Here is a 108,084-nt window from a genome sequence, read left to right as displayed (position 1 = left end):
CGCCACCAGATACGAGAAGACCGCGGTCTCCTACGAAGCAGCGGTCACCCTCGCGTCATTTCTCCTCTGGGCAAGATCCGTTTGAAGACGGACCCCAGTGCCGCCAGGCAGCCTTCGTCCCGGCGGGGAGCGGGTGTTGATCTCTGTGATACGTTCGGCGCCGCCGTGCACAACTGCGAGTTCAAGGAGGTGAGACCGATCGACGCTGTGACAGGTCGGGGCTCCCTCCTTCGCATGGCCTAGGGAGCGCCCGCGCAAGGCATCCCGAAAGGCTTGAAACGCTGATGCGCTTCACCTCCCAGACGTCTTCGGATGGCGTCACCGAACAGTTCTTCACCCTCGACGAGATCCCCGGCGTGCTGTGGACGCCGGAAGACGCCTCTGGCACGCGTCCCCTGATTCTGCTGGGCCACGGCGGCAGGCAGCACAAGATGGCCCCCAGCACCGTTTCCCGCGCCCGCTGCTACGCCGCCGAGGGCTTCGCGGTCGTCGCGATCGACGCGCCCAACCACGGCGACCGGCCCCAGGACGAGGAGTTCGGCCGGATCGTGGCCGACATGCGGGCCGGCATGGCCGCCGGTGAGAACCCGGGCGCGCTGGTCGCCGACATGCACAGTTATCTGGCCGGTCAGGCCGTCGCGGATTGGCAGGCGGTCCTGACCGCAGTCCAGAGCCTCGACCAGGTCGGCGTCGGACCGGTGGGCTACTGCGGTATGTCGATGGGCTGCGGGCTCGGCATTCCGCTCATCGCCGCAGAACCCCGGATCCGAGCCGCAGTGCTGGGCCTGCTCGGCGTGCACGGGCTGGCCGAGGACGCCGCGCGGATCACTGCACCGGTGCAGTTCCTGGTCCAGTGGGACGACCAGATGGTTCCGCGGGACCAGAGCCTGGCGTTGTTCGACGCGCTGGCCTCATCTGAGAAGACGCTGCACGCCAACACCGGCAAGCACGGGGACGTGCCGTCGTTCGAAGTGGACAGCTCACTGCAGTTCTTCACCCGGCATCTGAGCTGACACACGTCACTGTGCTCGACGTGCCGGCCGGAACGCCGTTCCCGGCCAGCGTGTTCGGTCCAGACTGTCCGGCACGGCCGAGCGGGTGCAGGTGCGGGAGATCGATGACGACGAGGGGCAGCGCCTGCTGCGGATCATCCGCAGGGGCGCAGGGTCGGTGGTGACCTGGCGGCGGGCCCAGATGGTGCTGCTGTCCGCTCAGGGCATGCCCGTGGTGAAGATTGCCGAGGTGACGTTCACCAGCAAGGACCGGGTCCGAGACGTGATCCACAACTTCCACACCGATGGCTTCGACTCGCTCTACCCGAAGGACAAGGGCGGCCGGCCGAAGACCTGCACCCTGCCCGAACGCCGGGAGATCAAGAAGATCGCACTCCCCCCGCGGACCGACGGTCACCGTGGGCAATATCGCGCTCTCCTTCCACCGTGCCGCCGCCGCGGTCACCCGTCGTGTACCGCTTATGCCCGGTGGGCTCGCCGATCGCGGTGTGCCGCCGGGTGCCCGGAGCGGGCCGTCCCCGGCGGAGGCCGCGCTTCCGGCGTGCGTTCGTCATGTCCCCGGGCGCCACCCATAAGCCCAGGAAGTGTCTTACATCGTTTCTATATGCTCAGCGCATGGCAACGCTGCGTCAGCTCGAATACCTGGTGGCCATCGTCGACGAGGGCTCCTTCACCCGTGCCGCCGAAAGTCTGAACGTCACCCAGCCCGGACTCTCCCACCAGTTCCAGGCGCTGGAACGCGAGGTCGGCGGACCGCTGTTGGAGCGGTTGCCACGCGGCGTGCGGCTCACCCCGGCCGGCCGGTCGATGCTCCCGCACGCCCGGGCCGCTCTCGCCGAGGCCGGCCGGGCCACCGTCTCCGCGCGCCGGGCCGCAGGCGTCTCCACGGGGGAGTTGCACCTGGCGGCGCTCTACTCGGTCAGTTCCGGCGTGCTGCCCACGGTCCTCGGGCAATGGCGCCGACGGCATCCAGGCGTCCGGATCAGACTGTTCGAGCACCGCCGGGGCGATGAGATGGCGCAGGCCATGGCGGCCGGCCAGGCCGACGTCGCGGTGGGTCCCCTGCCGGACGACTGGGAGGGCACTGCCCGGCACATCGGAACCGAGGAGTTCCTGGTCGTCACGCACGTCGACGATCCCGTGGCATCCGCGGACCGCGCGCCGGACGTCCGGCTCGCCGATCTCGCCGAGCGGGAGTGGGTGCACTTCACGCCCGACAGCGGTCTCTCCGACATCCTCGACCGGGCGTGTGCCACGGCCGGGTTCCGGCCCCGCATCGCGGTGCGCACCGAGCAGGCCGCCTCCGCCATCGAGTACGCCGCGGCCGGGCTCGGACCCACGCTCGTGCCCGCCAACACCATCCCGCCGCACTTCGGCGGCGCCTTCCTGCGGCCCGACCCGCCCCTGCTCCGGCAACTGACCGGGTACACCCGTACCAGCCCCGACCCGGTCACCTCGTCCTTCCTGGAGGCCCTCGGCGACCATGCCCCGCTCATGCCCGCCCACGTCGCCAGACGCCTGCGCGGCACCGGCCGCCGCGCCCGACGCCCGCCCCGAAGCGCCGAGTGAGCGACCTGCCCCATGAGTGGATCGGGCGAGCGATGGTTCCGGCCGGCGACGAACCGACCCCGGTCCAGATCGCCGCGCACATCGAGACGGCCATCGGGCGCCCGCTTCCGTACGCCCAGATCCCGATGGAAACGATCCGCGCGGTCAACGAGCAGTTCGCGTTCGCCCACGAGTGGCTCGACGAACGCGGCTACCGCGCCGACATCGCCGCGCCACACGGCAGATCCACCCCGCTGCGACGGACTTCCGCACCTGGCTGCAGCGAACCGGTGCAGCCCAGATCACGGCGTTCCTGGACGACCAGGAGGCAGCCAGCCGGCACCGGTGAGCGGCCGGCGACCCTGACTCGGGCGCATCGGAATCTGGGCAGGCGGACTCGACAACTGCCTGTCGCGCGCGGACGGTGCCCGACGGATCCGCGGGGAGCGAGCCGTCGGGCGGAGCGTGCTCAGAAGCCGGTCATCGTGATCTTGCCGATGGCCTTGCCCGACTCCAGGACGCGGTGCGCCTCGCGCAGGTGCTCCGCGTTGATCGTGCCGAGGTCGGTGGTGGCGGTGGTGGTGAGGATCCCGGCGTCCACCAGGCGGGCGATCTGGTTCAGGATGTGCCGCTGCACCGCCTGGTCGGGCGTCTGGTGCAGTGAGCGGGTGAACATGAACTCCCAGTGGAAGGAGATGCTCTTGGACTTCAGCAGGCCGATCTCGAGAGGGCCGAAGTCGTCGATGGCGACGAGGCGTCCGAGCGGCTTGAGGATGTCCGCGTAGGCGGCCAGGTTCCGGTCCGTGCCGGCGGTGCTGAAGACGAAGTCCACTCCGCCCGGTGCCGCCTCGGCCACCTGCGGGGCGAGGGGCTCGCGGTGGTCGACGACATGGGACACCCCCATGCGGCGGGCGAACTCGGTGGTCTCCGGGCGCGAGGCGGTACCGATCACCGTCAGGCTGGTCAGCGCGCGCGTCAGCTGGGCCACCATCGCACCTACGCCGCCCGCGGCCGCGGTGACCAGCAGGGTGCCGGTCTTCTCGAGAGCGCCGTCGCGCAGGCCGAGGTGTTCGAAGAGGCCCTCCCACGCGGTCAGCGAGGTCAGTGGCAGGGCTGCCGCCTCGGCGAAGGAGAGGGTGGCGGGTTTGTGACCGACGATGCGCTCGTCCACGGTGTGGAAGAGGGCGTTGGTGCCGGGCCGGTCGATGGCTCCCGCGTAGAAGACCTCGTCGCCGACCTCGAACGCCTCCACCTCGTCGCCGACGGCGACGACCGTGCCCGCGGCGTCCCACCCGAGGACCTTCGGCTCGCCGCCCGGATCGTTGCTCTGCCGCACCTTGTAGTCCACCGGGTTGACCGCGATGGCCTCGACGCGTACCAGAAGGTCCCGGGGGCCGGGCTGCGGCACCGGCAGCGTGACGTCGACGAGGCTCTCAGGGTCGTCCACGGGCAGGCTCTTGCGGTAGGCGACGGCGGGCATGGTGGCCGGGATCTCACTCATCTCTTGCTCCTTGTGGTGCCGCGGTGTCGGTGCGTCGGTAACGTAACTCTGGGGAGGTAGTAACTTGCAACGGCGCCTACTTCCCGAAGGGAAGTAAGCTGGTGGGCGTAGTTTCCATGAGGGAGGGCACGACCATTGGTGACGATATGCGCATCCGAACGGCACGATCACCACGACGTCTACGCGGCCCAGTGCCCCTGTCGTGAGGTGCTGGATCTGCTGGCCAACAAGTGGTCGGCGCTCGCGATCGGGGCGATGGAGGAGGGACCTCAGCGCTTCGGGGCGCTGCAGCGGCGCCTGGAGGGCGTCAGCCCCAAGGTGCTCACCTCCACGCTTCGCCGCCTGGAGGAGAAGGGTTTCGTGGACCGGACCATCTACCCCGCGGTGCCGCTGCACGTGGAGTACGCGCTCACCGACCTGGGCCGCAGTGTGGCCCGACCGCTGGCGCAGCTGCGGATGTGGGTGGAGGACCACATCGACGAGATCCCGTAGGTCCCGCCCATGAGCCGGGCCGGGGCTCCGGCCGACGCCGCTCAGCCCGTGGCCAGGCGCCACCGCTGACGAACGGTCAGATCGCAGTCGCGGCCGCGGCCGGCCCGCCGTCCGATGGCACCACGCGGTTCCGTCCCACGCCCGGCCCCGCCGCCCCCAGGACGGTATCCAGGGGCGGATGACGCAGGAGGCGGCGGTGGTCAGATGCGCAGGGCCGGGGTCAGATGTCCAAGGGCCTGAGCCGTTCGATCCGGATGCCCCCGTCCGTCAGTTCCCCGGCGAGCGCGGCGAACGCGCGCAGGTGCTCGCTCTGCGAGTGCGACCGCAGGTGCTCCTCGCTCTGCCACACCTCGTGCATCACCAGCAGACCGGGATCGTCCAGGCCTTGGTGCGGCGCGTAGGTCAGGCAGCCCTCCTCTCGCCGGGTGGCCGCCACCAGCGGCGGCAGGGCGTCGCGCAGCTCCTTCTCCTTGCCGGGGCGCGCCTGCATGCGGGCGACGAGGACGATGGGCGTGCCGGTTTCCCCGGTGCTGGTCATGGCGTTTCTCCTGGGGGTGCGGTCGTGCGGTCGTCGTCCGGTTCCCCGTCCCGGCCTAGGCCAGACGGGCGCCGCCGTCGACGTGCAGGACGGTGCCGGTGACGTACGGGTTGTCGATGGCGAAGAGGACAGCCTTGACGATGTCGTCGGGGGTTCCGACGCGCCGCGCCGGGTTGCTGTCGGCGACCTTCCGGAGGAATGCCGGCTTGGCGTCGCCGAGCTTGTCCCAGGCGCCGCTGTCGACGATGCCGGGGGAGACGGCGTTGACGCGCAGCGGGGCGATCTCCACGGCGAGAGCCTGTACGAGGAAGGCCAGTGCCCCGTTCGTGGTCGCCATCACGGTGCGCTCGGGCGCCGGACGCCAGGCGGCCACGCCGGAGAAGAAGGTGAACGAACCGCCCTCGCGCGCCTGGCCGGACAGGTGCTTGGCGAGGAACAGCGGCCCGATCACCTTGGCCTCGAACGCGCGTCGGACGTCCGCCGGCTCGAGATCGGTGAGGGGGCCGTTGGCCGGAACCGCCGCCGTGGACACCAGGTGGTCGAAGGTGCCGACCTCCTGCGCCAGCCGCGCGACGGAGGCGTCATCGGTGATGTCGAACGGGACGATCCGCGACTCGCCCGGCAGTTCACCGGCCGTCTCCTTCAGCCTGCCGGCATCGGGACCGGCGAGGACCAGCTCGGCCCCCGCCGCCGAGGCGGTCGCAGCGAGCCGGCGGCCGATCGCGGACCCGGCGCCGATGACGACGAGTCGCTGTCCGGAACGCTCCTGGGCGATGCTCACGGGAAACTCCTTGGGTTGGGGGCCGTCGCTCGGCCCGCGTCGCAACTGCGTTCACTCTCCGGCCCAGCCGCCGATGAGGCCAATGAATGTTTTTGTCGCCGCCCATAAGTGACGCGCATGGCCGCCGCCCGCCGGACAGACGACGGTCATCGTGTCGAGGAGCTCCCACTTGCTCGCGTACCGGCGCAACTGCCGTATCAGGAAAGTTGTCGAGTCCGCCGTGAAGGCGTGTGGGACGGCGGCATGAGGAGTGATCAGCACCTCCGGGTGCCGCCACAGCGGGTGCCCACCGGGCAGGGGCTCGGGGGCGACCACGTCGAGGGAGGCGGGCGAAGCACGAGGGCGCGCTGCCCGCGCTTCCAGGCGGGCGTGGTCCGCGTCCCGCACATGGACGGTGGCCGGACGGCGCCCCGCCGACGCACCGTCCCGCGAACGGGCGTGGTGCAGAGCAGGCCCGAGTCCGACGCACCGTCCCGCGAACGCGCGTGGTGCAGAGCAGGCCCGAGTCCGACGCGCCGTCTCAGGAAGGGGAGTGGTGCAGAGCAGGGCCCGTACTGTCCCGGACCACGAGGGTGGTCGCCAGTTCGACCCGGCGGCTCTCCAACTCTTCGCCATTGATGAGTCTGAGCAGGGTGCGCAGGGCGCTGCCGCCCATCTCCTTGAGTGGCTGGCGCACGGTCGTCAGGGCGGGAGAGACCCAGCGGGCTTCGGGCAGGTCGTCGAAGCCGATCACGCTGATGTCGTCGGGCACCCGCAGACCGGCCCCGGCCAGTGCCTCGTACCCGCCGATGGCCATGTGGTCGGAGCAGATGAAGAGAGCGGTCGGGGGTTCACGCAGCGCGATCAGCGCCCGGACCTGCTCGGCGCCGCTGGCCCGTTCGTAGGTGCCGTGCCGCAACAGCTCCGGCGACACCTCGATGCCTGCGGCGGCCATGGCCGAGCGGTAACCGGCGATGCGGGCCCGGGCGTAGAGGTGGTCGGGCGGGCCGGTCACCAGTCCGATGCGGCGGTGGCCTCGCTCCAGGAGGTGCGCAGTCGCCTCGTACGCACCGGCCCAGTTCGTCGTGCCCACGGACATCACGTCGGGGGATGGGTCGCTGAGCGGGTCGATGACGACGCAGGGCACTTGCGCCCGCCGCAGCCGCGCCACCTGGTTCGCTGTCGGCTCGATCAGGCCCAGTACCACGCCGGCGCTGCCGCGTTCCAGGATGCGGTCCACCCAGTCCGGGCCCGGCTGCCTGCCGACCGGAGGGGAGGTGCGCGCCACGGAGATCACCACGTGCACGCCGGCCTCGTACGCCGCCGCCTCCATGCCGCTGGCGACGCTGGCGGGCCACGAGCCGTCGAGCCCGCTCATCACCAGATCGACGGTCCGTACGGTCGGCCCCGTGGCGGGGATACCGCGACGCACGTACCGGTGCTCGCGCAGTGCCGAGTCCACCTTGGCGCGGGTGTCCTGCGAGACGTCCGTCCGGTCGTTCAGGACCTTGGAGACGGTGGAGACCGACACGCCTGCCGTCTCGGCGATCTGGGCGAGGGTGGGGCGCGGCAGCCGGCTCGCTGCCTCGGGCCCTTTGCCCGCCGACCTGACGTCATCCAGCACGGTGCAGTCCTCTCGGTGTGACGGCCAGCGCCTCGCCCACCGACGGCCAGGCACGCAGGCGTGCCGCTTCCGGCCCGGTGGCGGCCGTGAGCGCCTCGGTCAGGGCCTTCTCGAGCAGCGGCCCGATGTGCACGCGGCGGTCGGTCCGCGCGGAGGCCACGGCGGCCGTCACCATGGCGAGGCTGAGCACGTTGGCGTGCACTTCGCCGGTGGGCGTGACACCGGTGCGCAGGGCGTGGACGAACTCCGCGAGCGCGCCCGCCACTCCCTCCGGACCGCAGGCCGCCTGCCCGGCCTCGCCGTCCGCGAGCGGTACGCCGTCGGCGTCATGGAGCTCGGCCTCGGGCGGGTGCTCGCCGTCCCAGGCGGCCGACCCCAGCTCGCCGCTGAGCCGCCAGGCCCCGTTCCACGAGGTCTCCAGGCCCATGCTGCACCAACTGCCGTTGTAGACGTAGCGGATGCCGCCGGTCATCTCGAAGACGGCCGTGGCAGCGGCGTCGCCCGCGTACCAGCTCCACGACGGGTTGTACGCCTCGCACCGGACCGACACCGGTTCCGCGTCCAGGAGCCAGCGGGCGGTGTCGAAGGGGTGGATCGCCATGTCGAGGAGGAGCGGATGGGCCATGGTCTCCCGGAACCCGCCGAAACGCGGAGCCCGGAAGAAGTCGGTGGTGAGGATGCCCGGCCGGCCGAGCAGGCGCGCGCGGTCCCGGAAGGCGGCCAAGTGGCGGTCGTAGCGGCGCGACTGACTGACCATGAACAATTCACCGGCTGCCTCGGACGCTGCGACCAGTCGCAGCGCCTCGGGCACGGTGGCGGCCACGGGCTTCTCCCCGAGGACCGGCAGCCCGAGGGCGAGTGCCTGAAGGGTCACGGGCAGGTGAGCCTCGGGAACGGTCACGTCCACGACGGCGTCGGGCCGGGTGGCCGCCGCCAACGCGGCCACGTCACGGCCGGTGGGCGTCGCCGGCACGCCCGCCCGGCACACGAGCGCCTCGGCCGCGGCGGGGACGAGGTCGACGACGCCCGCGAGTTCCGTGTCCGGCGAGGCCAGGATCGCCCGGAGCCAGACACGGGCCATGCCGCCGGCCCCCACGACCAGGACACGCAGAGGACCGCCGTCCGGCGGCAGCGTCCTGAAGGACTGGGGTGTCACGCCTGTCCGCCCCCGGGTTCGAACCAGCCGGGTTCGCTGTGGATCAGCCGGGGGACCGACCGGTCCGCCTCGGGAGCCGCCCAGCGCACGGCGTTGGCGATGACGCGGCGGACGTGCGGATGGTGATAGACGGGATAGTCCTGGTCTCCGGGGCTGAAGAAGAAGATCTTTCCGTGGCCGCGCCGGAAGGCGCAGCCGCTGCGGAACACCTCGCCACCGCTGAAGGAGCTGACGAAGACCAGTTCGTCGGGAACGGGAATGTCGAAGTACTCCCCGTACATCTCCTGCTCGTCGATGACGAACGGGTGGGGCACGCCGGCCGCCACGGGATGCGCGGGGGCCACCGTCCAGACCACTTCGCGGTCGCGTGCGCTGCGCCAGCGCAGCGTGCAGCTCGTGCCCATGAGCCGGGTGAAGATCTTCGACCAGTGCCCGGAGTGCAGCACGATCAAGCCCATCCCGGCCAGCACCCGGCGGTGCACCCGGGCCACCACCTCGTCCGACACCTCCCGGTGCGCCAGATGCCCCCACCAGGTGAGCACGTCCGTCGCGGCCAGCACGTCCTCGGTCAGTCCGTGCTCCGGCTCGTCCAGCGTCGCGGTCCGCACCCTGACTCCCTCACCCAGGTGCTCGGTGACGGCCCCCGCCACCGCGCCGTGCATGCCCTCCGGATATCGCGCGGCGACCTCGGGGTCCTGCCGCTCGTGCCGCCCCTCGCTCCAGACGGTGACCTGCAAGGGGCCCGGTGTGGCTGATGACGACATGGCTTCTCTTCCCGGTGCGATGCGGACGGCGAGGCACCAGGGCGCTCCGTGCGGAGCACGCCGTCGCCGACAGGATGCGTTGTAGAACTACCGGCACGCGACTGCGAAATGTGCGAAACAACCGGTAGTGAAGCTAGGAGATCGCAGTGGACGCCGTCAAGGCACCGGGGAGCCGCGCAGAAGGCCCGGCCGGTGCCGCCGGGAAGGACCGGAGGCATGCGGTCGCCGGTCGGCGGCGCTGATCGTGGCGCCGCGGACGCGCCGGTGCGTCACCGGCTGGCCCAGAGCATCCCGCGCTCGGTCAGCGCGCGCACCTGGGGAGTGTCGAAGTCGTCAGGGCGGCAGCCGAGGGTGGAGGCGAAAACCCGGCCGCGCCCCCACGTCCTGGTCCACACCGCCGGTACGGTCGACGCCCCCGGCCGGCTCTCATCGCCGTCGAAGGTGATGGTCGCCAGGACATCGATCAGGGGATCGTTGAGCGCCCAGTACCGTTCGGTGCGGGTGTCGAAGTCGCGCAGGCCGGTGATCACCGGGTGGTCAGCGCGCTCCGCGGCCAGTCGTACCCGGCGACGGCCGGTCTCCGACGGGTCGAGCTGGAACCTCCCCCCGACGAGCAGTTGGTAGTCGAGGTCCTCGGAGAAGGTGTCCACGAGACCGGCGTGCCAGCCGGCGAGTCCCGTACCGCCCTGCACGGCTGCCCGCAGTCCGGCGCTCTCCTTGGGCGTGATGTCGCCCCCGGGCCAGCACTGCACCACCAGGTCGGTCTCTGCCAGCAACTTCTTGTCCTCGTAGACCTCCAAGCAGTCCTCCACGAGGACATCGAATCCGTGTCGGGCGAGGAAGGGAAGGAAGAGGTTCGTGGTCTGGACGGGGCTGTCGCCCTCCCGGCCGTCGCGCACGATCAACGCCTGTCGTCTGGCATAGCTCATGGTGCTCGCTCGGTCCTCTCCGTAGGAGCCGGAAAAGCGGACTGCACAGTGCTCCGAAACATTGCGCAAAAACGAGTAACGCCTGACGGTTGGGACTGTAGGAATCGGCCCGGTCGGCGTCAAGAGATCTCACACCGCGGCATCGGACGGGACAACGTCTCGAACGCTCACGGGGTCAACGCCCCACCACGCAGCCACAGGCGCACGCCGATCCCGGTCACTGGCGGCCTGCACGGTCGCACGGGTATGCGCCAGGTCATGTCTGCCTTCCCGTCTCCGGCCGTGCTGACCTGGGCGACCTCGTCGAGACGCGCTCCGGCCGGTACGGCGAGCCGTCCGCCGGTGCCGACCGACTGCAAGGCGCTCGTCGAGACCTTCGGCGACGGCACGTCCGTCGGTTTCCACGGCGCGTTCATGCCCGATGACCTCGCCAAGAGCACCGAGTTGGCGGCGAGCCTGTGCCAGGCGCCTGGGAGCCGCATCCGCCGTTCCCGGCCTCGGGCGGGCTGGTGCCTTGGATGGGCGACGCACACGAGCAGTCGTGCCACTGGATCACCGAGGGCCGGCCCCCGGCCCGACCGGTGTGCCCGTCCACGTCAACGGAGCCGAGCCGGAGGCAGGGGAGCGGTTCGACTGCGTACGGCCACGGAGTACCTGTTCCGTCACCTCACTGCCGATTCGGTCGGCAGCACGCTTTGGGGCGCGGCCCGGTGCCATGTCCTGTGACTGCAGGGCGTGTTGGAGACGGGCCGAGAACTGTGAGGGACAACGAGAGAGCGCGGAAGCCCGCACACGAGCCCTTTCCGTCCTCAGCACTGGCGAGGCAGGCTGAGGACGGCCGGTCGAGGCTCGTGATGCGGGCGGTCGAGCAGCGGAGCCGGGGGCTCACGGCCCTGGCCGGGTCCTTGCGCATGGCCGAGCCGTCGTCGCATTCCGATGAGCGTCGCGCGGGAAGAGGTGTTCAGCGCCGCAGCCGGCGCACCCAGTCTTCGGGCACTCGGCCCGCCGGACCCGGGACCGGCTGTTCCTCGGGGTGGCTGCCAGGCGGTGCGAGTTCCAGTTCGACGTCCAGAACGTCCTTGTGGGCGAAGTCCCAGAACCAGTCCTCGCCCGGCTCGAAGCTCTGCACTACGGGGTGTCCGGTTGCGTGGTAGTGGGCGGTCGCATGCTGGGACGGTGAGCTGTCGCAACAGCCGATGTGACCACAACTGGTGCAGCGCCTGAGGTGGAACCACCAGCCGTTCGTGGCCTCGCATTCCACGCAGCCGGTGCCGCTTGGCGGGACGGTGGGATCGATACCGGCGTCGCGGGTCATCGGGGCTCCTTGCGGTTGGGGTCGAGGGTCGTGAGGGGGAGCAGTACCTGGAAGCGGGTGTCGCCGGGTACGGATTCGACCTGCAGGGCGCCGTGGTGTTTGTCGACCACGATCCGCCAGGAGATGTCGAGACCGAGTCGGGTGCCCTCGCCTACAGGCTTGGTGGTGAAGAAGGGGTCGAAGATCCGTTCCCGGATCCCGGAGTCGATGCCGGTGCCGGTGCCGGTGCCGGTGCCGGTGTCGCGAGGTGCGAGATGCGTGCGGTGGAATCCGCTGTCTCGTTCGTCAGCAGTTCGGTATCGACTGTCTGGCCGAGCCAATCGGTTGCCGTCGGCAGGGTGGCGTGGCCGACCGACGCTGCGATGCGGTCCAGCCATGCGGTGTCCAGGCCGGCTTGGACGAAGGCTGGTGCTGTCTGCAGACCCTGCTCGATGCCATGGTCCTCCAGCCGGTCGGTGATGATGTCCTCTTGGCCGGCGGCCTCCAGCGGGCTGAGGTGTGGCGCCTTGGCTACTCGGTGGGCCGTCTGCTGCTGGATCTCGATCAGCGCAGCGAGTACGACCCTGGCGAACGGACCCTCGGTGATGACGGCGAGGGTGTGTCGCATGGCGGCCACCCGCTCGCGCAGCGTGGCGACCGCGTCGGGCCGATCAATCCCGCTGCCCGCAGGGCCCGGAATGGTCACAGAAGGGCTGGTTCGCGGATCTGCCGCAGCCGCACAGCATGGCCCGCGTTTCGCGACGAATACCTCCAGCTGTTTCTATGTGCAAGTCGCCGCGCATATGCAGTGTTCCATCCGGATGCCGCTGTAGGTGAGTGGGCCGCTGTGGTTCTTCGTTGCGCTCTGCGCGCATGTGGTACTGCAGGGCGCCACTCGGGCAGCGCCTTACCACTTCGGCTACCACAGCCGCGGGCTCGGCGTCGACGACGATCCACGGCCTGCGATCGGCATCGAAGACCGACGGCAGCCCGCGCAGGCACTCCGCCTGGTGGAGGCAGATCCGGGATTCGTAGCTGACAGCGATCTCAGCGGCCTCATAGCGCTTGGCGCCGGGCCGCCTCGTGCGATCCTCGCCGCCAGGAGACGGTGTGGCCATCAGTCGCTGACCTTGCTCTTGCCCGAGTAGACCAGCGCCTTGTACTCAGGATGCCGGGCGATCCAGCCCGCGTAGAACGGGCAGACGGGCAGAACGGCGAGACCGGCAGCGCGAGCCTCGTCCAGTGACGAGCGGACGAGCGCCGCGCCGATGCCCTGCCCCTCGTAGCCGGTGTGCACCTCGGTGTGCACGAAGGCGATGAGGCGCTGTGTGCGGATGTACTCGGCGAAGCCCGCGAGTTCGCCGTCGATGAGAGCCTCGTATCGGTTCGCTTCCGCATTGTCGACGATCTGCGCGGCCGGCGTCTGTGAGTCGCTCATGCTGGTCCTCTCCGGTGGGATGTGTTGCTGGCCGTCCGAGTGTGCCATGGGGTCACGGCCTCCGCGGCGGCCGCCCGTGAGTGCGGGCAGCCGCCGGCGACGGGGGTCACACCGTGGTGCCCAGTGCTTCCTTGAGGGAGGCCACGGCCAGCAGGACGGCGTGCTTGGCCGCCTCGGTGTCGTGCAGGCCGTTGACCATGACGAAGTCGTGGACGATTCCGCCGAACCGGGCGTTCGTCGCCGGCACACCTGCCTGGCGCAGCCGGGCGGCGAAGGCCTCGCCCTCGTCACGCAGGACATCCGCCTCGGCCGTGATGATGAGGGCCGGCGGAAGGCCGGCCAGCTCCTCCAGACTGGCTCGCAGCGGCGACGCGGTGATCGCGGAACGCTCCTGCTCGCTGAGGGTGTACTGGTCCCAGAACCACTTCATCCCCTCGCGGGAGAGGAAGTAGCCCTCGGCGAACTCCTCGTAGGAGGCCGTGTCGAAGGCCGCGTTGGTCACGGGGTAGAACTCGACCTGCTTCACGAACCGCACGTCGCCGCGCTCCTTCGCCAGCAGGGTCAGGGCGATGGCCATGTTGCCGCCCACCGAGTCCCCGGAGACGGCCATCCGCGTGCCGTCCAGGTTCTTGTCCGCGCCGTTGCTGACCACCCACTGCGCCACCGCGTAGCTCTGCTCGAGCGCGACGGGGTAGCCCACCTCGGGGGAGCGGTCGTACTCGGGGAAGACCACCGCGGCGTTGACGCCGACCGCCAGGTCACGCACGAGCCGGTCGTGGGTGTGCGCGTCGCCGAAGACCCAACCCGCGCCGTGCACGTACAGGATGACCGGCAGTGTGCTGTCTGCCGAACCCACAGGACGCACGATACGGACCTTCACACTGCCCGTCGGGCCGCCCAGCACCTCCACCCACTCTTCGTCGATCTCCGGCTTGAAGATCGGCGCGTCCTGGACCTGGTCGACCGTCTTGCGTCCCTCCTCGGGCGTCATCTGGTACAGGAAGGGCGGCTTCGAGGTCGCATCCACGAAGGCTTGTGCAGCGGGCTCCAGAGCAACGTTGCGAGGATTGCCGGCCATGATGTACTCCCTACTCAACGGGGCTGTGAACACACACCAGCTTGGTCTGCCGCCTCGGCGGAAGCACCTCGGATCAAGGCGGAAACACCTCAGATCCAGACCAGATCCCCGGCGGCCGGGCAGAGAGGAGCTTCGCGCGGGACACGGGCACCCGTGGCAGCGGACGTGGCCGTCGTCTCCCCCTCCCGGCGCGAGGAGCCGGTCGCGGCTTCGAGATCTGCGCGAGACGTGGCGCATGCGCGGCCTGGAAGCCGCCGCTCTCCAAGGGAGCCGGCCCGTCGAAGTCATCGATCTCATCGGTCACATGGTCGCGCCCGCAGGGTTGTTGTCGATGGGCAGGCAGTGGCGGTGACACTCCGGGTTGGTGCCATGGAGTGGCCGCCTGCCGGAGCGGGCGCTTCCCCCTGCGCGCCGTCTGGCAGTTCGGGCCGCCCACACTGCGCCGAGAAGGCTTCCGGCTCAGTGGTTGTCAGGCGCCCACGCGGCCGCATCGGCGACGGCAGCCGTCGCCCACGCGGCCGCATCGGCGACGGCAGCCGTCACCTGTGCGGCGGCGCGGGCCGCATGGCCGCCCACCTTTCCGGGCGACCATGTGTCTCCTTGTGACGTCGCCTCACCAAGCGCCCCGAAGCGCCGGAGCCGCATCTTCGTGGTCCACCCGCCCCGGGAGCGCCCGGGCCCGTGACCGGCGGCTCGGCCCTTGGCGGCTCCTTCTGCCCGGCGCTGTCCCGTCGGGTGCCAGCGGCCTGCTGGTGCGCCCGCGTGATCCGGAGTCGACCGAGGCTTCCCAGCAGATCTGCCCGCCCCCGTCCGGCCAGAGTCCGCAGCGCGTCCAAGACCTGGTTCCAGACGCCCTCGCGCTGGTAACGGCGGAACACCCGCTACAGGCTCGACCACGGCCCATACCGTTCGGGCAGGTGTCGCCACGGACACCCCGCCCGGACCCGGTTCCGGACCCCTTCGACCCGCAGGCGCAGGTTCCGCGCCGGACGACCGCTCCCCGCGACCGGCGGCAACGCCTCGACCACCGCCCACGCCTCGTCCGTCAGATCAGGCCGCCCAACCGCGTCGCCCACAGGCCCGCGACAGCCGAACCCGCAGGTCACATGCCACTTCCGACCAGGCTCCAGCCGCGACGGGTCGTCTTCGATCAGACGGCTGGGTCGGGCATGATCTCCCGGACCTCTTGCGCACAACGGCATGCGGCAGCGATTTTGGCAGCCCACTCCAGCGCGTCCTCACGTGAGGGCACATCGATGATCGAGAACCCGCCGAGGACCGCCTTGGTCTCCGGGTACGGGCCGTCGGTGACGGTCCCGTCGGGGGCCACGACGCTCGCCTGCTGCCTCTCCAGTCCACCGCCGAAGACCCACACACCGGCGTCCTGAGCCTCCCGCACCACCTTGTGCGAGGCCTCGGCCACCTCGGGCAACTCCTCCTCGGGGAAGGTCATCGCGCCGTCGTCGAACGAGATCAGGTACCGCGTCATAGATGGCTCCCTTGGCCGTCGGCCTCCTTCGGCCGCATCTCACCATACGACGAACACCTCCCTCCGGGACCGACACACCCGCCCCGTGCCTGGGTCGTTGTCGGCGGCGTGGGGCGGGGCGATCTGACAGATGCCGAGCGCTCGGAACATGAACCCTCGGACAGGGTTCACACTGTGCCGCCGCCCTTCCGGTTACCCCCACCAAGCTGACCCACCAACATGACGATGAGGCCGGCAAGGAGAATCGCGGCGCCGATCAGCGTTCCCGACGGCCGAGCACCGGAATCGCTGATCATCAACCCGAAGACCAGCTGCCAGCACAACGCGAAGGCCACCACCAGCTGACCCCAGCCGTAGATCCGCGGGGCGCGAACATGGCGGCGATGCATGGGAAGCACCCAGCCGCTGCTAACCGCCGCAACGCCGGAAGCGGCGATGAGCAGCACCAACAGGACAAGAGGCACGGCGAGATACAGCTTCACGGTTTCTCCCCTGCGTACCGGGCTCATGCCCGACGACAGCGTGATCATGACATCGGCTGCGTCGCACGTCCAGCAAGTTGGGCGCTGTCTGCGATAGGGGCTGCCCGGGGTGCGAGTCCTGGGACCGCTTTCCTTTCCGTCGCAGGCACACTCATCACATCGGACGCTCGCGTATAACCGCTGGACGATCAGCGATAGTACGTCCAGCAGTACGTCAGTACCTTCAGGTGCGTAAGCACACCCAGCGCTCCCTGAGGATCCTCACATGAACGCAGCACCTCGGATGACGACTCCCTTCGCTCCCAGCGCGACCGCTCTCGAGGTCCTTGACGGCGTCGACCTCACAGGGCACCGCGCTGTGGTCACCGGTGGCACCTCCGGCATCGGCGCGGAGACCGTCAGAGCCCTCGCCCTGGCCGGTGCGGAGGTCACCGTGGCCACCCGCCGCCCCGAGACCGCAGGACCACTTACCCGCGAATTGTCTGGTATTCCTGGGGCAGGGCCAGTGCGCGCGCAGGCACTCGAATTGGCGGACCTCACTTCCGTACATGATTTCGCCCGGGAGTGGCAGGGCCCCTTGGACATCCTTGTGGCGAATGCCGGAATCATGGCGCTACCCACGCGGGTGACGACTCCTGAAGGGTGGGAAATGCAGCTGGCCACGAACTACCTGGGGCACTTCGCGCTGGCCGGTGCACTTCTGCCATCGATGCAGGCGTCCGGCTCGGCACGCATAGTGATCGTGAGTTCGGGAGCCCACCGCGGTTCTCCGTTCGACTTCGAAGACCCGCAGTTCGACCGGCGTCCTTATGACCCTTGGGTGGCATACGGACAGTCCAAGACGGCCGACGTCCTCTTCGCCGTGGGTGCCCGCCGCTGGTCGACCGAGGGCATCACCGCCAATGCGGTCAACCCCGGCTACGTACTGACCAACCTGCAGCGGCATCTCGATGACGACACGATGCGTTCGTTCGGGGTGATGGACGACGAGGGAAACGTGAAGCCCCTGCCGTACTACAAGACTCCGTCCCAAGGGGCCGCGACGTCCGTACTGCTGGCCGCGTCTCCCTTGCTGGCAGGCGTGACCGGCCGCTACTTCGAGAACAACCAGGAAGCCGTGGTCGTGTCGGGGGACCAGGGCGAGTCCAGTGGTGTTGCCGCACACGCCGTCGATGCGGCGGCAGCGGACCGCCTGTGGAACTACGCCACTGGCGTGCTGTCCCGCTGAGGCGCGCGAACCCGGGCTGCAGCACCTGGATCGTGCCCGCACCTGACGCGATGCCTGTTGGATATCCTGGGAAAACAGGGCGCAGCGGCTTTCTGCTGTGCACAACGAATCGAACCTGGACTGGCGTGGATGGATATCTCGTTCGGTGGCTCCGCCGGAAACGCGGCTCACGAGTACGTACGCACGCTACTACATCCTGCGATACTCAATCACAGCATTCGAGTCTGGCTCATCGCCGATAGTGCAGCCGGCCGCATGCCCCTTTCACCGGTAGAGCGAGAAGCGCTGGCCGTCGCATGCCTGTTTCACGACGCTGGCACCTCGCCTGCATATGACGGGCCACAGCGATTCGAGGTGGAGGGCGCCGACGCGGCCGTAGAATTCCTTTCCGGCAATGACTGGGATCCTTCGTTGAAGAAGCAGGTATGGGAGGCCATCGCCCTGCACACCTCCCCGGGCATCGCGGAACGGATGGGACCCCTGACCCGCCTCGTCCGCCTGGGAGTGGTCACGGATTTCGGCAGCGCGGACACAGTTGAGGTCGACGCAGACGTGCACTCGAGGTTGCAGCAGTTTCCGCGCGCTGACATCGAGGTGGTGCTCGGCGATTCCGTCGTGGCGCAGGCCGTCAGGCGCCCCGGCAAGGCACCAGCGTCGACTTGGCCGGGCTGCCTGCTCGCCGCACACCTTGCCAATCCCGAGAACACAGGCATCAACGACGCTTTCTGACGACCCGGCAGGCGCCGACGGCAGCCGACCACAGCCGACGCGCCGGGCGCCAACCCTACGCATCGTCCACCTGGGCTGCCGACAGTCCCCTCGGGTGGGCTATGCCCGCCGGCATGGGCGGCGGGCGTTACTTCTCGTCCGGGTCGGGTTCCCCGCTGATGGATTCCTGGTAGACGTCCGCGTAGGTGGGGGAGTCCTTGACCAGGTCGTCGCAGAACGCGGCGACGTCGGTGCCGATGAGTTCCAAGACTCCCTTGCCCGCGGCGACGCCCTCCTCGAAGAAGTCGACGATCCCAGGGAGCAGGGGCCCGTCGGGCAGGTTGATCGGTCCGACCTTGAACAGGTACCTCTGCATCTCCTTGTAGACGATCTGGTAGTCCGGCGGGAGTGCCTTGACCCGAGCCACGTGCGCCCGCCACTGTTTCTTGCCCTCGATGATGTCGTGGATGCTCACGTCAGCCTCCCAGCCGGCTCAATTTCCTTGCGACGTTCCTGTTCAACTGCTCGCGCCACCGGTCGCGATAGGTTCGAGCCCCTTCTCCACCGACCAACGCCGTGCAAAAGCCCCGGATGTCGTCGCCGAGCACCTCGTGGACGCTCTGTCCGTCCGCCGCTGCTTCTTCGAGCAGCCCCAGGGCGGCGTCGAGGATCGGCGTCAGGTTGCGGCCGGTGAAGTCTGCATGGGGGAAGAGGTGGCCCTTGATCTGTCCCCACGCCGCCCGGTAGTCGTCCGGCAGGGACTCGGCCCGGGCTTCGAAGGCCTTCCAATCCCTGCTGAGATCGCTGCCTGTGACGGTCTCCCAGAAGTTCATCTCCCGCCCTCCTTGAGCCTGTCGATGCGTGATGAGACGTACTGCCATTTCGCCCAGAACTTCGCGAGTTCTTCGCGTCCGGCGTCGTTGAGCGCGTAGAACTTGCGCGGCGGACCGACCCCGGATGGTCGTTTGGTCACCTGGACGAGTCCGTTCCTCTCCAGCCGCAGCAAGATCGTGTACACCGTCCCCTCGATGACGTCGGTGAAGCCGAGCGCGTTCAGCTGACGGGTGATGGCGTACCCGTAGGTTTCCTCGCTGCCGATGATTTCGAGCACGCACCCTTCGAGCGTGCCCTTCAACATCTCCGTCAGGTCGTCCATCGCGGGTGCTCCTCAGCCCTGGTCGGTACTGCGTGATACCAAGTACCGCTATACGGTACCACTGAGTAGTGGAGGGTGGCAGTGTCGATCGAGGACCGGGGCGTTGAGGGGATGACCTACGAGCCCCCACTGACTGCGAAGCCCGGCTGTGCGCCTGGCGTGCATGGCCGCCGCATTACCGGAGTCGAAAATTTGACTGTACTGTAAAGTAAAGAATTGAGCGCGATGGATCCAGTGGGGCCGCCGACCGGGACGACATCGGCACCGACGCCCCCGGCCGGCCTGGGGACCGGCAGGGCGAGCGAGGAGCGGAACGGCATGAGGGAACAGCTGAGCGCGGACCGACTCGTGGCGAGGCGGACGGAGCCCGGACGCCGCAGGTCGGCCTCCGACGAGAAGATCCTCACTGCGGCGAAGGAGCTTTTCCTGGCCGACCACTACGACGGCGTCACTCTGGAGAGGGTCGCCGAGCGCGCCGGTGTCTCCCGGCAGACCGTCTACAACCGCTTCGGTTCGAAGGAGACGGTCTTCCGGGAGATGGTCCGCCACCACTGGTCGGCCTTCGCCGGCCCGGACCGGCGGCTCGCCGAGCGCGACGTCGGCGCAAGTGCCGAGGAGGTGCTGCGCGGATTCGCCCTGGCGCTGCAACGCTTCGCCACCGAGACGGACCAGATCCGGTTCGCGCGGCTCGTGGTGACGGAATCAGGGCGTCTGCCGTGGATCGCGGACGAGTTCTACCGGCTGGGGAAGGGCCCGGTCGTGGCGGCGTTCGTCGACTGCCTCGACGACCTGGTCCGCCGCAGCCTCCTGCACTGCCCGGACACCTACCTGGCGGCCCGCCAGTTCATGGGCCTCGTCCAGGAGTTCCTCGTCTGGCCGAGAGTCATGGGGTTCGAGGAGGAGACCGCAGTCCAGCCCGCTCACGACGTGGTGATCGAGGAGGCCGTACGCAGCTTCATGGCCCGGTACGCACCCGCGCCGGACGGTCCGGCGCGGCCCGCCTGACCCACCGACCGTATCTGTCTGCGATCCCTGCCGCACTCTACGGAGGTCCCATCGTGCCCGCGCACAGCATGTCGCTCGGCGACGTCGAGATCACGCGCGTCGTCGAGTGGTCCGGCCCGATCCGTACCACCCGCTTCATCATCCCGGACAGCGACGAGGAGACCTGGCGGCGCAACCAGGCGTGGCTGGCGTCGGACTTCTGGACCCCCGCGGATGACGCCTATCGCTGCCACATCCAGACCTGGGTCCTGCGCAGCGAGGGCAGGACCATCCTGGTGGACACCGGGGTCGGCAACGATCGGGAGCGCCCGCAGGTCCCGCAGTTCGCCGGACTGCAGACCGACTTCCTGGCCCGCCTGCGTGCGGCCGGCGTCGAACCCGAGGACGTCGACGTCGTCGTCAACACGCACATCCATTACGACCACGTCGGCTGGAACACCGAGTGGCGTGATGGGCAATGGGTTCCCACCTTCCCCAACGCCACGTACCTGATCCCCCGCGCCGACCACCTGTACTTCGACCCGGAGAACCCCCGTCGCAGCCGGGCGCCTCGCGACGAGCACGAACGCGTGCGCTGGGAAGGCAGCACAATCGTGTTCAACGACAGCATCGCCCCCATCCACCGCGCCGGACAGGCTGTGCTGTGGGAGAACGCCCACCGCATCGACGGCAACCTGCTGCTGGAGGCCGCACCGGGCCACACCCCCGGTTCGTCCGTCCTCACCTTGCGTTCGGGCACCGAGCGCGCCGTGTTCGTCGGGGACATGCTGCACAGCCCCGTCCAAGTCCTTGAACCCGGCTGGAACAGCTGCTTCTGCGACGACCTCCAGCTCGCTGCCAGGACGCGCCGTGCCTATCTCTCCCGCGCTGCCGAGCTGCGCGAGCTCGTCATCCCGGCCCACTGGCCGGGGCACGGGGCCGCCGAGGTCCGACGAGACGGCGACGGCTTCGCCATCACCGCGTGGGCCGCCTTTCCGCGCGGCTGATCCGGACCAGCAGTCGCTGAGTCGGCCACCGGCCTTCGACCGCGCGACCTGCAAGATCCCTTGTCCGCCCGCTGATCCGAACGAAAGTCCCTAGTCGGCGCGACCGGTGATGGCCACCGCTGCGCCGAGTCCGATCATGGCCAGTCCACCGGTGCCACCGATCAGTGCCGTCCGCCGGGGGGAACGGCCCAGCCAATCACGCGCGGTGGAGGCGGTCAGCCCCCAGATTCCGTCGGAGAGCAACTGCAACAGGGCGCCGGCCAGACCGAGGAGAAGCATCTGGGCGCCGACGTGACCGGCCTCGCGGTCGACGAACTGCGGCAGCACCGCGGTGAGAAAGACCACGCTCTTCGGGTTCGTCACCCCGACCACGAACCCCGCCCGTACAGAACCTCCGGCGCTGCCGCCGGGCGACTCCGCGGTGACGCTCGTCGTCACCGCCCGGCTCCTCCAGCTCGCCCGCAACGCCTTCGCACCGAGAAGGACCAGGTAGGCGGCGCCGACCAGCTTGATCGCGCTGAAGAGCAGGACCGACCGCTCGACCACGCTCCCGACCCCCAGAGCCACGGCCACGACCAGGACGTAGCCGCCGAGCGCGTTGCCCAGTACGGAAGCCAGTGCTGTGCCACGTCCGTGGGCCAGGGCACGTCCGACGACGAACAGCACGCTCGGTCCAGGGATGGCGGACAGCTAACGACATGGTGCAGAAGGCGATCAGCTGGTGGATGTCGACCATGAGCCGATCGTCTCCGGCGAAGGCGAGACTCACCAGACCGACTTTCGACCTAGGCCCTGTCGTCAATCTCCCGTCTGCCGCGCGACGCCATGCGCGCACTCTCGCCGCACCGGGCCCCGGTCCACGTACACCCAGTACGAGGGCCAGGGCCCGGCACTCCCCCGGCCGGATCCTGCTGGGCCGGCCTCCCGTGGGGGACGTCCCGATCCGTGGGGTTCCTGCCCATTACTGAGGGGCATCGAGCGGATCAGCGATGCAGGCTGGTCAATGTCAGGCGCTGGTATCCGCGTTCGAAGACCGGAAGGCCCGGCAGCACCGGGAGTACCACCGGAGCACAGCGCTATCCATTACATGCTGCAGGAGTCCGCTATGGGTGTTCGGGTTGCCGTGATCTACTACAGCGCCACAGGCAATGTGCATCAACTGGCCCAAGCAGTGGCAGAGGGGGCAGCGAGTCGCAACGCGGACGTCCGACTGCGTCGCGTACCAGAGCTGGCGCCCGACAGCGCGATAGACGCCAACCCTGCCTGGCGCGCCCACACGGACGCCACCAAGCACGAGGTGCCTGAGGCGACGTTGGAGGACCTCGAGTGGGCGACGGCGTACGCCGTGGGAACGCCCACCCGCTTCGGGAACGTCGCCTCGCAGCTGAAGCAGTTCATCGACTCGACCGGCGGCCTGTGGCAGGCCGGCGTGTTCCACAACAAACCGGCGACCAGCTTCACCTCGGCCATGAACCGCCACGGGGGCCAGGAGTCCACGCTCCTGGCCCTGAACAACCTCTTCTACCACTGGGGTTGCATTCTCGTACCGCCGGGCTACACCGATCCGCTCCTGTTCGCCTCGGGAGGCAACCCCTACGGCACCAGCTGGCCCAGCGGTGGCGGTGAGGGCCCCGACCAGGCGACCCTCGAAGCGGCCCGCTACCAGGGCCGCCACCTTGCCGACATCGCCGATCGCCTCCGCGGCTGAGTACACCATCGCAGGACGGCAAGTCACCGGTCGAAGCGTTGGAGGATGCGCGGCCGGCAGCACCACCCACTCCTGGGGACGCCGTCCTCCCTTGCAGTGCAGCACGTGTAAGCATCGCTCAGCGGTCGGCTCTGCGGCCGACCGCTCCAGCCCAGGGAGAGTGTCAACCGTGGCGCAGGTCATTCGTATCCACGAACACGGCGGCCCGGCGGTACTGCGGATCGAGACCGCCGACGTCGGGGAGCCCGGGCGCGGGGAGGTGAAGCTCAGGCAGGAGGTTCTCGGCGTCAACTTCTTCGACACCATGCTGCGGGACGGCAGCGCGGACAGCCCACTGCCGCTGATCTTGGGCTCTGAAGCTTCGGGGGTGGTGGCGGCCGTCGGTCCCGAGACGCCGGGGTTCGCCGTAGGCGACCGGGTCGGGTACTTCGCTTCCGCCGGTGCCTACGCGACCGCGCGACTGATCGACGCAGCGTCCCTCATCCGTCTGCCGGAGGACATCAGCACGGAGCAGGCCTCGGCGTTCCTGGCCAAGGGCCTTACGGCATGGATGGGCCTGCGTGCCCTGCACACCGTCACCTCTGGCGAAGTGCTGCTCGTGCAGGGAGCATCGGGCAATGTCGGCTCCATCCTGTCGCGCTGGGCGAAGGCGCTGGGAGCGACGGTCATCGGCGTAGCCGGGTCGAAGGACAAGCTCGACAAGGTGCGGGCCGGCGCCGATCACGCCATCTACGCCCAGGACCCGGAAGCCCTCGACAAGATCCGGACAGTGGCCCCGGAGGGGGTCGATGTGGTGTTCGACTTCGTGGGACGCGCAACAGCAGAGATTTCTGCGGCGGCCGTCCGCTCTGGCGGGAAGATCGTCGCGATCGGTGCCGCTTCCGGCCAGTCGCCATCAGACACGGCAGAGCTCACCCGACGGGGTGTCAAAGTGGTGAGCGGCGGCGTGCCCCAGTACGTGAACTCATCCACGGTCGGTAAGGCCTCGGGGCAGTTGTTCCAGGCGATCAGGGACGGGATCTTCCGCGACCTCCAGATGTCCCGGTACGCATTCACCGACGCGGCACGGGCCCACGAGGACATCGCGGCCCGGAAGCTCGCCGGTCCGGCCGTGCTCATCGTCTGATGCCGCGCCCGTCGCTGCCTGAAGGGCGGGCAGAGGACCGCAGCGAGCTGAGCGGTACCCGCCCGGCAGGCGATGGCACGGCCGGACAAGCGACCCCGGAGGGCACGTCTGCGCACCTCGTGATCCCCGCACCCCGTGATCCCGCAGGTCGCCTGTGTGCGAGTGGCTCGAGGCTGCGGTGCGGGTGACCGCCCGTACCAGCTCGCGGACGTCATGTACCCGCACGCACAAGAACTCACCGACGAGGACCACGGGCCCGACTGCCCTGAAACGAAGGAGTTCCGTTGATCGACGAAGGCATGGGAGACGACGTCTACCAACCGGACGGATCGGAGGTCCAGGACGACATCGGCCTCCTGGACGCCTTGGACACCCTCGACTACAGAGGCGGTGACGAGGCTCTCGACGAGGGGTATTCACCGCCGGAGAGGCCGTGGGGCGCTGAGCACAGCGGCGTCACGGCGTCGGAGCAGCGGCACGGGGAGAGTCTGGACGAGCGCCTCGCGGAAGAAGTGCCTGATGTCGCGGTGCCGCGAGGTGACGGCATCGGAGATGCCTGGGACACCGACGGCGAGCCCCTTGACCTGGAAGTGGGTTACGAACGAGCAGGACGCCTCGTCGCACCCGACGAAGGGGCGCATGAGGTCACGGAGTCCGATCTGCTGGCCTTCGACCAGGGACTCGACGGTGCCGGTGCCTCCGCGGAAGAGGCTGCCGTGCACGTCATTTCGGAATCCGACTACTGACCTGGGGCTGCGCGGGCCGCTTGGTACCGGCGCCCTGGTGGCCGGCGTGCACCGCCTGCGACCCGCCCGCTGCACCGAGCTGCGTCTGATGCAGGGCACTGCAGCACGGAGGTTGGAGAGTCAGGGCGACGGAGGAATGTGCCGTGCGCCGGCCCGACCCCTCACCTCGCCGACGGCCGGGTGCTGGCGGAGTGGGCCACGCACGCCTCGTAAGGCGTCGAACCGCCCGGTGCGGCTCAGTCGTCGGTGTCGATCTTCTCGATGATCAAGTCGCTGATCTCTGCGAGCAGAGTGATCTGCCCGGGTGTGAGGTGGTCCAGGAACAGTTCCCGGACATCGTCGACGTGGCGAGGGGCAGCGGCCGTAATCGCCTCCCTGCCTTCCCAGGTCACCGCCACGTAGGCACCGCGCCTGTCGTCGGCGCACTCCGTACGCTCGACCAGACCCCGTTTCGCCATGCGCGCCAGGTGGTGCGAGAGCCGGCTCTTCTCCCATCCCAGGGTCCGCGCGAGTTCGATCATCCGCAGCTGACCCTCGGGAACGCGTGTGAGTTCGGCCAGAACGGTGTAGTCAGCGCCGGACAGGCCGAACTCCTTCTGCAGGGACCGACCTGTCCGATGGACGAGGACGTCGTGCATCCGCAGCAGACCTCGCCATGCCCGTTCCTCGGTCGTCGTCAGCCAACGCGGAGAGTTGCTCATACAACCACTGTACAAGTGGTTGACATCTCATACGTCGGTGCCCTTCGAGGAAATCCACTCCAGCGCTAGCGACCGCCTGTCGACGCTATCACTCGGCGGGAAACGGACCCTTGGGGCCGACCTGAGAGTGAGTCTGACGCTGAGTAAGAGTGCGCCGCAGTCAACAACCTCACGTTCATACCTCCCGAGGCGCACCGTGCCATGTACACGTGAAAGTTAGCTCTAAACAATTGACACATCCACTAGCCGATTTCTACGATCGGCCCATGAACGGATCAAAACCGGACACGGCTGTGACTCGGAGAGTCGCTCTGCTCGTGGTCGACGGGGTGTCCATGCTCGATGTCGCTGCGCCTTCGGAGGTCTTCGCCGAGTCCCGCCACTCCAGCGGCACCTACGATCTCGTCGTTTGCTCACCTGATGGCAAGAACGTGACCACCGGCAGCGGCCTTTCCCTGCAAGCCGACTGCGACGCCCACGACGAAGGGCCCATCGACACCGCGATCATCGCCGGCGGCTGCGGCCTGCCCAACCGCACTCTCAGTCCCGAATACATATCTGCGGCTCGCCACCTCGCCGGCCGCGCCAGGCGGGTGGCCAGCGTCTGCACCGGTGCGTTCGTCCTGGGTGCCGCGGGTCTCCTCGACGGCCGCAAGGCGACAACGCACTGGCACCACACCCAACGGTTGCAGGAGCTCTATCCGCAAGCCGAGATCATTCATGACAGCGAACTCGTATCGGACGGCAACCTCATCACCTCGGCCGGAGAAGGCGCCGGCATCGCGCTGACCCTGCACCTCCTCAAAGAGGACCAGGGCGAGAAGGTGCGCAGCGTGGTTGCCCGGGATCTGGTGGTCTACCAACCGCCCCCCGCCGACCCCGCAGGCCAGGTGACGTCCGCACCCCGCAATCCGCTGGTGCGCAAGCTGACGGAGGAGATCGTCGCGGATCCCTCGGCGCAGTACACGCTGACCGACCTCGCCAGCCGCGCCGCTGTCAGTCCGCGCCACCTCTCACGACTCTTCCAGGAAGAACTGCGGACGACGCCCGCCAAGTTCGTGGAGCAAGTACGGTTCGACACGGCCCGCTCCCTCCTCGACAGCGGGGAGTCCGTCACCAACACCGCCTTCATGTCGGGCTTCGGCAGCATGGAAACCCTGCGGCGCGCCTTCATCACCCGCCTGGGAGTGTCACCGCGCGCCTACCAGCATCGATTCAAGACCGTCTAGCGCCTACGCGGCATCGCCGGCGACGAGCGCGGCCGGCATCCCACTGGTGCCTACGGTCCTACCTTCGCGGTCGCGTCACCCCTTCCCCGCCGCTTCCGAACTCGGCCGCTGCTACCCGCTTCCCCGACCGACGCATGGGCCGGGCCGGCACGCACCGCTCGAGCGGATGGGAGTACTGCTTCCTACCCGCGTACGTCGCGGGCACCGACGCTCGGACCGGGACCAAAGCTCTGCCCAAGACCACGCTCGGGCCGGGACCGACGCTCGGGACACGCCCAGAACGCGAACCGTTCCGCATGCGATTGCCGCAGGTCCACCCTGCCTGCCGTGGTGCATCAACCCACAAGCATGCTTTCGCGCCGCACCAGCCCCGCACGACCTCTCGTGGTCGCCAGGCCGGCCGCACGCCTGCTCGTTGGGCGGCGCCCGCCCTGCACGCTCGCTCGATGGGACATTGCGGCGCACAGGACAGGCAGAAGTCCAGGGGCTGGCGCATTCCGACTGCCGCCTTCACTACTGCTGAGGAGACTGAATGCTGGAGATCGCCGGAGATCTGGCTCGGTGGATCGACGAGGAACGCGACTTCGCCGTCGCCACGGTCACGGCGGTCGACGGAAGCGCACCGCGGCCAGTAGGAGCCGCCCTTGCCGTCGCTTCGGACGGAACCGTCGTCGGATCGGTCTCCGGCGGATGTGTGGAAGGCGCCGTCTACGACCTGTGCCGGCAAGCCCTCCAGGACGGCCAGGTCAGCGGCGAAAGCTTCGGCTACAGTGACGACGATGCCTTCGCCGTGGGTCTGACATGCGGTGGCAGCATCGATGTTCTGGTCACCCCGGTGCGAAAGGCGGATGCCGCCCGGGCGGTTGTCGCTTCCGCTGTGGCGGTAGCCGCACGAGGCGTGGCGACAGCGGTGGTGCGGGTGGCACGAGGTCCAGCCGACCTCTTGGGGCACGCACTGCTGGTCAGGCCCGACGGCTCACACGAGGGTGGCTTCCATGGCCGTCCCGGACTGACCCCGGCCGCCGTGGCCGCCGCCCGTGCTGCTCTCGCAGCGGGCCGTACCGGCACCGTGGTTGTCGGGGAAGACGGCTCGTACTGCGGAGTTCCTATCACGTTGCTGGTAGAGACGAGTGTCCCCGCACCTCGTATGATCGTTTTCGGTGCTACGGACTTTGCCTCAGCGCTCGTCCCAGCAGGGAAACTTCTCGGCTACCACGTGACGGTGTGCGACGCCCGTCCTGTTTTCGCCACCCCCGCGCGGTTCCCCGCGGCCGACGAGGTGGTCGCGGCGTGGCCGGATCGGTATCTGGCGTCCACGCGCACGGACGACCGTACGGCGCTCTGCGTGCTCACCCATGACGCGAAATTCGACATTCCCTTGCTACAGCTGGCCCTGCGGCTTCCGGTCGCCTACGTCGGGGCCATGGGTTCGCGGCGCACACACGCGGACCGACATCGCAGGTTGCTCGCGGCAGGGCTCAGCGAGCTCGAGCTGGCTCGGCTCCGCTCACCGATAGGTCTTGATCTCGGGGCGCGTACCCCCGAAGAGACAGCCGTGTCCATCGTCGCGGAGATCATCGCCCTCCGCCACGGCGGCAGTGGAACACCCCTGCAGCTGTCGAGCGGCCCCATTCACCAGGAACCGGCGACGCTCCCGCCACAACCCGTCTCGAGTTGAGGCCACACACCCATGCCGTGGCGCACCCCGGCCGGGCCGGCTGGCTGCCGGAGGCGCACCGCCGCGCACCGAAGGGTCTTCGAGGACGCCTGACCACTGTGCCCAGCCGGCCACCGTCCCGCGCTACCCACCCGTCCTGAAAGAATGTGATGACGATCATGAACGAGTCCGACGTCGCGCGAGCAGAGGCCTTCAAGGTGCTCTGCGACCGTTGGGAGAACGCCTGGAACGATCTGGACGGCGACGCCGTCGCGGAGTTGTGCGCGGAGGATCTCCTCTACGACGAACCCGCACTGGGTGACACCCGGCGCGGCCGGGAGGCTGTTCGCCGTCACGTGAGGGACATGGCGCGCACCTTCCCCGACGGCTCGTCCTCGTTCACGCGCATCGGGCTGTACCTCGAGGTGGAGCGGTCGGCGATGATCGTCGCGTGGCAGTTCAGAGGCACCCCTGTCGGTGCGGATCGGCTCGTGGAGTTCCACGGTGACGACCGTCTGGAGGTGGGCGAGGACGGCCTCATCCGCGCCTATCGAGGTCTGTACGACAATCGCCTTGTGCGCAAGCTGTTCCGCGAGGCGTACGACGGCTGAGCGCGGCTCGCGCGAGGTGCGCGAGTCACCGCTCCGCCTTTGGTCGGCACTGGCCGGCCGGACGTCTTGTGGCGTCGGATACACGGCGCACGCCGGCCGGAGATCGTGAGGGGACAGCCCGCGACAGGAGGATGGACACCGTGACCATCGAGCACCGGCAAGAGGTGAGGGTGTGAACGAGACGAAGGCACTGGTGACCGGCGGCAGCGGGTTCGTCGGGAGCCACCTGGTCCGGCGACTGCTGGAGCGGGGCTACCAGGTGCACGCCACGGTGCGGAGCACCACGCACTCGGCCAAGGTCAGGCCCCTGCACAGGCTTCAGCAGGAGTTCCCCAGCCGGCTGTGCCTGTTCGAGGCGGACCTCCTCCGACCGGGCTCCTTCGACGAGGCGATGAACGGCTGCCGTGCGGTCTTCCACGTCGCGTCGCCGTTTCGCATGCCGGAGAAGATCAAGGACGGCCACAAGGACATGGTCGAACCGGCCCTGAACGGAACACGCAACGTGCTGGCGAGCGTGGAACGGACACCCACCGTCGACAAGCTGGTCCTCACCTCGACCGTCGGCGCGATCTTCGGCGACTACATAGACGTACTGGGCATGGCCGAGCAGACGTTGTCGGAGAAGTACGTCAACACCACCAGCACGGTGGACAACAACCCCTACCACTACGCGAAGACCCTCGCCGAGCAAGAGGCGTGGGCAGCGGAGGCGGCCCAGAGCCGCTGGCGCATGGTGTCCGTCAACCCCGGACTGATCCTCGGCCCGTCCCTGACCCCCGCATCCGAATCCGGCAGTCTGTTCCTGCTGGACGAGCTGTTCAAGGGCTACTTCTTCTACGGCGCCCCCGACTTCAGCTTCACCACGGCCGACGTCCGGGACGTGGCCGACGCGCACATCGCCGCCGCGGAGAATCCCGACGCCGAGGGCCGGTACATCGTCGCCGCCGAAACGATGACGTCCTTCTACGAGATGGCTCGCATCATCCGGACCCGGCACCCTCGTGACCTGCGCCTGCCCCGCACAGCGCTTCCGCACTGGCCGGTGCGCGTTCTGGGCCCCGCATTCGGACTGACGCAGGACTACATCCGCAAGCACCTCGGCATCCGCTTCCGGGTGGACAACAGCCGGAGCGTGCATGAACTCGGCATCACCTACCGCTCGATCGAGGAGACTGTGCTGGACCACTACGAAACCTGGCTCCAGCAGCGGCGAGGGCATCAGGTTCCGTCGCCCCATGGCACGCCCACATCAGGAGTGATGCGAGGGTGACGGCTGCCTCGTGGGACTCGGCGGTCTTGTCGTACCGGGTGGCGATGGGTGCAGTCGCGTGAGCCCGTCGGCGTGTGCCCTGTGTTGTGTGCGGCTCGTCCGGCTGGGAGCAGGGCGGTGGTCCACGGGCGGGGGGGGGGGGGGGGGGGGGGGGGGGGGGGGGGGGGGGGGCCGGCGGCGGGGGGGGGGGGGGGTGGGGGGTGGGGGTGCGGGGGGGTGCGCCGGGGGGGGTGGGCGGTGTGTGGTGGGGGGCCGGGCGGGGGGGGGGGGGGGGGGGCGCCCCGGGGGGGGGGGGGGGGCCCGGCCTCGCCCCCCCCCCCCCCGAGGCCGTGGACGGGTGTCAGCTGTTGTTCGTGCCCGAGGGCTGAGCGAAGTCCGCAGCGTGGTCACGGGCGAAGTCGCTGATGGTGCGGGGCGCGGTGCCGGTCGTCTTCTCCACGGTGTCGGTGATGGTGGCGCCGTAGCCTGGGCGCAGAATGCCGTCGTAGAGGGTGGCGATGTCTTCCGCGTAGTCAGGCGCGTTGCCGAGGGCGACGTAACGGCGCAGGAAGTCCTCTCGGGTGGCGTCGATGTGGCTCAGGGACCGGCCGACGACGTCACCCACGCGGGCCAGGGCCTGGTCGATGGTGAGCGCCTCGGGGCCGGTCAGGACCAGGTCGCGGTTGTCCGTGGAGCCAGAGGTGAGTTCGACGGCCGCGACGTCAGCGATGTCGCGGGAGTGAATCATGGCCATGGCGCCGTCACCCGTCGGCAGAGCGAGCCGCCCGGAGGCGTCGATCCAGGGGATGAATTGCAGCAGGTTGTCCATGAAGAACGCAGGCCGCAGCACCGTGTACGCAACGCCACTGGCGGCGAGCTCTTGCTCGGCAGCGTGATGGACGCGAGCGAAGGCGATCGGTGCTTCAGGCGAGGCGCCGCCGACGCTGAGCTTGACCAGGCGCTGCACTCCTGCTGCGGCCGCGGCCCGGATGACGTTCCGCTCCTGGGCGAGTTGGTCGGACGTGTTCGCCGTCACCAGGAACACCGCGTCGACGCCGGCCGGCAATGCGGGTACGGCGTCGGCGTTCGCGAGGTCGGTGACCACCACTTCGACGCCCGGCAGGTCCTGGTCGCGCAGCGCGGCGGCGCTTTCCTGACGGCGCACGACGCCCCTGACGGGCACCTTCCGCTCGGCCAGCGTGCGAACCACCAGGCCGCCTACGGTGCCCGATGCGCCGGTGACGAGTACCTTCATCTTGTTGCTCCTCATGAGTGCTGTAGCCCAAGCGAAGCATGGCTGGGCATGCCTCGCATCCGCCCTCCTGTCGGCGAGGGCAGGGGCGCGCCATCGTTGATCTTCTGTCGTCCGTGGCCCCCCGTGCGGGGCGGCGACTGCGCATGCGCACTGCGCGCAGGCTCGCCCTTACCGGGGGCCGGGCGCCGTGAGGGCCGCTCTCACGTCCTCCAGGTGCAGCGGCAGGTCACGGAAGCGCTTGCCCGTTGCGTGATGTACGGCGTTGGCGATGGCGGCCGCCGCACCGACGATGCCGATTTCGCCGATCCCCTTACCTCCGACCGGACTGAGTTCCTTGTCGGCTTCGGGCAGCATCACGACGTCGATGTCATGAACGTCGGCGTGGGCCGGGAAGTGATATCCGGCCAGGTCGGACTGGACGAAGTCGCCGTAGGCCTGGTCGATCTCGGCGGCTTCCATCAGGGCCCCGCCGATCCCCATGATCATCCCGCCGATGAGTTGAGATCGGGCGGTGCGGGGGTTGATGATCCGGCCGGCTGCGAACACGCCGAGCATCCGCCGCACGCGTATCTGGCCCGTGATGGTGTTGACCTGTACCTCGGCGAATTGCGCGCCGTAGGCGTTGCGGCTGACGTCGTGCATGGCGCTCACCTCCTCGGTCGTGTCGACGTCCACCGTGACGCCCAGCTGTGCGCCGGTGCGGAGTCTCTCCTTCAACGTCCGCCCGGCCTTGTCGACCGCCCAGCCCCAGGAGGCGGTGCCGAGAGAGGCTCCGGCGAACGCGGCCGCGCTGTAGGAGGCACGGCCCAGATCGAGACGTACCTTCTCGACCGGGACTTCCAGTGCGTCCGCGGCGATCTGGGTGAGCACCGTCCGGGATCCGGTGCCGATGTCGACCGCACCGATCGCGACGCTGTAGGTTCCGTCGAGCTCTGCGGTGGCGGACGCGCGGCTGGGCACCGTGAAGACGGGATAGCGGGAAGCGGCCACGCCGGTGCCCACGAGCCACCGGCCGTCATGACGGACGCCCGGGCGCATGTCGCGTTCCGGCCAGCCGAATCGCTGCGCGCCTGTGGTGAGACAGGCTACGAGACTGCGGCTGCTGAAGGGCTTGCCGTCCGACGGATCCACCGTGGGCTCGTTGCGTATGCGCAGCTCGATCGGGTCCAGGTTCAGACGGTAGGCGAGTTCGTCCATGGCGCATTCGAGAGCGAACATGCCTGGTGTCTCTCCGGGCCCGCGCATCCAGCCCGGAGAAGGAACGTCGAGGCGCACTGCGGTGGCTGTGGTCCGCGCATGGTCAGCCGCGTACATCATCCGGGCGGAGCTGGCGGTCTGGTCGACGTAGTCGGACAGCGCCGAGGCCATGTGCTGGGCTTCGTGCACGATGGCGCGTAGCTTTCCGTCGCTGTCGGCGCCGAGCCGGACGCGCTGGATCGTCGGTGATCGATAGGTCGCGTGCGCGCTCATCAGCGGCCGGTTCCACGCGACCTTCACCGGCCGGTCGACCAGCTTCGCAGCGAGCGCCGCCAGCACGGCGGGCGGACGCGGTGAGGCCTTGGCGCCGAATCCGCCGCCGACGTAGTCGCAGATCACCTCGACGTCGTCGGCCTCCATGCCGAAGAGTGCCGCGAAGGCCTGGCCGGTGTTCGAGGGACCCTGCTCGGAGCTGTAGAGGGTCAGCCGCCCGTTGTTCCACGTGGCGATGGTCGCGTGCGGCTCCATCGGATGGGGATGCTGTGCGGGCGTGGTGTAGGCGACGTCGAGGACGACCTCGGCTGTCTTCAGGGCCCTGTCCGCGTCTCCCCGGACGACGTTGCCGGGACCTAGGTCACCGACCATGCCCGGCACGTAGGCCCGGGGGTCGCGCGGGCGGAATGCCACGTCGTGCGGGTGTTCCTCATAGCGGAGGTCAAGGCTCTCCGCGCCTTCCCGGGCAGCCTCCAACGAGGTCGCGATGACCGCGGCGACGATCTGTCCCCGGTATGCGATCTTGTCCGACTGCAGGACGTACAGTTCAGGCACTGCCGCTTGCTGAACGGGGCCGAGATCGATCGGGCTCTTGAGCCGGGCGGCGTTGCCTGCGTGCAGGACTGCCACGACTCCGGGAACGCTCGTCGCGCAGCGCGTGTCGAGATCGGCGATGCGGCCCTTGACGACGGTCGAGATGACCGGCCACGCGTACAGGACGCCGTCTACGGAATGCTCGTAGGCGTAAGTGGCTGCCCCCATGACTTTTGCTCGCGCGTCCTGGCGTTCGAGCGGTGTCCCTACCGAGGTCATCGTGTCACCTTCCGGTCCTCCGCGGTGCGGACGAGGTCTGTGAGCAGCGCGGCCGTCACCTCACGGACGAGGTCCACCTTGAACGCGTTCTGAGGCAGCGGGGTGGCGTGACGCAGCTCGGCGCGCAATGCCCGCTCGAGCAATTGCCGGGACGGCTTGTGGTGGCGCAGCTCGGCCTCGGCGATGGAGGCACGCCACGGACGCGGCGCTACGCCGCCCCAGGCGATGCGCGCCTGCTCGATCCGTCCGTCGTCGTCCAGCACGACTGCTGCGCCGACGCTGACCACGGCGAAGGCGTACGACCACCGGTCCCGTACCTTGTGGTAACGCGTTACCGCGCCCGCGGGGAGGGCGGGAAGCGATATCTCGGTGATGAGTTCGCCGTGCTCCACGACGGTGTCCCGGTCGGGCGTGTTGCCTGGGGGGACGTAGAAGTCCTGCAGGGCCACAGCGCGTTCGGTGGTGGCGTTGCGCAGGTGCACAGTCGCGTCGAGGACGGACAGGGCGACGGCCATGTCGGAGGGCTGAGTCGCGATGCAGGATGACGAGACGCCGAGGATGCCCAGGTCGCGGTGGGCCCCGGTGCCGGCCGGACAGCCCGAACCGGGTGCCCGCTTGTTGCATGGCTTGCTGACGTCCTGGAAGTAGGCACAGCGGGTCTTCTGGAGCAGGTTTCCCGCCATCGTGGCGCTGTTGCGTAGTTGCCCGGACGCGCCGGCGAGGATGCTCTCGGAGAGCACGGGGAAGTTTCTGCGGATGAGGGGATCACCGGCGACGACCGCATTGGTCGCGGTGGCACCGATGACGGCTCCACCGTCCGCGTGGTGCGTCAGGTGATTCAGCGGCAGGTGAGAGATGTCCACCAGGACCCGCGGTCGGCGAACCCCGAGCTTCATCAGGTCGACCAGGTTGGTGCCCCCGGCGAGGTACAGCGTTTCGGGGTCGGCGCTGACCGCGGCGACGGCGTCGTCGACGCTCGCGGCACGGTGGTAGGCGAAAGTCCTCATCGGGTGCTCCCCGCTGCCGCGACCTGGGAGATGGCGGCGATGATGCCGTGGTGGGCGCCGCATCGACACAGGTTGCCGCTCATGCGTTCGCGGATTTCGTCGGGGGTGAGCGCGGAGGCCGACTCCACACCTGCCGTCACGTCGGCGGTGGCGTGGCTCGGCCAGCCGGCGTCGGCTTCGGCGAGTGCCCCGAGTGCGGAGCAGATCTGTCCCGGGGTGCAGTAGCCGCACTGCATCGCGTCATTGGCGACGAACGCCTCTTGCAGCGGGTGCAGATCGTCACCTTCCGTGAGATCGGCGACCCCCTCGATGGTGGTGATGGTCGCGCCCGAGGCGGACACCGCCAGTTTGAGGCAGCTGTTGATGCGCTGCCCGTTCAGCAGCACCGTGCACGCACCGCACTGTCCGTGGTCACACCCCTTCTTCGTGCCGGTGAGCCCTAGATGCTCGCGCAGCAGATCGAGCAGGGTGACGCGATGGTCGACCACCACCGTCTTCTTGGTGCCGTTGATGATCAGGGTGACTTCGCTCTGGTTGGCTGTGCTCACTTGACTCTCATTCTCTTCCGGGTTCCGCTGCTGCTGGGTGCGCGTCCGTGCTCGGTTCCGGCGGTGTCTCCTGGAGCAGACTGCGCAGCCGCGTCGCGGTGATGAGGACGGCCATGACCGCTGGTACGGCGAAGAGGCTGTAGTCGGCGGGCAGGCCGAAGCCGTCGACGACCAGGCCTCCGACGAAGGACCCCGTAGCCAGTGACAGCTGGCTGGCGGTCACGAACAGCGCCAAGCCGCCCTCGGCTGTCGTCCCGCGCATCATGTAGGTCTGCAACGAGATGGGGATGGCTCCGTAAGCGATCCCCCACAGGCACAGCGCGACGATCGCCGCGGGCTGGGAGTGCCACTGCCCGAGGACGAGCACCGATGCGGTGAGCACGGCCGCCGCTGTGCCCAAGGTGGCGGGGATACTGCGGTCCAGAGTCGCGCCGGCCGTGAAGTTGCCGACGAATCCGGCGACGCCGTAGAGCAGGAGGAGGGCACCGACTGCCGAGGCGGAGAAGTGCGCTTGATCTGTCAGGAACGACGAGACGAAGGTGTACGCCCCGAAGTGTGCGAAGAACAGCAGCGCGGACAGGAGCAGGCCCACTCGGACGCGGGGGCGGTGCAGGAGCCCGAAGACATCCCCGGCGTGCAGCGCGCGTACTGCGGGCATCTTGGGAAGGGTGCGCAGTTGGACCAGTAGGACCGCGACGCTCAAGGCGCTCGCTGTCGCCATGGCGGATCGCCACCCCCACCACTGGGCCATGAGGTTGCCGAGGGGGAGGCTTACCACCGTGCCGGCGGAGATGCCGGCCATCACCAGGGAGGTGGCCCGAGTGACTTGCGCCGGTGGCACGAGTCGGGGGCCCACTCCCACTCCCATGGTCCAGAAGGCGCCGATGGCGGCGCCCAGCAGCAGTCGCGCCGCTGTCAGGGTGGCGAAGTCGGGGGCGACGGCAGCGAGGGCATCCGACACCGCGACGACGCCTGTCAGTCCCCACAGCACGACACGCCGGTCGAGCTGTCCGAAGGCCAGGGTGAGCACTGGTGCGGCGACGGCCGCGAGGAGACCGGGCAGGACGACGGTCAGGCCCGCTCGTCCGGCGGAGACGTCGAACTGCTCTGTGACGTCCGGCAGAACGGCGATCATGACGAACTGTGAGAGGACGAGTGCGAAGGACGCGGCGGCCACCGCGCCGACGGCGATCCAGCCTCCTCGTCCGTGCTCGGCCGGCGTGGGCTGCTGCCCGGCATGCGGTGAGCCATGACAGGCCGGCAGAGTGCTTCTGGCGTGCTTCATGCCCACCGCTCGCGCATCCCCCTCGACCGGGACGACACGCGGCTGTGGCTGTTTGTGCTGGGACACCGATGAGCCTCTCCATCAACCGGGTGCGCCGAAGACGGCTGTCGCAGCGGACATCGGCAGCTACGCGGGGCGGGCTGCCGCGTCCGGCACCGGGACTTCCTCCGGCGCGCCTCCTGAAACTAACCGCGCCCACTGAATCGCCTCTGAATCACCAATGACTCCAAGCTGGTGAGGTCCGGCCGGCCTCGGGCGGCAAGGGTGGGGTGGCAGCGGCAGTCCGCTGTGCGGGAACGTCGACGCACGCAATACGTTTCTGACGTTGCCTGGTCGTCACGCCGACGAGTGTGTACGTGGAGCTGCGGGACCCCATACGTAGCGGCCGTCCACTGTCGTCGCACGGCTGCGCACCCCAAGCCGCAGGTGCGTCCGTGGCGCCGGGTGTGCACCGGCGACCGTGTTCTGGTGGACAGGTCAACTAATAGGTTACTCTTCCGGGGTCCGCCCGTCGTCTGCGCCCGCGTTCCAGGAGGAGGATGGAAGCCCATGGCTGAGCTGGTCGACCGTGGCCGTTTGCGGTTCGCCGTGTTCGGACCGCTGAGGGCCTGGCGGGACGCCTCCGAGCTGGACCTGGGCCCCAGGCAGCAGCGCCTGGCCCTGACTCTTCTGCTCCTGCGGACCGGTGCTCTGGTCGAGGTCGGCGAGCTGAAGCAGGTCATCTGGGACCATAAGCCTCCGCCGACCGCCGACAACATGGTCCACCGCTACATGGGGTCACTGCGGCGGCTGCTGGAACCGGGTCTGACGGCTCGGGCGAACGGGCGGTTCCTGGCACGGGAGACAGGTGGGTACCGCCTCGCACTCGACGGCACCGCCGAACTCGACCTGCTGGTCTTCCGTGCCCGCATCAAGACGGCCCGGCAGCTCGCGGAGGCCGACAGGAACAGCGAGGCACTCAATCTGTACTTGGCCGGCCTCTCCCTGTGGCAGGGGCGGTGCGCCGCCGGTATGGGAGCCGCTGCCGAGGATCATCCGGTGTTCGTCGCGATCGACCGGGAGTGCGTCGAGGCCACGCGGGAGGCCGCGCGAGTCGCCCTGCGCTGTGGCCGCGGCGCACAACTGCTGCCCATGCTCAGAGAGGCGGCACTGCGCCATCCCCTGGACGAGGCTCTGCAGGCCGAACTGCTGCTCGCCCTGACCGCCGATGGCAAGCAAGCCGAGTCCATCAGGCTCTTCGGCGAGGTCCGCAGGCGGTTGGCCGAGGATCTGGGTGTGGATCCGGGCCCCGAACTGCGTGCCGCGTACGAATCGATTCTCCTGCAGGACGGCGTCGCGATGGCGCCCAGTGCTTCCCAGGTCAGGGTCCCGCCGGCTCAACTCCCGTCCGACCTGCGTTTCTTCACGGGACGTGGCCGCGTGCTGCGCGAGGCTGTGAGCCTGATCCGAAGTGAGCAACCCGCACTGCCGATCGTCGCGTTCGACGGAATGCCCGGGGTGGGAAAATCCACCCTCGCCGTGCATCTGGCCCATCAGGTGGTCGGTGACTTTCCCGACGGGCAGCTGTATGCGGATCTACACGGATTCGACGAACGGGGTTGCGGGGCCGAGCCCGCAGAGGTCTTGGAGGGCTTCTTGGGCGCGCTCGGTGTGAGTCCGGGCGCGATCCCTCCCTCCCTCGATGCGCGAGCCACTCTGTTTCGCAGCATCGTCGCCGGCCGGCGCATTCTGCTCCTGCTCGACAACGCCCGTGACGCCGAGCAGGTGCGTCCTCTGCTGCCCGGCACCGCAGGAAACGCGGTCGTGGTGACCAGCAGACGGCGGCTGACAGGACTGGCCGCGACACACGGGGCCCATCTCGCGCGCCTGGACGTCCCGCCCATGGAGGACGCTCGCACGGCTTTCATGAAGCGCGTCGGCCGTCAGCGGGCGTCCGCCGAGCCTGCGGCGCTCGACGAGATCATCGAGTACTGCGGACGGCTGCCGGCGGCGCTGGCGGTCGTCGCCGCCCGGGCGGCTGCCCACGTCGGCCGGCCCCTGCCGGGTGCCCACGTCGGCCAGCCCCTGTCGGATCTGGCGGCGGAGCTGCGCGGGACCCGCAGACTCGATGCGATGGGGGACACCCACCTTGATCGCGACGTCCGCTCGGTCTTCTCCTGGTCCTACCGGCACCTCAGTGAGGAGGCGGCCCGCGCGTTCCGGCTCCTGCCGCTGCATCCGGGTCCCTCGATCACGATCGACGCGGCGGCCAGCCTCGTCGGAGTGCCGCTGTCGGCGGCCCGCTCGCACCTGACGGAACTGGCGCAGACAGGACTGGTCGACTGGGATCTCCTCACGGGTTACCGGCTGCATGACCTGACCCGTGCGTATGCGCTCGAACTGAGTGCTGACCACGAGTCCAGCGTCGATCAGGACACAGCACGCCAGCGGCTTCTGCAGCACTACCTCCACACCGCCCACGGCGCGGTACGGCTTCTGCGTCCGTGCTACGAGCCGTTCCCCGCACCGCAGCCGATGGCCGGCGTGACACCTCAGCGGCTGCCCGACGAGACGGCCGTCCTGCTGTGGTCGGCGCACGAGCGTCACGCCCTGCGTGCCGCTGTCTCAGACGCCGCCGAGCGCGGAGAGTCAACTACGGCCTGGCAGCTCGCCCTGCTGATGAAGGATCTCTTCCTGCGACAGGGCTGGGGGCGGGAGGCCGCCAGCCTGTTCGACACCGTCCTGGATTCGGCGCGACGAGCCGGAGACGTCATCGGGATGGCGCAGAGCCACCGCGGCCTGGGTTTCCTGTGTCATCTGCTCGGCGACGAGAAGACAGCAGCGCAGCATCTCCGACTCGCTGTCGAAGTGCTCGCCCCGTACGGAGAATCCCAAGGGTGCAGTCTGGCGACCTTGAGCCGGGGATACATCGCCTGTCTCGAGGGTGATCATGACGGTGCGCTGAAGGCTCTCTGCGAGGCCCTGGCCTCGTTCCGGGCAGTCGGAGAACGGCCGTTGGAGGCCATCGCCCTCGCATCGATCGCCGAGGTCCGGCTCGCCGTGGGCGGTCAGCCAGGCCGCACGGCACGGGACGTCCAGCGCGCCGGTTGACAACCACGGCACACGCCCGAGATACGCATGAAGCTGAAATGCGATTTTGGATAGTGATGCATCTATCGATTAGAGTGTCAACTATGAACCCCGGTACTGAGGTCGTCGCTGTCACCGAGACGCGTCTGACCCACGAACTGCACCGCCGTGCCACCACTCTGCTGTCAGAGGCTGCGCTGCGCACGTCGGTGCCCCTCGAAGCCCTCGCGGAACTGCGCGGCTACCTGGTGAAGAACCTGCACCATCACCACGAGACCGAGGACAACCAGCTCTGGCCGCTGATCGTGGACGTATCACCGGAGGCGGCCGCGAAACTGGCTCCGCTCAGCGCGGAGCACGACCGGCTGGACGCGGCACTTGACGCGCTGGAGGCCGCACCGATCACCAGCGATGCGGACCGGGAGAACCTCCACCAGGCGGCCGAGGCGGTACGCGTTCTCGTCCACCGCCACCTCGAGCACGAGGAACCCATCCTGTTCCCGGCGCTCGCCCAGCACCTGTCGCCGGAAGACTGGACGGCCTTCTCCCAGCAGGTCATCGCCACCTCGCCCACCGAAGCGGCACACCTGACGGTCGGGTTCTTCGACGAGGTCGGAAAGCCCGAAGAGGTCGCACTCATCCTGTCGGGACTTCCGGAGCCGGCCCAGCAGTTCGTGCCCGTCATGCGGGAACAGGCCCGGGCGGCTCTCGCCGTGCTGTCCGGCACGGCGGGGAGCTGACCACGATGAGACTCGGCCTCGCGGTGCCGTTCGTCGATCACGGAAAGCTGCTGTCATGGGCGCAGCGCGCGGACGAGGGCCCGTACCACCGGCTCGGGCTGCCGGACCGGATCGTCTACGACAATCCTGAGACGATGATGATGCTCGCTGCCATGACGGCAGTGACCACGCGTATCCGCCTGCAGTCGGAGATCTTGCTGGCGCCGTTGCGTGAGCCTGTTGTGCTGGCCAAGCAGTGCGCGACACTTGACCGTCTGTCCGATGGACGTTTCACCCTGGGACTCGGAGTCGGCGCCCGCCCGGACGACTTCCACGCCGTGGGAGCCGACTTCTCCCGACGCGGCCGACGCCTCGATGAACAACTCGCGGTGATGCGCCGCGTCTGGTCCGGTGAACCTCTCTCCGAGGACGTCGGTCCGGTGGGTCCGAACCCGCTGACGGCGCGTGGACCGGAGTTGCTCTTCGGCGCCTTCGCGCCGAAGGCACTCGCACGAGTGGCCCGCTGGGGCGACGGGTTTCTGTGCGCCTCGCTGCCTGACCAGGCCGGTGAGATGTTGCGGCTCGTCAGTCAGCAGTGGCGGGAGGCGGAGCGGAGCGGTCAGCCTCTGCTGATCGGGCAGATCAATGTCGCGCTGGGTCCGGACTCCACCGTGCAGGAGGCGCGAACGAACATGCTGCGCTATTACGGATTCGCGCCGGAGTTCGCCGAACTGAGCGCCAAGGAGATGATCACCACCGAGGCCGGTATCCGGAAGGCGATCGACGCGTACCGCGATCTCGGGGCGCACGAGGTGATCCTCGGATGCTGGTCCGACGACATCGGGCAGATCGACCGCCTCGCTGCACTCGCTGACTGAGAACTGCCGCGACGTCAGGGGGCTGTGAGCAGAGCGTGCCTCGCAGCCCCCGCCAGCCACTCCTCGGCATCGCCGAAGTTCCAATGCCGGTGCCCCACCAGACTGAACCAGGCGTCCTGACCCAGGTAGAACCAGAGCACGTCCACCGCTTTGTTCACGTCGATACCGGGAAGCAAGGCATCGAGCTCCTGCAGACGTTCGGCAACGGCCCTCAACGCCTCCACATACTGCGCATTGCCGGCCGCGAGTACCGCGGCGGCAGACGGCTCGGCATGACACTGGGGCACCAGCGCCACCAGCATCCGCCAGTGGCTCTCGTGTGCCTGACGAGTGCCGCGCGCAGTGGCGTTGACGACCTCACGAGGATCATCAACCTCGAAGATCCGGCGCATGGTGCGCTCGACGTTGGGGTCTTCGATCGCGGGAGTCAGCAGATCTTTGAGGATGTCCGCCTTGCCGCCGGTGCTGGCGTAGACGGTCTGCACCGCAACCTGCGCTGCCGAGGCGATTCGCGCGACCGTCACGGACGAGTAACCCTCGGTGATGAACAGTTCTTCCGCGGCTGCCAGGATCGCCGCTCGTGTCTCGGCTGCCCCTTGCGTGCGGCGAGGCGAACGATAACTCCTGGTGGCCACCTTCACCTCACTCGCCTACCGGACGTCGCTCAAGGGCGTACCTTACCGGTTCCGCACTGATCGCCCATCACCGATCGATGTCCGCTGTCACGGGTACCCACCTCGCGCATGCAGGGCTGCTCCAGGTGACAGCCGTGATGGCGGTGCGCCGCACGTAGGCCGCCGACGTGTTGAGCGGCGTGGCGGATCTGCCTCGACTCGAAACGACATGTGCCGCAGGGGACCACACATATGTCGGGTCGGCCAAGAGCCCGGCGGCCGCAACGTGACCTCGCCGCGCTCAGGACTCTGAGTAGCATGCCCAGCGTATCCACACGCAAGGGAGTGCACGCTCATGGCCGCCAAACCCCGCCCCGTCACGCTCAGGTCGCGCTACGCGGAACAGGCCGTAGCGGATCTGGAGGAAAACCGGCGCCGGCAAGCAGAGCTCTTGAGCCATCTGGAGGTGCTACGGCAGGAGGAGACACTTCTGCTGGACATCATCGACCTCGCCGGGAAACCCCCCACCAGACAAGGGTCGGGGCCGGCGCCGGCCCGGTACGAAGCAACGGGAGACGTCTCGGAACCTGGCGGCCCCACATCGCATGAACCTTCACCCCGCGCGTCGGCCGCCACCGACCCGGCGCCCCACGCCGGCACAGGCGGCAAGAGCAGTGGTCGACAACCCCTGCTCAGAGATCTACTCCTGGATCTCCTTCGCGCCCATCGAGAGCCACGCCCGGCGAAGGAAGTCTGGCGGGACTGCCTGCGGAAACATCCAGATCGCTCTCCCAGTAACCAGGTCGTGCGTAACACGCTGGAAGGACTGGTCGCCGAGGGTCGTGTCGAGCGACACAAGCAGGGTCACGCGGTCACGTACGCGATCGTCGAGTCGACGCGCGGAGAATAATGAGGCGGCCAACCGGGCCCCACACAGCAGACGCACACCTGACGGACGTCACGTGCCCCTGCCCGTAGTAGGCCACGGCAGGTGCGATTGCGGAGGTCCAGCCGCTCGACGACCCAGGGCGCGGTTGCGTCTCCAACGCACACAGCCCGGCGGGCCTGATGGGGCCCCTGTTCGTTCAGCTCCGGCCGACGCGGGCGGCCTGGGGTCTTCGGCTGTCCGCGGGTGCAGGACGGGGCCCTGGCCGCTGACAGCGGGTGCCCGCGAGGCCAACGTACGTGCCAGGCCCGCCCGTCACACCCAAGTGCGTCGACCACCATGGCCGCAGAGACCCGGAGGCGCGCGCGATTCCCTGCCCTCACAAGGTAGGAGCCCTGGACTAGACTCACAAAGATAATGAGTCTGGCAGAAACTATAGACCGTCCAATGCTGATGGACCCTCTTGAAGACGTCCTCGCTCTCGTCGAGGTCCGCGCGGAGCGGGCGTCGACGCTGACCGGACGCGGGGACTGGGCCTTGCGTTTCCCAGCTCCCGCGGGTGCGAAGTTCAACTCCGTCCTCGTCGGCTCCTGCATGCTCGACACACCCGGGCTGGACCACCCGCTGACGCTACGCGCAGGCGACTCCTTCCTCCTCACCCGACCGCAGGAGTTCGTCCTCGCTACCTCGCCACAGAGCAGCGTGCAGCCGGCCTCCCCCCTCTTCCGTGTGACAGGCGGAGCAAGCGCTGAGGTCGGATCCATCGACCAGCCGGTGACCGCACGCCTGGTCGGCGGGAGCTTCACCTTCGGCCGGCGCGCCCGCGAGCTCCTGCTCGACGCACTTCCCCCAGTGATCCATCTCCCTGCCCACGCAGAGGGCGCGGCCATGCTCCCTCACCTCCTGAGCAGGATCGACCAGGAGGCCCGTACGGGCGGCCTCGGCGCGAACGTGATCACCGAGCACCTCGCCGTGGTGTTGCTCATCGATGTCGTCCGCCACCACCTCACCCATCACCCGGACCAGACCGGCTGGTTGCACGGCCTCAGCGACCCGGTGGTCTCCGCGGCCCTCCGAGCCATGCATGCCGACCCCGCCCGACGCTGGACGGTCAGGCTGCTCGCGGACATCGCACACGTCTCCCGCTCGACACTCGCCGCACGCTTCAAAACCGCCGTCGGCCAAGGACCTCTCGAGTACCTCACTCGGTGGCGCCTCGAACTGGGGGCACACCGGCTCACCGCAACCGACCAGACGATCGCCACCATCGCCGGTGCCGTGGGTTACGGCTCCGAGGCGGCCTTCGCGCTCGCCTTCAAACGCGAACTCGGCACTCCGCCGGGCAGCTACCGCAGGGAGTCCCGCAAACAGGACGCGGCGCGAGCGGCTTCTCCTCCGGCGGGAGGCTAGGTGAGGGGGCGCGGGGAGAGGTCACGCGACGGCTCCCCCACCCCGCCACGCCTGGCGACAAGGAACCAATGTCGCGGGATGGCACAGCCAGGGAGGCGCCCGCCGGCCAGCCGCGCACCGGTCGACGGAATCCGTCGGCCGCCCCGGCGTCACGCGCGCACCGCCGCGCCCCGTCATGCCCGCGCCGCCGGCCGCCGAGCCGGCCCGGGTGGCGGAGACGTACACCGCGTGCGCGTGCGAGGGTGGCACGGGTGGCCCCGACGACGCCGGGCACTGTGCATTCTGTCGCTGCCGCGTGCCCTGGTACCCGGACGGCTACAGAGCCGAGGCCGGACCACGGCCGGTCTGCTGGGGCCGCTGGACCACCCGCCCGTCTGCCGATGAGCGGGCGTTGCGGGGCTGCCCGGAGCCGGTGCGGACGTGATCCGTGCGGTGGCGTCGATGTCCGCGCCGGTCGGCCGCACACCGCTGCCCACCAAGTGGAGCGAGTGAGCATCGATCACACCGGAAACCTGCTCACTCGCTCCATCCACCGTGCCTGCATCCGGCACCCATGCCTACCACCACACGTGACCGGGCTCGGTACGTGCGGTCGGGGCGGCCTCTCGTCAATGGGCCCGAGGCCTACTCGGCATCGCTGGTCGTGGCCTCGGATCCGGTCGGTTCCGTAGACCTCGTGCCGGTGCTCCCGCCCTTCTTGCCCGTCTCGATGGGGGTGTGGCGCCGCCGTTGCAGCTCATCGCGTTCGACGTCCGGGATCGTCATCGACTCGGCAAGCACGGCGGCGAGCGCGTCCACTTGAGTGCGGTCGATGTCAGCGTGGAAGAGCCACCGGATGTTCTCGTCGCGCGTGATGAGGTCGATCGCCAAACGCGCGGTTCGGTCCTGTGCGGTCGCTGCTCGGACGTATCGCACTCGGTCGATCGGGATGCCTTGCCGGATCTCGCCTTGCTCAAGGAATGCGTTCGCCTTGGCCGTGATGATGCGGCGGTCCGTGACGGCGACCAGTGTCTTTGCCGCGGCCCTGTCCTTGTCCCTCGCTGCGGCCAACTTCTCCTTCGCTCCGCCGAGGATCGCAGAAATCGGACCGAGGGCATCGAGCTGGTCGGGGAAGCCGAGGACACGTACGGTCTCACCGTCCTCGAGGAACCATCGCAGGATGCGAAGGTACGGCTCGAGATCCAGCGATGTCGGCGCGCAGACGACCTCCGGAGCCTCGAGCGGAGGGGCCGGCGGATGGAGAACATCGGCAAGCGGCTCGAGCGCCTCCAGAAGACGGGCGGAGGTCTCGCGGGCTGCCTTCGAATCCCTCCGCTTCCCCGTCAGTGACTGTGACAGCGTGTCGCGTCCGGGGAGCTCGGCGACGATGCGTAGCTCCCGCGTCAGCGCGTCGACGAGGCTCGTCGTCTCGGCGAGAGCGGAATCGAGCTCCGTGCGAGTGTCGCGCGCGATGACGTCGACGAGCCGTGCCTCGTCAGCGTCTTCGCGTCCAGCGGCTCTCGCCTTCCCGGCGCGGAGCGCCTGATACCCGGTCCATGCCTTGACGGAGGACAGGAGGGCGTTGGCGTCGAAGAGGATCGCCTCGGCGTTCGCCTGGAGATACTCACGGCGCTGACGTGTGTCGGGCCGATCGATCTGGCCGACGTGGCCGCGGACGTTCCGTCGGTACAGGTCGAGCTGCTTACGCAGTGCCGCTTCACTACCCGCGACGCTGTCCCACAAGGAGGTTGGCACCGATCCGACCTGTCGCGCCTGGTCGACTGCGCGATCGACGGTGGCGACGAGCCCCGTCAGTTCGGCCCACTGCTCGTTGCGGATGCTGGTGAGTACCTGGCTCGTCAGCGCGACGTTCGTCCTGACAAGGCCCGTGACCTCACTCAGCTGCATCTGAAGGGCGACCATGGCCAGCGCCGGCCCGACCGAGGCCGAGGTCCGCGCCTTGTTCACCGCGGTCAGGGGGATGAGGCGGGCCTGACCGACGATCTTGCCGTTGGCGAACACTGCCCCGAGGTTCGCGCCGTCCTTGACGGCGAGCGTTCCGCCGGCGTTCAGCAGGGCCCGTGTCGCGTCGCTGATTTTGTAGAGCCCCTGCACACCGGCGAATGCGTTCCCGAGGTTGCCGGCCACGGTCGCCGTACTTCCGATCGAGGCCAGGACTGCGGTGATCTGCCGACGGTCGGCGGCCGGCACGATCCCGAAGTCGATCAGATCGGACTTGAGTTCCGCCGGGACGTCACCGAAGACGAAAGCAACCCCTGGGAGCACCTCCGCCAGGACCGTCGACGCCGTCGCCGAGTCGATGTCCGGGTCGGGTATCGGATCGTCCGCAACAGGTGAGTCGGCGGTACTGATCTGGCGGTTCTCCTCAGGCTCGGCGATCTCCATCGAGTCCGAAGGGTCCTGCATCCGATCTCCTCCCCGCGAGGGCGCGCAACGGCCAGACGTCGTCGGCGTTTCACTGCCGAAGTCTACGGCTCGACGCCCTGCGGTTCGGTGACAACCCACGTTCCGTTCCGTCGCTTCGCGAACGTCAGGAGTCACCCGCGCCACGACGGGCGTTCGATGCCGGCAAGCTCCAGTGACCACGCCGGCGGCCGTGCCGCGTTCCGCGCGGATGCCGAGCCTTGTCATTCCGCGGGGCGTGGGCCGGTCGGCCGACGTGTGCGGTTAGGGGACCGTGGCCGGGCTCGTCGAGGGGGCGCCGTGGCTGCTCACGTGTGTGTCCCGTCCTTCTGCCGTCCGGATCGGAGGTGAACTGGTAGGACGGCAACTGCTGGAACAGGCCGGGCCGTTCGGCGAGCTGCTGGTAGGTGCCCTCCTGCACGATCCGGCCTTCGTCGAGGACCACGATCCGGTCGGTGACGGCGACGTTGGTGATGCGGTGGGTAACGGGTCCGCCGGGGTCAGATCGTGACAGACGTTCTCTTGCAGGGTGTCGGTCGCCCCGGGTGGGCTCTGACGGGACGGAGGGACACTCGAACGCGTGACGTCGCTCCTTCGTGGTCTTGCCTCCAGCCGTCATCAGCGCTCGGCTGGGGCGGCACCGGGTGGGAGATGCCGACCTTCAGGCGGGGGATCGGATCAGCGCGCGTGCTCCAGGGCCTCGTTCCAGGCATCGATCTGGGGCGGGTCGAAGAGCGGCGTCTCGGGACCATCGAGGTACGAGAACAGGGCGTCATCCGAGGGAGCCCGGCTCATACCGCGCGCTCGCCGCGTGGCTGTGAAAATCGCTGTCCGATTGTGGAACGAGGTGATAGAGAGTCCATGTGACGACGACCCTCGAGTTCCCCGTTCTCCTGCGACTGATCGACGAACGGTCGACCGCCTTCCGCACTGCGATCGCCTTCGCGCCCGGCCTCGACGTGCAGGTGCCGACCTGCCCGGAGTGGACGCTGTTCGATCTGGCGCAGCACATCGGCGAGGGGCGCCGCGCCTGGGCCGCCACCGTCGCCGCGGGGCCTGCCGCTCCGGCCAAGTCCGAAGCGGAGGGCGCCCCCGCTGCGCCTCGGGAGCGCGAGGCCCTGCCGGCCTGGTTGGCGGAGTCCACGGAGCAACTGCTGGACGCACTGCGGGAGGCCGGCCCGGATCGCGGTTGCTGGACATGGTGGGGTGCGTCCCAGTCGCCGCAGACCTGTGGCGCCGTCGCCCGGCACCAGCTCCAGCAGATCGCGGTGCACACCTACGACGCCCAGGTCACTGTGGGTGCCCCGGAGCCGCTGCCGGATGAGGTGGCGCTCGACGGCATCGAGGAGTTCCTGTCCACCTGCGTCGCAACGACGAGTGCCTGGCCGCACAAGCCCACCGCCTTCGACTTCCACGCCACCCAGGGCCACTCCTGGCGCCTCACGGTCGACGGCGACGGCGCACGATCCACCCGTATCCCCGCGCCGCGCACGACGCGCGTCACCGCTGCCGACGAGGGCCCGGACACGGCCGGCGTCTCCGTCCGCGGCACGGCCAGTGAGCTGGTCCTCTACTTGTACGACCGCATCCCGGCGGACTCCCTGCAGATCGACGGAGACGCAGGTCTGTTCGATTTGCTTCGCGCGTGGGAGCCGGAGGAGTAGGACGTACGATGCGCCCCCTCCTCCGCCCCGAGGGCATGCCTCCGACCAACGGCTGCAGCCCTGGGCGGTAGCTCGGGGCCGCGATCGACCGGTGAGGGGCCGATATGCTCCCCGCTGTCAGCGCCTCGCTCAGTGGAGATCACCGCGGACATGGGTGGCTTGTGCGAGCCGGCTCGCATAACCGGGCCTGAGCGGTTCCTTTGTTCCTGGGTGTGTCACCGCCGGGCGAATCCAGCGGTGACGCACCGCTGTTCATGACCTTCTCAGTACGGTGCCATCACCAGATCGCCGATGACCCGCAGCCCGACCTGGGCCGCCAGCCACGGTGCGCGTTCGGCCTCGGTCTGCTTGACGTGGACGAAAACCGTGTGATCGGTCGCGGGCTCCTCCAGGTCGAGGTCGCGGGTTTGCACTGCCCGGCAGGTGAAGTACCTGCACCTGCCGGGTACCGCCATCGAGGAGGGCCGGGACCTGTCCTCGATGACGGCATCCTGGCCGGCACCGCCTACCGTCTGCCGCCCGCCGGACGGCCCGGCCTCACTTCAGGTGCCGGTCCAAGAACCGGCACCCGTCCTCCAGTTCGAACCACGGGGTGCCGATGTGCCCTCCCGGATTGGCGTGCAGCGTCTTCTCCTTGCTGCCGAAGGCGTCGAACAGGTCCAGGGCCCGTTGCCGGGGGTTCCCTTCGTCGTCCCACTGCAGCAGGAACAGCAGCGGAATGGTGACCTGCCGGGCTTCCTCGCGCTGGGCACGGGGCACGTACCCCCCGGCGAAGAAGCCTGCGGCCGCGATGCGCGGCTCAACCACCGCCAGCCGAATGCCGAGGGCGGTCCACCCCCCGGAGTATCCGACCGGGCCGCCGATCTCGGGCAGTTCAAGGAGGGCGTCCAGAGTGGTCTGCCATTCCGGGACCGCGTTCTCCACCAGCGGGCCGATGAAGGACTCCAAGATCTCGTCGACCGGCTCGCCGGCCTGCATCGCCCGCCGGAGGTCGGCACGGGCCTGCTCGTCGGCGGCGGAACGGGGACGGTCACCGCACCCGGCGGCGTCGATGGTGGCCACCGCGTAGCCGCGCGCCGCGGTGTACCGGGCCCGGGCCACCAGCCGGGGATCCGCCTTGGGCAGGCCGTTGTTGTGGGCCATCAGGACCAGCGGGGTCGGCGCGGATCCGGGCGTCCACAGGGTGCCGGGGATCTCGCCGAGGATGAATTCGCGCTCGAGGACGCCGTCGTCGAGGTGCTGTTCTGAAGTGAATTGCATGGTCGAGCCTTTCGGGAGTGCTCAGAGACGGCGCTCCCGGACGACCTATCGCCCGACCGTGACCCCGGAGGGGAGCACCCATGTCGATACTGTGTTCACGGGTACCACCTCCTCGTTCTTTCGCACGGCCTCCAGGAGGCTAGCAGTGGCCGCAGTGGTTCGCCAACGCGTTTTTGCGCAGGCTCCGCGGCCGGACTCGATCCCGCGGACTGCTGTGATCCGCTCTTCCCGGAACGGTTCAACGAGAGCGGCGACCACTGCGGCCGGTGCCTTGGCACACGAAGCCAGCGGTTCTACGCCAGATGTTCGGCCGAGCCGGTTCCAGCGTGCTACGCAAGCGCGTATTGCTGGCCACCTGATGAACCACCGGCTCTCGGTGATAGGACTTCCCTCTACAGAAAGATGATGAGAAGGCGACAGCCGGTCCAGTTGGGCCTGGACGCTCTGATGGCCGGCATCGAGGCTCCCTCGCTTCCCCTGCTGGCCGGCCTCGCGCGTGGTGAGTATCCGCAGGCCCGCGAGCTGTTCGACCTTGTGCTGGAGGAGTCGGGTCTGCTGCCGCTGACCTCAGAAGATCTTGCCAAGGCGCGATGGACCGCGGCCCAGTGGTGGGCCGGCCAGATCGTGGCGTGCCAACTCGATCCCGTGCACGGAGCGAAGCTGATCCATGAGGAAGCTGCAGCCGAACTCGACTACCCCGACGCGCTGCAACCCATCGTTGATCTGGCGAGAGCGCTCGACCTGCCGAAGGATCAACCTCCGGACCAGCAGCACATTCGCGACCGGGTTACCTCCGCGGCGCGAGACTTTCTCGCCACAGAAGCCCACCAGAACCACAGCCTTTGAGCTACGTCGCGTCGACGAGTTCTGACGTCGTCGTCCGGCCGAGGTCTCGGCGGATCGTCACGAATTCGAAGGCACCAGCTGATACAGCCGAGTCGTGTCGGCGGCTCGCAACAGGGCTGCCACAAGGCTCCAAGATTGCTTGACCTTGCCCCAGAGGGAGGGACAACAGTGTCTTCATAGATCACACGAGCGGGCGGTGTGCGCTCGCCGGCCGGCAGGACGAAGAGGGGGAGTTCGAGTGACGGCGACCTGCGTCATTCTCGATATCGGTGGCGTGCTGGAGATCACGCCGGAAACGGGGTGGGTGCAGCGGTGGGAAGAGCGGCTGGCGCTGCCGCTGGGCACTGTGCATGAGCGGATGCGCGACGTGTGGCACGCCGGGAGCGTCGGCCACATCAGCGAACACGACGTGCACTGGGAGGTAGCAGCCCGCTTGGGGCTCGACGCGCCCCGGGTGGAAGCCTTCATGGCGGATCTTTGGGCGGAATATCTGGGAACGCCCAACGAGGAACTCATCGCTTATGTGCGAGGGCTGCGAGGAAGCTGCAGGCTGGGCATCCTGAGCAACAGCTTCGTCGGTGCCCGCGAGCGAGAGACCGCGCTGTACCACTTCGACGAACTGGTCGAGCAGATCGTGTACTCACACGAGATCGGCATCGAGAAGCCGGACCCACGTGCCTTCGAGGCCGCATGCGCCGGCCTGGAGGTGCGGCCGCAGAGCTGTCTCTTCATCGACGATTTCGCAGTGAACGTCGAGGCTGCACAGGCGGTGGGTATGCAGGCGCATCTGTTCGAGGACAACGCCCGGACGATCAGGCGCATCGCAGCTCATCTGGACGCTGGTCTCCGAGTTGAAGGGCGTGTCCCCCGGTGACCACACACGGACACCAAAAGATTGACCCCGCCCCCGCGATAGTCCGTTCTCATGCGTCGCGAGGCGAGGTGGGCAGACGCTCCGTATCGCCGCCAAAGGGCAGGAACACGGCTCGGGTGGCGAGGAGCCACTCGCCGTCGACCTTCTGAAACGTGTCCTCGTAGTGACCGACGTTGGCAGGGAGCCGCGGCGGAAGCATCCCGTCAACGTAACCGTCGACACGGTAGGTCACCAGGTATGAGGTCGCGGTCACCCTCGGTACGACGGCCCCCCGTGAGCCCACTCCCAGACCCCGTTGGCGGTGAACAGATCGGCTACCGAACCGGGGTCTCCGTGATCGAGACGGCGGCAGGCGAGCCCACCAGTACGAGAGCCTGCACGGCGACGCAGGGGAGCGGGAGGTGGAGCGGTGCGGGGTTGGAAGGGATGTCAGTGGTGGCGGGCAGACTGTGGGACATGGCTTCGGTAACAACAGAGCATTACGCCTGGATACGTTCCTCCCCGGTGTTCCGGAGTGCGATCAGCGGCGGATACGGCCTGACACTCGTACAGGGCGTGTCCCCCGGCGGCGTACTGCGTGCGATGGGGGCGGAACCGCAGGGCACCTGCACGGGAGTGGACGCGCTGATCGAGCGGCATGCGGACCTGCGCGGCGCCACGGACTACTGGCCGAACCGAGAGCGGATCGTGCGAGCGGCGATCCGGTTGGCCGACGAGGACGGCCTGGAAGCGGTGTCGCTTCGCAAGGTCGCCGCCGCGCTGGGCGTCGGGCCGATGCGGCTGTACGGCTACATCGCCGGCAAGGAGGAGCTGCTCGACCTGATGGTCGACGCGGTCCACGCCGAGATCCGGCCGGTCGGAGACGGCTGGCGGGAGGTGCTTCGGTCTCTTGCCGAAACCACCCGGCAGGCCGCCCACGAGCACGAGTGGCTCGCCGATCTGCTCGGTGGGCGACCGCAGCTCGGGCCGCACGCGCTGGCCAGGGGAGAGGCCGTGGTGGCCGCGCTGGACGGCGTCGACGTGGACGCCATCATGCCGGTGGTCACCGCGGTCGACGCGTACGTGATCGGCGCGGTGCGTCGGGAGATCGCCGAGCGGCGTGCCGAGCGGGCCACCGGGATGGACGAGAGGCGGTGGCAGGCCTCCCTCGGGCCCTATCTGGAGCGGACCTTCGCCACCGGCCGATTCCCCGCGCTGGCGACGGTGGTGCGCGACGCCGCCCACCTGGACGCCGACCACACCTTCCGGATCGGCCTCGACTTCCTGCTCGACGGCATCGAAGCCGGCATCTCAAGGTGACGAGCGGCCGAAGGACCGGACCCGTGCCACCGAAGCCCCACGCGACCCGTCTCATCGGATCGTGCCGGGCTGAGGCCACTGACCTGCGGGGTGGCAGGTTGAGTCGCGCCTCACAGAGGGCGGGACAAGGCGCCCCCGGAAGGGCTGCGGCCGGCGTCGAGTAGGCAGGTTCTGACCGGGCTCAGCCGCAGTCGAGGAATTCGTTCGCCGCCCGAGGTGATCGCTTCTAGCCTGCGTCCTGTGATGACGGCTGAAGACGTGTTGTCTGTCCTGGCTCTGCTGCGACGGGCGGAGGTAGATGTCTGGATCGGTGGAGGATGGGGGATAGACGCTCTGATCGGCGAACAGACCCGAGACCACCGTGACTTGGACCTGATGCATCGGCAGGACCAGGAAGCCGCTGTGGTGGCGGCTCTCGCTGAGGCGGGCTTCGTGGAGAGCCTGAGCTGGAGGCCCATCCGTTTTGTCGTCACGGCTCCGGACGGCCGGGAGATCGACCTTCATCCCCTCGTCTTCGGAGACGACGGCTCGGCGGTGCAGGCGTCACCCGAACCGGAGCGTCCGTTCATCTATCCCTCCTCATGCTTCGTGACAGGCACTGTCAAGGGGACGACCGTCCCGTGTTTGTCCGCCGAGCAACAGGTGTACTTCCATCAGGGATATGAGCCCACGGAGCGCGATCGGCACGACATGGCTCAACTCCGCCGGGTCTTCGGGATCGCCACCCACTTCTGAGGACCAAGCCCAAGCCGCCGCGCCGCTGCCCGTCGCCCTTCGGCGAGAGCTGACGTGGCAACTGCATCCGGCCGGCCCCGATCATCCCTGGCGCGCGCGGCGCTTCAGTTCCGGATGGGGCACACGTGGCGAGCTGGAGCACCACCCGGCACGGCCCGATCCGGTGGTGGAGTTCCTAGCCCACACAGACGGGGCAGGCGTTCCGCAGCCCGTGGTGATCACCACGGCCGAGTACGGCAAGGCCTCCGTGGTCGGGACCGGTGCCGGGTGTGCGTACGACCGGTGTCACCATCGCCGACGAGATCGGCGGCGAGGAGCGCTTCGATCCGGCAGTGCTCGCCAGGCCTGTCTCGACCTGCACCACCAGCCCGAGAGCGAGTGGCAGCACGAACTGCTGCGCGACTGAACCTTCCACGGGCCCGCACTGAAAGGTTCCACGCCGACGGAGTGGAGCCCCTCGGTGCGCTGTCCGCGATGACCGCTCAGAGCTGGGTACCTGTCTCCTCGGCCAGCGTCTGCAGAAGGCGGTCCTGGAACGCCTCGTCGTGGACGGCGCGGTGCGGTTCCTGCCGCCGGCGGTGGTACCAGTACCCGCCCGAGGTCAGGGCCTCGGAGTCGTCACTCGTCGCGAGCCACTCCTGCGTGCGATGGCCGAGTTCCAGATCGTCCGGTGCGCCCGGCCCACCCATCTTCGTCGGCACCCAGCCGGGATCCACGGCATTGCTCAGGACGCCGGGACGCAGGCGGGCCACTGCGGCTGCGAGGGCCGTGACGAACAGCTTGCTGTCGGCGTACGAGCCCGCACGCTCACCCCGCCAGTCGACCCCGGTCAGCGAGGGACGCCCGCTGAAGTGCGAGCCGCTGCTGAGGTACACCAGCCGGCGTGGCCCGCGCAGCAGGGCCGTGAGCAGGTACGGGGCGATGATGTTGACCGGCATGACAGGACGCCCGCTCCACACTCCGGCGTTGTGGATGACGGCATCCAGCGGCTCGGCGTCGTTGAGCTCGGCGGCGATACGCCGTACGGCGTCACGGTCGGTGAAGTCGCCGACCACGATGCCCGCCCCGCGGTCGACCAACGCGTCGAGACCCGCTGCACGCTCCTGGTTCCGGGCGTGCACGACCACGTCATGCCCCTCGGCCAACAGGGAATCCGCCGCGGCACGTCCCAGACCGTCCGCCGAACCGGTCACCAGGACCCGGCTCACGAACGCACCATCCTGCACATGACTGCTCCTCGCATAGCAGTGTTCCTTCCCTTCATTGTCGCCCGCCGGGGCCCGGTCAGGCTTCGTGGAGCCCGTCGTCCCGGCGGGCTCAACTCGCCCGGCGGCACGTCCTACCGGGGCCGGCCTGGGACGCCACCGCGCCGAACGAGCCGGTCCCCAGCACGTCGGAGGCCGAAAGGAGGCTGTAGATCAGGTCGTCGGAGGGCGTGCCCGGGGTGGCGACCAAAGCGCCGTCGGCGAGCGGAACGCGCATGTACCCCGCCCGTGGCGTTCCACGGGCGCGCCCTGCACCACTCACACTGGCGGCTCGTGCCTGGTGAGCCCGACAGTGGTGTCCGGGGGGAGGGGGATCGGCTCGGTGCCGAGGTTGGTGATCACCCCGATGGGGCCGTTGCTGACGTGCAGGACGTGGTCGGGGGAGGGCGTCCAGCGGAAGTCTCCCGCTCCGAGCCGGTAGTGGCGGTGCAGGGTCAGCAGGCGCCGGTAGAGGCGCAGCGTCGAGCCGGAGCGGTCGAGCTGCGCGGATGCCGCGTAGGTGCCGTCCGGCGTTCGCGAAGGCCTGCCGGGCCCGGGCCGGCGGGCGGCCGCCCGGTGGTGAACGGAAGCAAACTGACCGGGGCAACCGGCAGAGCGCCGACGTGCCGGTGACGCGCGCCGAGGGTGTGCAGCCGGCCCGGCGGACGCCGGCAAGCCGCCCGCCGGGGCGGTTCAGCCCGTGCTGCTCTCCCGCACGATCAGCCGGTGCTCCACGATGTGGTCCACGCCGTGCTCAGCGGTCGGCCGGTCTATCCGGTCGACCAGCAGGGTCACCGCGGTGGTGGCGATGGCCGACTTGTCCGGGGCGATCGTGGTGAGGCTGGGGACGCTGAAGCGGCCTGCCTCGATGTCGTCGAAGCCGACCACGTCGATGTCCTGCGGGGCCCTCAGCCTGGCCTCGTGCAGGGCGCGCAGGGCCCCCAGGGCCAGGTGGTCGTTGAGGCACAGCAGCGCGTCCGGACGCAGGTCCCGCTCCAGCACCGCCGCGACGGCTCTGGCTCCGTCGAGCCAGTGGAAAGCGTCGACCGGCACGACCAGTTCGGCCTCGAAGGGGACGCCCGCCGAACGCAGGGCCGCCCGGTAGCCCTGCGTGCGCAGCCGGTCGGTTCCCTGCGGTCCCGAGACGGCGCCGCCGATGACCGCGATGCGCCGTCGCCCGCGCGCCAGCAGGTGCTCGGTCGCCTCCCGAGCGGCGGCGACGTTGTCGATGCCCACGTGGTCGGCGGTTCCGGCCGCGCTGCGCTCGCCCAGCAGCACGACGGGCAACCGCGTGTCCCGAGTGGCGAGATCGCGTGGCAGCAGGGACAGCGGGCTGAGGATGACCCCGTCGGTGAACTGCGCGTCGAATCCGTGCAGAGCGGCTCGTTCTCGCTCCCGCACGCCACCGGTCTGGTGGATGAGCACCGTCAGGCCGCGCTGGTCGGCAGCCGCCATCACGTGCTTGGCCAGCTCGGAGAAGTAGGCCACGTCCAGTTCCGGCACCGCGAGCGTGATCATCCCGGTGCGGCCGCGGCGCAGCTGGCGGCCGGCGATGTTGACGCGGTAACCGAGCGCCTCGATGGCCTCGCGTACGGTCGCTCTGGTCTTCTCCGAGACGTGTTCGTAGTCGTTGATCACGTTGGAGACCGTTTTCGGGGAGACGCCCGCGTACTCGGCGACGTCCTTGATCCTGGGTCTGGCGGCCACGTTCGTCTTCCTTCCGACCGGCGCGATCTTATCGACTGTCACGAAACGGTTTCGAGCCACCCTCTCCTCGACCGACGTATTTACATCGATGTAATCGGCGTGATGCCATAGGCCGCGCACGACCCGACCAGGCAACACGAGGAGCACCATGGCCCTCCCGCACCCGCCCGACCTGCCGCGCCCCGAATACCCGAGGCCGCAGTTCGTCCGCGACGCGTGGCTCAATCTCAACGGCCCGTGGCAGTTCGAGATCGACCGCTCCGACACCGGACTGGAGCGCGGGCTGCAGCAGCGCGAGCTGACGGACACGATCACCGTCCCGTTCTGCCCCGAGTCCACTCTGTCGGGGATCGGCGAGACGGACTTCCTCGAGGCGGTGTGGTACCGGCGCACCGTGACCGTGCCCGCCGAGTGGACCGGTTGCCGTGTGCTGCTGCACTTCGGCGCCGTCGACCACGACACCACGGTCTGGGCGAACGGCATCGAGGTGGCCCGGCACCGCGGGGGTTTCACCCCGTTCACCGCGGACCTCGACGGCATCGCCGAGCCCGGCGCCGAGGTGACGCTCGTGGTCCGCGCCCGCGACAGCCGGCACGGTGTGCAGGCCCGTGGCAAGCAGTCCACCTGGTACGCCAACTCGCACTGCCACTACACCCGCACCACCGGCATCTGGCAGACCGTCTGGATGGAGCCGGTGCCCCGGTCGATCGCCCTGAAGCGTCCCCGGATCACCCCCGATCTGTCGTCGAACAGCTTCTTCCTCGAGCTGCCGCTGACCGCCAACCTGCCCGGCCACCGGGTGCGTGCGGTGCTCAGCGACGCGCTCGGGGACGTGGTGGCGGCACAGGCGCGCGCCGACCTGGACCTGTGCCCGCGCCTCGCGCTCACCGTGCCGGAGGACCGGGTACGGCTCTGGGCGCCGGGCGACCCGCACCTGTACGGGCTGCGGCTGGAGGTGCTGGACGCCGACGGCGTGGTCGTCGACTCGGCGACCTCCTACGCCGGCCTGCGCTCGGTGTCCCTGCACGGCAGGCGGCTGCTGCTCAACGGCGAACCCGTCTTCCAGCGCCTGGTGCTGGACCAGGGCTACTACCCCGACGGGCTGATGACCGCGCCGAGCGACGAGGCGCTGGTGAAGGACATCGAGCTGGGCATGGCCGCCGGATTCAACGGCGCCCGGCTGCACCAGAAGGTGTTCGAGGAGCGCTACCTCTACCACGCCGACCGGCTCGGTTACCTGGTGTGGGGCGAGTTCGGCGACTGGGGCTGCGAGACGGGCGTGCGCGACGACAACCAGCGCCCCGACGCCTCGTACGTGACCCAGTGGCTCGAAGCCCTGGAGCGCGACCACTCGCACCCCTCGATCATCGGCTGGTGCCCGCTCAACGAGACCTACCAGCCCCTGCACGACCGCATCACCCGGCTCGACGACGTCACCCGGGCCATGTTCCTGGCAACCAAGCAGGCCGACCCCACCCGGCCCGTGATCGACGCCTCCGGCTACGCCCACCGCGTCCCGGAGACCGACGTCTACGACTCCCACTGCTACGAACAGGACCCGGCCGCCTTCGCCCGGACCATGTCCGGCCTGGCCGAGGACAAGCCGTTCGTCAACACCGGCCCCGACGCGCGGCCCTGGTCGGTGCCGTACCGGGGACAGCCCTACTTCTGCAGCGAGTTCGGCGGGATCTGGTGGGACCCGGAGGCGGTGCAGGCGTCCGGCAGCGCGGTGGCGACGTCCTGGGGCTACGGCGAACGGCCCAGGACCGAGGAGGAGTTCCTCGAACGCTTCACGGGGCTGACCGGCGTGCTGCTCGACGACCCGGACATGTTCGGGTACTGCTACACGCAGCTCACCGACGTGTTCCAGGAGCAGAACGGCCTCTACCGCTTCGACCGCTCCGTCAAGCTCGACATCGAGCGGATCCGCCGGGCGCAGTCCCGCCCGGCGGCCTATGAACGCGACTGAGCCGGCGGTCGGGCGCCACCGCGGCGGCCGACGCCTTCCGATGGCGGTTACAACGATGTAAAAGTGGGTGGCCCGGGTGAGCCGGGCGGTGAGCTGTTCCTCCGGCTCACCCGGGCCGCCCGGTCAGGGAAGGAACGACATGACCGACAGGCCGGAACCAGCGGGAGGGCGGGGGCCGACCCGGCGCCGGGTCCTTACGGCCGCGCTCGCCTCGGGGACGGTGCTCCTCGGCGGGGGAGCACTCAGCGGCTGCGGATCCGCACAGGCCGCGAACGCCTCGACGGTGCGGCTGTGGGACCTGTTCAGCGGGGCCGACGGCGGACTGCTCAACGACATGGTCAAGGCCGCGCGGCCCGACATGCCGGGGACACGTGTCGAGCGCACGGTCCTGGAATGGGGCACGCCGTACTACACCAAGCTCGCCATGGCCTCGGCCGGCGGGCGGGGCCCCGACGTGGCCATCGCCCACATGTCCCGGCTCGCCGGCTACGCGCCCACCGGCCTCCTCGACCCCTGGGACCTGGATCTCCTGGCCGAGTACGGCATCACCAGGAGCGCCTTCACCGACGCCGTCTGGGAACGGACCCAGTTCCAGGGCCGGACCTACGCCGTCCCGTTGGACACCCACCCCTTCATCGTCTTCTACCACCCCGAACCGGCCGCCAAGGCGGGACTGCTCAAGAGCGACGGCAGCCTGGACGCCGCGGCGTTCTCCTCCCCGGACGCGTTCCTCAAGGCCGGCCGGGAACTGGCCAAGGCGTCCGGCGAGCAAGGCATCGCCTTCGGATACGTCACCGACACCGCGCAGGGCTGGCGGCTGTTCTACGGCCTGTACCGGCAGACCGGCGGCCGCTTCGACCTGCCGCAGGGCGGGCCCGCCGAGGTGGACTTGGACCGTATGGCCGAGGTCATCGCGTTCATGGCGAAGATCGTCGATGGCCGGGTCAACCCCAAGCGGCTCGACTACAGCGCCGCCATCGCCTCCTTCGCCAACCGGCAGACGGCGATGATCCTCTCGGGCGAGTGGGAACTGGGCACCTTCCGCACCGCCGATCCCAAGGTGGGAGCGGCTCCTTTCCCGACCGTGTTCGGCACCCCGGCCGTCTACGCCGACTCGCACTCCTTCGTCCTGCCGCGCCACCCCGACCCGGACCCCGAGCGGCGCCGCCGCACCCACCGCGCCGTGGCCGCCCTGCTCAAGGCCGGCCAGATCTGGGCCACCGCCGGGCACATCCCCGCCTACGGCCCCGTCACCCGTACCGAGGCCTACGCCAAGCTCCAGCCGCAGTCGCACTACGCGCAGGCGCAGCAGCACGTCGTCCTGGACCCGTCGGTGTGGTTCGCCGGAGCGGGCTCGGACTTCCAGAACTCCATGTCCCAGGTCCTGCAGCAGGCCCTCCTCGACGGTCTCTCCCCCGACCGCGCGGCGCGCGCGATGGTGCGGCGCCTGAACACCTTCCTTTCCCAGCCCAGCCCGGCCTGACCCGGCCGCGATCCATCGCGCAGGAGGAACGACGATGTCCTCTCCCCACGCCTCGCCCCGCTCCGGGGCCCCGTCGGTGCGCCGACTGGTCCCCCCGGGTCTGCTCTTCGCACTCCCCTTCCTCGCCCTGTTCGCCCTCTTCATGGTCTGGCCACTGGCCCAGGGCCTGTGGATGAGCCTGACCGACACCTCCCTGTCGGCCCACGCCCCGGACTTCATCGGCGTGGACAACTTCACCGAGGCCTTCAAGGACGCCGAGATGTGGCGCGCCCTGGGGCACACCGTGTGGTTCACCGTCATCTCGACGGTGCCACTGGTCGCCGTCGCACTCGGCATGGCCCTGCTCGTACACACCGGACTGCCCGGCCAGTGGGTGTGGCGCCTGGCCTTCTTCGCGCCCTACCTGCTGCCCGTCGGCGTCGTGAGCCTGCTGTGGATCTGGCTCTACCAGCCGGACCTCGGACTGCTCAACCACCTGCTCGACCTGGTGGGCGTCGGGCCGGTCAACTGGCTCAGCGACGAGTCGGTGACGATGTGGGCGATCGCCCTGACCACGCTGTGGTGGACGGTCGGCTTCAACTTCCTGCTCTACCTGGCGGCCCTGCAGGCCATACCGGACCACCTGTACGAGGCCGCGGCCATCGACGGAGCCGGGGCCTGGCGCCGACTGTGGTCGATCACCCTGCCGCAGCTCAGCCGGATCACCATGGTCGTCACCGTGCTGCAGATCCTGGCCTCCCTGAAGGTCTTCGACCAGGTGTACCTGCTCACCAAGGGCGGCCCCAACGGCTCCACCCGCCCGATCGTCGAGTACGTCTACGACGTGGGCTTCACCGGCTACCGGCTCGGCTACGCCTCCGCGATCAGCTACATCTTCTTCGCCCTCGTCCTGCTCGCCTCCGCGGCCCAGTACGCCGCCCTCCGCCGCCGGGAGAAGTGACATGACGTCCACCGACCTGCCCGTCCGCACCCCATCGGCCTCGCGTCTTCCACGGGCCGCCCGGCCGGCGGCGTCCCGGCAGCCCCGCCTGCGCGGCAACCACCTCGTCCTCGGCGACAGCCGCGCGGCCCGCGTGCTCGCCCTCGCCGTGCTCGCCGTCCTGGGCCTCATCTGGCTGCTGCCGATGCTGTGGGCCGTGCTGACCGCCTTCAAGTCCGAGCAGGACGCGAGCGATTCCCAGCACTGGGTGTGGCCGCGCCACGGCCTGACGCTCAGGGGCTTCAGCACCGTGTGGGAGCGCGGCGACCTGCCGCTGTGGATGCTCAACAGCTTCCTGATCGCCGCGGCGGTCACCGTGGTCACCGTGCTGGTCTCGGCCATGGCCGGCTACGCCTTCTCCCGCACCCTCTTCGCCGGCCGGCGCGTCCTGTTCGCGCTGACGGTGGCCGCCGTACTCGTACCGCCGCAGATCCTCATCGTGCCGTGGTTCCGGCAGATGCTGACGCTGCACCTGGTCGACACCTACGCGGCGGTGATCCTGCCGCAGACCGTCGCCCCGGTGATGGTCTTCATCCTGAAGAAGCACTTCGACTCACTGCCGCGCGAGCTGGAGGAGGCGGCGCGGATCGACGGCGCGGGACACTGGCGCATCTTCTGGTCGGTGCTCCTGCCGCTGTCGCGGCCGATGCTGGCCGCCGTCGCGATCTTCGTGTTCATCGGCGCCTGGAACAACTTCCTGTGGCCGTTCGTGTCGACCTCGGACCCGGCGCTGATGACCCTGCCCGTCGGCATCACCTCGGTGAAGGACGCCTACGGCATCCAGTACGCGCAGACCATGGCGTCCGCCGTACTGGCCGCGCTTCCCCTGGTGGTGGTGTTCCTGTTCTTCCAGCGCCAGATCGTCAAGTCCGTCGCCACCACCGGCCTCGGCGGCCAGTGAGGCCCGGGCGACGGGGCGCCCCCACCGGACGCCCCGCGCCGCCGATCCGCCTCGCCGAGGTGTCGGGGACGTTCCAGCGGTCGGCGTGCTGGACTGGTTCGGGACGGCCCCGGCATGCGAGCCGCCGGGGCCGGGCCGTTTCGCACCGTATCCACGGCCGTGTCCCGCCCGGCCTCGTCGAGGAGTACGCCGCGACGACCGGCGCTCAGCAGTAGCCGACCTTCTTGTAGCCCACCCAGAACTCGCCGTTCCCGTTCAGGCTCGCGTCCGTGCCGAGGTGAGCGCCGGTGTGCGCGCCCATGATCCTGCCGATGTTCCCCTGGGACGTGCTGTTGATGTCGATGTACGGCGCGCCGACGTGGCGCATGACGAAGACGGCCGAGGCGTCGCCCGGGGCACGGGTGCCGCTCGCATAGCAGGCGGACTGGTCCTTGCGGCGCAGGACGAGATCGCCGTTGTCCTGCATCGTCAGGGTGTAACCGCTGTTGCAGAGGGCCTGGTTGACGCCCAGGGTGCCTGAGAAGGCAGTACCGACACACGTGACCGCGGCCGCGGCCGGCTGTGCCGCCGCGGTCCCGCTCAACCCGCTCACGGTCACGGCTCCCGCCGCCAGCGCGACGGCCAACGCCCGCTTCGTGCCCACCATTGATTCCCTCCTACGACCGACGGAAGCACCGGGGACGCCGCTGCTGTGCTCGTCCCCGGCTGCTTGATCACCAAGACGCTAATGGCGGCCAGGTGAGGAGACGCCCGGAAGGACCGGACGTCACTCGCCCGGACCAACCGGCCGCGGCGCAGGGCGCGGGTGAGGGGTCGGATGACCGCAGGGCGGTTGCTTCCGGTCTCGGAGGGCAAGAAGGGCTCGGTGAACACCCGACGTGAACACCCGACAAAGGCGGTGCGGAAAATGTCGGGTGATCGGGACCGGTGCCACCGCACGATGAGGGCATGGATGACACGACCTTGGTATCCCGCTTCCTCCGCGACGGCTTCGTGAAGCTGGAGGGTGCCGTGGCACCGCGCGTGGCCGCGGACTGCGCGCGGCTGCTGTGGCGGGAGACGGGCTGCGACCCGGACGATCCAGCGACGTGGACCCAGCCCGTGCACTGGGTGGCCGGCATGGCGCAGGGGCCGTTCGCCGCCGCACCCAATTCCCCGTCCCTGCATCGCGCGTACGACCTGCTCGTCGGCACGGGACGCTGGGAGCCGCGCTACTCGCTGGGCACGTTCCCGCTGCGCTTCCCGCACGAGCAGGAGCCGGACGACGCGGGCTGGCACATCGAGGGGAGCTATCTGCCGGAAGGCGAGAGCTGGTACTTCACGAATGTGCGTTCCCGGGGTCGGGCGCTGCTCATGCTGTTCCTGTTCAGCGAGGTCGGTGAGGAGGACGCCCCGACCCGGATCCGGGTCGGCTCACACCTCGACGTGCCGAAGGTGCTGGAGAAGTACGGGGAGGACGGGGCGAGCGGGCTGGCCCTCGCGCCCGACGTGGTGGCGGCGTCCGACCACCGGCCACTCGCCCTCGCCACCGGGTCCCCGGGCGATGTCTTCCTGTGCCATCCGTTCCTGGTGCACGCGGCGCAACCGCACCATGGGGTGCGGCCGCGCTTCATGGCCCAGCCGCCGCTGATGCCGGCCGCGCCGTACGAACTGGAGCGGGCCGACGGCGCGTACTCGCCCGTGGAGATCGCGATCCGTCGGGGCCTGGGCCGGGAGACCCCCGGTCCGGACGGGGACGGCACCGACTGCGGCGTCGGGTAGACGTGCTTGCTCCGTTCCTGGGACTGGGCGGAGGACCAGTGCCCCGGCAGCAGGCACGTCCGGCAGCGCCGCGTCAGCCGTTGCCGACCATCGGGCGAGTGCTGTCTGCCGCACCGGCTCCCCGGCTGTCAACGGCCGAAAGCAAGGAGCGCCATCATTGTCGGGTTCGCCGTGGTGGGCGCTGTCTGGCGCGGTGGTCGTCAAGAGGAACAGGAGACCGGGCGTGCTGGAGCGGCTGAATCAGGCGATGGAGCACATCGAGCGCCATCTCGACCAGACCGTCGAGGTGGAGGAACTGGCACGCATCGCGGCGACCTCGGAGTATCACCTGCGCCGGATGTTCTCCGCGCTCGCGGGCATGCCGTTGTCGGAGTACATCCGGCGCCGTCGGCTCACCCTCGCGGGCGCCGACGTACTCGCGGGGCGTGAGACGCTGCTGGAGATCGCGGTGCGCTATGGCTACAGCTCCGGCGAGGCGTTCGCGCGGGCGTTCCGTGCCATGCACGGCATCGGGCCGGGCGAGGCCCGGCGTACCGGCGCCGCGCTCAACTCACAGTCCCGGATGGCCTTCCGCCTCACCGTCGAAGGCAGGAGCAGTATGCGTTACCGCGTTGTGGACAAGGCGGGCTTCACCGTCGTAGGGCTCAAGACCCGGATACCGCTGGTGCATACGGGCCCGAACCAGGCGATCATGGACTTCGTCCGCGGGATCGACCCGGAGACCCTGCAGCGCCTGGGGAAGCTGTCGGACCAGGAGCCGCACGGCATCGTCGCGGTCTGCGACGACCTGGACCCCAGCCGCGCCGAGGGCACCGAACTCGACTACTACCACGGCGTGATCACCTCCGGGGCCGCTTGGGAGGGCATGACCACTTTGGCCGTTCCGGCCGGCACCTGGGCGGTCTTCACCACCTCCGGGCCGGCGCCGCAGGCCATCCAGGAGCTGTGGCGGGACGTGTTCACCGAGTGGTTCCCGTCGAACCCGTACCGCACCCGCACCGGCCCTGAGATCCTGCGCACCCGTCTGTCGCCGGAGCAGACCGAGGCCGACGCCGAACTGTGGCTTCCGGTGGAGCCCGAGCACGGCTGAACCAAGCGGCAAGCCCCCGGGGCGGGCCTGTCGTGCGCAGTGCCCCGGACCACAGTGGATGGAACGGCAGCGGCAGCATGTGACTTCTCAGGACCTGCGCGACATCTCGGGGTGGGCCGGTCAGGACAGGTGCGGCACGCAGCCGAACCAGTTCACCGCGTGGTCGTCCTTGGTGTAGCCCATGCACCTCAACGTCTTGTCGTGCAGGGTGCTGGTTCCGTCGATCTGCTCGTCCAGGTAGTCCGTCCTGTGGCGCGGTTGGACGAGGGTGTCGATGTCGATGACGTACCAGCGGTGTCTTTGGTCCGGGATGTCGCAGCCGTGGGCGGTGACGTTGCGGCTGGGCCCTTCGCTCCATATCGGGCGTTCGGCGCGGTCGCAGTGGGCCCTCTCCGATGCGGTGGCGATGCCCGCGCCGGTGCCGAGCAGGGCCGTGGCGCCCATGGCCACCGCCGCGGCGGCGCCGAGCAGGCGCTGCGGGGTGCGGTTCATCAAGTGGTTCTCCCTCGGCGGTTGCAATGACGGACGGTGGACAACTCGTCCACCTTGGTGTGATCGTCACATCGGTTCTGCCGTCCGTCCTGCCGGCCGGTGGATCAGTCCCACGTCCCGGTGACGACCGTGGTGCCAATGCAGCAGCGGGCGTGACGCAGGTCACTTCGCGGCGCGTCGCATCTCCGGCTCCCCCTCCGTCGATGAGCCTCTGCCAGGAGTCTCCGGTGATCCGTCGGTGGCGGCCGGTGCTCTGCCGGCCTTGGTCGGCAGGACCTCGGCGTGGGTGGTGCAGCTGCCGCGGTCGGCGTCGATCCCGCTGCCGACGGACTGCCCACGTCTGTCCGAGTGAGAGCAGGTATCTGCCGTCGCTGCCCGGATCGGCTACAGTCTGCTCACTTCAACGCACGGGGTATGGGGGGAAGTAGTGCCAGTCGGCATATGTTCGGTTTGCCAGCTGCAGCTGCCTGTGGGCAAAGGATGCATCGTCTCCCACAAGGTAGGAGGGCAGACCTGCCCGGGATCCGGCCGGCCGGCTGCGGGACTGCGCTCTCCCGAGAACGACGCCGGAGCCACCGGCGGCGACAAGAAGACGATCCGGCGTCCGCCGGTGGATGCCTGGGTGGAGACGATTCAGCTCTTGCTCATGCTCCTGGGCGTGGTCGCGTTCCTCGTCGTGCTCATCGGGTTGTTCTTTTCCGAGATCGTCCCGCTGATCGCACTGGCTGTTGTCGTTGTTGCGGGAATCGCCGTATGGATACTCAACGCCACCCCGGCGGGCCGGCGCAACAGCGCCCGGGACGAGGCTGAAGCGGCCCGACAGGCCAGAATCCGCGAGAGGGAAGCCGTACGCGCCGAGCAGGAGCGGCAGGATGCTCTTGCACGTGAGGCGGCCGAAGCAGCCCAGACCCTGCGGCGCGCGGTACGTCAGCTTCTTGAGGGTCTGCCGGAGCGCGGAGCGCCGCAGGAGGAGGCGATCGCGTACTGCCTGTCGAGCACCAGCGCGGCACGCAACCCACGCGTCCAGGCCGAGGCGGAGCGGCTCGCGCGACGGCATGTCGCCGTCGACGAGCGCATCCTGTGCGTCGCCCTGTCGGAGACCGGCGGGTCCGCGAAGCGTCCGGCACTGTTGATCCTCACCGACCGCGCAGCGGCGGTGTCGGACAAGGGCACGTCCTACCGATACGACCCCGATCCCGATGATGTGACCGAAGGCTGGGGACTCCAGGTCGGGGACTTGCTCTTCTCCTTCGTCGCCAACCCCCGACTGTGGATCGCTCTCGCGGCCCGAGAGGAGGCCGCGGCCCTCCCCGCACCAGCCGCACCCCCGGTGGGCCGACCCGAGCCACGGCTGATCCGCACCGCGCGGGAAGCCGAGCTCATCGCCGTCGACTGGATGCGTTACCTGGGCTTCACCGATGCGGTGGCCACGCCCGTCGGCGCCGACGAGGGAATCGACGTCATCTCCGAGCGGGGCCTGGCCCAGGTGAAGATGGAGGGCAGCCCCACCACCCGCCCGACGGTCCAGCAACTCCATGGCGTCGCCACCGCCAAGGAGAAGGAGGCCTTGTTCTTCTCACTGGCCGGCTACACCCCGCCGGCCGCTGCGTGGGCCTCGCAGCACGGTATCGCCCTCTTCCAGTACGACCGCCAGGGGACGCCCCAAGCCGTCAACACGCCTGCACTGCGGCTGCTGGAGACAGCCGACGCACGGGCGTCCCAGCCGGCCGAGGGCGATCACGGCAGCGACGCGTAGGGCGGGCACCCAACCCTCACCATCCGCTGTGCCAACGGGAAGCAGTCACCGGCCTTGTTCGTGACCTTCCATCAAGCCGGTTCACCGGACGCGCGAAACGAACGACGGCCAGGCTCACCGCATACCGTGCACAAGACGTCGGGCCGGAACCCGCCCGTTTCGCCGACACCCCGTCCCCGCTGCCGAAGGTGACGAGGAGATGGGCCAACTCGCGCTGTCCTGCGCGGGGTTGGAAGGTGTCTGTACAGGAAAATACGAACCGTACAGTCAACTACGTAAAATATTCAAGTACTTTACACGCCTCCTTGAGAGGTGGTCGGATTCGATCGATCGCCGACCCTGGAGGGCATGTGCGCGTCCCTTTTATCCGAATATGCACGGCGTCGGTGGCTTCGCTTCTTGTTGCCGCCCTGGTCGTTCCGACAGCAGCCCACGGCGCCGAGTCGCTGCCGCCTCCCCCCATCTCCCCGGCCGGACACAGCGGTTCCCCGAGCGCGCCGCTCACGGTGACGTTGATCACCGGCGACAAGGTGTCGGTGACGCGAGGGCCGGAACGCGCCGTGTCGGTGGAGGCCGTCGAGCGTCCGCCGGGAGCCGACGGATCGGTACGTGTCGCCGTGGAGGACGGTGACACCTATGTGTATCCGGACGAGGCCATGGCCTACATCGCGACCGGCCGGCTCGACAAACAGCTCTTCAACGTCACACAACTGGTGGCCCAGGGCTACGACGACGCGCACACCAGCGTCCTCCCCCTGATCATGACCCGTTCGCCGGGCACGTCCGCCGCCAAGGCCGGTGCCTCCCGGAGCACTGCGCCGGCGGACACCGAGCTGCCGGGTGCGAGGACCACACGGCACCTTCCGTCCATCGGGGCGCAGGCCGTGCATACCAAGCGCTCGAAGGCCGCCGCCTTCTGGTCGGCTCTCACCGGCAGCGCAGACCAGGACGCCTCGCGGTCGACGGCGCGGGCCGGCGGCGCCCCGGACGCCGCCGCACCGTCGTTCGCCGCCGGCGTCGGCAAGGTGTGGCTCGACGGCAAGGCGCGGGCGGCCCTGGCCGACACGACGGCGCAGATCGGCGCTCCCGAGGCATGGGCCGCGGGAGGCACCGGCGCGGGCGTGCGCGTCGCCGTGCTGGACTCCGGGGTCGACACCACCCATCCCGACCTCGCCCCACGCATCGTGGGGTCCCGGAGTTTCATCGCGGACGAAGACGTCATCGACCGGGCCGGCCACGGCACGCACACCGCCTCCACCGTCGCCGGGACCGGCGCCGCTTCCGGCGGAAAGGAGCGCGGAGTCGCTCCCGGTGCCGATCTGCTGGTGGGCAAGGTTCTGGACAACTCCGGATCCGGTCCGATGTCGGGGATCATCGCGGGCATGGAGTGGGCGGCACGGACCGAGCACGCCAAGGTGATCAACATGAGCCTGGGCACGCCGGTGTGGCACACCCAGGACGATCCCCTGAGCCAGGCGCTCAACCGGCTGAGCGCCGAAACGGGCGCCCTCTTCGTCGTCGCCGCGGGCAACACCGGGAACAGCCCCTACAGCGTGAGCGCGCCGGGAACCGCGGACGCCGCCCTCACCGTCGGCGCCGTGGACACCTCCGACCACCTCGCCTACTTCTCCAGCACCGGGCCGCGCATGAACGACGACGCCCTCAAGCCCGACATGACCGCGCCCGGCGTGGACGTGCTGGCCGCACGCTCGCAGTACTCGCAAGGCGGAGAAGGCTACTACCTTTCGGAAAGCGGCACTTCCATGGCGGCTCCACACGTCGCCGGGGCAGCCGTCCTGCTGGCCCAGAAGCATCCGCAGTGGACCGGTCAGGAAATCAAGGACGCTCTGATGAGCACCAGCGTGCTGACCCCCGCCTACAGTCCCTACCAGGCAGGCGCCGGACGCTTGGACGTCGCCGCCGCCTACCTCCGGGACCAGGTCATCGCGAGCGGATCGGTGGACGCCGGACTCGTTCCCTGGTCGGCGGACGGGAAGCGCGAGCCGGTCAAGCGGCGGATCACCTACCGCAACACCACCGACCTCCCCATCACGCTGCGGCTTTCGGCCGACCGCGGCACCTCGCCCGCCGGAGTGTTCACCCTGGCCGTCTCCCAGGTCACGGTACCGGCGCGCGGCACCTCCACGGTCGGCATCGTCGCGGACCCGACGGGGCTGGCGCCGGGCCAGTACGCCGCCCAGGTCACCGCGCGTTCCGCGACCGGTGCCGTCCACACGGCCGTGGGACTCTCCGTCGAGTCCGAGAAGTACGACCTGACGATCCATCTGAAGGACCGGTCCGGCAAGCCCGTCAGCAATGACGTCGAGATCACCGACGCGGACGGCAGGACCACCGACATGTGGGTGCCGGACGGGACGCTCACCAGCCGCTTGGCCCCCGGCTCGTACACGATCGTCTCCACACTGGATGTGGAAGGCCGCCACGGACCCCACTCCCTCGGATACGCGGTACTGACCGCCCCCGAACTCGACCTGACGGGCGACCGGGACGTCGTACTCGATGCCTCGCGCATACGCCAGGTCAAGGTGGCCACGCCCAAGCCCACGTCCGTCACCACCAGCAGGATCGACCTCTTCCGCTCCTTCACCTCGAGTGAGCCGACGCCCAACGACGGGCAGGCCCTGCACGAGATCCTCATGCCCTCGCCCGCCTACGACAGCCTGTGGGCCCTCCCCACCAAGGGCACGGTGAAGAAGGGCAGTTTCGTCTTCACCACCCGGTTCCGGGCCAAGCAGACTCCCCTGAAGATCACCTACCGCGGGCGCAGCCTCGACGACACCTTGCTGGTGCAGCCGGGAAGCCACCAGTTCCCGGACGGCACCACGCACGTCGACGCCGTCTTCGCCGGAACCGGCACGCCCGCCGAGTACACCGGCCTGGCCGCCCGCGGCAAGGCCGTGGTCGTCCGCGGCAGCGCAGAGGTGGCCCCCACGGACCAGGCAGCCGCGGCGCGCACCGCGGGTGCGGCGATGCTCCTGGTGGTCAACGACGGCGACGGCCGCGGGATCGACTGGTACGGCGAGCCGGACGGCAGGACGGCCGGGCAGATCCCCGTCACCTCGCTCACCAAGGATGAGGGCGAAGACCTGATCAAGAGGATCGAGGACTCGGGAAAGAGCCGGGTGAAGCTGGCGGTCGAGGCGCACCCCTCACCGGAGTACCTGTACGACCTGGCCGACTACCACCGGGGCGGGGTGCCGGACGACCCTTCCGCGGCTACGGATCCCGGCAGTCTCGCGCGCATCGAGAACGACTTCGCTCCGCCCGCCGGCAAGCAGGTCACCGAAAGCCGGGAGGACAGTCCGCCCTACGAATACTGGCCGGCGGCCTACCCCTACGCCGGGTTCGGGATGACGCGCGTGCCTCCCTTCCCGCGCGAGCCGGTCGCCCCGGGACACCGCACCGACTGGGTGTCCGCCGGACACGGCGCCAAGTGGCAGCAGTACGCGGTCGTCGACGGCTGGTCGACCTTCACCGACGTGGTCGGCTACCGGCCGGGCAGCGTGCAGAACGAACGCTGGTTCGGTCCCGTCACACGGCCGCGCATGGTCAGCTTCGAGGTCCCGCACCGGGTCGGGAACGCCCTGGGCGGCATGCTCGCGGGCTTCGGAGACGGAGGATCCGCCCACAGCGGTGACACGAACCTGATGTCGCGGAGCTTCCAGCTCTACCAGGGAGACGAACTGCTGCTGCGCAACGGGGCACGGCCGGATTTCGGAGTGGGTGATCTGGCACCGCAGAAACTCCCGTACCGGCTCGTCGCCGACACACGAGCCAACACCGACCTCCTGCCCTACTCCACCACCACGCACACCGAGTGGACCTTCCTCTCCGGCAACGCGGACGATCAGATCATCCCGCTGGTCCAGCTCGACTACGGAACGGACGTGGACCTCGCGGGGCGGGCCAAGCGCACGTCGGTGTTCTCCGTCACGCCCGTCGTCGTCGGCAGCGACGCCGCCCAGGACGCGGTCTCCTCGGTCACACTCGAAGTCTCCTACGACGACGGGGCGTCCTGGCGGCGGCAGGACCTGAAGCGGAACAAGGACGCCTGGCAGACGCTGCTGCATGCCCCGTCCCGGGCCGGCTACGTGTCCTTCCGCGTCACCGCGAAGCAGCGCAACGGCGGAGGCATCACCCAGACCATCACCCGGGCCTTCGGCCTGCGATGACCTTCGCCGGGGGGGGGGGGGGGGGGGGCGGGGGGGGGGGGGGGGGGGGGGGGGGCGGCCCCCCGCCCCGGGGGCCCGCGGCCGGGCGGGGGGGGGGGGGGGGCGCGGGCGCGCCCGGCGCCCCCCGCCCCCCCCCCCCCCCCCCCCCCCCCCCCCCCCCCCCCCCCCCCCCCCCCCCCCCCCCCCCCGCCCGCTGCCTACCGTGCGGACGGAGCGTTGCGATCGGTCCCGCAGCGGCCTGTCCGCCCGCACCCACGGCCTGCACGGGATCCTGGACAACGAGGTCCTCGCCCGCCACCGCGACATCACCGCGGCGACCGACCCGGCCACCGCCGGGTCCACGGGACGGACGCTCCAGCAAGCGCGTGCCGATGACATCCAGTGCGCGGCGGAGCGGCCGCCCGGTCCGCGTGAGGAACCTGCGGACGGATCCGGGAACCGAGCGGGGCGGTGGACGAGCCGGGCCCGTGGGGGAGCTGTGCCCGGTGACGCCCGCCGGTACACGACCGGCCAGGCGATCCTCCAGGTCATCGCCTGGACCGTGCGGAAGCGACGGCTACCGGCCGCGGCCGTTCCGCAGAGCCGACCTACCTCATCGCGGCGTCGCTGCGTGAGGAGTTGACGGCAGCACGATTCCGCGGCCCTGATCCGCTCCCGACCTCGTAGTTCACAGAAGGCGCCTTCCACCTCGACTCCGCCTGGCACCACGGCTGGGAGGATCGCAGGACGGCTCTGCCCCTCGTTCGGCCGAACAGCGTGCGTGGTACCTGGCTCGTTGGGCGGGTGTGGAGCACGAGCGGAGGACCCCGGACCACGGCGGCCGGGCAGCGTGGTTGGTCGGCCGGCCGGATGGGGCGGAGCACTTGCGTCGTGCCCTGAGGAACCACGTCGAGGCCGTCCTGGCCGGACGCCTGGGGATGATGCCCAAGCCGTCGGCCTCGGCCGACCCGGCGGTGACAGAGGAGAGGAGACCAGGCGGTGCGACGGCCGGTGCCGGCTCGTAAGCTGCGGTCATGACCGAGATGCAGACTCCGACGCCCTGCGACGCCTTCGAGCTGCTGCTGGCCGGTAACCAGCGCTTCGTCGCGGGTGCCCCCGAACACCCGAACCAGGACGCCACCCGCCGCGCCGAGACCGTACCGGGCCAGCAGCCCTTCGCCGTGCTGTTCGGGTGCTCCGACTCCCGGCTGGCCGCCGAGATCATCTTCGACCGCGGCCTGGGGGACCTGTTCGTGGTGCGGACCGCCGGCCACGTCATGGGGCCGGAAGTGCTGGGCAGCATCGAGTACGGCGTGGACGTGCTGGGCTGCCCCCTGGTCGTGGTGCTCGGTCACGACTCGTGCGGCGCGGTCGGCGCAGCGTGCGCCGCGTTGGAGAACGGCATGACACCGGCTGGATACATCCGGGACGTCGTCGAACGGGTGACCCCCAGCGTGCTGGCGGCACGGGCCGCCGGACAGGTCGAGCCCGAGGAGATCCTCGCCGAGCACGTACGGCACACCGTCGACCTGCTGCTGGACCGCTCCCGGGTCCTCGCCGAAAAGGTCGCCGCCGGGCAGGCCGCCGTGGTGGGCCTGTGCTACCGCCTGGCCGACGGCAGCGCACAGCTCGTCGCCTCCCGCGGGCTCGACGCGGCAGTCCCCGTCGCATCCTGACCGCTCCCGGCCGTGGCGGCTCAGCGTGGTGTGCCACGGTCGGAGAAAGCGACGGCGGGGCGCCTGACGGAGGTTCCGGCGGTCGAGGCCGCCTCCCTCGCCGCGGGACGCCCTCGCGGTTGACGGCGGCGTGTCCTGCCTGTCGTGGTGACGTCGCAGGAGGCGACACGGCGCTCGCGTGCAGCGGCCCTGATCGTCACCGGTGCCGTGTCAGGGGTGGCGAGAAGACGAAAGCCGCTGGTTCGAGGCAAAGATGATCTACAACGTGACCCGCCATCGCGTCACGGGTGCGAATCGACGTCACCCCTGGGCAGAATGCACAGGTGCAGTCACTGCCGATTCCCTGCCCCGCTCACCTCATCCCGTACGCCACCGGGACCAACGCCTTCCACGACGCCTACCGCAACGCCATGGCGCACAACGCTGTATTCGTCGCCATCGAATCCGAAGGCCAGCGGTGGACCGTCAAGGCGGACACCCTCACCGCCGGCTCCGGCCACACGGTCGCCGATGCCGTCAACGATGCCATCCGGGCCGCGATCACCCGCCTGGTCCACAACCGCGAGGCCGATTTCGGTGCGCACACGGGACCGGTCTACTTCATGATGCACGGCCTGCGGAACGAGGAACGAGCCCGCGAACTCGCCGCCGCACTCCACGCTGCCCTCTACGGAGACCTGGAACCCCTGGCCCGCGCCGTCCCTCCCGGACCCTGACACCCACGCGAGTACCCAGGCCGCCCACATCTCCTGCATCGTGCGGCCTTACGCAGCCGCGGTCGGGAAACCGCTTCGCGAAGGCACGGCGTCGGTGATGGTCACGTGGTGGGCCGGGGCCCCGCGGCGCGGCGAAGCCGGTTGGCGATGGCCAGTCCCAGCCCCTCCTCCACCGGCAACGACGCGATGATGAGGTCGCACCCCTGCTGGTCCAGCTCGCGCAGGAACCCGTACAGCCCGCGCGCGTAGGCGGCCATCGAACCGGGGACCGTCACCACGGCGTGCGCCTTCACCGCAGCATCGGCGGAGGAAGCAGGCAGAAAGACGCCCACCTGGTGCCCCAGCTCCTGCGCCAGCTCCGCTTCGGCGACGACCTTCTCCGGCTCGACGAGGACGACCCGCGCGCGCGGTGCGTAGTGGGACGGATGCTGACCGGGCACCCGAATGCGGCTGGTGGCGGGGACCGCAAGCGGGCACCCCAGCACCGCTTCGAGGTCTTCGCGCGTCACCCCGCCGGGCCGCAGGACACTCGGGATCTCGCCCGTGACGTCGACGATGGTCGACTCGACACCGACCTCGCAGGAGCCGCCGTCCAGTACGAAGTCGACGGCATCACCCAGCTCGGCACGGACATGGTCCGCCGTGGTCGGGCTGACCGAGCCGAAGCGGTTGGCGGACGGGGCCGTGACACCGCCGCCGAAGGCTGACAGCAGCGCGAGGGCGACGGGATGGTCGGGCACGCGCACGGCCACCGTCTCCAACCCCCCCGTCGCTTCCAGGGGCACCCGGCGACCGCGCCGCAGGACCAGCGTGAGCGGTCCCGGCCAGAAGCGTTCGGCCAGCAGGCGCGCCGTCGCGGGCACGTCCTGGACCCAGGTGTCCAGGTGATCCGCGCCGCCGATGTGGACGATCAGCGGGTGGGTGGGCGGTCGTCCCTTGACCTGGAAGATGCGCGCCACGGCGGCAGGGTCTTCGGCGTTGGCTCCCAGACCGTAGACGGTCTCGGTCGGGAGGGCCACCAGGCCGCCGGCGCGCAGCACCTCGGCCGCCTTCTCGATGTCACTGGTTCTTGCCATCACTCTCGCAATCCTCCCACGTTCCGCCCTCCTGCTTTCCGGGCTCTCGCGTCGCCGCACGAAGACGAGACCACCGCTGTCGGCACCTCGTGAGAGAGTCCGGCAAGGACGTGATCGAAAACAACTTGCCAGGGAACCCGACCGACGTCGAACAGCACGTGCGGGCGGAAGCTGGCGGTGGCTACCAGGCGGCACGGCATGCCAACCGTTCGACTACGGCTTCGATGTCCTGTTGCCCTGCCCCGTCGACCCGGCGTGCACCGGCAGGCCTCGTACGTCGGCACGTCGGTCCTCCATGGGCGGGACCGAGGCCTCCGCTCCGATCGACGGCGTCGCCGCCGAGTTCAACCGGGCGCAGCGCCGTCCCCGGCCGCGTACACGGGGGTTCGGGCGCGCAGTCGCTGCATGAGGGCCTCGCCGAGCGCTGCGTCCACCGGGCCCGTGTGGTCCATGCCCAGTTGCGCCGCGAGGTCGGTGAGGTGGAGGCGGGTGGCTGCCTCCACGAGTTGGGCGTAGATGTCGATCGCGCTGCGCACCCGGAACTTGGCGGTGAGAAGGAGCGCGGCGGAGACGGGGGTGGCGGGCCACCACCACACCGTGAGCGGCGCGTAGAGCAGGGACCAACCGGCCAGCGTGGTGGCGCGGGTGAGGGCCTGCTCTGCTGCGGTGATCTCGGCGCGGGTGGTGTCGGGAAGGACGAGCCAGAGATGCGGCCACACCGCCGGCAGGTCGAGGTGGTGGTCGCGTTCCAGACGCAGTGAGACGGAGTGGATCCGGTCACCGCTCCAGGTGGGCCGGTCCGGTGTCTCCGTGGCGATGCGCCGCAACGCCTGGTACGCGACCTGGCGTGCGGCGGGGTCGGCCCGGCGGCCGTCGCGGGCCAGCGTGCGGGCGTCGGCGTCCAGTTGCCGCCGGTAGCGACGGTGCGCGGTGTCCCATCCGGCCCGCCGGGCGGTGACCCGGGCCTGGGCCCACCGTCGTAGTGGACGCGGCCAGGTCCGCCAGCCGGCGGCGAGTGCGGCGTGCCGGATCAGCGTGCCGAGGCCCTGAGCGGCCAGCCCCGCCGCCCCCGATGCGGCGAGGAACGCCAGGAGGAGGACGACCTGCCCGCCGATGGAGTTCACTGCGGGGGCCTCGGCCCAGAAGGTGATCTGCTTCGTGAGGCGGTGGACGTCCAGGGCGCCGGCCTGGCCGAGGATACGCGCAGCGGTGGCGGTCACCAGGAACAACGCTCCGGGCAGCACGAGCAGGGTCAGCCAACGCTCGGCGAATTTCTGCCCCAAGGCGTTGAGGAACCCGCCCACGGCTACAGACGCTCTCTGCGCAACCGCTGCCCGCTGATCCGGCAGCGCGGCACCTCCGGGGAGTCGGGCCACGCGTGCCGGGAGCACTGACGGGTCGGGCAGAGCAGCACGTCCTCGTCGGGGGTACCAAGATCAGAACCCACAAGGTTCAGACCACGGGCTCGGCCGAGGACACCTGCGGCGTCGCCGGCGACCAGCAGCGCCTCGTGGAGTTCGGCGAGGGGCGCGGTGGGGGCGTCTCCGGCCGCCAGAGCCGCGAGCACCTGCTCCAGTGGAGCTGTGCCTTGTGGGCTGTGATCCCTCAACGTTGCGCGGATGGTCTCGAGTTGCTCGCACACGTAAGCGACGTCCTCGTGCCACCCGGCGTTCCACCCGCCGTCGTGCTGGTCAAGCACTCCGTACCCCCGTTGCAGCGGCGAACTCTGGACGCGCTCATCCGATCGACCAGGTGAAGGCCTGGTGCCTCACTCGGGTCGTCCTGATACCGCTATGCTCTCCAATCTTGCCCTTTCCCGGCAACTGTCCTTCATGCTGGAGTAGTTGACTGCATGCGGTGGCGGGAGGGGCGTCAGTGGGGCAGCGTGAAGAACTTCTGGCAGTCGTACGGGACCGGGTGGAACGTGCGGCCTCAGGTCATCGCGACGCAGTCCTGGAAGCCTCCGCGCGTGCCGACGCACACCGGCTCATGCGGCACGTCGCCGGGCCTGCGATCGACGTAGAGGCAGCACACGCACTGGGCTGGTTCCACCATTGGCGTGCCCAGAGCCTTCCCTCGGCAGTAGCCGGACAGGATCAGCGTGCCGCGACGGAGTTCTTCGCGCAGTGCTTCATCGCGGGAAAAGACGAAGACCTGCCGTCCGAGCTCCTCACCACGCTGGCCGAGTATGCCCTTCCCACCGCGACCGACTTGTCCCGGCGAGCAACGACTGCCTCCATGTCCCTGGAGCTTCTGACATTCTCCGTGGCGCTGTGGCGACGCGTCACACGCAACATCCCAAGGAGCCACCCGGACCACATCACATGCCAGTCCAATCTCGCCGTACTGCTACGCAGACGGTTCGAGCGTTCCGGAGACGCGCGTGACCTGGACGGCGCCACGCGGGCCGCCCGCACCGCCGTCCAAGCCGCACCCGATGGCCACCCCGTCCGCGTCCTATGCCTGAAGATTCTGAGTAACGTCCTGAAGACCCGATGGGCTCATGCAGAGCATGCAGCGGACCTCGACGAGCTTGTGGAGGTCGCGCGTGCCGGTACGCAGGGCACGCACCTCGGCGATCCCGACCATGCCGAGTGGCAGTACATGCTCGGCGACATCCTGCGGGTCCGGTTCCTGCGCACCAAGGAGCCCGCGGACATCGACGAGGCGATCGAAGCGGGGCGCACAGCCGTGCGGGCAACGCCTGAAAGCGACCCACTTCATGTCTCCCGCCTCACCAGAGTCGCCCTCGCGTTGAACGAGCGGTACGCGTCCGCGGGGAACCCCGCAGACGCGGACGAGGCACTCGAAGCGAGGCGAGCAGCGGTGCGTGCCGCGCCCCAGGGGCACCCGGAGCGCGCCGACGCTCTGCTCGCGCTGGGCCAGGACCTGCTGCGCCGGCTCGAGCACGATGGCGGGCGGGGGAGTACGGACGAGGCCGTCGAGGTGACCCGCGCCGCCGTCCGTGCCACGTCGCGCGAGCACCCGGACGCGTTGTTCGCTCTCGCTCTCTCGCTGAGGACGAGGTTCCTGCACGACGGGAGTCTCGTGGACTTGGACGAGGCCGTCGAGGTCGCCCGCGCCGCAGTGGCAGCTACACCCACTGACTACCAGGAGTACGCGAACCACCTCTCCGGCCTCTGCGCCTGTCTGGGCGAACGGTACGGGCGGACGGGCAGGCTGTCGGATCTGGACGAGTCCGTGGAGATCGCCAGGGCCGCTGTCCGCGCGACGTCCGCCGGCCACCCCGACCACGTCAACTGCCTGCACAACCTCGGCCGCATTCTGATCGACCGTTTCGATCGGACGGGCGAGTTGGAAGACGCCGACGAGGCGGTGGAAATGGCACAGGCCGCCACGCACGCCGCCGACCATCGGCACCCGGACTACGCCAAGTACCTCAACACCCTCGCCAACTGCCTGATGGCGCGGTTCGACCGCACGCGGGAGTTCCTGGACCTGGACCAAGCGGTGTGGCTCTACCGCAATCTAGCCCAGGGGACCCGGCGCGACGACCCCATGCACGCGGGCTACCAAAGCCGACTCGGCGTCTCGCTACGCGAGTTGTTCGAGTACAACGGAGAGGCCAGGCATCTGGACGAGGCGGTGGCAGCGGGCCGTGTGTCTGTCGTGGCCGGCCGGCAGGACGGCCTCCACCGGGCAGCGATCCTGTCGAACTTCGCTGCCTCCCTCCGCGAGCGCTACATCCTCGAAGGGGAGGCAGCGGACATAGACGAGGCCGTGGAGGCAGGTCGGGAGTCGGTCCGCAGCACACCCGAGGACCATCCGGTGCGGGCAGGTCTCCTGTCGAATCTCGGTCTGTCACTGCGCCTGCGCTTCGGCCACTCGGCAGATGTGGCGGACCTCGACGAAGCGGTCGAGTCAGGGCGCGCGGCGGTCCGTGCCGTGCCGGAGAACACTCCGGCCAGGAGCTCCTACCTGTCGAATCTCGCGCGCACGCTGGAAGAACGCTTCAGGGAGACCGGACAGCCGGCCGACGGCGCGGAGTCCCTGGCCCTGTCCGAACGCGTGGCCGAAGACGAGACGGCACCGCCGTGGATGCGCATCGTCGAGGCACGCGGGGCAGCACGCAAGATCGCCGCCTCGGATCCGGCCCGGGCAGCGGGCCTGCTGTACCGGGCGGTGCTCATGCTGCCGGAGGTGGTGCCGCCGCGGATGACCCGCGACGACCAGCAGCGCGCGCTCTACCACAGAGCCTTCGGCCTCGCCGACGAGGCGGCGGCCCTCGCGCTGGCCGACCCCTCCGGCACAGCGCAATCGCGCGCGGCCCGGGCGCTGCGCCTGATCGAGGCCGGCCGCGCGGTGATGATGTCCCAAGCGCTGGGTATCCGCACCGACCTGAGCGAACTCCACGACCGCCAGCCTGAACTGGCCCGGCGGCTGATTGCCGTCCGCGAGCTGCTGGACCGGGACCCGGCCACGCCGGACTCCCCGCTCGACGCGGTCCAGGCGACCCGGCTCGGCCGGGACCGCCAGGCGCTCGCCACCGAACTCGGCGCGCTGCTGGAGCGCATCCGCGCCTGCGAGGGGTTCGCCGACTTCGGCCTTCCGCCGACACTGGATGATCTGCTGGCCGATGCCCGGCACGGCCCCGTCGTGACGTTCGTCGTGAGCCGGTACCGCAGCGACGCACTTCTGCTCACCGGCGGCGGCATCACCTCATGCCCGTTGCCGGAACTGACCTGGGACGCCCTGTTCGACCGGACATCGAACTTCATGGCGGCCCTGTACTCCGCGACAGCGCCCGACGCCGACCGGCGTGCCGCCCAGCAGACCCTGCGCGAGACGTTGGAATGGCTGTGGGATGCGGTTGCCGAGCCCGTATTGTCCGCCCTGGGCGAGGCGGTCGCGCCGGTTGAGGACGGGCAGCCCCTGCCACGCGTGTGGTGGGCGCCCGGCGGAATCCTCGGGATCCTGCCGCTGCACGCTGCCGGTTACCATACCGACCCCGAGCAGGGCCCCGCCCGCCGCACGGTCATGGACCGGGTCGTGTCCTCCTACACCCCCACCATCCGCGCCCTGCACCACGCCCGACGACGTCGGCGCCGACCGTCCGGCCACTCCCCGTCCCTGATCGTGGCCATGCCGACGACGCCCGGGCACGAGCCCCTGCGGCATGTCCCCGAGGAGATCCGCCGAATCCGACCGCTGCTCCACAGCCCGGTGGAACTCACCGAACCCACACCGCCCCGGGACGGCACCCTCCTGCCGCCCAGCGCCGACACCCCCACCGCGGCCGCCGTGCTGTCCCGGCTCCCGCACTGCGCCATTGCCCACTTCGCTTGCCACGGTGCGCCCTACACCAACCCCTCCCAGAGCCGCCTCCTCCTGCACGATCACGCCACAACGCCCCTGACCGTGGCCGCGCTCACCCGACTCGACCTGAAACAGGCGCAGTTGGCCTACCTGGCGGCCTGCACCACGGCGAGCCCCATCAGCCGCAATTCGTTCGACGAGGCCATCCACCTCTCCAGCGCCTTCCAACTCGCCGGCTTTCCCCACGTCATCGGAACCCTCTGGTCCATCGACGATCGTCTCGCCGCTGAGATCGCCGAGTCGTTCTACACCCACCTGACCACGGAGCGAACACGCAGCCTCGACCCCGACCGAGCCGCGATCGCATTACACCACACGGTCAGGGCGATCCGTGACCGCTATCCGGCGACGCCATACGTGTGGGCCGCATACCTCCATACCGGCGCGTAGCCGACATGCCCTCGCGCCGGCCGGGCACGGTTCCCGAAAGCCTCGGTTGCGACACTTGACCTGCCTGAGGGATGTCCCGCAATGATCAGTAATCGACCGGGTCCCGTGCCAGCGGACACGTCATGCAGTGGCCCCCGCCGCGCCCGCGCCCCAGCTCGCCGCCCACGATGGTGACGACCTCGACGCCGGCCTCGCGCAGCAGGGCGTTGGTGAGCGTGTTGCGGTCGTAGGTGAACACCACGCCGGGCTCCACGGCGACCGCGTTGTTGCCGCTGTCCCACTGCTGGCGTTCGGAGGCATACACGTCGCCGCCGGTCTCCACCACCCGCAGCGCGGACAGCCCGAGCGCCTTGGCGACCACCTCGACGAAGGGCGTCGTGCCCTCGTCGACGACGTCGAAGCCGGGTGCCCGGTCGGCGGGGCGCAGCGAGAAGGTGTGCACCGCGTCCGTGATCCGGGGGTAGAGCGTGACGACGTCCCGGTCGGCGAAGGTGAAGACCGTGTCCAGGTGCATGGCGGACCTGAGCTTCGGCATCCCGGCGACGATCACGTGCTCGGCGGCGCCCTCGCGGAACAGGGCGGCGGCGACCTGCGTGATGGCCTGCCGGGAGGCGCGCTCGCTCATGTCCATGAGAACGACACCGTTGCCGACCGGCATGATGTCGCCGCCCTCGAAGGTAGCCTGGCCCCAGTCCAGTTCGGGGTCCCCCCACCACACCGTCGAACCCTTGAAGTCGGGGTGGAAGGTGTAGATCGCCTTCATCAGCAGCGTCTCGTCGTGCCGCGCGGGCCAGTACAACGGGTTGAGGGTGAGGCCGCCGTACAGCCAGCAGGTGGTGTCCCGGGTGTACAGGGTGTTGGGCAGCGGCGGCATCAGGTACTCGCGTGCCCCGGTGGACTCCAGGGCGAGCGCGAAGTATCCGGAGCGGCAGTCCCCCGGCAGGTTCGCTGGTGGCGAGCCCGCCGATGAGGTACTCGGCCAGCCGCCGCGGCTCGAGCGTCTCCAGGTAGCCGCGGGTGGCGTCCACCAGGCCGATACCGACCCGGTTCGGCACGATCTTCCGGTCCAGGAGCCACGCCTTCGCCTCCGCGATCGCCATGGTCTGTGCGAGGAGGTCGTGCAACTCGACCACCTCCACCCCCCGCTGGGTGAGTCCGGCGACGAAGTCGGCGTGGTCGCGCTGGGCGTTCTGCACCCACATCACGTCGTCGAAGAGCAGCTCATCGGAGTTGGTGGGGGTCAGCCGCCGATGCGCGAGACCGGGGGAGCACACCAGGACCTTGCGGAGCCTGCCGACCTCGGAGTGGACGCCGAGCGCGGCTCCGGTGACGTTGTCGTTGCTGGTCACGCGGCCTCCTTGGAGGGTGCGGGGTGGGAGGGGCGAAGCTCACAGGCTGATCCATCCGGCGGCCAGGGCCACCACGCCGACGACCGCGCCGACGACGGAGACGGCCAGGACGACGAGTTCACGGGGCGAGAACAGCCGACGGCCCTGTTCGCGACGGGTCATGACGAACAGCAGGGTCGCAGGGGCGTAGAGGATGAACGACACGAGGAGGAACTTCAGCCCGGCCGCGTACAGCAGGAACGCGGTGTACAGCGTGGCGACGACCGCGACGGTCAGCTCGCGCCGGGACGTCCTGCCCCCGGTGGTGCGGGGGCTGGCACGGGTGCCGATCCTGACGGCGAAGGCCGCCGCCAGCAGGTACGGGATGAGTGACAGAGCGCTGGTCAAGTTGAGCGCGAAGTTGAAGGCGTCGTCCGAGAATCTGGTGCAGATCAGCACCGCCTGGGTGAGCAGCGACGTCATCAGCAGGGCGGGCACGGGCACGTCGACGGCGTTGGCACGGCGCAGGAAGCGCGGCATGTCGTCGTCCTGGGCGGCGACGAAGAGCACCTCGGCGGCCATCAGGGTCCAGGCCAGATAGGCACCGAGGACGGACACGATCAGCCCGACGCTGATGAAGACCCGGCCCCAGGTGCCGACGGCGGACTCCAGGACTCCGGCCATGGACGGCTGGCGCAGCGCGGCGATCTCACCCATCGGCAGGATGCCGTACGACACGATGGTCACCGGCGGAAGACGGCGAACACGCTGAGGAAGCCGAGCACGGTGGCGAGCATGGTGCCGCGCACCTGGGAGAAGAGCGAACCGGCGTAGTCCTCGCCCTGGAAGTTGTCCGCGAAGACACCGGCGTCGAAGTAGACCAGGGCCAGGAGGATGAAGATCAGGATCGGGACGACTTTGGCCACCGTGACGATTCTGTTGATGGCCGTGGCCTCCTTCACGCCGCGCCGGATGATCCAGAAGAAGGCCCACAGCCCGACGGAGGACAGCACCACCGCCACGGCGGTGTCACCGTCGCCCAGCTCCGGCCAGACCGAGCCGATGGTCGACATGATCAGGACCCAGTACGTCACGTTGCCGACGCAGGCGCTGGCCCAGTAGCCGAGGCTGAGAAGAAGCCCAGGTACTCGCCGAAGCCGGCCTTGGCGTACGCGTACACACCGGCGTCCAGATCGGGCCGGCGGACGGCCAGGGACTGGAAGACGAAGGCGAGCATCAGCATGCCCGTGCCGGCGATGGCCCAGGCGATCATCGCCCCCGCGACCCCCGTCTCCTCCGCGAACCGCGCGGGCAGCGAGAACACCCCGGCGCCCACCATCGACCCGACGACCATCGCCGTGAGCGTGAACAGCGGCAGCTTGGCGGGGGGTGGGGCTTCCCTGTCGGTGTCGGGAACTGCGGCCTGCTACATGCCATCCCTCGAGGATCATGGGGCGGATGCGACCACTGTGCCTCACCTGGTGGCCCCGGGCATCCTCTGGCGTCTGCTCGAGCGCACGTCGAGGGCTGGAAGACGGGAGAGGCCCTCGTGCGTGGCCCCGACTGGCCTGTGCACCCGGTATGGCGTCGGCCCTGCGACCGTTGAACGGGCGCCGACCCGTGGCGTCGCGGCGGGTACACAAGAGCCCCGCTGACCGGCGAGAACGAGGATTGCCGAGGTCCTTGTTCCCGCACCATCCGGAGGCACTTCCCTGGTCAAGAAGCGCACCGGTTGAGAATGCCGCACGGCCATGCGCGCCATACGCTCGCCCTATGTCCGATTTCATCGCCGCCGGCGCCTCGGCCGACGACCTTCCCGCACCGGCCGAGGGTCTGCTGCTCACGCACTTCCTCACGGTCGGCGACGTCCCTCGCTCGCGGGCGTTCTACGCCGATGTGCTGGGCGGGCAGGTGGTGCTGGAGGAGAACCCCTGCATCATCAAGGTCGCCAACAGCTGGATCATCATGAACCCCGGCGGCGGGCCCACCGATGACAAACCAGACGTCGTCCTGCGCCCGCCGGAGGACCGCCACACCGTCTCCAGCTTCCTGAACGTACGGGTCGCGGACATCCACGGCTTCTACGCGGCAGCCCGCGCCAAGGGAGCCGAGTTCCTCACCGCGCCCATCGACCGGCGCGCCGAGCTGCGCTGCTACATGCGCGACCCGGACGGCTACCTCATCGAGGTCGGCCAGTCCACGGGCCTGCTCAAGGGCATCCTGGCGCGCACCGATACCGAAGCCTGACCACTGCCCTGCACTGAACTGCTGACCGAATCCGTCAGACGCGACGGACCGGGTCCGTGATTCCGCCGGGGCACGCAAGCGCCGCGATGTCCCATCCGGCGCGTCCGGCCCCGGCCTGGTAGGCGCTCTCGTAGAAGGCGAGCACGGCGGCACGTGGATCGGCCTCGGCGCGGGCCGCGTCGTAACGCAGCACGGCCAGGTGGCTGTCGCCGCGCGCCACCCACTGTGCGGACGCCGGGCTGAGCGGCGCTTCGGCCAGGCCGGCGGGCTCGGGCGCGGTGTACGAGTAGAACGCGGGCTCGGCGAAGGTGTCGTCGCCGAACCAGAAACCGAAGCTGATCACTTCCGAGGAGTACGCCTCCCGGGTGACGGGGTCGACCTGCCCGGGCTGGTCGACCTGGCGCCCGGAGAACCGGCTGTGGGCGATGTCGAAGGTGTGCCAGAAGTGGTGCACCGGGCTGGTCTTGCCCGAGAAGCCCGCCGCGAACTCCTCCAGCACGGACGCCACCTGGCTGAGCACCCGCCAGTAGCGGTTTGCGGCCACCGGGTCGTAGGTCGCGTGCTCGGTGTCCTCGGCGAACGGCCGGTCGGTGTCGGGCAGATCGAAGGGCCTGGGAGTAGCGATGTCGACCCGGACGCCGAGCGCGGCCAGAGCGGCCAGGGTCTGGTCGTAGAAGGATGCGACGGACTGGCCCGGAAGCGGAAAGGACCGCTCTTCGCCGTCCAGCGTCATGACGGCGAGCCGGTGGCGGACGAAGTCGAAGTCGATCGTGAAGATCGGATTCCCGTCGACCTGGCCCATCGGACGGGTGGTGATGCCGTGCCCAGTGACATGGAAGGGGACGTTCCACCAGTGGTTGCGCCGGGCGCTCGCGGCCAAGCGGATCTTGCCGACGATCTGCGCGAAGCGGTGCAGCGTCTCCTTGGTGTCCTGCCACTCCGCCAACGGCACCGGCGGGAACAGCTCCATCGCCTGCCCCTTCCCGCCCGACGCTCCCACGGCGGCCGGGCAATCTCATCATGGCCCCGCAGGGGACGTCCGGCACGCCGCCGAGGGAGCGGTTCGGCCCGGGGCCGCTGCCCGATCCGAGCACCTGGCCGAAGGGATGCGGCTGATCGTCCGCAAGGAACGGCCGCACCGTCGACGTCGGTGATCCGCAGCTGAGCGCCGGGGAGTCGTCGCCCCTGGCCGGTGGCACCTCAGGGGGACGTACGGCTCGCTACTTCGTCGTGCCCCAAAGTTGGCTGTCGGGGACGTGGGACGGGTTGCCCATCAGCCTGGCGACCCGGATCTGCGAGGGGACTGCGGTGCGGTGGTGCCCGGAGCGTCCCATCCGCCAACCCGTGTGCGCATACGAGTCATGGTGGAAGGTCATGGCGTAGGGGTGGTCGAAGTTCGTCGTCGAGCCGTTGACGAGAGGGAAGTGTCCCTGCGAGGCGGTTGAGGGGGAGTCCTTGGTGTCGATGATCCACACCGTCTGGGCAGACACACCGCACTTCTGGAGGGTGAGGCCCTCGTACTGGTACGCGGTGTGAGCCAGACCGGCGCACAGGCCTGTGCGCTTGCCGTGCGGCGCGTACTCGACCTCCACCGCGCGCAGGCTGCCGTAGTGCTGGTTCACCTCGGCGGACACGAGGCCGTCCTCGTGGAAGTCGGACACCAGGCCCGCGCGGTGCCCGACGATGTCCCCGGCCGGGTCGGACGTGCTGACGGGGCGCATCGTGGTGGGCTGGCCGACCCTCGCCACACCCCGATACACGGTCTCCACCAGGTTCGGCTGCTGTGAGCTGCCGTACCCGGCGCTGTAGATCTTGATGCAGCTGTCGCCGCACTCTGGAGTGGCCGCATCGGCGGAGAGTGTTTCGGCCGCGGTGATGCCGCCGACCATGGCCATCACCGCGGCAGCGGCGAGCGCCTTCTTCTTGACAAGGGCGATCATAAGGACTCCTCTGTTCCGGTCGGCGTGCTGTCGCTCCGGTGGGCACGGCCGCATTGCCGGACTGTGCGCGCGGGGCATGTCGCCTTCCTGCGGCAGGAGGTATCCCTCTCCGCCGATAGGAGCATATGCTCGCAGTTGCATGGTTGCAATGCCTGGATGGCTGCGGCACGACCAGCACCCGTGGCGGGGGAGGGGCTCATACCCGGGCGACCGCTCGTTCGAGCCCGTAGGCAGGTCCCCTCGCGCGCCCGTCCGTGCCACGTGGTGAGCCGCTGGTCGGCTCACAGACCTCAGCGGCGGGAGAAGCCGCTCGGTGAGCCGGGCGTCCGTGTGGGTGTTCAGCGGATGGCGCAGGAAGACCCGTACGCTGTTCCGGCGGTGCGACCGTGCGGCGATTCTCCGTCCACGACCGACCGGTGCGCGGTCTTTGACCTCGCAGCACTCGTGACCTGTGAGCTGCGACTGCGGTGGCTGACAGTGGGGGCACCGTTTACCAGGGCTGTCGTACGAGCGGGCGCGGGCCCAGCCGCCTCGCGGGACAACCGCGGGTGAGACGACGAACCATGACACCGATCATCGCCCAGCGGATCATGGACTCCGCGTGGGCCGGACTGGTCTCGTAGTCCCTGGCGAGGCGCCGATGGGCGGTGATCCACGACAACGTGCGCTCGATCGCCCACCGCTTCGGTGGACTTGGAAGCCTCGCTGACCAGGGTCTTTGCGAACGATCTCCAGCGGACAGATGTGCCTGATGCGGGGGGAGGGATTCGTCGTCATTCGACGACCCGTTTCGTTCCGCTAGTTCCTGTCTGACCCCAACGTGCCCTCGGTTGGCCTCGTTTGCGCCCTGGGGAGGCGACCTGCTCGACGGTACTACCGAAACATGACGCGACACCGCCCGTATCCCAGCGACCTCCCTGGTGCGTTGGATCCGCAAGAAGTACAAGCGGCTCGCAAGCCGCCGGAAGGCCCACGCGAAGCTCGTGGAGATCGCACAGCGGTACCCGCGGATGTTCGCACACTGGCGCCTTACCACCGCAGCCTGCGAGATCTGTCGGCCTTCACCCAGCCGGCCGCGCTGGGCCTGCGGCAGCTGCGTGACCCGCACACCGATGACGAGGACGACGACGGCGGGCAGGACTGAGTTTCACCACCTGAAGGCCGATCAGCGTGCGCGCCGCCGCTTTCGTCAGCCGCTTCGTGGCGGGTCCCAGCCGGTACTGGTGGCAGTTGTGTGCGGGTCGATCAAGGCCCTCACCCGGCTTGTGGTGCGCCGTAGGAGAACCTGTACCCGGCGAAGTCGGCGATGTGGACATACCCGATGCGCTGGTAGAGGGCGTTGCTGGTGGGGTTGTCCGGGTCCGTGAACAGGACGACGTCCGTCGCTCCCGCGGCCAGCGCGGCCCTGCTCACCTCCACCGTCACGGCTCCGGCGTAGCCGCGGCCGCGGAGGTGGGCCGGGGTGTAGACGGGGTCCACCCGGACCATGCCGCCGACGACCGAGGTCGCGGCCGCCATCGAGACAGGGGTTCCCTCCGGGGTCTCCCAGAACGTGAAGTGCCTGTCGCCGAAACGCGAGTCCTCCCAGGAGCCGGCGTCGATCAAGTTGATAGAGGACTGCTCCCCGACGTCTACACAGAACTCACGGCACCAGCGAACGACTTGCTCACGGTCCTTACCGCCCGTGAGGCGCCCCTGGCCTTCCGGGCGCGGCTGCGGTGCGGTGAGCGCGCCGAGACGGTAGAGATGCGTCCGCCAGAAAGGTTCCGGAGCCGCGCCCGTGTGCTGCTGCCATGACTCGGCGAAAGCGCTAGCGGTGTCGCGGTCCGCGATGACGTTGGCGGGTGAGTGGCCGAGGCCGGCCAGGTGTGCAGCGAGAGTGTCGGTCTGCTCGACAGACAGAGGCGTGAGGCCCAGGCGTCCGCGCGGAGTGAGATAGAAGATCGCGCGGACCTCGCCCCGCGCCTCTAGTCGGCCGAAAACGGCGGCTTCGGCGTCGTGATCGGCCGCCCTACGTATCCGCAGCTTCTCGATGTCCGTCAGCGGCGTGTTGTGCAGGGCGGCGCGCGAGGACAGGAAGTCCCCGGCTCGGGCGAGGAAGTCGTCGACGTCTTGGGTGAGGTGCCAGTCATCCGGGAGCATGCTTCATGATCCCAGGCGACCTCGACGCGGGGACTGCTTGCTCACCACCTTTCAGCCACGTGACTGACTGCTCCCGATCAGCCGCCGCCTCTGTCGGCAAGGGATCGTTTGACGACAGGCGGCCGCCGCATCCAATGAACTTGGACATACCGGGCGCCGGGGCGGAGCTGATCCCATCGGATCCGAAGGTGATTGATGACAGGGTTCGAGGACAGACAGGCTTCGCAATCCGCGCGGAAGCGGCCCCGGTGGCGAATCTGATCTACAAGCGGGTCTCGACCGAACAGTAGTCGACCGCCCGGCAGAACCTCGTCCTGAACGAGGCCGGAATCGAGGACCCGGCCGTCTTCGAGGAGGACGCGGGTACCGACAGCCGTTTCCACCCGCTCCAGCGGTCCAAGTTCAGCGAGCTGCTGACCTACGCACGGCCGGCCGATGGACGACGGCCGGGTGGTGTTCCGTGTGCGGGTGCGGCGCCTGGTGTGTCCCACACGCGGCTGCCGACAGACCTTCCGTGAGCCGAAGTTCCCCCGTGATCGCGAGCGGGCGAAGGTCATCGCCAGGCTGTCGGGCAACACGGCGGTGTCGGTCAACCACGGCTGGCAGAGGCTTCGGCGAGTGGCATCCACAAGCGGTACTGGAAGAAGTCAAGAGGCTGCCCTGAACGCACTCGGTGCGCCTCCAGTAGAGCACCCCTTTGGAAGCCCAACTGCTCAACTACGCGGATCGACGATGCGTTGTCAGGCTGGATCAACGCCTCGAAGCAGCTGGCGCTCAGTTCCCGGCCCGCCCAGTCGCAGACCAACTGAAGCCCATGCGATGCCAGCGACCTGCCACGACACTCCGGTGCGACCCAGTAGGCAACTTCGTATACACCTACCGCTCGGTCAATCGCCCGCAGGTCGACGCCGCCGCACAGCTGCCCTCCAGGTTTCTGCCGCAGGGCAAAGCTGATCGCCTGGCCTGAGAGGCGGTCTCTCTCGCGTCGTTCTATACCCGCGGCAGCTTCGACTTCGGTGTAGTGATGAGGCCATGACGTCCACTGGCGAATCGCCGGATCGCTCGACACGCCGACCATGACCTCGATGTCCTCGTGGCGGAACTCGCTCAGGCTGACCACGCCGTCGTCGATGGGAGGGGTCGGCCAGTGGATGGCCGGCCACTTGCTTGACATCAGACGTCCTGTTCCACGAGTTGCTCTGGAGATTCGCGGTGAGGAACACGTCGGAGAGCCAGCGATCCGACCACGCCAGTTGCGATGAACACGGCTCCTCCGACGTACCACCGTCCGGGACCACCCCCCGCGAGGAAGGTGGCCAGGACTAGCGGGCCGAGGGTGTCCCTAATGGTCGTTACCGTTGACACGAGCCCGTTGTAGGCGTTGAGGCGCCCCTCCGGCGCGAACAGGACGGGCAGTCCCCACAGAAGACCAAAGGAGAAAATCTCTCCCAGAGTCAGCATGGCGGTACCGCCAACCAGTACCAGAGCAGCCAGTGGCCACCTCAGCGCAGGGGTTGCTGCGAAGAGGGCCATTGCCACAGACAACGCCCAAGCCGTTCGAACGAAGTAGCGACGCATGACCCCAGCGGTGTCGCCGTGCCGCACAAGGCGCGCTTGCAGGACGACGACCATTAGCGTATTCAACAGCAACAGGGGCGAGACCACCCATGCCGGCGCAAGGTGGTGAATCGTCAGCCACAAGCCGAGGCTGAGGGTCAGGACAGTGTCCGAAAAGCTAAAGACGGTGGCTACGACCAGGGCGGCGACGAAGCGCCAGTCGGCAAGGGCCTGTCTCATGATGACAGACGCGCGACCCTGAGCTGCAGGCTGTCGCGCGGGTTTGTCGGCTTTCAGCGATCCAGTGCTGAGGCCATTGCGGAGATCTGCTCGTGGCAGAGCCCAGCAGGCACAGAAGGCCAGTACCGCGTACAGGCCGACGGCGACGGCTAGGCCGGCTGGTCCTCGGATCGTCAGAGGTGCCGCAGCGGCTCCTGTACCGAGGGCGAATCCGATGTTGGTGAGAGACCGCAAGGCCGACCGGCTCTGACCGGCTTCCGCCGACGATGTGAGCTCAACGTTGAGGGTCATGCGCAGCGTATCGGCGATACGCCGCACGACTGTCAAGACGGTGAGCAGGGCAACGTAGCTCCACAATCCGGTTACTGCGTACATCGCGGCGATGGCGGCTACCTGGAGGAGATGCGCTAACCGGGCACTACGACGGGTACCAAAACGGTCGGCAAGTGTCAAAAGGGGGAGCACGAAAACCATCGCGACGATGGCCGATATCATGCGCCCCAGACCCAGGTCGGTGGGAGAGAGACGCAGCACCTCCTCAAACAGGATGACGTTGGCGGCAACCCAAGAGCCTTGTCCGGTGGCGGTGGCAAGATATGCCACAGCGAGCCGTCGGATTAGCGCTGAGCGAAATGCACCAGGCGCTCCGATGAGTCGTGCGATCAACTCCCAAAATATGCTCGTGGATACAATTTCCGCCATCTTCACCACCACACCACTGGGTGTGATCCGGAAGTCGCCGGCTTGACCACCTTATGGCATTCGAATGGACTTAGAGTGAGGCGAAGGTCATAACTGCGACCAGCCTCGCGATGGCGTTCTCGTATTCCCTCTCTTGCACGATCCGAGATGCGTCCGACGGCAGGATCGTGTCGGCGGACAAACGAACCCTGAGGCTGGAACATGACATAGGATCCGGCATCCCCAAAGGTGTACCTGGAGTGGGAGGGCCCGTAGCACGAGGCAAACGCGAGCGGGTACACAACCCGGCCACCGACCCGCATACGCCACGAGGATCTCGGTATCTCCGCGCGGATTTCTTGCTCGCTTCTGCCCTCTTCGATCTCCAGCATCCCGACAAGAAGCAAGCGGACGGCGGTAGCCAGGGCTCCTACCGAGCTGCCACAAATCTCAGGAAGCTCGACCACTGCGCCATCTACAGGGCCTTCGAGACATTGCGCTGTCAAGGTGTATGCGGCCGTCACGTTCGCGGAGGTGGACAACGCTGCATCCCAGCGGTAGACGGTCTCTACCTGGGCGCCTTGAGCGAACAGACAACTGCTCGCCGAGACTACATTCGAGAAGGACACGGCGGAACTCCAATTGCTGCACAGGGGTGTCGGCCGAGAGCATAGCTCTCGGCCGACACCGTTCGTACTAGTTGGCCATACGGGCCGACTCGGCCTTGACCTCGGTCTTCTTGACGATCTTCAGCATGTGGAATCACCTCCCCCCGGCACTTCTGCGCGGAATCCGGCCAGTAGCGCGAAGTTCAGACACTTCAACGCCAGGCCGACCTGCTCGAACCCGGCTGCCCGCAGCAATTCCTCATTCTCCGAGACGGTGAAAGGGACGAGGACATTCTCGATGTCCTCCCGCTTGCGGGCGATCTCCAGATCCGAATACCCTTGCTCTCGCTTGAACTCGTGGTGTGCCGAGATCAAGCGGCGCGTAAACCCGCTGTCTGCTTCCAGGACCTTCTCGGCAAGGATCAATGCTCCCCCCGGGCGGATAGCTGCAGCGAGCTGGCGCAGGAGGTCCAAGCGGCGCGTCGGCCTTATGAACTGGAGGGTGAGGTTGAGAACCACCGCATCAGCCTCGGGGAACGCTTCGACCTCGCACACATCTTCCTGGCGAAATTCGAACGAGGTCCCGTTATCGGCAAACTTGGAGAGGTTTTGCTCTGCTTTCGCGAGCATCGCCGACGAGTCGTCGTAGCCGATGAGTTGAACACCGGGGAACCGCTTGGAAAGCAGCGCCATTGAGGTGCCGGTCGCGCAGCCTATGTCCAGAATCGTCCGCGGTGGTTCCGGGAGAGTTTCCAGCAGTCGGCACATGTAGTCCTGGAGCATGAGATACCCTGGGACGCTTCGCTGGACCATGTCGTCGAACACGCCGGCGACATGAGTGCCGAATGCGAAATCTGACGCCTCGTATGTGCCTTGATAGATCGTGTCCTGCGTCACGTTACTGCCCCTTTTCTGGCGCTTTCGCCCGAAGGACTAGGAAGTACGGGACTCGCGCCGCCTTCTCGACAAGCACCGTTGGCGCATCTGCGACGTCCAGTGGGGCAGGCTCGTAAAGGCCGGTGAGGGTCAGTCCGGCATCCATGAGTGCAGCGACATACGACTCGACGGTTCGCTTGAACGTCAAAGTCCGTGCGACGACTGTATTTCCACTCGAATCCTCGCGGCTCTTTTCGATGGGCCCCTCAGAGAAGTAATGTCCGGTGACAGCGAAGTCGTCGTAGACCCAGCGCTCGCCATTCCAGTGCTTAGCCCAAGAGCCGCTGTCCTTGAACGGATGCGGAACCGAAATAATGATCTCGCCACCGGGAAGCAGGGCTTCACTGAGGCGCTGGACGGCATTCTGGAGGTCCTCGATCCAGTCCAGCACATTGAGACAGAGGATCTTGTGGAAGCCTTCGCCGGTGAGATCCCCCAGGGTTCCCTCGCGGTATGCCACCGCATCGGAGTCTGTCCGATCCGCGGCGATGCGCAGCATCGCCGGCTCGACATCGATCCCGGTCACCTGGTAGCCGCGGTCGGCCAGCAGTCGCGTCATCTCACCCGTGCCGCAGCCGACATCCAGGGCCATCCGCCCCGGATCGGCCGTAAACGGGATGAGCTTGTCCATCAGTGGATCAAGCAAGAGGGAATTGAAGGAACTGTCAGCCCGCTCGGCTTCGTACTGCGCGGCGATCTGCTCAAGGACCCTGGGCGGCTGGGCGGATACAGCGTCTTCCTCGCCGCATACCGAACAGCCGGGGTTCCGCTCGAAGCGCTCCCAGGTGTGCCGGTAATCAGTGAAGTCAACCAGCAGTCGGGTGCTACTGGTCTGTGTCGGCAGTCCCAGCAGATGGCGGATCGCCTCATTGGCTTGGACGCTTGCCACGTAAAAGTTGAGCGGGCCGAAGCTGGGGGCTTGTATGCGTGAGTTCAGCAACTGCGGGGGTTCGTCGCCCGCCGACATGTGCCGGAATACATCGGTATCGTTGCGCAGGCACTCGTAGCAGGCGCTCTGCCTGGGCTCGACAAGTGGACCCACAACGGCGTAGCCCTCGATATACCCGGCGGATGAGTAAGGGATGCCCAGTGGAACCGCAGCGGCGCACAGCCATTCATGCACCTGATAGGGCGAATCAGCCGAGAGGACGATGAAATCGCAATCAGCGAAGTGAGCTGAAACGAGATCCGGCCCATCGAAGCCGCGGGGAACCGGAACTACTGTGACTTCCGAATTAATCGACTCCAGGCGCTCCTGGGCGACATCAACCTTGAGACGGTCAACACTCGACTCACTGTAGAGCGTTTGCCGGGTGAGGTTGGACATCTCTACGGTGTCGCCGTCCGATATGACCAGCTTGCCGACTCCGGCGGCAGCCAGTAGCGTGGCCACATTACTGCCGATCCCGCCGGTTCCAATGAGCCCGACGGTAGCTCCGCACAACTTCGCCTGAGCCTTGACCGGGTCAAGGCCGAGCGACTGGTAGTAGAGGTGATGGCGGGCGTAGCGCGATGTCGGAGAGTCGAGGGCGGGAATAACGAACCCTGCCTCACACATTTCCTCGAAGACGATCTCCGCGCTTGCTTCGTCGACCCCGCAGCTCACCAAATAGCCGAGGACCTCAGATTTTTCCCGCGGCTGCCCGAGGTGGCCGATCAGTCCCGGTAAGAATTTCGGGGCATCTTCGATAATGCCGGCATGCGGCGGCAGGCCACCTACATGAATACTGGAGCCGATCTGATATGCCGCCAGGTAAGGGGCGAAATGATATTTCTCGACTTCTGGAGTCAAGGTATGAACTCCGACTTGATAGGAATTTCAGAACGGGTACAGTCCAGGTTCCTTCGAAGTTCCCTTACCGTACTTCGAATTTCTTGACTGTGTCCACCCTGGGATTCCGAGCATTTGCATGCTGTGTCCTTTTTGCTCCTCAGATTTTTACCTTCCATGACTCTGACCTCGATCTTTCTTTACGGTCCGCCGACGGAGTCAGCGGACCGTTTCGCTCTCGGCTCCAGAGTTCGCCGGGGTGGTTGGCCTCCCAGTAGCGGCGCAGGGCCAGGTCGGAAGGCGGGCAAGGGGCGGCCGATCCGGGTGAGCGCGGCCCGGATCGTCAAGCAGGTCTGCTCGAAGTCGGTGCCGGCGCAGCGGGCGAGGTCGATGCGTACGGGCAGGATCCGATCGGCCGGCCATCCGGGCTCGCCTCACTGGGAGCGGGAGATCCTGGAACGGGCCTGGCAGCGCGATCCGCGCTCCGCCCCAACGCCGGCGAGGAGCCCGCCCCGTCCAAGGCAGCTGCCGCACGCTCGGCTTCCGATTCCTGGGCAAGCAAGATGTGCCCTTCGCCGGTCGAGTCCTGCAAACCAACCACTGGGCTATCGGCCCTCGCACCGACCTGACCTGATACAGGACCTCAGCACGCCGGGGACTCGCACGGAGCTTCGGGGCGGGAGGCATTCAGAGGGTTCCAATACCCGAGCACACCATTACGGGTGGGGGAAGAACGCCGCCGTGAGGCTGTCGAGCGAGTCACCCAGATGCAGTTCGACCGTCACGGCAACCGCGTCTGGAGACGGGCCAAGGCCCTGCTGGACACCGAACACCTCAGGCGCGCCGTCGGCGAAGTCGCTGTCCCCTACGGCATCTGCAGCGAACCATCCAACGTCGCCGCGAACGGCCAGGACTGCCCCGTGCGATTCCGCTGTGTCGGCTGCGGCCACGCTCGGCGAATTTCTGCCCCAAGGCGTTGAGGAACCCGCCCACGGCTACAGACGCTCTCTGAACGCCCTGTGGACCCCGACCACCGTCGGCGGCATCTCCCTGCCGCACCGCCTGGTCATGGCCCCCATGACCCGCGACCGCTCCACCCCGGAAGGCGTCCCGACCGAGCTGAACGCCGAGTACTACGCCCAGCGGGCCTCGCACGCGCTCATCATCACCGAGGGAACCCAGCCCTCCGCCGACGGCCAGGGCTACCTCCTCACCCCCGGCATCCACAATGACGAGCAGATCGCCGGGTGGCGCAAGGTCACCGACGCCGTGCACGCGGCCGACGGCCGGATCGTCATCCAGCTGATGCACACCGGACGCATCTCCCACCCCGACAACACCCCCCACGGGCGCCGGCCGGTCGCCCCTTCGGCGACCCGACCGAAGGGCATGATGTTCACCGCGTCCGGGCCCCAGGAGATGCCGACACCCCGTGCGCTGTCGACGCAGGAGGTCACGGCGACCGTCGAAGACTTCCGCCGCGCCGCAGCGGCCGCCGTCGCGGCAGGCGCCGACGGCGTGGAGATCCACGGCGCCAACGGCTACCTGGTGCACCAGTTCCTGTCCGACAACACCAACCAGCGCACCGACCGTTACGGCGGTTCCCTCGACAACCGCATCCGCTTCGCCGTCGAGGTCGCCGCCGCCGTGGCCGACGAGATCGGCGCCGACCGCACCGGCCTGCGGATCTCCCCGGGCAACCCCTACAACGACATCGCCGAGTCCGACACCGCCGAGCTGTATCCGGCGCTCCTGGACGCGCTGCGCCCGCTCGGCCTCGCCTACCTCCACATCCTCCACGCGGGCGACGAGGAACTGCTGGGCACCCTGCGCGCGCTGTGGCCGACCACGCTGATCCTCAACCGGGCCGGCACCGACCTGCCCACCCGCGCCAAGGACATCGACAACGGCACGGCCGACCTTGTCTCCGTCGGCGCCCTCGCGCTCGCCAACCCGGACCTGGTGGAGCGGCTACGCTCTGACGCGCCGCTGAACTCCCCCGACCCGGCGACCTTCTACGGCGGCGGAGTGGCCGGCTACACCGACTACCCCACCTACACCGTCTGAGGAGCCGAACCATGCCCGCCCCCGCACCCCGCATCCCCAGCACGGCCGGCGAGGGACCGATGAGCAATGCGATCTTCCAGCTCGCCCGCGCCCACCGCGCCCGCGCCGCCGCCATGCTCGGCGAGATGGACCTGCATCCCGGACAGGAACTGCTGCTGATGCAACTCCTGGACCGGGACGGGCAGACCCAGTCCGAGCTGCTCGAAAGCGTCGGCCTGGACCACTTCACCGTCTCCAAGTCCCTGCGCCGCATGCAGGACGCCGGCCTGCTCGTCCGCGAGCCGGCCGCACACGACCGGCGCGTCATGGTCGTCCATCTCACCGACAAGGGCCGTGCCGTGCGCGAGCCCATCACAGCCATGTGGCGGGCCCTGGAGGAGACCTCCGCACGGAACCTGTCGGCGCAGCAGGCAGAGCCCTTCGTCCGCACCGCCTACGCCATCGCCGACGCGATCAACAGCCGCGCTCTTCCGCAGGAAGAGTCCGAGTAACTCCCCTCGGCTTGCCACCCCGGCTCCGGCCTGCAGTGCGCATCGTTTCCGGCGTTCGTGCGAAGCGGACAGTGCTGCAGCGCCTCGGCTGACGAAGACCCGTGCTGAACGGAGCCAGGCTCCCTGACCGCCGGAAGAAGCCCGGTGAGCCGAGCCGGCGGATGTGGCGGGCCTCCGCTCACCCCCGTACGTCAGGGAGAACGGGGCTGAGCGGGGCCTCCGCGTCAGGGGCAAGCGCCGGTTGTCCCGGCGCAAGCAGGCGGCACTCGTCCGCAGGACAGGGCAACACCCCCCACGGGGATGTCGAGCCTTTCACCGGCTCACTCGGGCCGCGACGCGGTCGTGTACAGCGAGCGTGCTGAAAGCCCACGCCGTGGTGGTCTCCTTGAGGGGCCACAGGACGCGCCGGGTAAGCGCGTTGTGTGACGTCGCGGTAAGGCTCGCCAGGTTCAGCGGGTGAGGTGGATGCTGCCGTCGATACGGCGAGGGATGTTGTAGGGGTTGTCGTCGCGCAGGGCCGGGGGCAGAAGCTCGTGGGGAAGATTCTGGTAGGCGACGGGCCGTAGGAAGCGTTCGATCGCGCGGGAGCCGACAGAGGTGGTGCGGGGGTCGGAGGTGGCAGGGTAAGGGCCACCGTGGACCGTGGCGTGTCCGACCTCGACACCGGTGGGCCAGCTGTTGAACAGGACGCGGCCGGCGCGGCGTTCCAGCAGGGGCAGCAGGCGGCGCGCGTCGTCCACGTCGTCGGGCGCGGTGTGGACGGTCGCGGTGAGCTGGCCCTCCAGGTGGCGCACAGCGTCGGCGAGCTGGGTCAGGTCGCGGCAGCGGACGACGAGCGCAGCCGCGCCGAACATCTCCCGCTGCAGTTCGGGGTCGGCGATGAAGTCGTCGGCGTGGGCGGTCAGGATCGCTGCCTGCCCGGGGCTGGCGGAGCGGGGACTGGCCCCGCGGGCGAGGACCTCGACCCCGGGGTGTGAAGCCACGGTCTCCGTCTCGATGCGGAAGGCCTTGGCGATCCGCGGCGTGAGCATGGTGGCTCCCGCGTCTGCGTCGATGATCCGGCCGGCGGCGTCGAGGAAGGTCTTCAGGCCGGGGCTGTCGACGGCGAGGATCAGACCGGGGTTGGTGCAGAACTGGCCGGCGCCGAGGGTGAGGGAAGCGGTGAAGGCGTCGGCGAGGTCGACGGCGCGCTCGGTGAGGGCGGCGGGCATGAGGACGACGGGGTTGACGCTGCTCATCTCGGCGTAGACCGGGATGGGCTGGGGGCGGCCGGCGGCGGTGCGGACGACAGCGAGTCCTGCGGCGCGGGAGCCGGTGAAACCGACAGCCTGGATGCGCGGGTCGGTGACCAGACGGGATCCCAGCGTGGGACCGTCACCGACGAGGAGGGAGAAGACCCCGGCGGGCAGCTGATGTTCGGTGAGCGCGGCCTGGATGGCGTAGGTGGCCAGTTCGCTGGTGCCCAGGTGGGCGTCGTGGGCCTTGACGATGACGGGGCACCCGGCCGCGAGTGCGGACGCGGTGTCTCCCCCGAGGACGGAGAAGGCGAGGGGGAAGTTGCTGGCCCCGAAGACGGCGACGGGTCCGAGCGGGATGTGCTGCTGGCGGATGTCGGGGCGCGGCTGGGGGACGCGCTGGGGCTGGGCGGGGTCGATGCGGGCGCCGTACCAGCTGCCTTCGGTCAGCACGCCGGCGAACATGCGCAGCTGGCCGGTGGTGCGTTCCACTTCCCCCGCCAGGCGTGCTGTGGGCAGGCCGGTCTCCTGGTGGGCGCGCTCGACGAGTGCGTCACTCAGGAGGGTCAGGTGGTGGGCGATGCCTTCGAGGAAGCGGGCACGGTGCCAGGGGTGGAGGTTGCGGTAGGTGCCGAAGGCGTCTTCGGCGGCCTGGCAGGCGGCCTCGACGTCGGCTGCCTGAGCGCTGCGATAGGGCGGGTCGAGGGGCTGGCCGGTGCGGGCGTCGAGGGAGCGTATTTCGGCGCCCGCACCGATGACTCGCCTGCCGGCGATGAGCATCGCACCCGTCAGGTCGGCGGCAGGCGGTCGAACGGACTGGCGGGGTGAGGGAGCGGTGCTCATGGGCGGAGATGTCTCCTTGTGGGGCGGGAGGGTCAGGCGGTGGCGGCGGGCAGCTTGGCGATCAGCTGGGTGAGTTCCTCCAGCTCCGGTGCGCTCAGATCGGTCAGCGGCGGGCGGACGGGGCCTGCGCTGTGGCCGGTGGCGGTCATGCCGGCCTTGACGATGCTGACGGCGTACCCGGACTGCCGATTGCGGATCTCGGTGTAGGGGAGCACGAAGTCCGTCAGCATGCGGGTGACGGTGTCGTGGCGGCGTTCGCGGACGGCGTTGTAGAAGTCGAGGGCGAATTCCGGCAGGAAGTTGAAGATCGCCGACGAGTAGGTGGTGACGCCGAGTTCCAGGTAGGGAAGGGCGAACGTCTCGGCCGTGGGCAGGCCGCCGATGTAGGTCAGGCGGTCTGCGAGGCGGGTGTAGATGCGGGTCATGGTGTCGATGTCGCCGACGCCGTCCTTGTAGCCGATCAGGTTGGGGCAGCTGTCGGCGAGGCGGGCGATGGTGTCGGCCGAGTAGACGGCGTTGGCGCGGCTGTAGACGACGACGCCGAGGGGCGTGGAGCGGCAGACGGCTTCGACGTGGCGGGCCAGGCCTTCCTGATTGGCCTCGGTGAGGTAGGGCGGGAAGAGGAGGATGCCGTCGGCGCCGGCCCGTTCTGCTGCGGCGGCGAACTCGATGGCGGTGGTGGTGCCGTAGCCGGCCGGAGCGAGGATGGGGGTGTCGTCGGGGGCGCTGTGCGCGGCGGCTGCGACGACGCGCTCGACCTCGCCGGGGGTGAGGGAGAAGAACTCTCCGGTGCCTCCGGCTGCGAAGAGGCCGCCGACGTCGTACTTGGCCAGCCGGATGATGTTCTCGCGGTAGGCGTCCTCGTCGAAGGACAGGTCGTCCTTGAAGTGGGTGACGGGGAAGGACAGCAGTCCGGAGCCGAGGCGGCTGCGCAATGTTGCCGGGGTGTAGGACGTCATGGGTGTGCTGCTCCTGAAAGGTCGCGGGGTCGGGTGTGGGGTGGGCTGCGGAGAGTGCCGGCCGGAGGTGCCGGCCGGGACGGGTGGTGCCGGGGCGGGCAGCGCGGCTGTCCGATACGCGTGCTGCCCGGCCGGGACCGGGCGTCCGCCGCAGCCGGACCTCAGCGGCCGACGAGGGATGGAACCGTCAGAGGCGGGTCCGTCAGGGGCGGGAGCCCACTTCGTGCGAGGCGATCGTCCAGGCGCGGGCCTGGTCGCTGAGGGTGAAACCGAGGCCGGGCCGGGAGGAGACGTACATGCGACCGTCGCGGATCTCCAGGCGCTCGTTGAACAGCGGCTCGAGCCAGTCGAAGTGCTCCACCCACGGTTCGATGGGGTAGGCGGCAGCCAGGTGGAGGTGGATCTCCATGGCGAAGTGGGGGGCGAGCTGGAGCTGGTGGTGCTCGGCCAGGGCGGCGAGCTTGAGGAACTGGGTGATGCCGCCGATGCGGGGGGCGTCGGGCTGGATGATGTCGCAGGCGTTGTGACGGATCAGCTCGACGTGCTCGGCGACGCTGGCCAGCATTTCCCCGGTGGCGACGGGGGTGTCCAGGGACGAGGCGAGCGCGGCGTGACCGGCCGCATCGTAGGCATCGAGGGGTTCTTCGATCCAGACCAGGTTGAACTCCTCCATGGCGCGGCCCAGGCGCTGGGCGGTGGGCCGGTCCCACTGCTGATTGGCGTCGACCATGAGCGGCACGTCGTCCCCGACGTGTTCGCGGACTGCGGTGAGGCGCGCCAGGTCGTACTTGCCGTCCGGGTGCCCGACCTTGATCTTGATACCGCCGATGCCGCTGCTCAGAGACGCGCTGGCATTGTCCAGGACCTGCTCGGTGGGGGTGTGCAGGAATCCGCCGGAGGTGTTGTAGCAGCGCACGGAGTCACGGTGGGCGCCGAGCAGCTTGGCCAGGGGCAGGCCGGCGCGCTTGGCCTTGAGGTCCCACAGGGCGACGTCGAAGGCTGCGACGGCCTGGGTGGCGAGGCCGCTGCGACCCACGGAGGCGCCCGCCCACACGAGCTTGGTCCAGATCTTGCCGATGTCGCTGGGGTCCTCGCCGATCAGGATGTCGGCGATCTCGCGGGCGTGCGCGAACTGGCCGGGGCCACCGGCCCGCTTGGAGTAGCTGAAGCCGATGCCTTCGTGTCCCTGCTCGGTGACGATCTCGACGAAGAGGAAGGCCACCTCCGTCATCGGCTTCTGGCGGCCGGTGAAGACCTTGGCGTCGCTGATCGGTGTGGCCAGCGGCAGCGTGACTGAGGACAGACGCAGCCACGCGATGCGGTCGAGAGTGGCTTCGCCTGCGGTGAAAGCGGCGTGCGCGGTCGTGTTCGTCGTGGTCACCACTTCGTGTCCCTGGGTTGGCGCGGGTTGGATGTGTGCGGGCCGGGTGAGGATCCGCGGTGGCCCGGCCGGCGAACGTGCGGCGGGTTCCGGGCAGCCGGGTGAGGGCGGTGTGGTCCGCCGGTGTACGGCTTGGGGAGGAGGGGGTGCTGCTACGAGCAGCGTCTGCAGAGGTAGCGTCTGCGGCGATCGGTCGGGCGATCGCGGTGGGGTCGTGCCATGGTGCGTGTCTCCTGTGGCTTCTCTCCACCGCCACCGGCGTGCGGGGCGGGGAGCGCCGTGTCGAATACTCCGACGCTACGGTCGCCAACGATTCACGTCCAACATAAGTTTTGGATGTGGTCATACAAGGAGAGCATCATTGTTCACATTGACGCAGCTGACGTGTTTCGTGGCCGTGGCGGAGGAACTGCACTTCACGCGGGCCGCGGAGCGTCTGAACATGACCCAGCCCCCGCTGAGCCGGCAGATCCAGCTCCTGGAGGGCGAGCTGGGCGTGAAGCTGCTGGATCGCACCAACCGGACCGTGCGGCTGACGCCGGCGGGCCGCTCCTTCCTCGCCGAGGCGCGCCGTATCGTGCGCCAGGCCGAGCATGCCGCCCTGGCGGTGCAGCGGGTCTCCACGGGAGAGGCAGGCTCGATCGCCATCGGGTTCACGGCCGCCAGTGCCTACTCCGCGCTCGGTGAGCTGCTGGAACGCGCACGGGGCGCCCTGCCGGGGGTGGAGATACTGCTGCACGAGCTGGTCACCCGCGACCAGTTGGAAGCCCTCAGCGAGGGCTCGCTCGACCTCGGACTCATCCGCCCCTCCGCAGTCGGCACCGACCTGACCGCACGCACTGCGGTGCGCGAGGGATTGGTGGCCGCGCTGCCCGCCGACCACGCTCTGGCCGCCGACGACGGGCCCATCGAGCTGTCGGCCTTCGACGGCCAGGACTTCTTGATGTACTCCCCGATAGAGGCCCGCTACTTCCACGAGCTGCTGGTCACCACCTTCCGCAGTGCGCAGGTGCGGCCGGTGTTCACCCAGTACCTCAGCCAGGTCCACAGCATCCTGGCCTTGGTCAACATCGGCTGGGGCATCGCCCTGGTTCCCGAGGCGGCGGCCGAGATGCGGCCCACCGGAGTGGTGTATCGGCCGCTGCACCTGCCCGGCCATCCACGGCCGGTCGAGCTGGACTACGTGTGGCGCAAAAGCAACGACAATCCCGCGCTGGCCGCCCTGCTGCAGCTCCTGTGATCGGTGACCTCATAGCTGGCCGACATGCGCTCGGCACGCGCCCGTCACACCCCTGTCATACAGGGAAGGTATCGCAAGCAACAAAATTCGACATGGACGTGAATCGAAAGCGTCTCTACGGTCAACTCAGCCACCGGTTCTGTGGCTCGGACCACACGCGGCAGCGCAGCCGCATCACCTAGGTCTAGGAGACCGACCATGCCAGCTCTCGACCGGCAGGACGAGCCGGCGACCGCCGCCCCCACGGCCACCGCCCAAGCAGGCCGCATCAGGTATCTGATTCTGGCCATGCTGTTCGTCGTCACCACGATCAACTACGCGGACCGCTCCACCCTCTCCATCGCCGGCGACTCCATGCAGCGTGACCTGCACGTCAGCTCCGGCGAACTCGGTGTGCTCTTCTCCGCCTTCTCCTGGTCCTACCTGATCGCCCAGCTGCCCGGCGGCTGGCTGCTGGACCGCTTCGGCTCCAAGAAGGTCTACGGCGCCGCGATCTTCCTGTGGTCGGTGTTCACCATGCTCCAGGGCGCCATCGGCTTCTTCGCCGGTGCCGCGGTCGTACTGCTGTTCATCCTCCGGTTCGCCGTCGGTTTCGCCGAGGCCCCCTCCTTCCCCGGCAACTCCCGCATCGTCGCCGCCTGGTTCCCCACCAAGGAACGCGGCTTCGCCTCGGCCCTGTTCAACTCCGCCCAGTACTTCGCCACCGTCGCCTTCGCCCCCCTCATGGGCTGGCTGGTCACCACCCTGGGCTGGGAACACGTATTCACCGTCATCGGCGGCGTCGGCGTCGTCCTGGCCATCGTGTGGACCAAGGTCATCTACGCCCCGCGCAGTCACCCACGCATGAGCAAGGGGGAACTGGAATACCTCTCCGTCGGCGGCGCACTGGTCGACATGGACGCGCCCACGGCCGCAGAGGAGATGAGCGCCAAGAACGCCACCTCCAGCAAGGAGAACCTGCGTCACATCGGCACGCTGCTGAAGAACCGCACCACTCTGGGCGTGTTCGTCGGCCAGTACTTCATCAACACCATCACCTGGTTCTTCCTGACCTGGTTCCCCGTGTACCTCGTCCAGGAACGCCACATGAGCATCCTCGAAGCCGGCTTCGTCTCCTCGCTGCCCGCCCTGTGCGGTTTCGTCGGTGGCGTCCTGGGCGGCTGGCTCTCGGACCGCCTGGCACGGCGCGGCAGCAGCCTCACCGCCGCCCGCAAGATACCCATCGTCACCGGCCTGCTGCTGTCCACCAGCATCATCATCTGCAACTACGTGACCGCCTCCTGGATCGTCGTAGTGATCATGTCCCTCGCCTTCTTCGGCAAGGGCATGGGCGCCCTCGGCTGGGCCGTCATGTCGGACCTGGCCCCCAAGCAGATCGCCGGTCTCGCCGGAGGCGTCTTCAACACCTTCGGCGCCCTCGCCGGCATTGTCACCCCTCTGGTCATCGGCTACATCCTCGACACCACCGGCTCCTTCGACCTCGCACTCGCCTTCGTCAGCGCCTGCGCCGCAATGGCTGTCGTCAGCTACCTCGTCATCGTCCGCGACATCAAGCGCGTGGAACTACCGACCTACGAGCACACCGCCGCATAGGACGCGCCCGCAGCCACAGAGACAAGCCTTCGGGGCCGACCGGCCCCGAAGGCTTCCTCGCGGGCGCCCGCTGCCGCAGCTGACGCCGGGGTGCCGGCTGTCGGTCCAGGCCAGACGAGCCGTCGGCCTCGGTGTGCAACGTAGGTGGCGCAGACGCCCCGGACCAGATCCCGCTCGATGGCGCGTCGGGCCGGGACCTGGCAGGACCAGCCTTTGCGGACCAGCAGCTTGCGCACGCCCTGGATGGTGTAGGTCAGGTGGAAGCGCCGGCCGATCACGGTCTTGATCCGCGCCAGCGTCCACCGCTGGTCCTCCCAGCCGTGCGCGGCCAGCCCCTTGGCCAGCTCCGCGAACTGCTTCTCGCTCAGCCTCGGCAACGACGCCGGCCCCTGTGACCGCAGAGCACGCGGACCGCCCGCGTCCCACGCCTGCCGCCGTCGCCGCACCGACCGGACACTGACGCGCAGGTCTTTGGCGATCACCGAGCTCGCCTCGCCCCTGGCGAACCGCTCGGCCGGCTGGAGGCGTAACTCCTCGCGGAACTGCCGCCGTTCGGCGGTCAGCCCGCCACCCTGTGGATACCGCATGCCCCGGTGATGCCGCAGGGGACCGCGGCCCGTCAGCCCCTACGACAAGACGAGTTCAACCTCAGTGGCCGGCACTGCGTCGCAGCACATGGTCAACGATGCCACCGCACAGCACCCGGTCGGGGTCATCCCCAAGCCCGCCCGGCGCACCGCGTCCAGCCCTTCGCCCTTGGTGTGGCTGTAACAGCCAAGTCGCCGTCCACCCGGTCTACCCGGGGAGCGGGCGGGGTAGTGTCTTCGTCCGTCCGCGTCCAACGCGGTGGTCCGGATACGACGTACGGGGGTGCAGGTGCAGAGTTTCGCACGACTTCCATTGGAGGGCGGGGGCGTGGTGCTGGTTGAGGCCACGCCGGAGGTGGATGGGCCGGTGAAGGCCGGGCGCGTCGCGGATGCGATGCGGGAGCTGCCGCAAACTGTGGAGCAGGCGCTGGTACCCGTGCGGGAGACCGCGCGGGCGGTGCTGGAGCAGTTACGGCAGGCCGGTCCGGATGAGATCGAGGTGGAGTTCGGGGTGGACCTGTCGGCTCAGGCCGGAGCAGTGATCGCCAAGAGCGAATCGGCGGTGCATCTGCAAGTCAGAGTGGTGTGGAACCGCCAGGAATCCCCTGACAGCACGCTATGACGGCAGCCGGGGGGTGGAAGGCATGACTGCCACCGATGACACGGGCCGGGAGGCAGCCGGGCAGGACCGGCCGGCAGTGCTCGCCGCAATTGCCCGAGTCCTCGCCGAGGACGGCCGGACGGCCGGGACGGGTTTCCTCGTCGCCGAGGAGACCGTCGTCACCTGCGCACACGTAGTACGGGCTGCGGGCCAGGAGCCCGGCGGGCGCGTGCGACTGACTTTCCCGCACCTGCCCGGCAGCCCATACCTGACCGGGCACGTGCTGTCCGCGTCGTGGCGCGGACCGCAGGCCGAGGACCTCGCGGTCCTGCGCCTGGACAGTGCCCCGACGGGTGCCCGACCGGTGCGGCTGGGGTCCGCGGCGGGCTGCCGCGGACACCGCATCCGGTCCTACGGATTCCCCTCCCAGGCACCTGCCGCGGGCCACTTCGGCTACGGCACAGCCGGTGACCTGCTCCCCAGCAGTACGGGCCCCCTTCTGCAGCTGGCCGACGCCAACGACCTGACCACGGGATTCAGCGGGGGACCGGTGCTCGATGAGGTCACCGGCCTGGTGATCGGCATGGTTACCGCTATCACCGCCCCCGACTCCCACGCCCGCGGCGTCGCAGTCGCTTATGCCACCCCCACCCAGGTGCTGCGCCAGGTATGGCCCGGCCTGGCTGAGCAGCAGGTGCACCCCTACCGCGGTCTTGAGCCGTTCACCGCCGAGCACGCAGGGTGGTTCCACGGCCGGGAGACCGCGGTCGAGCGCGTCGTGGCGGCTCTCACCAGGCAGCGTCGTGGGCTGCTGCTCCTCGGACCCTCCGGCGCGGGCAAGTCGTCGCTGGTGCAGGCGGGAGTGCTGCCGGCCCTGGCCGAGGGCAGGCTGCCCGGCAGCGACCGTTGGCTGCACGTGATCGCCCGCCCCGGGCAGGACCTTCTCGCCGAGCTGGAGCGTGCCGGCCTGCCCGGCGCCACGAGAGACGGGATCGTCACAGCGGCCGAGCGCAGACTCGCGGCGGAGCCGGACGACCGGCGCCTGGTGCTGGTCATCGACCAGTTCGAGGAACTACTCACCGAGCCCGCCGCCGGCCGGCAGCCGACCCGGCAGCACGCCGCTGCCGAACAACTCGTGGCACTGATCGGCTCATCGGTGGCGGTCACCGTCATTCTGGTCATGCGCGACGACTTCTACTCGCGCCTGGCCGCCTGGGCCCCAGACCTGCTGGACGCCGCGTCCCCTGGACTGCTCAACATCCCTGCCACCTTGGACCTCCAGGATCTGCACGCCATCATCACCAGGCCCGCCCACACCGCGGGAGCCAGTGTGGAAGACGGCCTGGCGCAACGCATCATCACCGATGTCCTGGCCGCCGATCCCACCGCCTCGGTCACCCGGCAGGCACCGGTCACCCTGCTGCCGCCCCTCCAACTGGCCCTGAGCCAGCTATGGGAGCGCCGTGAGGACGGCAGGCTCACCCACCGCGCCTACGACCGGATCGGCGAAGTCACCGGAGCCCTGACCACCTGGTGCAACACAGTCCTCGCCGGCATGCCCGCCGACCACCGCCCCACCGCACGGCGGATCCTGACCGCCCTGGTACGGCCGGCCGACGACGCCCACGCCATCCCGGCCACCCGCCGCCAAGTGCCCCTGACCGACCTGCGCGCCCTGGCCACCGACCCCTACACCGCCACCCCGCAGGACGACCAGACCTTCGAGACAGTCATGGCCGCCTTGACCGGCCACCGGATCATCGCCACCCGCACCATGCCCCGCCCTGACGGCACCCCCGATGCCGCGACCGCCGAACTCATCCACGACGCACTCGTCCGCGACTGGACCGACCTACGCGACTGGATCGCCGCCGATCACCACTTCCACACGTGGCTCCAACGCGTCGGCGAACAGCAGGCCCGCCACGCCGAGACCGGTCACCCCGGCGACCTGCTGGACGGCACCGACCTCGCCGAAAGCACCACCTTGGCCCAGCACCGAGGCCTGCCCCCACACATCACCGATTTCCTCAACGACAGTCGGCAACGACAGCACGCCGCGTTCCGCCGCACCCGCCGCATCAACATCGCCCTGACCGGCCTGCTCACTCTGGCCCTCATCGCCGCCGGCCTGGCCTTCCTGCAACGCCGAACCGCCATCACCGCACAGAAGACGGCCCAGTCCCGGCAGTTGGCCGCGCAGTCCGCCACTCTGATGGACACCGACCCCGATCTGGCGTCACTGCTGGCCGTCCAGGCGTACCGCACCAGCCCCACGACCGAAGCCATCACCAGCCTCGACACAGCCGCCTCCCGCCCCTTGCGGACCACACTCACCGGCCACGCCGGCCTCGTGTCCGCGGTGGCATTCAGCCCCGACGGCCGCACCCTTGCCACCGGCAGCGGCGACCGTTCGGCGCGGCTGTGGGACGTGACCACCGGCAGAACCCGCCGCACCCTCATCAGCACCACCGGCCTCGTGTACACGGTGGCGTTCAGTCCTGATGGTCGTACCCTTGCCGCCGGCAGCCAAGCCGGGACGGTGCGGCTGTGGGACGCAGCCAGTGGCGAAACCCGCCGCGTCCTCACCGGTCCCACCGGCTCCGTGTACACGGTGGCGTTCAGTCCTGACGGTCGTACCCTCGCCACCGGCGGTCGCGACAAGACGGTGCGGTTGTGGGATGTGGCCACCGGCAGAACCCGCCGTACCCTCACCGGCCACACCGACGAGGTGGCTGCGGTGGCGTTCAGTCCTGACGGTCGTACCCTCGCCACCGGCGGTCGCGACAAGACGGTGCGGTTGTGGGATGTGGCCACCGGTGAAGTTCGCCGTACCCTCACCGGCCACACTCAGGACGTGGCTGCGGTGGCGTTCAGTCCCGACGGCCGTACCCTCGCCACCGGCGGTCGCGACAAGACGGCCCGGTTGTGGGACGTGACCACCGGCAGAACCCGCCGTACCCTCACCGGCCACACCGACGAGGTGGCTGCGGTGGCGTTCAGTCCCGACGGCCGTACCCTCGCCACCGGCGGTCGCGACAAGACGGCCCGGTTGTGGGATGTGGCCACCGGTGAAGTTCGCCGTACCCTCACCGGCCACACTCAGGACGTGGCTGCGGTGGCGTTCAGCCCTGACGGCCGTACCCTTGCCACCGGCAGCTTTGACGATACGGCGCGGTTGTGGGACGTGACCAGGAGCGGAGCCCGCCGCGCCCTCACCGGCCACACCGGCTCCGTGGAAGCGGTGGCGTTCAGTCCGGACGGCCGCACTCTCGCCATCGGGGGCGCGGACGATACGGTGCAGCTGTGGGATGTGGCCACCGGTGAAGTTCGCCGCACCCTTACCGGCCACACCAAGCACGTGGGCGCGGTGGCGTTCAGCGCGGACGGCCGCACTCTCGCCACCGGCAGCGGCGATGGGACGGTGCGGTTGTGGGATGTGGCCACTGGCAGAACCCGCCACACCCTCACTGGCCACACTGATGGCGTGGGCGCGGTGGCGTTCAGCCCGGACGGGCACACTCTTGCCACCGGCGGCGGCGACCACTCGGCGCGGTTGTGGGACGCGGCCACCAGCGAAGTTCGCCGCACCTTCACCGGCCAGACCGGCCCCGTGTACGCGGTGGCGTTCAGCCCG

General features: G+C 69.0%; 90 protein-coding genes and 9 pseudogenes. 43 read left to right on the top strand and 56 right to left on the bottom strand.

Annotation, left to right across the window (positions count from 1 at the left end; genetic code table 11):
* Window positions 1-284 precede the first annotated feature (284 nt).
* The 3 genes and pseudogenes from ACGFRF_RS34720 to ACGFRF_RS34710 all read left to right on the top strand — a co-directional run bounded on the left by ACGFRF_RS34720 (window position 285) and on the right by ACGFRF_RS34710 (window position 2,582).
* Window positions 285-1,013 (top strand): dienelactone hydrolase family protein, encoded by a 729-nt coding sequence (locus ACGFRF_RS34720; RefSeq protein ID WP_393746883.1) that lies wholly within the window; start codon window positions 285-287, stop codon window positions 1,011-1,013.
* A 124-nt stretch (window positions 1,014-1,137) separates the two neighbouring features.
* Window positions 1,138-1,386 (top strand): annotated as a pseudogene (locus ACGFRF_RS34715) (helix-turn-helix domain-containing protein); the annotation flags it as partial.
* 242 nt (window positions 1,387-1,628) lie between these two features.
* Window positions 1,629-2,582 (top strand): LysR substrate-binding domain-containing protein, encoded by a 954-nt coding sequence (locus ACGFRF_RS34710; RefSeq protein WP_393746881.1) that lies wholly within the window; start codon window positions 1,629-1,631, stop codon window positions 2,580-2,582.
* Window positions 2,583-3,030: 448 nt separating this feature from the next.
* On the opposite strand, the gene ACGFRF_RS34705 is transcribed toward ACGFRF_RS34710, so the two are convergent.
* Window positions 3,031-4,062, bottom strand: a complete 1,032-nt coding sequence (locus ACGFRF_RS34705) for a zinc-binding alcohol dehydrogenase family protein (RefSeq protein ID WP_393746879.1) — start codon at window positions 4,060-4,062, stop codon at window positions 3,031-3,033.
* Between the two features lie 138 nt (window positions 4,063-4,200).
* Between ACGFRF_RS34705 and ACGFRF_RS34700 the strand changes: the two genes are divergently transcribed.
* Window positions 4,201-4,554 (top strand): winged helix-turn-helix transcriptional regulator, encoded by a 354-nt coding sequence (locus tag ACGFRF_RS34700; protein WP_393746877.1) that lies wholly within the window; start codon window positions 4,201-4,203, stop codon window positions 4,552-4,554.
* Window positions 4,555-4,774: 220 nt separating this feature from the next.
* On the opposite strand, the gene ACGFRF_RS34695 is transcribed toward ACGFRF_RS34700, so the two are convergent.
* From ACGFRF_RS34695 to ACGFRF_RS34620, 16 genes and pseudogenes are all read right to left on the bottom strand, one after another.
* Entirely contained in the window at window positions 4,775-5,092 is a 318-nt protein-coding gene (locus tag ACGFRF_RS34695) for a putative quinol monooxygenase (RefSeq protein ID WP_393746875.1), read from the bottom strand.
* Window positions 5,093-5,147: 55 nt separating this feature from the next.
* Entirely contained in the window at window positions 5,148-5,873 is a 726-nt protein-coding gene (locus ACGFRF_RS34690) for an SDR family oxidoreductase (protein WP_393746873.1), read from the bottom strand.
* Window positions 5,874-5,924: 51 nt separating this feature from the next.
* Window positions 5,925-6,488 carry an NAD(P)-dependent oxidoreductase gene (locus ACGFRF_RS34685; RefSeq protein WP_393746871.1) on the bottom strand — a complete coding sequence of 188 codons (564 nt, stop codon included), beginning with the start codon at window positions 6,486-6,488 and terminating at the stop codon, window positions 5,925-5,927.
* Window positions 6,394-7,425, bottom strand: a complete 1,032-nt coding sequence (locus ACGFRF_RS34680) for a LacI family DNA-binding transcriptional regulator (RefSeq protein ID WP_393746896.1) — start codon at window positions 7,423-7,425, stop codon at window positions 6,394-6,396. Before ACGFRF_RS34680 ends, ACGFRF_RS34685 begins: the two co-directional genes overlap by 95 nt.
* 40 nt (window positions 7,426-7,465) lie before the next feature.
* Complete coding sequence (locus ACGFRF_RS34675) at window positions 7,466-8,632, bottom strand: Gfo/Idh/MocA family protein (RefSeq protein ID WP_393746869.1); 1,167 nt, start codon at window positions 8,630-8,632, stop codon at window positions 7,466-7,468.
* The gene (locus ACGFRF_RS34670; RefSeq protein WP_393746867.1) at window positions 8,629-9,396 is read right to left on the bottom strand and encodes a ThuA domain-containing protein; all 768 of its coding nucleotides are present in this window, start codon (window positions 9,394-9,396) and stop codon (window positions 8,629-8,631) included. Before ACGFRF_RS34670 ends, ACGFRF_RS34675 begins: the two co-directional genes overlap by 4 nt.
* A 269-nt stretch (window positions 9,397-9,665) precedes the next feature.
* Window positions 9,666-10,325, bottom strand: coding sequence for a ThuA domain-containing protein (locus tag ACGFRF_RS34665; RefSeq protein WP_393746865.1), 660 nt, complete (start codon window positions 10,323-10,325; stop codon window positions 9,666-9,668).
* Between the two features lie 167 nt (window positions 10,326-10,492).
* Window positions 10,493-10,741, bottom strand: coding sequence for a hypothetical protein (locus ACGFRF_RS34660; RefSeq protein ID WP_393746864.1), 249 nt, complete (start codon window positions 10,739-10,741; stop codon window positions 10,493-10,495).
* Between the two features lie 545 nt (window positions 10,742-11,286).
* Entirely contained in the window at window positions 11,287-11,640 is a 354-nt protein-coding gene (locus tag ACGFRF_RS34655; protein ID WP_393746862.1) for a UBP-type zinc finger domain-containing protein, read from the bottom strand.
* Window positions 11,637-12,280 (bottom strand): annotated as a pseudogene (locus ACGFRF_RS34650) (ATP-binding protein); the annotation flags it as partial. The pseudogene ACGFRF_RS34650 and the gene ACGFRF_RS34655, both read right to left, overlap by 4 nt.
* A gap of 10 nt (window positions 12,281-12,290) precedes the next feature.
* Window positions 12,291-12,737 carry a (4Fe-4S)-binding protein gene (locus ACGFRF_RS34645; RefSeq protein WP_393746861.1) on the bottom strand — a complete coding sequence of 149 codons (447 nt, stop codon included), beginning with the start codon at window positions 12,735-12,737 and terminating at the stop codon, window positions 12,291-12,293.
* Window positions 12,737-13,057: a GNAT family N-acetyltransferase gene (locus ACGFRF_RS34640; protein WP_393746859.1), complete on the bottom strand. Its 321-nt coding sequence runs from the start codon at window positions 13,055-13,057 to the stop codon at window positions 12,737-12,739. Before ACGFRF_RS34640 ends, ACGFRF_RS34645 begins: the two co-directional genes overlap by 1 nt.
* Window positions 13,058-13,163: 106 nt before the next feature.
* Complete coding sequence (locus ACGFRF_RS34635) at window positions 13,164-14,135, bottom strand: alpha/beta hydrolase (protein ID WP_393746857.1); 972 nt, start codon at window positions 14,133-14,135, stop codon at window positions 13,164-13,166.
* A gap of 881 nt (window positions 14,136-15,016) precedes the next feature.
* Window positions 15,017-15,337 carry a transposase gene (locus ACGFRF_RS34630; protein ID WP_393746856.1) on the bottom strand — a complete coding sequence of 107 codons (321 nt, stop codon included), beginning with the start codon at window positions 15,335-15,337 and terminating at the stop codon, window positions 15,017-15,019.
* Window positions 15,286-15,624 carry a YciI family protein gene (locus ACGFRF_RS34625; protein WP_393746854.1) on the bottom strand — a complete coding sequence of 113 codons (339 nt, stop codon included), beginning with the start codon at window positions 15,622-15,624 and terminating at the stop codon, window positions 15,286-15,288. The genes ACGFRF_RS34630 and ACGFRF_RS34625 overlap by 52 nt, the downstream gene beginning before the upstream one ends.
* Before the next feature lie 167 nt (window positions 15,625-15,791).
* Window positions 15,792-16,154, bottom strand: a complete 363-nt coding sequence (locus tag ACGFRF_RS34620) for a hypothetical protein (protein WP_393746852.1) — start codon at window positions 16,152-16,154, stop codon at window positions 15,792-15,794.
* 217 nt (window positions 16,155-16,371) lie between these two features.
* Between ACGFRF_RS34620 and ACGFRF_RS34615 the strand changes: the two genes are divergently transcribed.
* On the top strand, window positions 16,372-17,334 hold the full coding sequence (locus tag ACGFRF_RS34615) for an SDR family NAD(P)-dependent oxidoreductase (protein ID WP_393746850.1): 963 nt from the start codon (window positions 16,372-16,374) through the stop codon (window positions 17,332-17,334).
* A gap of 129 nt (window positions 17,335-17,463) precedes the next feature.
* Window positions 17,464-18,063 (top strand): HD domain-containing protein, encoded by a 600-nt coding sequence (locus tag ACGFRF_RS34610; protein ID WP_393746848.1) that lies wholly within the window; start codon window positions 17,464-17,466, stop codon window positions 18,061-18,063.
* Window positions 18,064-18,190: 127 nt separating this feature from the next.
* Here the strand turns inward: ACGFRF_RS34610 and ACGFRF_RS34605 are convergent, their stop codons facing one another.
* Genes ACGFRF_RS34605 through ACGFRF_RS34595 form a run of 3 tightly spaced genes read right to left on the bottom strand, consistent with a single transcriptional unit; the run spans window position 18,191 to window position 19,198 of the window.
* Window positions 18,191-18,517: a DUF1048 domain-containing protein gene (locus tag ACGFRF_RS34605; protein WP_393746846.1), complete on the bottom strand. Its 327-nt coding sequence runs from the start codon at window positions 18,515-18,517 to the stop codon at window positions 18,191-18,193.
* 1 nt (window position 18,518) lies between these two features.
* Complete coding sequence (locus tag ACGFRF_RS34600; protein WP_393746845.1) at window positions 18,519-18,875, bottom strand: DUF1048 domain-containing protein; 357 nt, start codon at window positions 18,873-18,875, stop codon at window positions 18,519-18,521.
* Entirely contained in the window at window positions 18,872-19,198 is a 327-nt protein-coding gene (locus ACGFRF_RS34595) for a PadR family transcriptional regulator (protein ID WP_393746843.1), read from the bottom strand. The genes ACGFRF_RS34600 and ACGFRF_RS34595 overlap by 4 nt, the downstream gene beginning before the upstream one ends.
* A gap of 318 nt (window positions 19,199-19,516) precedes the next feature.
* On the opposite strand from ACGFRF_RS34595, the gene ACGFRF_RS34590 reads away from it, so the two are divergent.
* Together ACGFRF_RS34590 and ACGFRF_RS34585 are read left to right on the top strand one after the other, a co-directional pair.
* Window positions 19,517-20,203 (top strand): TetR/AcrR family transcriptional regulator, encoded by a 687-nt coding sequence (locus ACGFRF_RS34590; protein WP_393746841.1) that lies wholly within the window; start codon window positions 19,517-19,519, stop codon window positions 20,201-20,203.
* Between the two features lie 68 nt (window positions 20,204-20,271).
* Window positions 20,272-21,189 (top strand): MBL fold metallo-hydrolase, encoded by a 918-nt coding sequence (locus tag ACGFRF_RS34585; protein WP_393746894.1) that lies wholly within the window; start codon window positions 20,272-20,274, stop codon window positions 21,187-21,189.
* A gap of 90 nt (window positions 21,190-21,279) precedes the next feature.
* Here the strand turns inward: ACGFRF_RS34585 and ACGFRF_RS34580 are convergent.
* Window positions 21,280-21,925 (bottom strand): annotated as a pseudogene (locus tag ACGFRF_RS34580) (LysE family translocator).
* A 369-nt stretch (window positions 21,926-22,294) separates the two neighbouring features.
* Here ACGFRF_RS34580 and wrbA point away from each other — a divergent pair.
* The 3 genes from wrbA (at window position 22,295) to ACGFRF_RS34565 (ending at window position 24,769) form a co-directional block, all read left to right on the top strand.
* Window positions 22,295-22,897: an NAD(P)H:quinone oxidoreductase gene (gene wrbA / locus ACGFRF_RS34575; RefSeq protein WP_393746839.1), complete on the top strand. Its 603-nt coding sequence runs from the start codon at window positions 22,295-22,297 to the stop codon at window positions 22,895-22,897.
* A 169-nt stretch (window positions 22,898-23,066) separates the two neighbouring features.
* Window positions 23,067-24,023 carry a zinc-binding dehydrogenase gene (locus ACGFRF_RS34570; RefSeq protein ID WP_393746837.1) on the top strand — a complete coding sequence of 319 codons (957 nt, stop codon included), beginning with the start codon at window positions 23,067-23,069 and terminating at the stop codon, window positions 24,021-24,023.
* A gap of 299 nt (window positions 24,024-24,322) precedes the next feature.
* On the top strand, window positions 24,323-24,769 hold the full coding sequence (locus ACGFRF_RS34565) for a DUF5709 domain-containing protein (protein WP_393746892.1): 447 nt from the start codon (window positions 24,323-24,325) through the stop codon (window positions 24,767-24,769).
* Window positions 24,770-25,005: 236 nt separating this feature from the next.
* Here ACGFRF_RS34565 and ACGFRF_RS34560 read toward each other — a convergent pair whose 3' ends face one another.
* Window positions 25,006-25,407 (bottom strand): MarR family winged helix-turn-helix transcriptional regulator, encoded by a 402-nt coding sequence (locus ACGFRF_RS34560; RefSeq protein WP_393746891.1) that lies wholly within the window; start codon window positions 25,405-25,407, stop codon window positions 25,006-25,008.
* A gap of 329 nt (window positions 25,408-25,736) precedes the next feature.
* On the opposite strand from ACGFRF_RS34560, the gene ACGFRF_RS34555 reads away from it, so the two are divergent.
* The 4 genes from ACGFRF_RS34555 (at window position 25,737) to ACGFRF_RS34540 (ending at window position 30,237) form a co-directional block, all read left to right on the top strand.
* On the top strand, window positions 25,737-26,699 hold the full coding sequence (locus ACGFRF_RS34555) for a GlxA family transcriptional regulator (protein WP_393746835.1): 963 nt from the start codon (window positions 25,737-25,739) through the stop codon (window positions 26,697-26,699).
* A gap of 532 nt (window positions 26,700-27,231) precedes the next feature.
* Entirely contained in the window at window positions 27,232-28,377 is a 1,146-nt protein-coding gene (locus ACGFRF_RS34550) for an XdhC family protein (protein ID WP_393746833.1), read from the top strand.
* A gap of 158 nt (window positions 28,378-28,535) precedes the next feature.
* Entirely contained in the window at window positions 28,536-28,967 is a 432-nt protein-coding gene (locus tag ACGFRF_RS34545) for a nuclear transport factor 2 family protein (protein ID WP_393746831.1), read from the top strand.
* A gap of 172 nt (window positions 28,968-29,139) precedes the next feature.
* On the top strand, window positions 29,140-30,237 hold the full coding sequence (locus tag ACGFRF_RS34540) for an NAD-dependent epimerase/dehydratase family protein (RefSeq protein ID WP_393746829.1): 1,098 nt from the start codon (window positions 29,140-29,142) through the stop codon (window positions 30,235-30,237).
* A 340-nt stretch (window positions 30,238-30,577) separates the two neighbouring features.
* Here the strand turns inward: ACGFRF_RS34540 and ACGFRF_RS34535 are convergent, their stop codons facing one another.
* The 5 genes from ACGFRF_RS34535 to ACGFRF_RS34515 all read right to left on the bottom strand — a co-directional run bounded on the left by ACGFRF_RS34535 (window position 30,578) and on the right by ACGFRF_RS34515 (window position 36,594).
* Window positions 30,578-31,471, bottom strand: coding sequence for an SDR family oxidoreductase (locus ACGFRF_RS34535; protein ID WP_393746827.1), 894 nt, complete (start codon window positions 31,469-31,471; stop codon window positions 30,578-30,580).
* A gap of 168 nt (window positions 31,472-31,639) precedes the next feature.
* Complete coding sequence (locus tag ACGFRF_RS34530) at window positions 31,640-33,754, bottom strand: xanthine dehydrogenase family protein molybdopterin-binding subunit (protein WP_393746825.1); 2,115 nt, start codon at window positions 33,752-33,754, stop codon at window positions 31,640-31,642.
* On the bottom strand, window positions 33,751-34,761 hold the full coding sequence (locus ACGFRF_RS34525) for an FAD binding domain-containing protein (RefSeq protein WP_393746823.1): 1,011 nt from the start codon (window positions 34,759-34,761) through the stop codon (window positions 33,751-33,753). Before ACGFRF_RS34525 ends, ACGFRF_RS34530 begins: the two co-directional genes overlap by 4 nt.
* Window positions 34,758-35,309, bottom strand: a complete 552-nt coding sequence (locus tag ACGFRF_RS34520; protein WP_393746822.1) for a 2Fe-2S iron-sulfur cluster-binding protein — start codon at window positions 35,307-35,309, stop codon at window positions 34,758-34,760. The genes ACGFRF_RS34525 and ACGFRF_RS34520 overlap by 4 nt, the downstream gene beginning before the upstream one ends.
* Window positions 35,310-35,316: 7 nt before the next feature.
* Window positions 35,317-36,594 carry an MFS transporter gene (locus tag ACGFRF_RS34515; protein WP_393746820.1) on the bottom strand — a complete coding sequence of 426 codons (1,278 nt, stop codon included), beginning with the start codon at window positions 36,592-36,594 and terminating at the stop codon, window positions 35,317-35,319.
* Between the two features lie 549 nt (window positions 36,595-37,143).
* Here ACGFRF_RS34515 and ACGFRF_RS34510 point away from each other — a divergent pair.
* From ACGFRF_RS34510 to ACGFRF_RS34500, 3 genes are all read left to right on the top strand, one after another.
* The gene (locus ACGFRF_RS34510) at window positions 37,144-39,684 is read left to right on the top strand and encodes a BTAD domain-containing putative transcriptional regulator (RefSeq protein ID WP_393746818.1); all 2,541 of its coding nucleotides are present in this window, start codon (window positions 37,144-37,146) and stop codon (window positions 39,682-39,684) included.
* 83 nt (window positions 39,685-39,767) lie between these two features.
* Entirely contained in the window at window positions 39,768-40,403 is a 636-nt protein-coding gene (locus ACGFRF_RS34505) for a hemerythrin domain-containing protein (protein WP_393746816.1), read from the top strand.
* A gap of 5 nt (window positions 40,404-40,408) precedes the next feature.
* Window positions 40,409-41,260: an LLM class flavin-dependent oxidoreductase gene (locus tag ACGFRF_RS34500; protein ID WP_393746814.1), complete on the top strand. Its 852-nt coding sequence runs from the start codon at window positions 40,409-40,411 to the stop codon at window positions 41,258-41,260.
* A 14-nt stretch (window positions 41,261-41,274) separates the two neighbouring features.
* On the opposite strand, the gene ACGFRF_RS34495 is transcribed toward ACGFRF_RS34500, so the two are convergent.
* Complete coding sequence (locus ACGFRF_RS34495) at window positions 41,275-41,901, bottom strand: TetR/AcrR family transcriptional regulator (RefSeq protein ID WP_393746812.1); 627 nt, start codon at window positions 41,899-41,901, stop codon at window positions 41,275-41,277.
* Window positions 41,902-43,213: 1,312 nt separating this feature from the next.
* Between ACGFRF_RS34495 and ACGFRF_RS34490 the strand changes: the two genes are divergently transcribed.
* On the top strand, window positions 43,214-44,170 hold the full coding sequence (locus ACGFRF_RS34490) for a cupin domain-containing protein (protein ID WP_393746810.1): 957 nt from the start codon (window positions 43,214-43,216) through the stop codon (window positions 44,168-44,170).
* Between the two features lie 624 nt (window positions 44,171-44,794).
* Here the strand turns inward: ACGFRF_RS34490 and ACGFRF_RS34485 are convergent.
* Window positions 44,795-46,576, bottom strand: coding sequence for a hypothetical protein (locus tag ACGFRF_RS34485; RefSeq protein ID WP_393746808.1), 1,782 nt, complete (start codon window positions 46,574-46,576; stop codon window positions 44,795-44,797).
* Between the two features lie 271 nt (window positions 46,577-46,847).
* On the opposite strand from ACGFRF_RS34485, the gene ACGFRF_RS34480 reads away from it, so the two are divergent.
* Window positions 46,848-47,084: a hypothetical protein gene (locus tag ACGFRF_RS34480; protein WP_393746900.1), complete on the top strand. Its 237-nt coding sequence runs from the start codon at window positions 46,848-46,850 to the stop codon at window positions 47,082-47,084.
* A 352-nt stretch (window positions 47,085-47,436) separates the two neighbouring features.
* Window positions 47,437-48,237 carry a maleylpyruvate isomerase N-terminal domain-containing protein gene (locus tag ACGFRF_RS34475; protein ID WP_393746806.1) on the top strand — a complete coding sequence of 267 codons (801 nt, stop codon included), beginning with the start codon at window positions 47,437-47,439 and terminating at the stop codon, window positions 48,235-48,237.
* Window positions 48,238-48,500: 263 nt separating this feature from the next.
* On the opposite strand, the gene ACGFRF_RS34470 is transcribed toward ACGFRF_RS34475, so the two are convergent.
* Together ACGFRF_RS34470 and ACGFRF_RS34465 are read right to left on the bottom strand one after the other, a co-directional pair.
* The gene (locus tag ACGFRF_RS34470) at window positions 48,501-48,650 is read right to left on the bottom strand and encodes a hypothetical protein (RefSeq protein ID WP_393746804.1); all 150 of its coding nucleotides are present in this window, start codon (window positions 48,648-48,650) and stop codon (window positions 48,501-48,503) included.
* A 124-nt stretch (window positions 48,651-48,774) separates the two neighbouring features.
* Window positions 48,775-49,497: a dienelactone hydrolase family protein gene (locus ACGFRF_RS34465; RefSeq protein ID WP_393746802.1), complete on the bottom strand. Its 723-nt coding sequence runs from the start codon at window positions 49,495-49,497 to the stop codon at window positions 48,775-48,777.
* Window positions 49,498-49,944: 447 nt separating this feature from the next.
* Here ACGFRF_RS34465 and ACGFRF_RS34460 point away from each other — a divergent pair, with 447 nt between their 5' ends.
* Window positions 49,945-50,343, top strand: coding sequence for a hypothetical protein (locus tag ACGFRF_RS34460; RefSeq protein ID WP_393746800.1), 399 nt, complete (start codon window positions 49,945-49,947; stop codon window positions 50,341-50,343).
* A 238-nt stretch (window positions 50,344-50,581) separates the two neighbouring features.
* Window positions 50,582-51,217: an HAD family hydrolase gene (locus ACGFRF_RS34455; protein ID WP_393746798.1), complete on the top strand. Its 636-nt coding sequence runs from the start codon at window positions 50,582-50,584 to the stop codon at window positions 51,215-51,217.
* Between the two features lie 49 nt (window positions 51,218-51,266).
* Here the strand turns inward: ACGFRF_RS34455 and ACGFRF_RS34450 are convergent.
* Window positions 51,267-51,607, bottom strand: a pseudogene (locus tag ACGFRF_RS34450) (hypothetical protein).
* A 36-nt stretch (window positions 51,608-51,643) separates the two neighbouring features.
* Here ACGFRF_RS34450 and ACGFRF_RS34445 point away from each other — a divergent pair.
* On the top strand, window positions 51,644-52,516 hold the full coding sequence (locus tag ACGFRF_RS34445; RefSeq protein ID WP_393746796.1) for a TetR/AcrR family transcriptional regulator C-terminal domain-containing protein: 873 nt from the start codon (window positions 51,644-51,646) through the stop codon (window positions 52,514-52,516).
* A gap of 243 nt (window positions 52,517-52,759) precedes the next feature.
* Complete coding sequence (locus ACGFRF_RS34440) at window positions 52,760-53,251, top strand: nucleotidyltransferase domain-containing protein (RefSeq protein ID WP_393746795.1); 492 nt, start codon at window positions 52,760-52,762, stop codon at window positions 53,249-53,251.
* Window positions 53,252-53,733: 482 nt separating this feature from the next.
* On the opposite strand, the gene ACGFRF_RS34435 is transcribed toward ACGFRF_RS34440, so the two are convergent.
* The 3 genes and pseudogenes from ACGFRF_RS34435 to ACGFRF_RS34425 form a co-directional block, all read right to left on the bottom strand.
* Window positions 53,734-54,459: an SDR family NAD(P)-dependent oxidoreductase gene (locus tag ACGFRF_RS34435; RefSeq protein WP_393746889.1), complete on the bottom strand. Its 726-nt coding sequence runs from the start codon at window positions 54,457-54,459 to the stop codon at window positions 53,734-53,736.
* A 127-nt stretch (window positions 54,460-54,586) separates the two neighbouring features.
* A pseudogene (locus tag ACGFRF_RS34430) lies at window positions 54,587-54,730 on the bottom strand (IMP dehydrogenase); the annotation flags it as partial.
* Window positions 54,731-55,188: 458 nt separating this feature from the next.
* Window positions 55,189-56,202: a LacI family DNA-binding transcriptional regulator gene (locus tag ACGFRF_RS34425; RefSeq protein WP_393746793.1), complete on the bottom strand. Its 1,014-nt coding sequence runs from the start codon at window positions 56,200-56,202 to the stop codon at window positions 55,189-55,191.
* 148 nt (window positions 56,203-56,350) lie between these two features.
* On the opposite strand from ACGFRF_RS34425, the gene ACGFRF_RS34420 reads away from it, so the two are divergent.
* The 4 genes from ACGFRF_RS34420 (at window position 56,351) to ACGFRF_RS34405 (ending at window position 61,534) form a co-directional block, all read left to right on the top strand.
* Entirely contained in the window at window positions 56,351-58,171 is a 1,821-nt protein-coding gene (locus ACGFRF_RS34420; protein WP_393746791.1) for a glycoside hydrolase family 2 protein, read from the top strand.
* Window positions 58,172-58,310: 139 nt separating this feature from the next.
* Window positions 58,311-59,654 (top strand): extracellular solute-binding protein, encoded by a 1,344-nt coding sequence (locus ACGFRF_RS34415; protein ID WP_393746789.1) that lies wholly within the window; start codon window positions 58,311-58,313, stop codon window positions 59,652-59,654.
* Window positions 59,655-59,688: 34 nt separating this feature from the next.
* Complete coding sequence (locus tag ACGFRF_RS34410) at window positions 59,689-60,594, top strand: carbohydrate ABC transporter permease (RefSeq protein WP_393746786.1); 906 nt, start codon at window positions 59,689-59,691, stop codon at window positions 60,592-60,594.
* Between the two features lies 1 nt (window position 60,595).
* Window positions 60,596-61,534, top strand: coding sequence for a carbohydrate ABC transporter permease (locus tag ACGFRF_RS34405; RefSeq protein WP_393746784.1), 939 nt, complete (start codon window positions 60,596-60,598; stop codon window positions 61,532-61,534).
* A gap of 205 nt (window positions 61,535-61,739) precedes the next feature.
* Here the strand turns inward: ACGFRF_RS34405 and ACGFRF_RS34400 are convergent, their stop codons facing one another.
* Window positions 61,740-62,180: a hypothetical protein gene (locus tag ACGFRF_RS34400; protein ID WP_393746782.1), complete on the bottom strand. Its 441-nt coding sequence runs from the start codon at window positions 62,178-62,180 to the stop codon at window positions 61,740-61,742.
* 302 nt (window positions 62,181-62,482) lie between these two features.
* On the opposite strand from ACGFRF_RS34400, the gene ACGFRF_RS34395 reads away from it, so the two are divergent.
* Together ACGFRF_RS34395 and ACGFRF_RS34390 are read left to right on the top strand one after the other, a co-directional pair.
* On the top strand, window positions 62,483-63,295 hold the full coding sequence (locus ACGFRF_RS34395; RefSeq protein WP_393746780.1) for a phytanoyl-CoA dioxygenase family protein: 813 nt from the start codon (window positions 62,483-62,485) through the stop codon (window positions 63,293-63,295).
* A 223-nt stretch (window positions 63,296-63,518) separates the two neighbouring features.
* Entirely contained in the window at window positions 63,519-64,385 is an 867-nt protein-coding gene (locus ACGFRF_RS34390; protein ID WP_393746778.1) for a GyrI-like domain-containing protein, read from the top strand.
* Between the two features lie 120 nt (window positions 64,386-64,505).
* Here the strand turns inward: ACGFRF_RS34390 and ACGFRF_RS34385 are convergent, their stop codons facing one another.
* Complete coding sequence (locus ACGFRF_RS34385; RefSeq protein ID WP_393746776.1) at window positions 64,506-64,877, bottom strand: hypothetical protein; 372 nt, start codon at window positions 64,875-64,877, stop codon at window positions 64,506-64,508.
* Between the two features lie 622 nt (window positions 64,878-65,499).
* Here ACGFRF_RS34385 and ACGFRF_RS34380 point away from each other — a divergent pair.
* The 4 genes from ACGFRF_RS34380 (at window position 65,500) to ACGFRF_RS34365 (ending at window position 73,197) form a co-directional block, all read left to right on the top strand.
* Window positions 65,500-66,633 (top strand): restriction endonuclease, encoded by a 1,134-nt coding sequence (locus ACGFRF_RS34380; RefSeq protein WP_393746775.1) that lies wholly within the window; start codon window positions 65,500-65,502, stop codon window positions 66,631-66,633.
* A 386-nt stretch (window positions 66,634-67,019) separates the two neighbouring features.
* Window positions 67,020-70,826, top strand: a complete 3,807-nt coding sequence (locus ACGFRF_RS34375; RefSeq protein WP_393746773.1) for a S8 family serine peptidase — start codon at window positions 67,020-67,022, stop codon at window positions 70,824-70,826.
* Between the two features lie 1,013 nt (window positions 70,827-71,839).
* Window positions 71,840-72,481, top strand: a complete 642-nt coding sequence (locus ACGFRF_RS34370) for a carbonic anhydrase (RefSeq protein WP_393746771.1) — start codon at window positions 71,840-71,842, stop codon at window positions 72,479-72,481.
* Window positions 72,482-72,804: 323 nt separating this feature from the next.
* Window positions 72,805-73,197 carry a hypothetical protein gene (locus tag ACGFRF_RS34365; protein ID WP_393746769.1) on the top strand — a complete coding sequence of 131 codons (393 nt, stop codon included), beginning with the start codon at window positions 72,805-72,807 and terminating at the stop codon, window positions 73,195-73,197.
* Between the two features lie 101 nt (window positions 73,198-73,298).
* Here ACGFRF_RS34365 and ACGFRF_RS34360 read toward each other — a convergent pair whose 3' ends face one another.
* The 3 genes from ACGFRF_RS34360 to ACGFRF_RS34350 all read right to left on the bottom strand — a co-directional run bounded on the left by ACGFRF_RS34360 (window position 73,299) and on the right by ACGFRF_RS34350 (window position 75,840).
* On the bottom strand, window positions 73,299-74,273 hold the full coding sequence (locus tag ACGFRF_RS34360; RefSeq protein WP_393746767.1) for an L-threonylcarbamoyladenylate synthase: 975 nt from the start codon (window positions 74,271-74,273) through the stop codon (window positions 73,299-73,301).
* 344 nt (window positions 74,274-74,617) lie between these two features.
* A complete protein-coding gene (locus ACGFRF_RS34355; RefSeq protein WP_393746765.1) occupies window positions 74,618-75,577 on the bottom strand; it encodes a hypothetical protein in 960 nt (319 codons plus the stop codon).
* A gap of 2 nt (window positions 75,578-75,579) precedes the next feature.
* Complete coding sequence (locus tag ACGFRF_RS34350; protein WP_393746763.1) at window positions 75,580-75,840, bottom strand: hypothetical protein; 261 nt, start codon at window positions 75,838-75,840, stop codon at window positions 75,580-75,582.
* A gap of 968 nt (window positions 75,841-76,808) precedes the next feature.
* Between ACGFRF_RS34350 and ACGFRF_RS34345 the strand changes: the two genes are divergently transcribed.
* Window positions 76,809-80,000: a CHAT domain-containing protein gene (locus tag ACGFRF_RS34345; RefSeq protein WP_393746761.1), complete on the top strand. Its 3,192-nt coding sequence runs from the start codon at window positions 76,809-76,811 to the stop codon at window positions 79,998-80,000.
* Between the two features lie 85 nt (window positions 80,001-80,085).
* On the opposite strand, the pseudogene ACGFRF_RS34340 reads toward ACGFRF_RS34345, so the two are convergent.
* The 3 genes and pseudogenes from ACGFRF_RS34340 to ACGFRF_RS34330 form a co-directional block, all read right to left on the bottom strand.
* A pseudogene (locus tag ACGFRF_RS34340) lies at window positions 80,086-81,349 on the bottom strand (arginine deiminase).
* 39 nt (window positions 81,350-81,388) lie between these two features.
* The gene (locus tag ACGFRF_RS34335; RefSeq protein ID WP_393746759.1) at window positions 81,389-82,075 is read right to left on the bottom strand and encodes an amino acid permease; all 687 of its coding nucleotides are present in this window, start codon (window positions 82,073-82,075) and stop codon (window positions 81,389-81,391) included.
* Window positions 82,072-82,667, bottom strand: a pseudogene (locus ACGFRF_RS34330) (amino acid permease). The gene ACGFRF_RS34335 and the pseudogene ACGFRF_RS34330 overlap by 4 nt, the downstream one beginning before the upstream one ends.
* A gap of 434 nt (window positions 82,668-83,101) precedes the next feature.
* Here ACGFRF_RS34330 and ACGFRF_RS34325 point away from each other — a divergent pair.
* Window positions 83,102-83,575 carry a VOC family protein gene (locus ACGFRF_RS34325; RefSeq protein WP_384790383.1) on the top strand — a complete coding sequence of 158 codons (474 nt, stop codon included), beginning with the start codon at window positions 83,102-83,104 and terminating at the stop codon, window positions 83,573-83,575.
* A gap of 34 nt (window positions 83,576-83,609) precedes the next feature.
* On the opposite strand, the gene ACGFRF_RS34320 is transcribed toward ACGFRF_RS34325, so the two are convergent.
* From ACGFRF_RS34320 to ACGFRF_RS34280, 9 genes and pseudogenes are all read right to left on the bottom strand, one after another.
* Window positions 83,610-84,545 (bottom strand): DUF5996 family protein, encoded by a 936-nt coding sequence (locus ACGFRF_RS34320; RefSeq protein ID WP_393746758.1) that lies wholly within the window; start codon window positions 84,543-84,545, stop codon window positions 83,610-83,612.
* Window positions 84,546-84,795: 250 nt separating this feature from the next.
* Entirely contained in the window at window positions 84,796-85,515 is a 720-nt protein-coding gene (locus ACGFRF_RS34315) for a hypothetical protein (protein ID WP_393746756.1), read from the bottom strand.
* Window positions 85,516-86,005: 490 nt separating this feature from the next.
* Window positions 86,006-86,250: pseudogene (locus tag ACGFRF_RS34310) on the bottom strand (IS5/IS1182 family transposase); the annotation flags it as partial.
* A gap of 519 nt (window positions 86,251-86,769) precedes the next feature.
* Window positions 86,770-87,657, bottom strand: a complete 888-nt coding sequence (locus ACGFRF_RS34305; protein ID WP_393746754.1) for a GNAT family N-acetyltransferase — start codon at window positions 87,655-87,657, stop codon at window positions 86,770-86,772.
* A gap of 589 nt (window positions 87,658-88,246) precedes the next feature.
* Window positions 88,247-88,831: a GNAT family N-acetyltransferase gene (locus ACGFRF_RS34300; protein WP_393746752.1), complete on the bottom strand. Its 585-nt coding sequence runs from the start codon at window positions 88,829-88,831 to the stop codon at window positions 88,247-88,249.
* Window positions 88,831-90,057, bottom strand: coding sequence for an MFS transporter (locus tag ACGFRF_RS34295; protein ID WP_393746750.1), 1,227 nt, complete (start codon window positions 90,055-90,057; stop codon window positions 88,831-88,833). Before ACGFRF_RS34295 ends, ACGFRF_RS34300 begins: the two co-directional genes overlap by 1 nt.
* 827 nt (window positions 90,058-90,884) lie before the next feature.
* Window positions 90,885-91,640 (bottom strand): carboxy-S-adenosyl-L-methionine synthase CmoA, encoded by a 756-nt coding sequence (gene cmoA, locus ACGFRF_RS34290; RefSeq protein ID WP_393746748.1) that lies wholly within the window; start codon window positions 91,638-91,640, stop codon window positions 90,885-90,887.
* A gap of 1 nt (window position 91,641) precedes the next feature.
* Window positions 91,642-93,471 carry a TOMM precursor leader peptide-binding protein gene (locus ACGFRF_RS34285; protein WP_393746746.1) on the bottom strand — a complete coding sequence of 610 codons (1,830 nt, stop codon included), beginning with the start codon at window positions 93,469-93,471 and terminating at the stop codon, window positions 91,642-91,644.
* Between the two features lie 229 nt (window positions 93,472-93,700).
* Window positions 93,701-93,884: pseudogene (locus ACGFRF_RS34280) on the bottom strand (hypothetical protein); the annotation flags it as partial.
* 574 nt (window positions 93,885-94,458) lie between these two features.
* Between ACGFRF_RS34280 and ACGFRF_RS34275 the strand changes: the two are divergent.
* Both ACGFRF_RS34275 and ACGFRF_RS34270 read left to right on the top strand, forming a co-directional pair.
* A complete protein-coding gene (locus tag ACGFRF_RS34275; RefSeq protein WP_393746887.1) occupies window positions 94,459-95,517 on the top strand; it encodes an alkene reductase in 1,059 nt (352 codons plus the stop codon).
* A gap of 11 nt (window positions 95,518-95,528) precedes the next feature.
* Window positions 95,529-96,008: a MarR family winged helix-turn-helix transcriptional regulator gene (locus ACGFRF_RS34270; RefSeq protein WP_393746744.1), complete on the top strand. Its 480-nt coding sequence runs from the start codon at window positions 95,529-95,531 to the stop codon at window positions 96,006-96,008.
* Between the two features lie 449 nt (window positions 96,009-96,457).
* Here ACGFRF_RS34270 and ACGFRF_RS34265 read toward each other — a convergent pair whose 3' ends face one another.
* The 3 genes from ACGFRF_RS34265 to ACGFRF_RS34255 form a co-directional block, all read right to left on the bottom strand.
* On the bottom strand, window positions 96,458-98,086 hold the full coding sequence (locus ACGFRF_RS34265) for an aldehyde dehydrogenase (NADP(+)) (protein ID WP_393746742.1): 1,629 nt from the start codon (window positions 98,084-98,086) through the stop codon (window positions 96,458-96,460).
* Window positions 98,087-98,118: 32 nt separating this feature from the next.
* Window positions 98,119-99,045, bottom strand: a complete 927-nt coding sequence (kdgD, locus tag ACGFRF_RS34260) for a 5-dehydro-4-deoxyglucarate dehydratase (RefSeq protein ID WP_393746740.1) — start codon at window positions 99,043-99,045, stop codon at window positions 98,119-98,121.
* Between the two features lie 202 nt (window positions 99,046-99,247).
* A complete protein-coding gene (locus tag ACGFRF_RS34255) occupies window positions 99,248-100,429 on the bottom strand; it encodes a mandelate racemase/muconate lactonizing enzyme family protein (RefSeq protein ID WP_393746738.1) in 1,182 nt (393 codons plus the stop codon).
* 358 nt (window positions 100,430-100,787) lie between these two features.
* Here ACGFRF_RS34255 and ACGFRF_RS34250 point away from each other — a divergent pair, with 358 nt between their 5' ends.
* Together ACGFRF_RS34250 and ACGFRF_RS34245 are read left to right on the top strand one after the other, a co-directional pair.
* The gene (locus tag ACGFRF_RS34250) at window positions 100,788-101,666 is read left to right on the top strand and encodes a LysR substrate-binding domain-containing protein (protein WP_393746736.1); all 879 of its coding nucleotides are present in this window, start codon (window positions 100,788-100,790) and stop codon (window positions 101,664-101,666) included.
* Window positions 101,667-101,864: 198 nt separating this feature from the next.
* The gene (locus tag ACGFRF_RS34245; protein ID WP_393746734.1) at window positions 101,865-103,259 is read left to right on the top strand and encodes an MFS transporter; all 1,395 of its coding nucleotides are present in this window, start codon (window positions 101,865-101,867) and stop codon (window positions 103,257-103,259) included.
* On the opposite strand, the gene ACGFRF_RS34240 is transcribed toward ACGFRF_RS34245, so the two are convergent.
* Complete coding sequence (locus ACGFRF_RS34240; protein WP_393746732.1) at window positions 103,238-103,846, bottom strand: winged helix-turn-helix domain-containing protein; 609 nt, start codon at window positions 103,844-103,846, stop codon at window positions 103,238-103,240. The genes ACGFRF_RS34245 and ACGFRF_RS34240 overlap by 22 nt on opposite strands.
* A 328-nt stretch (window positions 103,847-104,174) precedes the next feature.
* Between ACGFRF_RS34240 and ACGFRF_RS34235 the strand changes: the two genes are divergently transcribed.
* Both ACGFRF_RS34235 and ACGFRF_RS34230 read left to right on the top strand, forming a co-directional pair.
* Window positions 104,175-104,468: a CU044_2847 family protein gene (locus tag ACGFRF_RS34235; protein ID WP_393746730.1), complete on the top strand. Its 294-nt coding sequence runs from the start codon at window positions 104,175-104,177 to the stop codon at window positions 104,466-104,468.
* A gap of 22 nt (window positions 104,469-104,490) precedes the next feature.
* Window positions 104,491-108,084 (top strand): trypsin-like serine protease (locus ACGFRF_RS34230; RefSeq protein ID WP_393746728.1); only part of this gene is annotated, 3,594 nt, incomplete at its 3' end.

Origin of the sequence: Streptomyces sp. NPDC048521, from assembly GCF_043199855.1 — a bacterium.
In the GTDB taxonomy this organism is placed as follows: Bacteria; Actinomycetota; Actinomycetes; order Streptomycetales; family Streptomycetaceae; genus Streptomyces.
This window is presented reverse-complemented; position numbering and strand designations above follow the sequence as displayed.

What these genes read in the sequence shown, in the direction of transcription:
- ACGFRF_RS34720 (WP_393746883.1), top strand. Translation starts at nt 285, where the DNA reads ATGCGCTTCACCTCCCAGACGTCTTCGGATGGCGTCACCGAACAGTTC.
- ACGFRF_RS34710 (WP_393746881.1), top strand. Translation starts at nt 1,629, where the DNA reads ATGGCAACGCTGCGTCAGCTCGAATACCTGGTGGCCATCGTCGACGAG.
- ACGFRF_RS34705 (WP_393746879.1), bottom strand. Translation starts at nt 4,062, where the DNA reads ATGAGTGAGATCCCGGCCACCATGCCCGCCGTCGCCTACCGCAAGAGC.
- ACGFRF_RS34695 (WP_393746875.1), bottom strand. Translation starts at nt 5,092, where the DNA reads ATGACCAGCACCGGGGAAACCGGCACGCCCATCGTCCTCGTCGCCCGC.
- ACGFRF_RS34685 (WP_393746871.1), bottom strand. Translation starts at nt 6,488, where the DNA reads ATGGCGAAGAGTTGGAGAGCCGCCGGGTCGAACTGGCGACCACCCTCG.
- ACGFRF_RS34670 (WP_393746867.1), bottom strand. Translation starts at nt 9,396, where the DNA reads ATGTCGTCATCAGCCACACCGGGCCCCTTGCAGGTCACCGTCTGGAGC.
- ACGFRF_RS34665 (WP_393746865.1), bottom strand. Translation starts at nt 10,325, where the DNA reads ATGAGCTATGCCAGACGACAGGCGTTGATCGTGCGCGACGGCCGGGAG.
- ACGFRF_RS34660 (WP_393746864.1), bottom strand. Translation starts at nt 10,741, where the DNA reads ATGAACGCGCCGTGGAAACCGACGGACGTGCCGTCGCCGAAGGTCTCG.
- ACGFRF_RS34655 (WP_393746862.1), bottom strand. Translation starts at nt 11,640, where the DNA reads ATGACCCGCGACGCCGGTATCGATCCCACCGTCCCGCCAAGCGGCACC.
- ACGFRF_RS34645 (WP_393746861.1), bottom strand. Translation starts at nt 12,737, where the DNA reads ATGGCCACACCGTCTCCTGGCGGCGAGGATCGCACGAGGCGGCCCGGC.
- ACGFRF_RS34640 (WP_393746859.1), bottom strand. Translation starts at nt 13,057, where the DNA reads ATGAGCGACTCACAGACGCCGGCCGCGCAGATCGTCGACAATGCGGAA.
- ACGFRF_RS34635 (WP_393746857.1), bottom strand. Translation starts at nt 14,135, where the DNA reads ATGGCCGGCAATCCTCGCAACGTTGCTCTGGAGCCCGCTGCACAAGCC.
- ACGFRF_RS34630 (WP_393746856.1), bottom strand. Translation starts at nt 15,337, where the DNA reads ATGCCGTTGTGCGCAAGAGGTCCGGGAGATCATGCCCGACCCAGCCGT.
- ACGFRF_RS34625 (WP_393746854.1), bottom strand. Translation starts at nt 15,624, where the DNA reads ATGACGCGGTACCTGATCTCGTTCGACGACGGCGCGATGACCTTCCCC.
- ACGFRF_RS34620 (WP_393746852.1), bottom strand. Translation starts at nt 16,154, where the DNA reads ATGATCACGCTGTCGTCGGGCATGAGCCCGGTACGCAGGGGAGAAACC.
- ACGFRF_RS34615 (WP_393746850.1), top strand. Translation starts at nt 16,372, where the DNA reads ATGAACGCAGCACCTCGGATGACGACTCCCTTCGCTCCCAGCGCGACC.
- ACGFRF_RS34610 (WP_393746848.1), top strand. Translation starts at nt 17,464, where the DNA reads ATGGATATCTCGTTCGGTGGCTCCGCCGGAAACGCGGCTCACGAGTAC.
- ACGFRF_RS34600 (WP_393746845.1), bottom strand. Translation starts at nt 18,875, where the DNA reads ATGAACTTCTGGGAGACCGTCACAGGCAGCGATCTCAGCAGGGATTGG.
- ACGFRF_RS34595 (WP_393746843.1), bottom strand. Translation starts at nt 19,198, where the DNA reads ATGGACGACCTGACGGAGATGTTGAAGGGCACGCTCGAAGGGTGCGTG.
- ACGFRF_RS34590 (WP_393746841.1), top strand. Translation starts at nt 19,517, where the DNA reads ATGAGGGAACAGCTGAGCGCGGACCGACTCGTGGCGAGGCGGACGGAG.
- ACGFRF_RS34585 (WP_393746894.1), top strand. Translation starts at nt 20,272, where the DNA reads ATGTCGCTCGGCGACGTCGAGATCACGCGCGTCGTCGAGTGGTCCGGC.
- wrbA (WP_393746839.1), top strand. Translation starts at nt 22,295, where the DNA reads ATGGGTGTTCGGGTTGCCGTGATCTACTACAGCGCCACAGGCAATGTG.
- ACGFRF_RS34565 (WP_393746892.1), top strand. Translation starts at nt 24,323, where the DNA reads ATGGGAGACGACGTCTACCAACCGGACGGATCGGAGGTCCAGGACGAC.
- ACGFRF_RS34560 (WP_393746891.1), bottom strand. Translation starts at nt 25,407, where the DNA reads ATGCACGACGTCCTCGTCCATCGGACAGGTCGGTCCCTGCAGAAGGAG.
- ACGFRF_RS34555 (WP_393746835.1), top strand. Translation starts at nt 25,737, where the DNA reads ATGAACGGATCAAAACCGGACACGGCTGTGACTCGGAGAGTCGCTCTG.
- ACGFRF_RS34550 (WP_393746833.1), top strand. Translation starts at nt 27,232, where the DNA reads ATGCTGGAGATCGCCGGAGATCTGGCTCGGTGGATCGACGAGGAACGC.
- ACGFRF_RS34545 (WP_393746831.1), top strand. Translation starts at nt 28,536, where the DNA reads ATGAACGAGTCCGACGTCGCGCGAGCAGAGGCCTTCAAGGTGCTCTGC.
- ACGFRF_RS34535 (WP_393746827.1), bottom strand. Translation starts at nt 31,471, where the DNA reads ATGAAGGTACTCGTCACCGGCGCATCGGGCACCGTAGGCGGCCTGGTG.
- ACGFRF_RS34530 (WP_393746825.1), bottom strand. Translation starts at nt 33,754, where the DNA reads ATGACCTCGGTAGGGACACCGCTCGAACGCCAGGACGCGCGAGCAAAA.
- ACGFRF_RS34525 (WP_393746823.1), bottom strand. Translation starts at nt 34,761, where the DNA reads ATGAGGACTTTCGCCTACCACCGTGCCGCGAGCGTCGACGACGCCGTC.
- ACGFRF_RS34515 (WP_393746820.1), bottom strand. Translation starts at nt 36,594, where the DNA reads ATGAAGCACGCCAGAAGCACTCTGCCGGCCTGTCATGGCTCACCGCAT.
- ACGFRF_RS34510 (WP_393746818.1), top strand. Translation starts at nt 37,144, where the DNA reads ATGGCTGAGCTGGTCGACCGTGGCCGTTTGCGGTTCGCCGTGTTCGGA.
- ACGFRF_RS34505 (WP_393746816.1), top strand. Translation starts at nt 39,768, where the DNA reads ATGAACCCCGGTACTGAGGTCGTCGCTGTCACCGAGACGCGTCTGACC.
- ACGFRF_RS34500 (WP_393746814.1), top strand. Translation starts at nt 40,409, where the DNA reads ATGAGACTCGGCCTCGCGGTGCCGTTCGTCGATCACGGAAAGCTGCTG.
- ACGFRF_RS34490 (WP_393746810.1), top strand. Translation starts at nt 43,214, where the DNA reads ATGGACCCTCTTGAAGACGTCCTCGCTCTCGTCGAGGTCCGCGCGGAG.
- ACGFRF_RS34485 (WP_393746808.1), bottom strand. Translation starts at nt 46,576, where the DNA reads ATGCAGGACCCTTCGGACTCGATGGAGATCGCCGAGCCTGAGGAGAAC.
- ACGFRF_RS34465 (WP_393746802.1), bottom strand. Translation starts at nt 49,497, where the DNA reads ATGCAATTCACTTCAGAACAGCACCTCGACGACGGCGTCCTCGAGCGC.
- ACGFRF_RS34460 (WP_393746800.1), top strand. Translation starts at nt 49,945, where the DNA reads ATGGCCGGCATCGAGGCTCCCTCGCTTCCCCTGCTGGCCGGCCTCGCG.
- ACGFRF_RS34445 (WP_393746796.1), top strand. Translation starts at nt 51,644, where the DNA reads ATGTCAGTGGTGGCGGGCAGACTGTGGGACATGGCTTCGGTAACAACA.
- ACGFRF_RS34440 (WP_393746795.1), top strand. Translation starts at nt 52,760, where the DNA reads ATGACGGCTGAAGACGTGTTGTCTGTCCTGGCTCTGCTGCGACGGGCG.
- ACGFRF_RS34420 (WP_393746791.1), top strand. Translation starts at nt 56,351, where the DNA reads ATGGCCCTCCCGCACCCGCCCGACCTGCCGCGCCCCGAATACCCGAGG.
- ACGFRF_RS34415 (WP_393746789.1), top strand. Translation starts at nt 58,311, where the DNA reads ATGACCGACAGGCCGGAACCAGCGGGAGGGCGGGGGCCGACCCGGCGC.
- ACGFRF_RS34410 (WP_393746786.1), top strand. Translation starts at nt 59,689, where the DNA reads ATGTCCTCTCCCCACGCCTCGCCCCGCTCCGGGGCCCCGTCGGTGCGC.
- ACGFRF_RS34405 (WP_393746784.1), top strand. Translation starts at nt 60,596, where the DNA reads ATGACGTCCACCGACCTGCCCGTCCGCACCCCATCGGCCTCGCGTCTT.
- ACGFRF_RS34400 (WP_393746782.1), bottom strand. Translation starts at nt 62,180, where the DNA reads ATGGTGGGCACGAAGCGGGCGTTGGCCGTCGCGCTGGCGGCGGGAGCC.
- ACGFRF_RS34395 (WP_393746780.1), top strand. Translation starts at nt 62,483, where the DNA reads ATGGATGACACGACCTTGGTATCCCGCTTCCTCCGCGACGGCTTCGTG.
- ACGFRF_RS34385 (WP_393746776.1), bottom strand. Translation starts at nt 64,877, where the DNA reads ATGAACCGCACCCCGCAGCGCCTGCTCGGCGCCGCCGCGGCGGTGGCC.
- ACGFRF_RS34370 (WP_393746771.1), top strand. Translation starts at nt 71,840, where the DNA reads ATGACCGAGATGCAGACTCCGACGCCCTGCGACGCCTTCGAGCTGCTG.
- ACGFRF_RS34360 (WP_393746767.1), bottom strand. Translation starts at nt 74,273, where the DNA reads ATGGCAAGAACCAGTGACATCGAGAAGGCGGCCGAGGTGCTGCGCGCC.
- ACGFRF_RS34325 (WP_384790383.1), top strand. Translation starts at nt 83,102, where the DNA reads ATGTCCGATTTCATCGCCGCCGGCGCCTCGGCCGACGACCTTCCCGCA.
- ACGFRF_RS34320 (WP_393746758.1), bottom strand. Translation starts at nt 84,545, where the DNA reads ATGGAGCTGTTCCCGCCGGTGCCGTTGGCGGAGTGGCAGGACACCAAG.
- ACGFRF_RS34315 (WP_393746756.1), bottom strand. Translation starts at nt 85,515, where the DNA reads ATGATCGCCCTTGTCAAGAAGAAGGCGCTCGCCGCTGCCGCGGTGATG.
- ACGFRF_RS34305 (WP_393746754.1), bottom strand. Translation starts at nt 87,657, where the DNA reads ATGCTCCCGGATGACTGGCACCTCACCCAAGACGTCGACGACTTCCTC.
- ACGFRF_RS34300 (WP_393746752.1), bottom strand. Translation starts at nt 88,831, where the DNA reads ATGTCAAGCAAGTGGCCGGCCATCCACTGGCCGACCCCTCCCATCGAC.
- ACGFRF_RS34270 (WP_393746744.1), top strand. Translation starts at nt 95,529, where the DNA reads ATGCCCGCCCCCGCACCCCGCATCCCCAGCACGGCCGGCGAGGGACCG.
- ACGFRF_RS34265 (WP_393746742.1), bottom strand. Translation starts at nt 98,086, where the DNA reads ATGAGCACCGCTCCCTCACCCCGCCAGTCCGTTCGACCGCCTGCCGCC.
- kdgD (WP_393746740.1), bottom strand. Translation starts at nt 99,045, where the DNA reads ATGACGTCCTACACCCCGGCAACATTGCGCAGCCGCCTCGGCTCCGGA.
- ACGFRF_RS34245 (WP_393746734.1), top strand. Translation starts at nt 101,865, where the DNA reads ATGCCAGCTCTCGACCGGCAGGACGAGCCGGCGACCGCCGCCCCCACG.
- ACGFRF_RS34240 (WP_393746732.1), bottom strand. Translation starts at nt 103,846, where the DNA reads ATGCGGTATCCACAGGGTGGCGGGCTGACCGCCGAACGGCGGCAGTTC.